Annotated in this window: 91 protein-coding genes and 1 pseudogene (1 of these 92 running past the window's edge); 47 read left to right on the forward strand and 45 right to left on the reverse strand. The window is 60.4% G+C overall.

The window, feature by feature from the left end; all coding sequences use genetic code 11:
* Positions 1 to 1002 (reverse strand): annotated as a pseudogene (locus tag RMQ97_RS13680) (hypothetical protein); the annotation flags it as partial.
* A 568-nt stretch (positions 1003 to 1570) separates the two neighbouring features.
* Between RMQ97_RS13680 and RMQ97_RS13685 the strand changes: the two are divergent.
* The 4 genes from RMQ97_RS13685 to RMQ97_RS13700 all read left to right on the forward strand — a co-directional run bounded on the left by RMQ97_RS13685 (position 1571) and on the right by RMQ97_RS13700 (position 4912).
* Positions 1571 to 2788 (forward strand): type III PLP-dependent enzyme, encoded by a 1218-nt coding sequence (locus RMQ97_RS13685; protein WP_413661456.1) that lies wholly within the window; start codon positions 1571 to 1573, stop codon positions 2786 to 2788.
* Positions 2789 to 2811: 23 nt separating this feature from the next.
* Positions 2812 to 3240, forward strand: coding sequence for an adenosylmethionine decarboxylase (speD, locus tag RMQ97_RS13690; RefSeq protein ID WP_413661457.1), 429 nt, complete (start codon positions 2812 to 2814; stop codon positions 3238 to 3240).
* Positions 3237 to 4118: a polyamine aminopropyltransferase gene (speE, locus tag RMQ97_RS13695; protein ID WP_413661458.1), complete on the forward strand. Its 882-nt coding sequence runs from the start codon at positions 3237 to 3239 to the stop codon at positions 4116 to 4118. Before speD ends, speE begins: the two co-directional genes overlap by 4 nt.
* A 113-nt stretch (positions 4119 to 4231) precedes the next feature.
* On the forward strand, positions 4232 to 4912 hold the full coding sequence (locus RMQ97_RS13700) for a MarC family protein (RefSeq protein WP_413661459.1): 681 nt from the start codon (positions 4232 to 4234) through the stop codon (positions 4910 to 4912).
* Positions 4913 to 4936: 24 nt separating this feature from the next.
* On the opposite strand, the gene RMQ97_RS13705 is transcribed toward RMQ97_RS13700, so the two are convergent.
* Entirely contained in the window at positions 4937 to 5476 is a 540-nt protein-coding gene (locus RMQ97_RS13705) for a hypothetical protein (protein WP_413661460.1), read from the reverse strand.
* Positions 5477 to 5642: 166 nt separating this feature from the next.
* On the opposite strand from RMQ97_RS13705, the gene RMQ97_RS13710 reads away from it, so the two are divergent.
* Positions 5643 to 5831 carry a hypothetical protein gene (locus tag RMQ97_RS13710; protein WP_413661461.1) on the forward strand — a complete coding sequence of 63 codons (189 nt, stop codon included), beginning with the start codon at positions 5643 to 5645 and terminating at the stop codon, positions 5829 to 5831.
* A gap of 12 nt (positions 5832 to 5843) precedes the next feature.
* Here RMQ97_RS13710 and aguB read toward each other — a convergent pair whose 3' ends face one another.
* The 4 genes from aguB to RMQ97_RS13730 form a co-directional block, all read right to left on the reverse strand.
* Positions 5844 to 6707 (reverse strand): N-carbamoylputrescine amidase, encoded by an 864-nt coding sequence (gene aguB / locus RMQ97_RS13715; protein WP_413661462.1) that lies wholly within the window; start codon positions 6705 to 6707, stop codon positions 5844 to 5846.
* Entirely contained in the window at positions 6708 to 7868 is a 1161-nt protein-coding gene (locus RMQ97_RS13720; protein ID WP_413661463.1) for a serine hydrolase domain-containing protein, read from the reverse strand. It abuts the gene before it with no gap.
* Complete coding sequence (locus tag RMQ97_RS13725; protein ID WP_413661464.1) at positions 7850 to 8887, reverse strand: agmatine deiminase family protein; 1038 nt, start codon at positions 8885 to 8887, stop codon at positions 7850 to 7852. Before RMQ97_RS13725 ends, RMQ97_RS13720 begins: the two co-directional genes overlap by 19 nt.
* A gap of 113 nt (positions 8888 to 9000) precedes the next feature.
* Positions 9001 to 12387 (reverse strand): TonB-dependent receptor domain-containing protein, encoded by a 3387-nt coding sequence (locus tag RMQ97_RS13730; RefSeq protein ID WP_413661465.1) that lies wholly within the window; start codon positions 12385 to 12387, stop codon positions 9001 to 9003.
* 317 nt (positions 12388 to 12704) lie between these two features.
* Here RMQ97_RS13730 and RMQ97_RS13735 point away from each other — a divergent pair, with 317 nt between their 5' ends.
* Complete coding sequence (locus RMQ97_RS13735; protein WP_413661466.1) at positions 12705 to 14369, forward strand: ArnT family glycosyltransferase; 1665 nt, start codon at positions 12705 to 12707, stop codon at positions 14367 to 14369.
* On the opposite strand, the gene argC is transcribed toward RMQ97_RS13735, so the two are convergent.
* From argC to RMQ97_RS13750, 3 genes are read right to left on the reverse strand one after another with little or no spacing between them, the layout of a single operon-like run.
* Positions 14308 to 15237 (reverse strand): N-acetyl-gamma-glutamyl-phosphate reductase, encoded by a 930-nt coding sequence (argC, locus tag RMQ97_RS13740; protein ID WP_413661467.1) that lies wholly within the window; start codon positions 15235 to 15237, stop codon positions 14308 to 14310. The two genes, RMQ97_RS13735 and argC, sit on opposite strands and share 62 nt — an antisense overlap.
* Positions 15234 to 16571 carry an acetylglutamate kinase gene (locus tag RMQ97_RS13745; RefSeq protein WP_413661468.1) on the reverse strand — a complete coding sequence of 446 codons (1338 nt, stop codon included), beginning with the start codon at positions 16569 to 16571 and terminating at the stop codon, positions 15234 to 15236. Before RMQ97_RS13745 ends, argC begins: the two co-directional genes overlap by 4 nt.
* Complete coding sequence (locus tag RMQ97_RS13750; protein WP_413661660.1) at positions 16568 to 17590, reverse strand: N-acetylornithine carbamoyltransferase; 1023 nt, start codon at positions 17588 to 17590, stop codon at positions 16568 to 16570. Before RMQ97_RS13750 ends, RMQ97_RS13745 begins: the two co-directional genes overlap by 4 nt.
* A gap of 197 nt (positions 17591 to 17787) precedes the next feature.
* Between RMQ97_RS13750 and kdsB the strand changes: the two genes are divergently transcribed.
* Positions 17788 to 18567: a 3-deoxy-manno-octulosonate cytidylyltransferase gene (gene kdsB / locus RMQ97_RS13755; RefSeq protein ID WP_413661469.1), complete on the forward strand. Its 780-nt coding sequence runs from the start codon at positions 17788 to 17790 to the stop codon at positions 18565 to 18567.
* The gene (locus RMQ97_RS13760; protein ID WP_413661470.1) at positions 18567 to 19199 is read left to right on the forward strand and encodes a histidine phosphatase family protein; all 633 of its coding nucleotides are present in this window, start codon (positions 18567 to 18569) and stop codon (positions 19197 to 19199) included. The genes kdsB and RMQ97_RS13760 overlap by 1 nt, the downstream gene beginning before the upstream one ends.
* A gap of 32 nt (positions 19200 to 19231) precedes the next feature.
* On the opposite strand, the gene RMQ97_RS13765 is transcribed toward RMQ97_RS13760, so the two are convergent.
* Positions 19232 to 20104: an alpha/beta fold hydrolase gene (locus tag RMQ97_RS13765; protein WP_413661471.1), complete on the reverse strand. Its 873-nt coding sequence runs from the start codon at positions 20102 to 20104 to the stop codon at positions 19232 to 19234.
* The gene (locus tag RMQ97_RS13770) at positions 20104 to 21495 is read right to left on the reverse strand and encodes a spinster family MFS transporter (protein ID WP_413661472.1); all 1392 of its coding nucleotides are present in this window, start codon (positions 21493 to 21495) and stop codon (positions 20104 to 20106) included. Before RMQ97_RS13770 ends, RMQ97_RS13765 begins: the two co-directional genes overlap by 1 nt.
* A gap of 210 nt (positions 21496 to 21705) precedes the next feature.
* Between RMQ97_RS13770 and RMQ97_RS13775 the strand changes: the two genes are divergently transcribed.
* Positions 21706 to 23412, forward strand: coding sequence for a M28 family metallopeptidase (locus tag RMQ97_RS13775; protein WP_413661473.1), 1707 nt, complete (start codon positions 21706 to 21708; stop codon positions 23410 to 23412).
* A gap of 80 nt (positions 23413 to 23492) precedes the next feature.
* Here the strand turns inward: RMQ97_RS13775 and RMQ97_RS13780 are convergent, their stop codons facing one another.
* Genes RMQ97_RS13780 through RMQ97_RS13790 form a run of 3 tightly spaced genes read right to left on the reverse strand, consistent with a single transcriptional unit; the run spans position 23493 to position 25445 of the window.
* Entirely contained in the window at positions 23493 to 24125 is a 633-nt protein-coding gene (locus RMQ97_RS13780; protein WP_413661474.1) for a helix-turn-helix domain-containing protein, read from the reverse strand.
* A 33-nt stretch (positions 24126 to 24158) separates the two neighbouring features.
* Positions 24159 to 24797, reverse strand: a complete 639-nt coding sequence (locus tag RMQ97_RS13785) for a helix-turn-helix domain-containing protein (protein WP_413661475.1) — start codon at positions 24795 to 24797, stop codon at positions 24159 to 24161.
* 3 nt (positions 24798 to 24800) lie between these two features.
* Positions 24801 to 25445, reverse strand: coding sequence for a helix-turn-helix domain-containing protein (locus RMQ97_RS13790; protein ID WP_413661476.1), 645 nt, complete (start codon positions 25443 to 25445; stop codon positions 24801 to 24803).
* A gap of 247 nt (positions 25446 to 25692) precedes the next feature.
* On the opposite strand from RMQ97_RS13790, the gene RMQ97_RS13795 reads away from it, so the two are divergent.
* Together RMQ97_RS13795 and RMQ97_RS13800 are read left to right on the forward strand one after the other, a co-directional pair.
* Positions 25693 to 26772: a hypothetical protein gene (locus RMQ97_RS13795; RefSeq protein ID WP_413661477.1), complete on the forward strand. Its 1080-nt coding sequence runs from the start codon at positions 25693 to 25695 to the stop codon at positions 26770 to 26772.
* Between the two features lie 158 nt (positions 26773 to 26930).
* Entirely contained in the window at positions 26931 to 27554 is a 624-nt protein-coding gene (locus RMQ97_RS13800; protein WP_413661478.1) for a helix-turn-helix domain-containing protein, read from the forward strand.
* Here the strand turns inward: RMQ97_RS13800 and RMQ97_RS13805 are convergent.
* The 3 genes from RMQ97_RS13805 to RMQ97_RS13815 are packed head-to-tail and all read right to left on the reverse strand — an operon-like array spanning position 27551 to position 32228.
* Positions 27551 to 28603, reverse strand: coding sequence for a 2-oxoacid:ferredoxin oxidoreductase subunit beta (locus tag RMQ97_RS13805; RefSeq protein WP_413661479.1), 1053 nt, complete (start codon positions 28601 to 28603; stop codon positions 27551 to 27553). The two genes, RMQ97_RS13800 and RMQ97_RS13805, sit on opposite strands and share 4 nt — an antisense overlap.
* The gene (locus RMQ97_RS13810) at positions 28600 to 30435 is read right to left on the reverse strand and encodes a 2-oxoacid:acceptor oxidoreductase subunit alpha (protein ID WP_413661480.1); all 1836 of its coding nucleotides are present in this window, start codon (positions 30433 to 30435) and stop codon (positions 28600 to 28602) included. Before RMQ97_RS13810 ends, RMQ97_RS13805 begins: the two co-directional genes overlap by 4 nt.
* Positions 30432 to 32228 carry an FAD-dependent oxidoreductase gene (locus tag RMQ97_RS13815; RefSeq protein WP_413661481.1) on the reverse strand — a complete coding sequence of 599 codons (1797 nt, stop codon included), beginning with the start codon at positions 32226 to 32228 and terminating at the stop codon, positions 30432 to 30434. The genes RMQ97_RS13810 and RMQ97_RS13815 overlap by 4 nt, the downstream gene beginning before the upstream one ends.
* Before the next feature lie 343 nt (positions 32229 to 32571).
* Here RMQ97_RS13815 and RMQ97_RS13820 point away from each other — a divergent pair, with 343 nt between their 5' ends.
* Positions 32572 to 33828 carry a glutamate-5-semialdehyde dehydrogenase gene (locus RMQ97_RS13820; protein ID WP_413661482.1) on the forward strand — a complete coding sequence of 419 codons (1257 nt, stop codon included), beginning with the start codon at positions 32572 to 32574 and terminating at the stop codon, positions 33826 to 33828.
* A 35-nt stretch (positions 33829 to 33863) separates the two neighbouring features.
* On the opposite strand, the gene gcvA is transcribed toward RMQ97_RS13820, so the two are convergent.
* The gene (gene gcvA / locus RMQ97_RS13825; RefSeq protein WP_413661483.1) at positions 33864 to 34796 is read right to left on the reverse strand and encodes a transcriptional regulator GcvA; all 933 of its coding nucleotides are present in this window, start codon (positions 34794 to 34796) and stop codon (positions 33864 to 33866) included.
* Between the two features lie 109 nt (positions 34797 to 34905).
* On the opposite strand from gcvA, the gene cysG reads away from it, so the two are divergent.
* From cysG to rfaD, 11 genes are all read left to right on the forward strand, one after another.
* Complete coding sequence (gene cysG / locus RMQ97_RS13830; protein WP_413661484.1) at positions 34906 to 36303, forward strand: siroheme synthase CysG; 1398 nt, start codon at positions 34906 to 34908, stop codon at positions 36301 to 36303.
* Positions 36300 to 36572: a DUF2849 domain-containing protein gene (locus RMQ97_RS13835; RefSeq protein WP_413661485.1), complete on the forward strand. Its 273-nt coding sequence runs from the start codon at positions 36300 to 36302 to the stop codon at positions 36570 to 36572. The genes cysG and RMQ97_RS13835 overlap by 4 nt, the downstream gene beginning before the upstream one ends.
* 2 nt (positions 36573 to 36574) lie before the next feature.
* Complete coding sequence (locus RMQ97_RS13840) at positions 36575 to 38212, forward strand: nitrite/sulfite reductase (RefSeq protein ID WP_413661486.1); 1638 nt, start codon at positions 36575 to 36577, stop codon at positions 38210 to 38212.
* Positions 38199 to 39296: a phosphoadenylyl-sulfate reductase gene (locus RMQ97_RS13845; RefSeq protein WP_413661487.1), complete on the forward strand. Its 1098-nt coding sequence runs from the start codon at positions 38199 to 38201 to the stop codon at positions 39294 to 39296. Before RMQ97_RS13840 ends, RMQ97_RS13845 begins: the two co-directional genes overlap by 14 nt.
* A 68-nt stretch (positions 39297 to 39364) precedes the next feature.
* A complete protein-coding gene (locus RMQ97_RS13850) occupies positions 39365 to 40387 on the forward strand; it encodes a cysteine synthase A (RefSeq protein WP_413661488.1) in 1023 nt (340 codons plus the stop codon).
* A 54-nt stretch (positions 40388 to 40441) separates the two neighbouring features.
* Positions 40442 to 41251: a ferredoxin--NADP reductase gene (locus RMQ97_RS13855; RefSeq protein WP_413661661.1), complete on the forward strand. Its 810-nt coding sequence runs from the start codon at positions 40442 to 40444 to the stop codon at positions 41249 to 41251.
* 305 nt (positions 41252 to 41556) lie between these two features.
* Entirely contained in the window at positions 41557 to 42513 is a 957-nt protein-coding gene (gene metX / locus RMQ97_RS13860) for a homoserine O-succinyltransferase MetX (protein ID WP_413661489.1), read from the forward strand.
* Positions 42510 to 43679, forward strand: a complete 1170-nt coding sequence (locus tag RMQ97_RS13865; protein ID WP_413661490.1) for a trans-sulfuration enzyme family protein — start codon at positions 42510 to 42512, stop codon at positions 43677 to 43679. Before metX ends, RMQ97_RS13865 begins: the two co-directional genes overlap by 4 nt.
* A gap of 57 nt (positions 43680 to 43736) precedes the next feature.
* A complete protein-coding gene (gene rfaE1 / locus RMQ97_RS13870; RefSeq protein ID WP_413661491.1) occupies positions 43737 to 45197 on the forward strand; it encodes a D-glycero-beta-D-manno-heptose-7-phosphate kinase in 1461 nt (486 codons plus the stop codon).
* Entirely contained in the window at positions 45190 to 45720 is a 531-nt protein-coding gene (locus RMQ97_RS13875; protein WP_413661492.1) for a D-glycero-alpha-D-manno-heptose-1,7-bisphosphate 7-phosphatase, read from the forward strand. The genes rfaE1 and RMQ97_RS13875 overlap by 8 nt, the downstream gene beginning before the upstream one ends.
* A 1-nt stretch (position 45721) precedes the next feature.
* Positions 45722 to 46705 (forward strand): ADP-glyceromanno-heptose 6-epimerase, encoded by a 984-nt coding sequence (rfaD, locus tag RMQ97_RS13880; RefSeq protein WP_413661493.1) that lies wholly within the window; start codon positions 45722 to 45724, stop codon positions 46703 to 46705.
* On the opposite strand, the gene glpK is transcribed toward rfaD, so the two are convergent.
* The gene (gene glpK, locus RMQ97_RS13885; protein ID WP_413661494.1) at positions 46702 to 48198 is read right to left on the reverse strand and encodes a glycerol kinase GlpK; all 1497 of its coding nucleotides are present in this window, start codon (positions 48196 to 48198) and stop codon (positions 46702 to 46704) included. The genes rfaD and glpK overlap by 4 nt on opposite strands.
* Positions 48199 to 48305: 107 nt before the next feature.
* Between glpK and RMQ97_RS13890 the strand changes: the two genes are divergently transcribed.
* The 4 genes from RMQ97_RS13890 (at position 48306) to RMQ97_RS13905 (ending at position 54151) form a co-directional block, all read left to right on the forward strand.
* A complete protein-coding gene (locus tag RMQ97_RS13890; protein WP_413661495.1) occupies positions 48306 to 49247 on the forward strand; it encodes an alpha/beta hydrolase in 942 nt (313 codons plus the stop codon).
* A gap of 150 nt (positions 49248 to 49397) precedes the next feature.
* Complete coding sequence (locus tag RMQ97_RS13895) at positions 49398 to 50477, forward strand: efflux RND transporter periplasmic adaptor subunit (protein ID WP_413661496.1); 1080 nt, start codon at positions 49398 to 49400, stop codon at positions 50475 to 50477.
* Complete coding sequence (locus RMQ97_RS13900) at positions 50474 to 53695, forward strand: efflux RND transporter permease subunit (protein ID WP_413661497.1); 3222 nt, start codon at positions 50474 to 50476, stop codon at positions 53693 to 53695. The genes RMQ97_RS13895 and RMQ97_RS13900 overlap by 4 nt, the downstream gene beginning before the upstream one ends.
* A 36-nt stretch (positions 53696 to 53731) precedes the next feature.
* A complete protein-coding gene (locus RMQ97_RS13905; RefSeq protein WP_413661498.1) occupies positions 53732 to 54151 on the forward strand; it encodes a DUF1330 domain-containing protein in 420 nt (139 codons plus the stop codon).
* 9 nt (positions 54152 to 54160) lie between these two features.
* Here RMQ97_RS13905 and RMQ97_RS13910 read toward each other — a convergent pair whose 3' ends face one another.
* The gene (locus RMQ97_RS13910; RefSeq protein ID WP_413661499.1) at positions 54161 to 55888 is read right to left on the reverse strand and encodes an ATP-binding protein; all 1728 of its coding nucleotides are present in this window, start codon (positions 55886 to 55888) and stop codon (positions 54161 to 54163) included.
* A gap of 215 nt (positions 55889 to 56103) precedes the next feature.
* Between RMQ97_RS13910 and RMQ97_RS13915 the strand changes: the two genes are divergently transcribed.
* Together RMQ97_RS13915 and RMQ97_RS13920 are read left to right on the forward strand one after the other, a co-directional pair.
* A complete protein-coding gene (locus RMQ97_RS13915; RefSeq protein WP_413661500.1) occupies positions 56104 to 57321 on the forward strand; it encodes a hypothetical protein in 1218 nt (405 codons plus the stop codon).
* Between the two features lie 51 nt (positions 57322 to 57372).
* A complete protein-coding gene (locus RMQ97_RS13920; protein ID WP_413661501.1) occupies positions 57373 to 59184 on the forward strand; it encodes an ABC-F family ATP-binding cassette domain-containing protein in 1812 nt (603 codons plus the stop codon).
* 41 nt (positions 59185 to 59225) lie between these two features.
* Here RMQ97_RS13920 and RMQ97_RS13925 read toward each other — a convergent pair whose 3' ends face one another.
* Both RMQ97_RS13925 and RMQ97_RS13930 read right to left on the reverse strand, forming a co-directional pair.
* Positions 59226 to 61889, reverse strand: a complete 2664-nt coding sequence (locus RMQ97_RS13925; protein ID WP_413661502.1) for a M14 family zinc carboxypeptidase — start codon at positions 61887 to 61889, stop codon at positions 59226 to 59228.
* A gap of 43 nt (positions 61890 to 61932) precedes the next feature.
* Entirely contained in the window at positions 61933 to 63960 is a 2028-nt protein-coding gene (locus RMQ97_RS13930) for an alkyl/aryl-sulfatase (RefSeq protein ID WP_413661503.1), read from the reverse strand.
* A gap of 133 nt (positions 63961 to 64093) precedes the next feature.
* Here RMQ97_RS13930 and RMQ97_RS13935 point away from each other — a divergent pair, with 133 nt between their 5' ends.
* The 3 genes from RMQ97_RS13935 (at position 64094) to RMQ97_RS13945 (ending at position 68316) form a co-directional block, all read left to right on the forward strand.
* The gene (locus RMQ97_RS13935; protein WP_413661504.1) at positions 64094 to 64990 is read left to right on the forward strand and encodes an aldo/keto reductase; all 897 of its coding nucleotides are present in this window, start codon (positions 64094 to 64096) and stop codon (positions 64988 to 64990) included.
* A 189-nt stretch (positions 64991 to 65179) separates the two neighbouring features.
* Positions 65180 to 67564, forward strand: a complete 2385-nt coding sequence (locus RMQ97_RS13940; RefSeq protein WP_413661505.1) for a DEAD/DEAH box helicase — start codon at positions 65180 to 65182, stop codon at positions 67562 to 67564.
* 80 nt (positions 67565 to 67644) lie between these two features.
* The gene (locus tag RMQ97_RS13945) at positions 67645 to 68316 is read left to right on the forward strand and encodes a Crp/Fnr family transcriptional regulator (RefSeq protein ID WP_413661506.1); all 672 of its coding nucleotides are present in this window, start codon (positions 67645 to 67647) and stop codon (positions 68314 to 68316) included.
* Between the two features lie 57 nt (positions 68317 to 68373).
* Here the strand turns inward: RMQ97_RS13945 and RMQ97_RS13950 are convergent, their stop codons facing one another.
* The 4 genes from RMQ97_RS13950 to RMQ97_RS13965 form a co-directional block, all read right to left on the reverse strand.
* Positions 68374 to 70224, reverse strand: a complete 1851-nt coding sequence (locus RMQ97_RS13950) for an adenylate/guanylate cyclase domain-containing protein (RefSeq protein WP_413661507.1) — start codon at positions 70222 to 70224, stop codon at positions 68374 to 68376.
* A complete protein-coding gene (locus RMQ97_RS13955) occupies positions 70224 to 70820 on the reverse strand; it encodes a hypothetical protein (RefSeq protein ID WP_413661508.1) in 597 nt (198 codons plus the stop codon). The genes RMQ97_RS13950 and RMQ97_RS13955 overlap by 1 nt, the downstream gene beginning before the upstream one ends.
* A 111-nt stretch (positions 70821 to 70931) precedes the next feature.
* A complete protein-coding gene (locus tag RMQ97_RS13960) occupies positions 70932 to 73013 on the reverse strand; it encodes a TIR domain-containing protein (RefSeq protein ID WP_413661509.1) in 2082 nt (693 codons plus the stop codon).
* Between the two features lie 487 nt (positions 73014 to 73500).
* Positions 73501 to 74199 carry an outer membrane protein gene (locus tag RMQ97_RS13965; protein ID WP_413661510.1) on the reverse strand — a complete coding sequence of 233 codons (699 nt, stop codon included), beginning with the start codon at positions 74197 to 74199 and terminating at the stop codon, positions 73501 to 73503.
* Positions 74200 to 74607: 408 nt separating this feature from the next.
* On the opposite strand from RMQ97_RS13965, the gene RMQ97_RS13970 reads away from it, so the two are divergent.
* The 4 genes from RMQ97_RS13970 to RMQ97_RS13985 all read left to right on the forward strand — a co-directional run bounded on the left by RMQ97_RS13970 (position 74608) and on the right by RMQ97_RS13985 (position 82288).
* Entirely contained in the window at positions 74608 to 75351 is a 744-nt protein-coding gene (locus RMQ97_RS13970; protein WP_413661511.1) for an ImuA family protein, read from the forward strand.
* Positions 75275 to 76873, forward strand: coding sequence for a DUF6504 family protein (locus RMQ97_RS13975; protein WP_413661512.1), 1599 nt, complete (start codon positions 75275 to 75277; stop codon positions 76871 to 76873). Before RMQ97_RS13970 ends, RMQ97_RS13975 begins: the two co-directional genes overlap by 77 nt.
* Positions 76873 to 80130, forward strand: coding sequence for an error-prone DNA polymerase (locus tag RMQ97_RS13980; protein ID WP_413661513.1), 3258 nt, complete (start codon positions 76873 to 76875; stop codon positions 80128 to 80130). Before RMQ97_RS13975 ends, RMQ97_RS13980 begins: the two co-directional genes overlap by 1 nt.
* 193 nt (positions 80131 to 80323) lie before the next feature.
* Entirely contained in the window at positions 80324 to 82288 is a 1965-nt protein-coding gene (locus RMQ97_RS13985; RefSeq protein WP_413661514.1) for a methyl-accepting chemotaxis protein, read from the forward strand.
* On the opposite strand, the gene RMQ97_RS13990 is transcribed toward RMQ97_RS13985, so the two are convergent.
* Complete coding sequence (locus RMQ97_RS13990) at positions 82285 to 83079, reverse strand: DUF1295 domain-containing protein (protein WP_413661515.1); 795 nt, start codon at positions 83077 to 83079, stop codon at positions 82285 to 82287. The two genes, RMQ97_RS13985 and RMQ97_RS13990, sit on opposite strands and share 4 nt — an antisense overlap.
* A gap of 72 nt (positions 83080 to 83151) precedes the next feature.
* Positions 83152 to 84297 (reverse strand): glutamate 5-kinase, encoded by a 1146-nt coding sequence (gene proB, locus RMQ97_RS13995; RefSeq protein WP_413661516.1) that lies wholly within the window; start codon positions 84295 to 84297, stop codon positions 83152 to 83154.
* A 281-nt stretch (positions 84298 to 84578) separates the two neighbouring features.
* Between proB and RMQ97_RS14000 the strand changes: the two genes are divergently transcribed.
* From RMQ97_RS14000 to leuB, 10 genes are all read left to right on the forward strand, one after another.
* Positions 84579 to 84746: a hypothetical protein gene (locus RMQ97_RS14000; RefSeq protein WP_413661517.1), complete on the forward strand. Its 168-nt coding sequence runs from the start codon at positions 84579 to 84581 to the stop codon at positions 84744 to 84746.
* Between the two features lie 80 nt (positions 84747 to 84826).
* Positions 84827 to 86563, forward strand: a complete 1737-nt coding sequence (locus RMQ97_RS14005; RefSeq protein ID WP_413661518.1) for a dihydroxy-acid dehydratase — start codon at positions 84827 to 84829, stop codon at positions 86561 to 86563.
* Positions 86560 to 87588: a ketol-acid reductoisomerase gene (gene ilvC, locus RMQ97_RS14010; RefSeq protein WP_413661519.1), complete on the forward strand. Its 1029-nt coding sequence runs from the start codon at positions 86560 to 86562 to the stop codon at positions 87586 to 87588. The genes RMQ97_RS14005 and ilvC overlap by 4 nt, the downstream gene beginning before the upstream one ends.
* 25 nt (positions 87589 to 87613) lie before the next feature.
* Positions 87614 to 89311 carry an acetolactate synthase 2 catalytic subunit gene (gene ilvG / locus RMQ97_RS14015; RefSeq protein ID WP_413661520.1) on the forward strand — a complete coding sequence of 566 codons (1698 nt, stop codon included), beginning with the start codon at positions 87614 to 87616 and terminating at the stop codon, positions 89309 to 89311.
* Position 89312: 1 nt separating this feature from the next.
* Complete coding sequence (locus RMQ97_RS14020) at positions 89313 to 89621, forward strand: ACT domain-containing protein (protein WP_413661521.1); 309 nt, start codon at positions 89313 to 89315, stop codon at positions 89619 to 89621.
* The gene (locus tag RMQ97_RS14025) at positions 89603 to 91186 is read left to right on the forward strand and encodes a 2-isopropylmalate synthase (protein ID WP_413661522.1); all 1584 of its coding nucleotides are present in this window, start codon (positions 89603 to 89605) and stop codon (positions 91184 to 91186) included. Before RMQ97_RS14020 ends, RMQ97_RS14025 begins: the two co-directional genes overlap by 19 nt.
* A gap of 21 nt (positions 91187 to 91207) precedes the next feature.
* On the forward strand, positions 91208 to 92164 hold the full coding sequence (locus tag RMQ97_RS14030; RefSeq protein WP_413661523.1) for a branched-chain amino acid transaminase: 957 nt from the start codon (positions 91208 to 91210) through the stop codon (positions 92162 to 92164).
* The gene (leuC, locus tag RMQ97_RS14035; protein WP_413661524.1) at positions 92154 to 93593 is read left to right on the forward strand and encodes a 3-isopropylmalate dehydratase large subunit; all 1440 of its coding nucleotides are present in this window, start codon (positions 92154 to 92156) and stop codon (positions 93591 to 93593) included. Before RMQ97_RS14030 ends, leuC begins: the two co-directional genes overlap by 11 nt.
* On the forward strand, positions 93568 to 94155 hold the full coding sequence (gene leuD / locus RMQ97_RS14040) for a 3-isopropylmalate dehydratase small subunit (protein ID WP_413661525.1): 588 nt from the start codon (positions 93568 to 93570) through the stop codon (positions 94153 to 94155). The genes leuC and leuD overlap by 26 nt, the downstream gene beginning before the upstream one ends.
* Positions 94152 to 95216 (forward strand): 3-isopropylmalate dehydrogenase, encoded by a 1065-nt coding sequence (leuB, locus tag RMQ97_RS14045; RefSeq protein ID WP_413661526.1) that lies wholly within the window; start codon positions 94152 to 94154, stop codon positions 95214 to 95216. The genes leuD and leuB overlap by 4 nt, the downstream gene beginning before the upstream one ends.
* Here leuB and RMQ97_RS14050 read toward each other — a convergent pair.
* The 7 genes from RMQ97_RS14050 to RMQ97_RS14080 all read right to left on the reverse strand — a co-directional run bounded on the left by RMQ97_RS14050 (position 95213) and on the right by RMQ97_RS14080 (position 104907).
* Entirely contained in the window at positions 95213 to 98611 is a 3399-nt protein-coding gene (locus tag RMQ97_RS14050) for a hypothetical protein (protein WP_413661527.1), read from the reverse strand. The two genes, leuB and RMQ97_RS14050, sit on opposite strands and share 4 nt — an antisense overlap.
* Positions 98608 to 99147 (reverse strand): hypothetical protein, encoded by a 540-nt coding sequence (locus tag RMQ97_RS14055; protein WP_413661528.1) that lies wholly within the window; start codon positions 99145 to 99147, stop codon positions 98608 to 98610. Before RMQ97_RS14055 ends, RMQ97_RS14050 begins: the two co-directional genes overlap by 4 nt.
* Before the next feature lie 83 nt (positions 99148 to 99230).
* Complete coding sequence (eda, locus tag RMQ97_RS14060; RefSeq protein ID WP_413661529.1) at positions 99231 to 99863, reverse strand: bifunctional 4-hydroxy-2-oxoglutarate aldolase/2-dehydro-3-deoxy-phosphogluconate aldolase; 633 nt, start codon at positions 99861 to 99863, stop codon at positions 99231 to 99233.
* A 30-nt stretch (positions 99864 to 99893) separates the two neighbouring features.
* Positions 99894 to 101750, reverse strand: a complete 1857-nt coding sequence (edd, locus tag RMQ97_RS14065; protein ID WP_413661530.1) for a phosphogluconate dehydratase — start codon at positions 101748 to 101750, stop codon at positions 99894 to 99896.
* Between the two features lie 22 nt (positions 101751 to 101772).
* A complete protein-coding gene (gene pgl / locus RMQ97_RS14070) occupies positions 101773 to 102480 on the reverse strand; it encodes a 6-phosphogluconolactonase (RefSeq protein ID WP_413661531.1) in 708 nt (235 codons plus the stop codon).
* A 34-nt stretch (positions 102481 to 102514) separates the two neighbouring features.
* Complete coding sequence (zwf, locus tag RMQ97_RS14075; protein ID WP_413661532.1) at positions 102515 to 103972, reverse strand: glucose-6-phosphate dehydrogenase; 1458 nt, start codon at positions 103970 to 103972, stop codon at positions 102515 to 102517.
* A 221-nt stretch (positions 103973 to 104193) separates the two neighbouring features.
* On the reverse strand, positions 104194 to 104907 hold the full coding sequence (locus RMQ97_RS14080; RefSeq protein WP_413661533.1) for a sulfite exporter TauE/SafE family protein: 714 nt from the start codon (positions 104905 to 104907) through the stop codon (positions 104194 to 104196).
* A gap of 120 nt (positions 104908 to 105027) precedes the next feature.
* Between RMQ97_RS14080 and RMQ97_RS14085 the strand changes: the two genes are divergently transcribed.
* Positions 105028 to 105801 carry a DUF2189 domain-containing protein gene (locus RMQ97_RS14085; protein ID WP_413661534.1) on the forward strand — a complete coding sequence of 258 codons (774 nt, stop codon included), beginning with the start codon at positions 105028 to 105030 and terminating at the stop codon, positions 105799 to 105801.
* Here the strand turns inward: RMQ97_RS14085 and ccoS are convergent.
* The 10 genes from ccoS to RMQ97_RS14135 all read right to left on the reverse strand — a co-directional run.
* Entirely contained in the window at positions 105798 to 105965 is a 168-nt protein-coding gene (gene ccoS, locus RMQ97_RS14090; RefSeq protein ID WP_413661535.1) for a cbb3-type cytochrome oxidase assembly protein CcoS, read from the reverse strand. The two genes, RMQ97_RS14085 and ccoS, sit on opposite strands and share 4 nt — an antisense overlap.
* Before the next feature lie 2 nt (positions 105966 to 105967).
* Positions 105968 to 108187, reverse strand: a complete 2220-nt coding sequence (locus RMQ97_RS14095) for a heavy metal translocating P-type ATPase (protein WP_413661536.1) — start codon at positions 108185 to 108187, stop codon at positions 105968 to 105970.
* On the reverse strand, positions 108175 to 108669 hold the full coding sequence (locus RMQ97_RS14100; protein WP_413661537.1) for a FixH family protein: 495 nt from the start codon (positions 108667 to 108669) through the stop codon (positions 108175 to 108177). Before RMQ97_RS14100 ends, RMQ97_RS14095 begins: the two co-directional genes overlap by 13 nt.
* Positions 108666 to 110150 carry a cytochrome c oxidase accessory protein CcoG gene (gene ccoG, locus RMQ97_RS14105; RefSeq protein WP_413661538.1) on the reverse strand — a complete coding sequence of 495 codons (1485 nt, stop codon included), beginning with the start codon at positions 110148 to 110150 and terminating at the stop codon, positions 108666 to 108668. The genes RMQ97_RS14100 and ccoG overlap by 4 nt, the downstream gene beginning before the upstream one ends.
* A gap of 42 nt (positions 110151 to 110192) precedes the next feature.
* Complete coding sequence (gene ccoP, locus RMQ97_RS14110) at positions 110193 to 111116, reverse strand: cytochrome-c oxidase, cbb3-type subunit III (protein WP_413661539.1); 924 nt, start codon at positions 111114 to 111116, stop codon at positions 110193 to 110195.
* Positions 111116 to 111298 carry a cbb3-type cytochrome c oxidase subunit 3 gene (locus RMQ97_RS14115; protein WP_413661540.1) on the reverse strand — a complete coding sequence of 61 codons (183 nt, stop codon included), beginning with the start codon at positions 111296 to 111298 and terminating at the stop codon, positions 111116 to 111118. The genes ccoP and RMQ97_RS14115 overlap by 1 nt, the downstream gene beginning before the upstream one ends.
* Positions 111299 to 111303: 5 nt before the next feature.
* Positions 111304 to 112062 carry a cytochrome-c oxidase, cbb3-type subunit II gene (gene ccoO / locus RMQ97_RS14120; protein ID WP_413661541.1) on the reverse strand — a complete coding sequence of 253 codons (759 nt, stop codon included), beginning with the start codon at positions 112060 to 112062 and terminating at the stop codon, positions 111304 to 111306.
* Between the two features lie 12 nt (positions 112063 to 112074).
* Positions 112075 to 113727, reverse strand: a complete 1653-nt coding sequence (ccoN, locus tag RMQ97_RS14125; protein ID WP_413661542.1) for a cytochrome-c oxidase, cbb3-type subunit I — start codon at positions 113725 to 113727, stop codon at positions 112075 to 112077.
* 238 nt (positions 113728 to 113965) lie between these two features.
* Complete coding sequence (locus RMQ97_RS14130) at positions 113966 to 114757, reverse strand: SDR family NAD(P)-dependent oxidoreductase (RefSeq protein ID WP_413661543.1); 792 nt, start codon at positions 114755 to 114757, stop codon at positions 113966 to 113968.
* A 9-nt stretch (positions 114758 to 114766) separates the two neighbouring features.
* Positions 114767 to 115343: the final stretch of an acyl-CoA dehydrogenase family protein gene (locus RMQ97_RS14135; RefSeq protein ID WP_413661544.1), read on the reverse strand. It continues 674 nt past the right edge of the window; 577 of the gene's 1251 nt are visible here — the last part of the coding sequence; its start codon lies beyond the right edge, outside the window; it ends in the stop codon at positions 114767 to 114769.

A 115343-nucleotide genomic window follows, 5' to 3' on the forward strand; every position in this document is an offset into this window, starting at 1 on the left:
CGGATTGGAACGCGGCGTGTTGTTTTGCGCGTTGTCGTCACCGTTATTGTCGAACTCGAAGCCTTGGTCACCAGACGGGCCCTGGTCAACCAGGACGTACTGGGCACGACCGCGCCAGCCATCGGTGTAATCCATGGAGTCATCGTCGTTGCCGGTCAGAACGACGTAGCGCAGATCAACCGTACCACCGAACATTTCAACACCGTCATCGGCGTTGTTGTGGACCTGGATGAAGTTGACGTCCGTGCCGGAACCCACACCCTGGAATGCGATACCGTTCAGCTCGTCGCCAGAGTTCAGACGGAAGCCAGCGAAACGAACCTGCACATAGCGCAGCTCACCAGAGCTGTCGGCCGGCTGGTCGCCACCGAACAGGCCGGAAGAACCTTCGCCAGATTTCGTACAATCAGCCGCGCCACCAACAGCAGCACCCGTACAGGCGTTGATCGGTGCGAAACCGTTGATCACCAGGCCGCCCCACTGACCTTTGTCATTGGCGCCCGTATTGCCTTCAACGTCCGTGCGGGAGGTGAAGATGATCGGGTCAGCAGCGGTACCCACTGCGTTCAGCTCGTTACCGCGAGCGACAACCAGGTAATCGCCACCGGAAGAACCGAACAGGGTGACACCTTCATTGATGGTCAGATTGACCGGCGTGCCGCCATCCGTACCGACGAAGGTCGGGCCGGTGATGATAACACCAGCGCCTGCGGCGATTTCGGTGTTGGAAGAGATCGTGCCAGTGATTTCGCAGGCGTTGATCGTGATGTCATTGTTCGTGATGCTCGCCTCGCGGACAGAACCCGTGCCGCAACCGCCGGCCGGGACCATGTCGATGGTCGTGGCAGAACCGCCACCGCCACCGCCACCACCGCCGCCACCCGGAGGCGTACCGACGTCAAGACCACCCGGAGAGGAGATGGACGTATCCGAACAAGCTGCGAAAAAGGCGCAGGCCGTGCTGACCAGGAGCAGGCTGCGGAAGTTTTGCTTCACCGACATTGAAGACCCCCAAAAAGGACAAAAAGCTCAAGACGGCCTGCGCCCCATGGCGCACGCCGCTCGGAAACGCTCTAAACAGCACGATTGTAACGCTTGAATGACAGTCGGGTGTCACTTCAGGCAATCAGACATCTTTCCACCCCCAAATACTGGGGCCTGTGGCGCAAACCACGCACTATATGCTGTCCATGAAGGGGGTTTCGCGGGCGTGGCTGATTGGCAACAGGGACAGACCTCGTGTTTGAATTTTTTGTGACATTGCCCAATATCAAGTCCTGTCCCAAACTTGTCTCAACTCACAGTTCCCCAAGCAAGCTATTCAAACAAAAGGCGCAATCTAGACTATACCCACGCCTTTAGGCGAATTCCCCTTGGGCTTCATGGAATCGTCACACGATGAGTCCCCCTCAAGTGGGAGGTCCGCACCTCAGCCCGCAATCAGGCGCATCAAAATTTCGTCCCGGTTCACCATTTTTCACTTTACAAGCCGGTTCTGGACCTTTAAGCGCGCGCCACTCGCGTTTTAAAACGTGAGTTCGGATCAACTGCCAATTGGGGGTCACGTGCGTTGCGCGCTTATCATACTCCCCTGGACCTGGTCCGCTCCAGCGAGCTAGAGGTTCCTGCGATCTGTACGCGTCCGGACCTGCTCGCCCGAGCGAGTCAGTGGTTCCAGGACCGTTTTCCCGGTGAAATCCTCTATGCCGTCAAAGCGAATCCCTCGCCTTGGGTGATCGATGGCCTGTACGCGTCCGGCCTGCGCTGGTTCGATGTCGCCTCGATGGCGGAGATCGAGATGGTGGCATCTCGCTGCCCACAGGCCAAACTCGCCTTCCTGCACCCGATCAAGAGCCGGGCCGCCATTCGGCGCGCCTACCATGACTATGGCGTCCGCGTCTTTGCGATCGATTGCGCCGAAGAACTCCAGAAAATCATTGAAGAAACCGGCGGCGCCCGGGATCTCACCCTGATCGTCCGCCTGGCGGTCTCCAATGATCATTCCGTCCTGCCACTGACGGGCAAGTTCGGGGTCAGTGCACACGAAGCCCCCGCCCTCATTCACCAGGCCCGGGCCGTGGCGGACCAGCTGGGCGTATGCTTCCACGTGGGCAGCCAGTGCATGCAACCCGATGCCTTTCGTCAGGCCATGGATCTCAGCTCGCGTCTGATCGCACAGGCCGGTGTCACCATCGACATTATTGATGTCGGTGGCGGCTTCCCTTCGCTTTATCCCGGCCTGACTCCACCGCCCTTGCAGGCCTATCTCGACACAATCACCCAGGCCTTCGAGAACATGCTAGTTCTCGAAAACGCCACGCTGTGGTGTGAACCGGGACGGGCTCTCGTTGCGGATGCCGAGTCGGTTCTGGTCCGTATCGACCTGCGCAAGGAAGACGCACTCTACCTCAATGACGGGGCCTTTGGCACGTTATTCGACGCCTCCCATAGTGACTGGCCCTTCCCCATGCGGGCCGTTCATGCCGACGGGAGACTTGCGACCGGAAGGACTGTGCCATTCCGTCTCTATGGCCCCACCTGTGACAGCGAGGATGTGCTGGCCGGTCGGTTCGATCTCCCTGCCACCTTGAAGACCGGTGACTATATCGAAATCGGCCTGATCGGCGCTTACGGCACCGCCCTGACCACCCGCTTCAATGGCTGCGGCCAGTACGACTATGTCTGCGTTTCAGACACTCCGTTTGCCAGCGCTTTCGATCTCGAACAGCGTCCGGCCACCATTACACCCATGCATGCCAACGGGCCTGGCCCGTCCGGCGCCCGCTGATCTGACAGGATGAGTGAACCGCTATGAACATGATCACCCCCATCGACGCCTCCATCGCCCCGAATCCATGCGAAGAGGCCGCAGACCATTTTATCGTTGTGGATGGCAAGGAAGTTGCCGGCAAACACGTGATTATCGATCTGATTGGCGCGAGCTATCTGGATGATGAAGTCCGGATCCGCGAGGCCATGGCCGAATGTGTCAAGGAATGTGGTGCAACCCTGCTGCACATGCACACTCATGTCTTCAGCCCGAACGGTGGCGTGTCCGGTGTGGCCGTGCTGGCGGAAAGCCATATCTCGGTCCACACGTGGCCGGAACGCGCCTATGCGGCGTTTGATGTCTTCATGTGCGGTGAGGCCCAGCCGGAAAAGGCCGGCGCCATTTTGAAACGCGCCTTCGATGCGGAGACCGCCAACATCAATGTGATCCTGCGAGGCGAAGGCGCATGAGCCACCGTTTCTGTTTCACGGACGACCAGGGCCAACTCTGGTTCAAGGAAGCCCTGACCGAAAGCGTCGGGAATTGCTTCCGGATCGATGAACTCATTTACGAGGACAGTTCCGACCACCACCACATCATTCTGTTCGAGAATGAAACCCATGGCCGTGTTCTGGCAATGGACGGTCTGGTTCAGGTCTCTCGCTCGGATGAATTCGTATATCATGAGATGGTTGCCCATGTTCCAGCCTTCGCCCACGGTCAGCTCAAGAGCGTCGCCGTGGTCGGAGGGGGCGATGGCGGCGCCATGCGCGAGCTTCTGCGTCATACCGGAATCGAGACCATCACGCTGATTGAGATCGACAAGGATGTCGTGGACTTCTCGCGCAAATGGCTGCCTGAAGTCTCCAATGGATCGTTTGATGATCCGCGGGTCGAGATCGTCATCGCCGACGGCGTCGAGTATATGAAAACGACCGACAAACGGTTCGATCTGATCATTATCGACAGTTCCGACCCGGTCGGCCCGAGTGCGGTTTTGTTCACGCCGGAATTCTACGCAAGCTGCAAGGACAAACTGAAGGATAACGGCATCCTGGTGACCCAAAACGGCCTCGCATCCATTTATCCGGATGTCGTTCGTGATAGCTCGAGATGCTTTGCAGATCTCTTTGCGCATCAGGGATTTTACGCCATCACCGTCCCGACGTTCTCCGGTGGCATCATGACCCTGGGCTTCGCCACAGACAATGCAACAGCCTTTTCCCCGGATCCGGCCGAACTGCATGCTCGCTTTCAGTCATCAGGGCTACCCATGCGTTACTACACACCGGACCTGCATGTCGGTGCCTTCGCCCTGCCCGCGGATATCCAGGCGCTCGTCGCGTGAGATCTTGGTCTGCCAGACACGACACCGCAGATCAGCCATGCGATTAATGCATAGATTAACATAGTGACCTTGCTTGCTTTGCAAGCTAAGCCCTGTGTTGAAGGAGGTGAGCCATGCTCGAAATATTCGCCACAGCGCTTGTCACATTCTTTGTTGCCATTGACCCGCCGGGTGTGGCGCCGATTTTTGCCTCTCTCACCAGCGGCACGCCCAAGGCTCATCAAAGGGCCATGGCCTACAAATCGGTCGCCATCGCAGCGGGCGTCCTGCTGGGATTTGCACTCGTCGGCGGCTGGCTGCTCGACGCCATGCACATCTCACTCGATGCCTTCCGCATTGCCGGCGGTGTGCTTCTCTTTGTGATCGCTCTCGAGATGATTTTCGAGAAACGTACCGAGCGACGCGAAGAACGGGCAGAAAAACTGCACGAAGAGCAGGAGGCCCACCCGGGAACGCATGAAGACGTGTCCGTCTTTCCCCTGGCTATTCCCATGCTGGCCGGACCGGGCTCGATTGCCTCGATCATGCTGTTTATGTCGGAAGCGGACAATCTCTTCCACAAAGGCATCATCCTCGGTGGCGTCGCCATCAACCTTCTGATCTGCCTGGTTCTGTTCCTGCTCATCGGACCGGTTATGCGATTTATCGGCGACTCAATGGCGGCCATGATCACCCGGATTCTGGGTGTCATCCTGGCCGCGCTGGCTGCCCAGTTCATCATTGACGGGATCGAGGCGACCTTCATCACCTCGATCACCGAGGCCATCCAGAGCGCGACACCCGCCGCGCCCTAGACCCGAGCCGGGAACGGGTGCGGCTTACCGCGCCCGTTCCAACCGCATGTAGAAGGTGGGCCAGCATTGTCCACCGTCCGCCGGGCACCACTCACCGGTCTCTTCCCAGATGCTGTCCGTCACCTGGGCCGAATACTGGATCCGGCCGCCTGGACCCAGATCGATCGACCAATCAAAACCCGCTTCAGTCATGATAAATTCGGCGTCATTCTGTTGGCCATGCTGGGTCAGGGCACGCATTTCATAGCCCACTCCGGCCCGCGTCAGCAGTCCCACCGCATCATGAATAGGACGCCCCGCGCGTCCACTGCCGGCCGGGGCAAAGCCTTCGCCACGCAGGACGACGGCATGCCCACCGGCCGCCACCTCAACCTCTTCGAATATGTCGAAGGTGTGTCGCTCGCGAGAGGGCGTCATGATCCAGCCCTCCCCTTGCCAGACCCCTTCCATCCGGGCCAAAACCGTTCCGGGCGGGTCCTGAGCCACTGCCGGTGCCGCCAACCCTGTAACAGACAGGGCCGCCAGCGCCGACAGGCTGATGCCGCGCAAACACCATGTTTTCATCGATCTTTCAGTCATATTTCCGGACATTCTGAAACCTCCTGCTAGCGTCCTGAAAAGAACTTTATTGATTAAAGTAATATTCGCTAGCGGGACTAAATCTTTTTTAGTCCCCTTTTGAGAGACTCATTGTGTCGAGGCGCAAGTCAGGCGGGGAAGGGAGAATGGAATGATCTATCGTCTCATCCTGCTGCTCAGTGCAGCCATCATCGCCCTACTGGGTTTGGGCGTGTCTGCGTTCGCCATAAGTCAGGGCGCGACAGACCAGGCCATCGCGTTTGGCTGGCCCACTCTGGGCGCCAGCCTTTTGCTGGCCCTGCTTGTCCCTCACTCCAACTCGGTCAAACCATCCGCTTAGTCCCCTGACGGATTAGGATGCACCACCGGGCGGGCCGAAAAAGCCTGGATAAAGATCAGTGCGACGGTCGCGGAAGAACCCCCAGGCGGCCTGTTCGCGCGCCAGTTCAGCCCGATTGAACGAGGCCGAGATCCACCCTGTCTCACAGCGATCCATCTCGGCGCATTTTTCGCCGGTCTGGTCGCAAATGAAAGACGAACCGTAAAACAGCTGACCGTCCTCATCGCCGACCCGGTTCGCGGCCATGACCGGCAAGACATTCGCCACGGCATGTCCCTGCATCACGCGCTGCCAACGATCCTTGGTATCCAGCGTGTCATCCTGGGGCTCAGCGCCGATCGCGGTCGGATAGAGAAGCATTTCGGCGCCCTGAATGGCCATGGCGCGCGCAGCTTCAGGGAACCATTGATCCCAGCAAATGCCCACACCCATCCGGCCATATGCCGTCTGGAAGACCTTGAAACCCGTATCTCCAGGACGGAAGTAAAACTTCTCCTGATAGCCAGGACCATCGGGAATATGGCTTTTGCGATAGACGCCCAGATCGCTTCCGTCCGCATCCAGAACAACAACCGAGTTGAAATAATGGGGTCCATCTTTCTCGAAAATGGAGACCGGAATGACGACGCCCAACTCTCGTGCGAGAGGTTGCAGCGCTTTGACACAAGGATGATCCGACGCGGGATAGGCGTGTGCAAACTCGGCCTCGTCCTGCTGCTTGCAGAAATACGGGCCCTGAAAGAGTTCCGGTGCCAGGATGATCTGGGCACCCCCCGCCGCTGCCTGGCGGCACAAGGTCTCAACCTGTGCAAAATTTGACGCCATATCCGCGCCAAACGCTGCTTGCAGGGCCGCTATCGTGAAGGTTTCACCCACTTATTCATCCTCATAGAAACGCTCCAGCCATTCGTGGCCATCTCCCTCGCCAGTCCGCAGATCCATAACAACAGGCCAGAGCCACCAAGCCGGACGATTGTCGGAATTCCATAATGCTACGAAGGCAAAACCGGTTTCCGGCTCCAGAACAATTTGTGCGCCATAGCCTGACAGATAGCCCGAATGCAGAACCAGAGTCCGGTCGCCCCAATCATAGACCCGCCATCCCAGACCATACCAGGTCTGTGAAACCCGCGCTGACAACTCGCCCAGTCGTCGAGTTTCACGCCGGGTCTCGGTCAAACGGGCGTGGGCACGCGCGCGCACATCCTCGGGAATCCCATCGCGAACCCCAAGCTGTGCCTGGGCCCAGGCAATCATGTCATTCAGGGACAAGTTCACGCCCGCTGCAGACGGGGTGCGATCATAATATGTACGTGGATGGCCAGCCTCATTACCGGTGCGACGCCAGCCACGATGGGGCGCGGCCCAATCATCCGATGCCGTCAGAGCCGGAACGCCCAACGAAGCGGTTTCCATGCCTGTACGTGAAAAAATTTCGCTGGTCAGGACATCGGCATAGGGCCGCCCCGTAGCCTCTTCCACCACGGGTTCAACGGCGGCAAAGGCCACATTCTGATACGTAAAACAACTGCCGACCGGACACAGCAAATCCACCTCGGACAAGCGCTCCCGAATATCCCCGATCGGGCGTCCGGCTTCGAGAATATTGTCATAGGCATTGGGCGGCAGACCCGTGCGATGACTGAGCAAATCCTCCAGTGTGGGATTTCGATCTCCCTGAAGCGACAGGATCCGGGCCGGCATGGGCATGTCCAGATCAATCTGCCCCTGATCCTCCAGCAAGGCCAGGAGCGTTCCGGTAAATGTCTTGGAGACCGACGCCGCGCGGAACAGCGTTGTGTCGGAGACCGCCCGACCGGACCCTGCTTCAGCCTCGCCATGCGTGAAAACAAAAACCGGCTCACCATTTTCGATCACAGCGGCCGCCAGTCCGACAATCCGTGGATCCTCGACCACTCGGGTGAAATGGCTCTGCAATTCTGGAAGATAGTCTGGACTTGCCTCAACAGGCGTTTGCGCAGACGCAATCGCGCCCCCGCACCACATCGCAAGCGCCATTAGATACGTTCGGAGCACACAGATTCTCCCGGGACCTGACAGGTCACACAATGAAACGCTCCCCCGCCTTCAAGAATAGCGCGCGCAGGTGAACCCACAACCCGGCGACCTGGAAACAGTGCCTGAATGGCAGACAGCGCCCGCCGTTCGCCCGGTTGGCCATAGACCGGTACCACCACGCGTTTTGGACCTATGATCCAGTTGAGATAGCTGGCAGGCCAGATGTCCCCATTCGCACCGGTGACCCGCCCCGGCGACGGGATTGTTCGTACATCCAGCCGCCGTCCCCGCGCATCCGTCATGCGAGACAGCTGTCGACGGATCTGGATCAAACGCTCGGCCTGCGGGTCGTCATCCCCATACGGCGTCATGCACACGACCTGTCCGGGCCGGACAAAGCGTGCGGCATTATCAATATGACCGTCCGTGTGATCATGTTTCAGCCCGTCATCCAGCCACAACACCGCGTCGAGCCCCAGTGACGCCTTGAGCTCGCGCGTAATCTGCGCTTCGGTGAGCCCCGGATTCCGGTTTTTATTGATCAGACAGATCCGGGTCGTCAACACCGTGCCCTCACCGTCAAATTCCAGCGCGCCACCTTCTGTAACAAGGCGGTGTTCCATCAGTTCGGCATCAGTTTCACGCGCAATACGAGGCGCGACCTCCAGATCGCCCGGCATCAGGTATTTCCCGCCCCAGCCATTAAAGCCAAAACGGATGGCAAGACGTCTACCCCGTTCGGTCACAGCCAATATCGGGCCCGTATCGCGAGCCCAAACATCGCCATTTGAGGCCCGGAGAACACGAACGCGCGGTCCCAGAGCCTGACGGGCTGAGGCTTCGGCTTCGGCGTCGCGCGCCAGAACCGTCACACCAAAGCGCGACGGATTCGTCCCATCAAGAATGGCTTTGATCCACAGGGCAAACTCACGGCGCGGTGCGGCTAGGCCACAGGGCCATTCCTCAGAGTTTGCCGGCCAGCAGGTAATAATGCGCGAGACCGGTTCGGCCTCATGAGGGATACGAAACTTTGTCATGGCGCGGGCGTCTAGCATGCACGCCTCACGCTGGCGAGCGCGAATACCTCACCCCAATAGCAAGAGGGCGGCCCGATGGGCCGCCCTCCGCTGAAAACCAATTCCGTAAGGAATTAGAACTCGTAACGCAGACCAACGCGGACGCGGTAGACCGAGTTGTTCTCGTCTTCGTTGAAGAAGACCTGAGACGCGACGTTGCTGTAGATGTACTGGCAGTCGCCAGCAGCTTTACAGACTTCACCGGTCTCGTTGTTACGCAGGAAGTTGCCTGCGGCGTCTTGCATCTCGACGGTGACGGCGTTGACACGGCCGTTGGACGGACGACGAACAACCTGGCCCCACTCGTCATTGAGCAGGTTCGGGAAGTTCTCGATGTCCAGGACCAGTGCGAAGCGGTTCTCACCAACAAAGCGCTCGGCGTAGCTGATGCCCGGCAGCTCTTGCGAGAAGCGGAAGTCCCAACGCTGGACCCACGGAGAACGATCAGAGTTACGCGGGGCGATAGAGCCAGCGTACTGAGCGAGACCGTATTGGTTCACGAAGGCCAGGAAGTCAGCTTCGTCAGTTGCTGTCTCGAACACAACGCGGGAGTCGTTGAAGACGCCGTTTTCGATGTTCGGGATGTACAGCAGATCGGCACCGTCACGCGGGCTACCGCCATTGGCGCGACCGAAGACCGGCTCACGATCAATGTTGTAACCGTAGGAGAACGGCGAACCGGACTGGATGATGCCGCGGACGTTGAAGCGGGACGTCAGGTCACCGAAGAACTCGTTCTCGTAGGAGAAACGAGCCGTGAAACGGTGCTCGACTTCGTTGGAGGACGTGCCGACGGCCGGGTTGTTACGGTCCGTACCGACGATGCCGCGCCATGCGGAAACCGCACGGGAAGACGTGTACTCCAGCAGGTCATCAGCTTGGGTGTTGGCGTAACCAACGTTGAAGCCGAAGCCGTTGTCGTAGTCCTTGGCCACCTGAACGGAGAAGGAGAGGCTGTCGCCACCTTCCGTCGTGGTGATCATGAAGGCATCCGGAATGTTGAACTCACGGGAGGAGTTCGTCGGGTCAGCCGGATCCGGAATGTCGCCCAGGTCCGGATAGATCGGACGGCCATCCGGTGCAATGCCAACGGAACCTGCCAGGTCGGCACGTTCGAAGGCCAGGTTACGCCAGATCAGAGCTTCGTCTTGCTTGCCGTAAACCACGGAAGCAGACACACGGTAGTCATCGCCCAGACCAAAGCCCCAACGGTTCAGGTCGAGGTTATAGTCAGCACGCAGGGAAGCGCGGGTGACGTAAGGCATGTCGAAGTTCGGGTCCAGAACGTCAACATTGTGAACCGCGTTGAAGGAACGACGGTTGGAACCCGCGTCGAGCGTCGGAACACCGATGCCGTTAGCGATGATGCCTTGCAGAGCAGACGGGACGTTGAAGATGTCCACGCCCGTTGCGTCGTAGCCGAAGAAGGCGCCGGTCGCAGCGGTGTAGTTGTTGGAGATCCAGACCTGCGGGTTACCACCGGAGTAGATGCCGTAACCACCGGAAACCGTCAGGCGGTCAGAAGCGTCCCAGGTGAAGCCAACACGCGGCTGGATCAGGTCAACACCGTCCAGGGTGTCACGACCGGAGAAGCCGTAGATGCTCTCGAAGGAAGCCAGGGTGTCCGGGTCGGTTGCCAGAACGCTGTCTTCCGGAGCCGGCGGCGTGTCGTCCTGCGAAATGCGGTCATAGCGCACACCGAAGTTCACGTTGAACGTCGGCGTCACCTGCCAGGAGTCCTGGATGAACAGAGAGGTCTGCTCATAGCCCCAGTCAGCGATCACGTCGTTGGAGTCGTTGGAGAAGGCGTTGATGTAGTTGATCTCAGCCACACCATCGATCAGGTCTTGCAGGTCGTTGAAGATGAACTCGCCGCGGGAGAACTGACCGAACACGTTGAACAGGTCGTACTGCTCGTACTGGCCACCGAAGGTGATCAGGTGGTCGCCCCAGACATAGTCGCCCTGACCGAAGAAGATCGTGCGTTCGTCTTCGAAAGCGTTGTGGTGACGGAACACGTCCGGACCCAGACGGAAGGTCCGGGAGGAGTCACCGATCAGGCCCTCAAGATTGTTTGCGTTCAGGTACGGGTCGCTGTCGTTCACGCGGATGGTGAATTGACCAGCAGACGTACCCGTTGCGGACGTGTCGCCCAGGGAGTCCTGACCACGCACATACTCTTTACGAGCAACGCGGAAGATCGTGGAGAAGTTGTCCGTCCAGGAGGAGTTCAGCTCGGCGCGGTACACGTCCTGCTCGGAAGACAGGGTGTAGTACGTCGTCGGGAAGTTGAACGTACCCGCGTTGGAAAGCTGGCTGTCCTCAGAGTAGGTGTAGGACGCCGTCAGGGTGTGATCTTCGTTGATGTTCCAGTCGATCTTGCCGGTGTAGCGCGTGGATTCTTCCGTCACGGACGTGTCGGACGGCAGGCCAGCGTCGTAACCGTAGTTGTCTTGGACCAGATCACGGATGATCGTGAACATCTGCTCATCGACATCCTGCAGGTTGCGGGAAACCGGGAAGGTGTTCTCGACGGTCTCGTAACCGGCAAAGAAGAACAGCTTGTCTTCGATGATCGGACCGGAAACGAATGCGCCCCACTCGGTCTCTTCGAAGTTGGAGGTGACTTCTTCGTCAAAAGCTTCGTCGCCGACCAGGCCGTCGTCGAAGGTGTAGTAGTACAGGCCACCGTCGATTTCGTTGGTGCCGGACTTGGTGATCACGTTGACCAGACCGCCGGTGAAGCCGGTGGACAGGACAGAGTAGTCAGCGATCTGAACGGAAGATTCTTCAATCCATTCGATGGACACCGGCTGACGCAGGGTCGGGAACAGACCTTGGTCGAGACCGAAGTCGTTCTGCTGGGCGAGACCATCGATCACGAAGCCGTTGAAGCGCGGCGGCTGGCCGGCGATGGAGATCGTACCGTTGTTACGGCCGCGACCGGACAGCTCGGTGGAAGACACGAGCGGGTCGGACAGCAGCGAGGAGATGACGTCACGGTTGATGGACGGTTGAGCAGCCAGGTCAGAAGCGGAGAAGACAGAGCCCACGCCACCGTTCAGCTGCAGCTCGTTCTGAACGGCAGAACCGCGAACGACGATCGATTCGATAGAGGAATCGCCAGCGCCGAGAACGGCGTTGAAGATTTCCGGCTGACCGGAGGACAGGTTGATGTCTTCCTGAACCAGGGTCTCGCCAGCGCCAGACACCGTGATGGTGTAAGGGCCACCCGGACGCAGGCCGGTGGCGAAGTAGGTGCCGTTGGCAGACGTGGTGGCGTTGGAAACGGCACCCGTTGCGTCAAAGCGGATCGTGACAGAAGCGCCGCTCACCGGGTTGCCGGAAGCGTCGACAATAACACCGCGGACCTGAGCAGTGGTCTGCTGTGCATAGACCGCAGCCGGGGCTGCAGCCAGCAGTGCGACGGAAGCCGCACCGTAAGCAAGTTTCGTAAACATAGACATCTGGAAATGTCCCCCAATCTATCGACCTAGAGGGCACATGCCCTCCACTAGCACGGGCCTCGTAGAACTATCCGGCGAAGAAAAAAAGACGGAAATTTAAAGGTTTTACGACAGGCCCGGTTGCGTGTTGCAAGTGCGAAATACGGGTCGACCCAAAATATGCGTCAAACACTGTGTTCTACCGCTATATCCGGGATACTCCCCCTGTGAACAACCGCTGAAATTTGCTCCAACGGCTTTACCTCTGCCGGATGAAAGTCCATAGCTGCGGCTTAAATGTAACACCCAATTCTAGCCCAAGAGTTCCCCTGATGGCTGAATCAGCTGTTCTGAAACATTTCTCGCGCGATCCCGGGCTGAAAACAGCCTTGAGCGTGATTCTGGGCCTCGCCCTGTTCCGCCTGATCCTTCTGCTCCTGAGCCCCCTGCCCTTGCATGCAGACGAGACCCAATACTGGATCTGGTCCCAGACCTTTGATTTCGGCTATTTCTCCAAACCACCGCTCATCGCCTGGGTGATCGCCCTCTCAACCAGCCTGTTTGGCGATAGCGAGGCGGCGGTGCGTCTACCCGTGATCTTCCTTCACAGCGGAACTGCGAGCTTCATTCTCCTGATCCTGCGCCATATCGGTGCGCCGCGTGTCGGCTTTTGGTCGGCGATTGTCTATCTGACCATGCCTGCGATCTGGCTGTCCGCTGGCATCATGTCGACCGACACCCTGCTTCTGTGTGCCTGGTCGGGTGCCCTGTATGCTCTGCTGCGACTGCGTTCGGAACAGACCTGGCCTACGGGCATCGCTCTGGGTGTTGCGATCGGTCTGGGCTTTCTGGCCAAATACGCGATGATCTATTTTGTGGTCGGCCTCGGTCTGGCAATGGTGTTTGACCCGCTGACACGGCGGGCCCTGCTCAGCCTGAAAGGGCTGGCGGCCGGCATGCTCGCCCTGGCCATTTTCTCGCCGAACATCGCCTGGAATGCCGCCCATGACTTCGCGACCGTCAGCCACACTGCAGCGAATGCCAACTGGGGCGGCGACATGTTCCACCCGGGCGAGATGCTGGACTTCATCCTCGGACAGTTCGGCATTTTGGGGCCGGCCCTGTTCCCGCTGCTCGTGATCACGGTCTGGCAGGTCCTGCGCAGGCTGGCGGCTGGGCTGAGCGGTGCGGTGACCGAAACCTTTGCAGACCCGGTCGATGCCCATGCTGGTCTACTTGTCGGCTTTGTCTGGCCGCCGATCGTTATTGTGTCACTGCAGGCTTTTCTGAGCCGGGCGCACGCCAACTGGGCCGCTGCGGCTTATGTCGGCGGCATCATTCTGGTAACTGCCTTCCTGCTGCGGGGACCCAACTGGCGCCGTGTCGTCTTGCTGGCGTCAATTGGTGTTCATACCTTCTTAGGCTTGCTGGGGACCGTAATGATCTTCAGCCCCGGCTTCACGGAGTGGATCGGCGCGGAAAACGCGTTCAAACGCGTGCGCGCATGGCGGGAGACCGGGACCTTGGTGGAAGAGGTGAGCCGCGCTGCGCCCTATACCGCCGTCCTGTTTGATGATCGCAACGTGTTTCACCAGATGCAGCGCTACGCCCCCGATCTGGCCGCGCCGCAATATATGTGGTGGCGCTATTCCGGACCCACCAATCATGCCGAGCGGGAATGGCCCATGCCCGACGGTCTGGAGGGTGATCTCCTGGTGATTTCTCACCGACCGCTGGAGGTCGACCGTATCCGCCAGGATTTCCGCCAGATGGAGGCCGTAGACACGCTCATCATTCCTCTGGGTGGGGAGAAAGTGCGCGAACTCACGGTCTGGCGCGTCAACATCCATGAACGCGTGCCGCGCGATACTGCGTATGAAGATTACTGGCTGGGTGTGGATGCGGCGAAAAGGGCCGGCGAGGCGCCGGCCATTCTCACTCCGGAAGACCGAGCGATAGGCACAGGTTCTGAACAGCCTGAACCGCAGCGCCCTTGAGCAGATTGTCTTCGGCACACACAATCACGGCATGATGCCCGTCGGCACCGACGGCGAACCCGCCCAGGACAGCTCCCGGATTGTAGGCCCCATCACGAATCTCCGGAGCCATGTCCTGGATTCGCACGAGGGCTTCATCCTGATAGAACGCCGCGAAATGGGCCTGGAGCGTGTCTGGCGTCATCGCGTCCTTGAGATCGAGGTGAACCGTGGCCGTAATACCTCGGAAAAACTCGGCAACATGGGGAGTAAACCGCACCTCTAGGCCCAGATGGCGAGACATCTCACGCTCATGGATATGCCCTGTCAGGGCATAGGGCATGAGATTATCCTTGAGGGCTTCGGTGTCATTCTTGCGCGAAGGCGTGGTGCCTGCGCCGGAATACCCTGAAACACCAAACACGTGGGCGGGAGCCGCCAGGTGATCCCGCAAAGGAGCCACGGCGAGCTGGCCAGCGGTGGCATAACACCCCGGATTGGCTATGCGCCGGGCCCCAGCGATGCGCTCGCGACCATAAGCTTCGGGCAGGCCATAGACCCAGTTGTCGTCGAAACGGTAATCCGCCGACAGATCCACGATCACTCGCTGCGGTGCCAGACTGTCGATTGCCGCGACATAGGGCTCCCCCGCCCCATTGGGCAGAGCCAGCACAACCGCATCAATATCCAGCCCGGCCAGGGTTTCGGGATCCGGCATTTTGAAAACAAGGTCGGGATCGGCTTCCGGTGCCATCTCCGTCACATGCCGACCGCTCAATGAGCGCGAACCGGCCCAGGCCAGAACCATGTCATCGCGTTCCGAAATCAGTCGAATAAGCTCGCGACCCGTGTGGCCCCGCGCCCCGACAAGAGCGATACGGGCTGTCATGTCACCGCCTCCAGGGTTGCGGGCAGAGCGAGGATATCGGCGATCATCGCGTCTGTCACACCGAGCTCACCGCGCCAGAACACGGTCCATTCAGAGGTCCGGATGGCGCCATCACACTCTTCAAAATAGAATCCATTGACCGGATTGTCAGTGCGCGACCGCCAGATCAATTGCGGCGCATAGGCGATCAGCTGTCGCCAGACCGCGCGGCCAAGCCCCTCGCCACGCGCATCATCCTGGACCGCGAACTTGTCGAGATAGGTCCATGCGCCCATGCGGCGGGTGATGGCTGCCGCCCGGTAATTCTCCGAGATCAGGGCGTGATCGATTTTCACTTGATCCCAATATCCCGTGACGGCGGGCCGGCCGAAGGAGCGGGTGACCAGAGCGTCCAGCCGGTCCATGTCGATCTCGGCCTTGGCATGGAGCGCAGAGATCTTCTCCCCGCGCCGGACCAGGGTTCCCGCACCGGCATGCGTGAACAATTCGCGCGTCAGCTCCGTGGGCCGGGTGATCGCCACAGAGCTCGACAAGGGCAGGTCGGCCAGCAGGCGATGGATTTCCTGCAGCTTGAGCTGCATGCCCCCACTGACCCAGTCCGCCGCCAGCAATTCGTCATAGTCGGTGGCCAGGTTGATCGCGGAGAGGATCTGACCGGTCTGATCCAGCAAGCCACCCGTGCCTGTCAGGAAAATCACCTTGTAGGGCTGGAGCGCATGTACCAGAGCCCGCACGGCGGCATCGGCATTGACATTGACCAGACACCCCTCCGCCGTTTCACCCAGACAGGCCAGGATTGGTGCCTGTCCTGCCCGAGCGGCCGCGGCCACCAGATCCAGGCGGACTCGCGACGGTTCGCCTACACGCCCCAGACGCTCACGATCCACCAGCTCGGCTTCGAACACACCGGACGGCACGGCGGCGGCTTGCCCTCCAGCAGCACGCACCGCATCCACCAGGCTCAGATTGGCCGTGGTCAACGTCTCGCGAACAACCGGGATGGCGGCATCCGGCGTCACGCGCAATCCGTCCACACGCTCTTCCACAATGCCTGCATCACCCAAGGCAGCATCAAGCTGAGGCCCGCCACCATGCACGACGACAGGCGACAGCCCCACGGTCTGCAGGAAGGCCAGTGCGTTCGCCAAACCTTCCAGATCGTCGCGGATCACCGCGCCGCCCACCTTGATGACCGCAAAACGTTCCTGGTCGACGCCAGAAAAACGCGACAGGTATTCACGGATTTCCTTGCCATCACGCATGTGCGACAGCAATTGCACGATCGTCTGGCGGACCCCGTTATCCTTGGAGCCGCCGGTCTGTGTCTGGTTCATCCGGCCCCTCCGGTGCTTTGGGTAGCCAGGGCCTCCATCACGGCCTTCTGCACCGGAAGGCGATTGCTCGCCTCTTCAATGCCCAGGAAGGCCGGGCTGTCGACAACCGCATCTGCTATCTTCACGTTCCGGCGCATCGGCAAACAATGGCTCACCACGGCATTATTGGTCAGTGCCATCTTCTCGGGCGTGATCATGAAATCCGCCCCCTTCGCCCGGAACGGGGCTTCCTCGTCCCAATTGCCAAAGAAGGGCAAGGCGCCCCAGCTCTTGGCATACACCGCATCGGCGCCGCTATAAGCGGCCTCGACATCGGTTGTCACCGTCAGCGAACCACCGCCGTCGGCCACAAATCCCTCCGCCGCCGACATGTAACGCTCGTCGAGACGGTAGACCTCGTCCGGGATCAACATGCGGACATTCATACCGAATTTGGTCGCCATCAGCAGGGCCGAGTTTGCGACGGCGGTGTTGAGCGGTTTGGGGTGCGGCACCCAGGTCAGCAAGAACTCCTTGCCGGCGACATCACCGAGATGGGCCTGCAAAGCGAGCATCATCGCCAGTTCCTGGCACGGGTGAACAATCGTCTCCATATTGATGATCGGCACGGTCGCGTGTTCGGCAAAGGCCGTGATCATCGGATCCTCGCGTTCCGTCTGCCAGTTCTTGAAAGCCGGAAAACAACGAATGGCGATCAGGTCGACATAGCTCGACAGGACGCGCGCGGCCTCCTTAACGTGCTCCTCCTCGTCGCCGTCCATCACGGCACCCGGCGCGAATTCCATCGGCCAGGTTGCTCCCTTGGCGTCGAGCACAATGGCATGACCACCCAATTGGTGGGCCCCGATATCAAAACTTGATCGTGTTCGGAGCGAGGGATTGAAAAAAACCAGCGCAATCGTCTTGCCTTCCAGTGCTCGGCTCACGGCGCCCGATTTAAAGGCGCTCGCACGGTCGAGCAGCGCCTGCAGTTCGGAGCGGGTCCAGTCGGCAGTTGAAAGAAAATTGCGCATGATCAGTCTCAAAAGGCTGTGTGTGAAAAGACGAACCCCGGCGAATACGTCCGGGGTCCATCAAAGTCCATATCACATTGCGCATAACGCAGGCATGACGTCATACACACATGAGATGTGACGCGTCGGCATGATCCGTGTTCGAGAGTGGAAATTCGCGCGGCAATATGAAAAAAGCGAGATCTCGTCCATCGGAGTGCACCATGTCGGTTCTTGCCATTATTCCCGCCCGTTACGGGTCGACCCGGTATCCGGGCAAACCGCTGGCCCAAATTGCCGGCAAGATGATGATCGAACGGGTCTGGACCATTGCCGCCGCGGCAAGCGGGGTCGATCGGGTTGTGGTCGCCACCGATGATACGCGTATTCTGGACGCCGTTACCGCTGCGGGCGGTGAAGCGGTGATGACGGACGAAGCCTGTCGCAATGGGACTGAACGCGCGCTGGATGCCATGAAGCGCCTGAACAGCGACGCAGAGATCATTATCAATGTCCAGGGCGATGCCCCCCTCATTCCACCCTGGGTGATCGGGGATGTCGCCGAGACCCTGCGCGCCGATACCCGTCTTCAAATGGCCACCCCGGCTGTGGAATTACCGCCAGAGACCGAGGAGCGCATGCGGGCCGACAAGGCGAAGGGCTCAGCCAGCGGCACCACCGTGGTCTTCAACAAGGCCATGGATGCGATGTATTTCTCGAAAAACGTCATTCCTTTCCGCCGCAAACCGGGCGCGGGCATGCCGGTCTTCCAGCATATCGGGCTGTATGGCTATCGACGCGAAACCCTGGAAACCCTCGTCTCTCATGAACCCACGCCCTTCGAACTGACCGAAAGCCTCGAGCAGTTGCGCGCCCTGGAGAATGGCATCCCGATCCGTGTGGTCCTGACCGATTATCGCGGTCGCTCCGCCTGGTCCGTCGACACTCCCGAAGATGCCGAACGGGTGGCGGACATTATCATGCGCGAAGGCGAGCTGGTCTGATGGCGCGCCTCCTCCTCGCTCGTCACGGCAATACATTCGGTCCCGGCGACACGCCCGTCTGGGTGGGAGCGCGTGAAGACCTTCCCCTGGTTGAAAAGGGCGAGGCCCAGGCGGCTGAACTGGGTATTGCCCTGCGCGACGCACGGCTGCGCCCTGCGCGTATTCTCTCCGGCCCGCTCAAGCGCACCCGCCGGGCCGCGGAGATTGTGGCCGACTTGACCGATTTTGGGGGAGAGATCGAAATCGATGACCGCCTGCGCGAAATCGACTACGGCAGCTGGGGCGGCAAGACCAATGAGGAGATCATTGATCTCTTCGGTCAGGAGGCTCTGGATTACTGGAACACCGCGCATCGCCGCCCGCCAAACAGCGACTGGTCACCGGATGAAGCGACGCTGAAAACCAATGCCCTCAGCGCATTGGCTGACGCTCCTGCGCAGACAGGTTTCACGCTGCTTGTCACTTCGAACGGTGTCTTGCGCTATGTCTATGGCGAAAGCGAAGGCCTGGCCGCGGACGCCAAGGTCAAAACCGGCCATGTCTGCGTGGTCGAACGGCGGAACAACACATTTCACCGGCTCGCCTGGAACGACAAGCCGGAGACCGGACGGCTGGAAGACCTTCTAGGCTAGGACTGGACTAGGATGCTCTGTCCGGACCGGGACTAGTCGACCGCGGCCAGCAGCGATTCAATCGCAGACCAGGCCTCCGGTTCGTCAAGCATGGGCGCATGCCCCACATCCGGCACTTCGGCATAACGAAGATCCGGCTTGCGTGCCTTCATCTCTTCAACGGTTTGCGGTGTGACCAGATCGGTTATGCCGCCGCGCACCAGGAGCGTTGGCGTATCCTTGAGCGCCTCATAAAAGGGCCAGAGATCGGGGACCGGTGCCCCGTCCTCGCCCAGGTGATCAATAATCGCCGCGTCATAGGCCAGGTGAAGCTTGCCGTCCTCCCCCTCACGCCAGAGACGCTTGGCAAACGCGATCCAGTAATCCTGGTCGTGTTCGCGCTTGGGAAAGGCGGCCAGATTGGACGCCTTGGAGCGTTCCGCCGCCTCCTCCCAGCTGTCGACCGGGGCACGATGGGTCAGATTGGCCTTGATGCGACCAATCCCGTCGGGATGCAGGACCGGGCCGATATCATTCAGCACCACTGCTGCCAGCCGCTCAGGCTGTTCATGGGCGATCCCCATGGTCATCAGACCGCCCATCGACGTGCCAACAAACACCAGGCGATCCAGACCCAGATGGTCCAGAAGCAGCACCATATCGACCGCATAGGTCATCGGATTATAGCGCTCAGGCTGGGGGTCATAATCTGACAGACCGCGTCCGCGCTGGGACGCCGAGATCACCCGACGCCCCATCTTAGCGATCCGCGGCGCGATATCCTCGAAATCCTTCACATTGCGCGTCAGACCATGCAGGCAGATGACCGGCAAACCCTGGACCTCGCCCACCGGGTCGTAATCCCGATAGTGAATGCGAAGTCCGTCGGCATTAGTGAAGTAATGATCGCGATATCCGTTGGGCATCAGGCCGGGTCTTTCTGTTCAGTCGTCTCGCCCTGAGCGGCGGGTGCGGCTTCACCCTCTTCCCAGTCCTTGTGAAGGATACGGGACGCGAAAATGAGCAGGCCCGCCGAGACGAGATAGAAGCTGGCGCCCCACATAATAGAGTAGCGCAGGGATTCGTCGCCATATTGAGACGACAGTGCATCGGAAAGGCCACCCAAAATCACATCCCCGGCGCCGATACCGATGAGATTATTGATCAGCAGGAAAATGGCCGAGGCTGTTGCCCGCATATTGGGCTTCACAATGTGCTGGAAGGCCGCCAGGACCGGACCCAGCCAGGCAAGCGACAAAGCGGTCGGGATGATCATCACGAAGAAGACCAGGAAAATACTGTCCGACAGGGTGGCGATCAACAGGAAGGGGGCTGTCGCGAGAAAGGCCAGGCCGGGGATAAGGGCGTAGGCCCCCTTGGACCGCTTGCCCATGCTGTCAGCCAGGTATCCACCCATGAAAATGCCGATCAGCCCGCCGATCAGGACGACTGTGCCGTAGAAATAGGCCGCATAGAGCAGGGTCGGCGCGCCGGACGGCAGCAGGAATTCCGGTGCCCAGAAAAAGAAATCCGGAAGCACATCGGCATAGGAGCGCACCAGAAGCGCGGGGATCCATGCAAACAGGCCGTAGCCCATCATCGAGGAGGAGGCAGCACCAATAGAGAGCAGCCAGAAGGAGGGTTTGTTCAGCAAGACCCGGAGAACTTCGCCTACGCTGGCGGGCTCGGGTGCAGGGCCGGCATCATACGCACCGCGTACCGGCTCTTTGACGGAGAGTTTGAACAAGGGCGCCAGGACCAGTCCAAGTGCGCCGACGATCAAAAAGGCCGCGCGCCAGTCCAGCACCGTTGCGATAACGCCGCCAAAGACAATCCCCACAGCCGATCCGATCGGGATACCGAAGGAATAGATTGCAAGCGCTCGCGCCCGTTGTTCCGGCGGGAAATAGTCCGATACGATGGAATAGGCCGGCGCCACGCCGCCTGCTTCTCCAACCCCGACACCCATCCGTGCGAGGAAGAGCTGGACCGGCGTGGTGATGAGGCCGCAGACCATCGTCATGAAGGACCAGGCCGAGAGGGCGATGGTCATGATCCAGACACGACTTTTCCGGTCAGCCAGCCAGGCGATGGGCACACCGAGTGTGGAGTAGAGCAAGGCAAATGACAGACCGCGCATCAGGCCCATCATCGTGTCCGAGACCCCCAATTCCTCCTGGATCGGAACCGCGAGAATGCCAATGATCTGACGATCAATGAAATTGAACGTATAGACCACGATCAACATGAACAGGACCCAGGCGCGATAGCCGGACGAGCTGTCAGCAGCCGCTGCAGGCACTTTACTCTCGGACATAGTCTCTCCCCTTGATACAGGCCGCCCCGTCTTGCTCGCGAGGCAGTCCTGGATTCCGGCAAACATGAACCACCATTCAGGTATGGTCAAACCCCCTTGTGCGGCTTGACGCTATTATTCCGCCTGAACGGTCCGCCTTGCGCTTTCACGCGGTCAATGCAGGATGGTCGATGTCGGCTAACACCGACTATGGGGAAGACGGAGAATAAAATGAAACGCTTTTCGCTCACCGCCCTTCTGGGCAGTGTCGCGCTGGCGGCATGCAGCGTTGCGAAAGACGCTGCCTCGCCCAGCGAAACCGAGACCACAGAACAGACCGCACCCACACCTGCGGACACACTGACTTCTGGCGAAATTACCGAAGCGGATCTTCGACTGCGCGTATCCACACTCGCAAGCGATGATTTCCTCGGACGGGCCCCCGCCACTCGTGGCGGCGAGATGGCTTCGGAATGGATCGCCGAAGAAATGCAACGGATCGGCCTGGAGCCCGGATATGGAGACAGCTATTTCCAGCCGGTCTCACTGCTGGAAGTGACACTGGACACAGACGCGTCCCGTTTCGAGATCTTTGATGACGGCGCTCCGATGGGTGTGCAGTTTCTTGAAGATGTCGTCTACTGGACCAAGCGCAATGAGGAACGTGTCGAGATCGCCGACAGCGAACTGGTGTTTGTCGGCTATGGCGTGGTCGCCCCCGAATACGGTTGGGATGACTATGCCAGCGTCGACGTGACGGGCAAAACCGTGGTCATGCTGGTCAATGATCCCGGTTATGCCAATCCGGGCAGCGGTTTATTCAATGGCAATGCCATGACCTATTACGGTCGCTGGACCTATAAGTATGAAGAAGCGGCCCGTCAGGGTGCGGCCGGCGTCATACTCATCCACCAGACAGCCCCGGCCTCCTATGGCTGGCAGGTGGTCAGCAATTCCTGGACGGGAGCCCAACTCCATCTGGCGCGCGAGCCGGGCGAAGGCCGCTTTGCCGGCGTGGAAAGCTGGGTTTCCGAGGACATGGCGCGTCGCCTGTTCGAAGCCTCCGACCTCGACTTTGATGCCCTCACCGAGGCCGCCGCGCTGGCAGGCTTTGAAGCTGTTCCCATGACCGGTCTCACCGCAAGCGCCGACATCCGCTCCTTTTCACGCACCAAAGACAGCCGCAATGTCGTCGGCATCGTGCCCGGTTCAACGGCACCGGACGAATATGTGCTCTACACGGGCCACTGGGATCATCTCGGCTTTCGCCTCACCACCGGCGACGAGGATGGCATCTATAATGGCGCCGTCGACAACGCCACCGGAACGGCCGCTATTCTGGAGGTTGGTGAAGCTTTTCTGGCCAATCCGCCCGAACGTTCGGTCATGATTCTCGCAGTGACGGCTGAAGAATCCGGTCTCCTGGGCTCGGCCTACTATGCCGAAAATCCGATCATCCCGTTCAACCAGACGGTGGCCGGTATCAATATCGACGCCATGCTACCGATCGGCCGCACGCGCGATGTTGTCGTGGTGGGCCATGGTGCGTCCGAGCTGGAAGACATTCTGACCGAGGAAGCCGCCGCACAGGACCGGTATATCGTGCCGGATCTCAATCCTGAAGCCGGGTATTTCTATCGCTCCGACCACATCTCACTGGCCAAGAAGGGCGTACCGATGCTCTACGCCGATGGTGGCTTTGACCACCGCGAAAACGGTTCGGAGTTCGGCGCATCGATTGCCGAGGAGTTTCGGGCCAACCGGTATCACGGCGAGGCAGATGAATACTCCCGGGACTGGGACATGACCGGCATGACGGAAGACACCCAGCTTCTCTACAATGTCGGCGCCCGCATCGCGAACTCAAGCGATTGGCCCAACTGGTATGAGGGCAATGAATTCAGAGCCCTGCGTGACGAACAGCTCGCTGGAAACTAATCGCGACAATGCACACGATCTTCAAGGGCGGGCGCTTCGGCACCCGCCTTTTTCGTTTCGGTCTTGCGCGAGATGCAGGCTTAGAAAGATTTGCGGTAGATGAATTTCCGCCCGCGCTCTTCAAGTCGCAGGGCATATTCCGCTTCGCTGACCACAACACCGGAGTGCACGCAATATGTGGTCCGGGTCTGCTCGATCCGCGGCCAGTGAATAAAATCAACAAGCAATGTCTTCAGACCCGACGCGGAGTTCACCTCCATCGTGCCCAGGCTTTGCGCAAACACGATCTCGTTGCGAAACAAGCCATGTTCACGCAACTGATCCATTGCTTCGACAAATTCCCCACCGATGACCTGGGCCGATGAACGCCCCTCATATTGGCCACGCGTCAGGCCGAGCATGTCGGTCGCGCCGCGCGACAGGGCTTTGAACAAGCCGCGACTGTCCGTGACGAATTCACAGGCGGGATTTAGCGAAACAAGGTCGATCCAGGTCGGGGCCGGTGCGATCACGAAGGCATCGCGGACCAGTTCGCCCAGACGCCGCTTCACACGCTCGGGCGGTTCTGATTCACCATTTTCCCAACGTGAAACCATGGCCTGGGTCACACCCAGATCCTCGGCCAGTGCGGCTTGCTTGAGGCGCTTCGACATCCGGAAATTCCGGATGACTGACGGCCAATTCACTTTACTCGAAGACTCGGAAAAGTTCATGTCAACGGTCAAGGTCTGTCCCCCCTTGTGCCGTTATATTGATTGAATAATTCGGCAATGACCAGCCAGTTCTGACAACAAAATCTGTTGTTCGCCTTCAGAAACAACCGCAGCGTTTGCAATCCACTTATACGTACCGTCCAAATCACGTCTGGGTATGTGTAGTGCATGTATCCGCTGCTTCACCGGCTCTTGCCCTTGTGGACGGAAATCCATCTGCCCGGTCGTTTCAACAGCCTCGATTTGGCCTTTAAAAAAACCCATACCCACGAGGTGCAGCCTCAGCGCCTCGGCTTCACGCCCGAACAGGTCACTGACCCGCAGGCCTTCAAACTGAACGCGATCCAGACCTGTTTCCCGTAGAAGCCCTTCGCTGACCGTTTCCACGTGTCCATCCTGAGCGATGATGGCGACCATTTCAGGGGACCGGGCCTGCATGTCACGCCACCCCGTCATGGGCACGGCATTGGACTGGGGATTGATCAGCGCCAGGATGCGCTTCTGCATCGAAGGTCCGGGACAGGCCGCCCCGGATTCCCAGCGCGACACCATGGCCTGCGTCACATTCAGATCCTCTGCCAGCGAGGTCTGTTTCAGATTGTGCGTGAGACGGTATCGACGAATGATCGTTGACCAAGGCTGACCCGAAGCATGCAGGTGGCGTGTATTCATGAGTTACAACGCCTTACGGATCATCGTCATGCCACCCAGACGCGCCCGGAGCGCGGTGCACGCATCGCGTGAGATCACCGCCAGCGACGCCAGCAGATAGATATCCTGATCCGACATGAAAACCGGGCGGTAAAGGCCGTGCGAATGGACAGGTCGGGCGTCTTCACCCGGCTCAGCCAGCTGAAGCCGCGCTGCGCTTTCAGCGAACACCACCCGGCCTTCGAAAAATCCTGCCCTGCACAAGTCATCGAACACCATGGCCAGATCGCCCGAGAACACAGACATGACGGACTCGCCGATCAAGGCGCTTTCCGGTCGACCGATCAGACGTTCGGTGCCCCGGCTCACGGCCAGAAATCGGCCTTCCGGATCAAAGACAGCCACAGCCGCCGGATGCCGTCGCAATTGAATGCGCCAGGTGTCCCGCGAAACGGCATAATTGGTTTCCCAGAAACGATCGAACAGCTTGGCCTGGATGCGCGCACTGGGATCGGCCAAACCAGCCTCCCACCGCGATACCATGGTCTGGGTCACACCCAGCTCATCGGCCAAAGCGGCCTGTTTAAAGCCCTTCGAGACACGATAATGACGCACCAGCGAGGGCCAGTGAATGCGCGTGTCGCGTGTCGATTGGACGTCCGTGCTCATGACCTCACAGTATTGAAGCATCAGGGAACCTTACGCCGCTTCCCCCTTCCGGGGCATGGCGGTCATAAAATATAACCCAGATTGATGGATTTGACAAAAGTATCGGCGGCATCTGGCGCTGGAACTCGTCGCCAAAGGGACAAAACTTTGAAGATTTGGTGACATTCTCAGTATCTGAAGACAAGGAGATTGATCACCTGGCCAAGCCGTGAAAACGTCCGCGCGATTTTGACTCGGGGAGTGTCCGATGGACCAGTTAGTAGCTTGGCACGTGTTTGCCTTTGTGGGCTTCATGCTCGCGGCCTATTCAATCGTTGCCAATGACGCCATTCAGACGTTGGGTACCTTCCTCAGCTCGAATGCCAAACGTCCGTGGTGGGTCCTTTGGATCTATGCCTGCTCCATCATCGTGATCGTGATGGTGTACGGCTTCTACAGCAGCGGCGGCGATATCGCCTTCGGTCGCCTCAACCGTCTGCCCTTCCCTGAGACCGGCATTCAGTGGTGGCATGCCATCCCGCCCATCTTCCTACTTGTCCTGACGCGCTACGGCATCCCGGTTTCGACCACCTTCCTCGTGCTGACCATCTTCGCCCTGTCAGGTGGCGACAGCACGGACGGCGTCTTCTCCAAAATGCTGACCAAGTCGGCGATGGGTTATGTGGTTGCGATCGCCGCCTCTGCGGTCGTCTACATTGTTGTATCGCGCTTCTATGAGCGCTGGATTGCCAACACGAAGGACAAGCCACTCAACCCACTCTGGTATGTGCTGCAGTGGGCGTCCACGGCATTCCTGTGGTCACAGTGGCTGATCCAGGACCTGGCCAATATCTTCGTCTTCCTGCCGCGCGAGACCATGATCGGCGCCGATGGCGAGGTCACCGTCATCTTCTCGGTTGGTCTTCTGATTTTTGCCACGCTGGTGATGCTCGCCCTGCACGCCTTCATCTTCGCGACCCGCGGTGGTGAAATCCAGAAGATCGTTCTGACCAAAACCAATACGACGGATGTGCGCGCCGCCACGCTGATCGACTTCATCTACGGCCTGATCCTCTACTACTTCAAGGAGCTCAACGATGTGCCGATGAGCACAACCTGGGTCTTCCTCGGCATGCTCGCTGGTCGTGAAATCGCCGTGGCTTATGTCGGTGGCCTACGGCCTGGTCTGGCAGCGCTCTGGGATGTGATCACCGATGTCATCCGCGCCTTTATCGGCCTGCTCATCAGTGTCTTCCTTGCCGTGCTCCTGCCGGCCTTTGCCAAGGGAGAATTGGGTGAGCTCGCCAGCAATCCGGGCGGGTATCTGGGCAGCATGTTCGGCTTCTAGATCTGCTTGACTGCGAATGTTTGAAAGCCCCGCCACGACTGGCGGGGCTTTTTTGTTACACCTGCAAATTGCGCCATCTGCAGGAGGTAATAATCTTATGCGTGATTTTCCCGTCTTATGAAGCGAGGTTCAAGTTTGACGCTCTGAAACCCTTGGTGGTGAGTCTTTCGCCCGCTGAGACAAACAAGATCATGAACTGGGCCAAAACCGTCCGAACACTCCGCCTGAGGCTCAAGCTGAACCAGGAAGCCTTTGCAGCGCTCATCGGCGTCAGCCAGACCTATGTCTCGCGGGTCGAGTCCGGATATGTCACGCCCAAACAGAGCCAAGCCGACGCCATTCTCAAACTCAAGGACAATCCGCGTACACGCAGCGTGTTCGATGATTTTGTATCCACAATCCATCACTCGCCCTATCCGTGCTGTTTAGTGGAAACAGCCGGGCCGGACGGATTTCAGATTGTCGCTCTGAGCCCGCCCCTGCGTCTGGGGGGACATGGCCCCGCTCTCGTTCACGGTGAAAACCAGCCGGGCCTGGGCCTTTGCAAACACCTACAGGCTTTGCAGCGAGAAGGATTTTTCGAGGGACAGCTCTCGCTGGCCACGGCCCGTATCCACTGTGACCAGCGCCATCGCAGCTGGTCTGTCCAGTACACCCCCATACGCGATGAGATCGGTCAGTGGTATGCGCACGCGATCTTCCATGACTGCGCTCATCAAGAAGACGAACCGGCCGAAACCTTCGACCGGTTCGAGTTTCGACGCTTTGGACGTCCGGACTAGCGGTATCGCGCCATCAGTTTGGGCAAGGCGGCCGAGCCCGGGCATAACTCATCATGAGGCACACGATTAAGCGGGCGTTCCGGCAATCCGTTGGTTGCATGCATGTCGGGAAGACTGTCATCAAGATAGAGAAGCCCCGTCGGAATTTCATCGACCTGTGAACTCTCAAAGAGTGTGTTGAGGGCCTGACCGCGATCACGCGGATCATAATCATCATCCACCTTGCGAAAACGAACCTGCCCACCGTCATGGAGCGTCACGTCAATAACGCCCGTTTGCGCATACTCGCCCTCGATCGCCTCCGCCTCGGCAACAAAATCAGTGTGCACGAGAGGATGATAATACTTGTAGGTATGGGCGTAGCTCTTGGTGGACCCGGCATGATCATTGAAGGTCACGCACGGGGAAATGATATCGATCAGGGCAAATCCCTTATGGCGCAACCCCGCCTTGATCAGCGGAACCAACTGCGCCTTGTCACCGGAAAAACTCCGCGCCACAAAACCCGCACCCAGAGTCAGGGCCTGAACACACGGATCGATCGGCGTTTGATCGTGGGGAATGCCCTTCTTCGATTTCGAACCGCGATCGGCAGAGGCGGAAAACTGCCCCTTGGTCAGGCCATACACGCCATTATTCTCGATCACGTACAACATGTTGAGATTGCGACGAATAGCGTGCGCGAACTGGCCAAAACCGATGGATAGGGAGTCTCCATCACCGGAGATCCCGATATAGTGCAGGTCACCGTTCACGGCATTGGCCCCGGTCGCCACAGACGGCATGCGTCCGTGCACGGTGTTGATACCGTGCGATTGCCCCATGAAATAGGCCGTGGTCTTGGAAGAACATCCGATACCCGACACTTTGGCAGCGCTTTCAGGCGGTAAATCCAGCTCCCAGAAGGCCTGCACGAGCGCCGCCGTCACACTGTCATGACCACAGCCGGCACACAGCGTGGACATCACGCCCTCATAGTCACGGACCGTCAGGTCCAGACCATTGCGGGGCAGGTGTTTGTCGATGAGCGGTTTGGGCATGGATGTCATGAGGAAGCCTCCTTCGACGCACGATGGGCGTGTATGCCCTCCACCACAAAGGCGGGATTGGCCGCCATTCCGGCATAATCGAGAACAGAAATGAGCTGGGCTTTTTCAGCGCGCGTTTCATTGATCAGCAAGGTCCGCAGCTGAGCATCGCGATTTTGCTCCACCACATAGACGGTGTCATGGGCCTCAATGAAGGCATCGACCTCCGCACAGAACGGGAAACCGCGCACTCGCAGATAGTCCAGATGGATACCCTCGCCCGCCAGACGGTCGAGCGCTTCTCGCACGGCTCCGTCACAGCCCCCCAGCGAGATAATGGCTGCTTCAGCCGGCTGCTCCGACTGGATGATGACCGGTCCGGGGACAGCATCGGCAGCGCTTTCCCATTTGCGCGTCAGCCGGTCGAGCACCTCCTTGTATTCGGCGCTGTCCTCGGTATATCCGCCCTTCCAGTTATGACCGGAACCACGGGTGAAATACGCCCCTTTGGGATGTTCTCCGGGCAGGGTTCGATAGGGAATGGCATCGCCATCGCGATCCTCATAACGATAGAACCGCTCGATGGTTTCCAGCTCCTCGGCATTGAGAACCTTGCCACGGTCGGGGACATAGCTGTCATCCCAGTCCAGCTCCGGCACCATCCAGTCATTCATGCCGATATCCAGATCCGTCATGAAAAAGACCGGGGTCTGGAATCGTTCCGCCAGGTCAAAACTGGCTACGGCCATTTCGAAACATTCCTTGGGATCGGCCGGAAAGACACAGATGTGCTTGGTATCACCATGGCTGGCATAGGCCGCCAGCAGCAGATCGCATTGCTGTGTCCGGGTCGGCAGACCCGTTGATGGCCCGGCGCGCTGTACATCAAACAACACGCACGGCACTTCGCCGTAATAGGCAAAACCGATGAACTCGCTCATCAGCGAAATGCCGGGCCCCGATGTCGGCGTGAAGGCACGCGCTCCATTCCATCCCGCACCGATCACCATGCCGATCGAGGCCAGCTCATCCTCGGCCTGGATAATGCAGAAATTCTTCTTGCCCGTTTGCGCGTCCACCCGCAGTTTTTCGCAGAAGGCCTTGTAGCCATCCATCAAAGAGGTGGAGGGTGTAATAGGATACCAGGCGCCAAACGTTGCACCTGCATACACACAGCCCAGGGCAGCGGCCGTATTGCCATCGATCATGACATGACCGGCGGTCCCGTCCATCGCCTCGACTTTCAGCGGCAAGGGCTCACCAAATTCCTCCCGGACATAGGTGAGACCCAGTTCGATGGCCTTCATATTGGCATCGATCAGGTGCGCTTTGGTACCGAACATCTCCTCGACCAGCCCCCGGATGACGGCAATATCGAGACCTGTCAGACCTGCTACCGCGCCCACATACGCCATGTTCTTCATCAGGACGCGGGTGCGGGCATTATCGAATTCGGCATTGCACAACCGCGCCAACGGCACACCAATGGCTGTGACATCCGGACGCTCATGCAGATCCGGGCGCGGCCAGGTGCTGTCATAGAGCAGATATCCGCCGGGTGAGACATCCGCGAGATCCTTTGCATAGGTCTCGGCATTCATAGCGACCAGAAGATCCACCTCGCCGGAACGGGCCATATAGCCGTCCTTGGTCAGGCGGATCTCGTACCAGGTGGGCAAGCCCTGGATGTTTGACGGGAACAGGTTTTTTCCGACCACAGGCACGCCCATGCGGAAAATGGATTTCATCAGCAGGCCGTTGGCACTGGCCGAACCCGTACCGTTCACATTGCCGATCTTGATGACGAAATCGTTCACGCGCACGTCCCGCGCGGTCTCAACGAGGTCCTTCATTCCGCGGCCACTCCCTTTACCTCGTCATCCACGTGCGGGATGAAAATATCCGAATCCTGCATATCCCACGCGGCGGTCGGACACCGTTCGGCACAGAGCCCGCAATGCACACACAGGTTTTCGTCCTTGATCATCACTCGGCCCGTGTCCTTGAGCGGTTCAGACACATAGAGCGCTTGATCCTGATTGGCGGCCGGGGCTTTCAATCGCGTTCTCAGATCCGGTTCTTCACCGTTTGCGGTAATAGTCAGACAATCGACCGGACAGATATCGATGCAGGCGTCACATTCCTTGCAGAGCGGCGCCGCGAAGACTGTCTGGACATCGCAGTTCAAACAGCGCTGCACCTCGGTGACGATCTGTTCAGCGCTGAAGCCCAGCTCGACCTCGGTTGAAAGCGTCTTGAACCGCTCCTCCAGTTCAACCGCCGGCATGGCCCGGCGCAGGGCGCCTTCATAGCTGTTGGAGTACATCCACTCATTCATGCCCATCTTGGCCGAATTGAGATTGACCCCGCGCGGCAGACGCTCATGCAAGGCCTCGCCTTCGCAATGCTTGTGAATGGAAATCGCCGCCTGGTGTCCATGCTCAACGGCCCAGATGATGTTTTTCGGACCGAAAGCGCTATCACCTCCGAAGAATACGCCGTCTCGCGTGGATTGGTGGGTCGCCTCGTCGACGATCGGCACGCCCCATTTGTCGAATTCAATACCCAGATCCCGCTCGATCCAGGGAAAGGCGTTTTCCTGCCCGATGGCCAGGATCACATCGTCGCACGGGATGATCGTGGACCCAGTGATCCGCTGATTGGTGATCCGGCCAGCCTCGTCGAAATCATACTCCATGACTTCGAATTCCATGCCGGTCAGACGACCGTTCTCCACCACAAAGCGTTTGGGCGAATGGTTGACGATGATCTCCACCGTCTCCTCTTCCGCATCCTCCAGCTCCCAAGGCGACGCCTTGAAGAACTCACGCGGCTTGCGGGCCATGACTTTCACGGTGTCCGCACCCAGGCGTTTCGAGGTTCGACAACAATCCATCGCGGTATTGCCAACACCAATGATCAAAACCCGTTTTCCGATCGAATCGATATGGTCGAACGCCACGCTTTCCAGCCAGTCGATCCCGATATGGATATTGTCACGGGCCTCGTCCCGCCCCTCGATCTGCAAATCCTTGCCCTTGGGGGCTCCGGACCCAACAAAAACAGCGTCATATCCCTCGCCAAGCAGGGATTTGAGGCTTTCGATCCGGTGATTGGTCTTGAGCTCCACACCCATATCCAGGATGTAGTCGATCTCCTCGTCCAGCACGCTTTCGGGCAGGCGGAAGGCCGGAATATTCGAGATCATCAACCCGCCCGGTCGATGCATGGCCTCAAAAATCGTGCATTCATATCCCAGAGGCGCCAGATCATTGGCGACCGTCAGGGAGGCCGGGCCCGCTCCGATCAAGGCAATCCTGCGCCCATTGCTCTGCTCGGGCCGGGTGGGCAGGCGGTCGCGGATGTCGTCGCGATGATCCGCCGCTACACGCTTGAGGCGGCAGATCGCAACCGGCTCTTCTTCCACCCGCCCGCGTCGACAGGCAGGCTCGCAAGGCCGGTCACACACCCGCCCCAAGATACCTGGAAACACATTGGATCGACGATTGACCATATAGGCGTCGGAGAACCGACCCTGGGCAATCAGCCGTATATATTCAGGCACCGGCGTGTGGGCCGGGCAGGCCCATTGGCAATCGACCACTTTGTGAAAATAGTCGGGATCCTGGACGTCTGTGGGCTTCATTCCTTCCCCTCCCCGGTTGACCAATCAGGTCAGGCGCGATCATTTTCGCCGCGCTTTTTCAGACATCTACTCGAACGCCCCCTGACCTATGGGTCAAGCAAAAGCCAACTTCCTCACGCAATAATGTTTGCGAGTGAGACCCATTCACCGCACGAAAACTGGGGTTGGCAATCGGCTGCCGGCTTTAGCGCAAACATCGAAAAATCCTTTCACCCTGCAGACATGCATAACGATATCCACACCGGTGGAAGGGCTGGTCGATAGCGGTAAAACCGTTACTCTCACAGATACATCGTGTCTCAAGACCGCTTGAAAACCCCGTTCCGTGAAAGTCCGCAATCCCATGTCCGACCCGATCCAGACCCATATCGAGACCCTGGGCCAGCACGCCCGGGCCGCCAGTCGCGCCCTTGCATCGGCAAGCACTCAGGACAAGAACGCCGCGCTCGCCGCCGCAGCCACGGCTCTGCGCGCAGCGACACCGGACATTCTAGAGGCCAATGCCGATGACATGAAACGGGCGCGCGACATGGGGGTGAGTGACGCCTTTCTCGACCGCCTGTTCCTCGATCAGGCGCGGGTCGAGGCCATGGCCGCGGCGATGGAAGCGATTATCGACCTGCCTGATCCGGTCGGACGCCAACTTGCCCATTTCGACAGACCCAATGGTCTGAAGATCGACCGGGTATCGGTGCCTCTGGGGGTTATCGGCATGATCTATGAGTCACGCCCCAATGTCGGCGCTGATGCAGGGGCTTTGTGCATCAAATCGGGCAATGCGGTCATCCTGCGCGGTGGGTCCGACAGTGCCCGCTCGAGCGCTGTCATCGTCTCAGCCCTCCAGGACGGGTTGAAACAGGCCGGCCTTCCCGCTCACGCGATCCAACGGGTGGAGATGACCGATCGCGAGGCCGTTCGCCAGTTATTGCGGTGCACTGAGTATGTCGATCTGGTGATCCCGCGGGGCGGCAAGGGCCTGGTCTCGCTCGTCCGCGACCAGGCGCTCGTTCCGACGCTGCTCCACCTTGATGGCAATTGCCACACCTACATCCATGCGGCCGCCCGCCCTGAAATGGCTGTCGAAGTGGTGCGCAATGCCAAGCTGAGGCGCACCGGCATTTGCGGCGCCACGGAGAGCCTGGTGATCGATGCCCCTCTGGCGACGGAGCTCTTGCCTCACCTCGTCAACGCACTGGAAGACTGCGAAATCGTGGGCGATGAGCTCGCATGTGCCGCCGATGCCCGGATCCGGCCTGCGACACCACAAGACTGGTCAACGGAATATCTCGACCGCAAGCTTTCCGTGAAAGTCGTCGAGGATCTGGATGACGCCCTGGATTTCATCAATCGCCATTCATCCGGTCATACCGACGCGATCTTGACCGAAGATGACGCGGCAGCCGCCCGTTTCCTGACGGGTATCGATTCTGCGGTGGTGATGCACAATACCTCGACCCAGTTTTCCGATGGCGGCGAGTTCGGCATGGGCGCCGAGATCGGCATCGCAACCGGCAAGATGCATGCGCGCGGACCGGTCGGCCTCGAACAGCTCAACACCTTCAAATATGTAGTGCGCGGTCAGGGTCAGGTCCGGCCCTAGATCGGGTCAATATTGATCCGGCAAAACGGGTCCGGCTATAATTCGTCAATCGCGTCCTCGTGCTGGCTCACCTCCTCCTGGAGCCAGTCAATGAACGCCTGACCGTCGGCGTCCACCGGACGATTGCGCGCAGTCACGATATAGTAGGATGACCGGACCGGGCTTGCGCCGTCCGGAAAGATCGACACCAGTCGACCCGCCGCCAGGTCATTCTGCGCCAGCGCACGTTTGGCCAGGGCGATACCGCGGCCCGCAACGGCCGCATCAATCACCAGAGCCGACTGGTTGAAGCGAACACCACCACTCATATCAATGGGTTTGATCCGGCGCGCCCGAAACCAGGCCGTCCAGTCCGCCCCGTCCACATCACTTTCCGGTGACGCGTCGTGAAGCAGGGTGTGATGCGCCAGATCCCGGGGGGTTCGAAGCGGGGTCGCCCCCTGCAAGAGGGCCGGCGCACAGACCGGCAAAACCTCCTCAGCCAGAAGCTGGATTTCATGCAGCGCGGCATCACCGCCCGGCCCATATCGAATACCCAGATCGGCCGCCCCGCCTGACAAGTCGGCGCGCTCCTGGTCTGCCGAAATCCAGACCTCGATCCCCGGTTGTTTTTCCTGGAATTTATAGAGGCGGGGCGCGAGCCATTTCCCGGCAAAGGAGGGGGCAACAGACACCGTCAATTGCCTGCGCTGCAAGGGCTGGCGCATAAGGCTAACCGCGCGTTCAAGACTGGCAAATGCGTCCGTGGTGACGGTGGCCGCCGCGCGTCCCGCATCGGTCACAACCAGCCCCCGCCCCTGACGCGAAAACAGCGGCACACCCACATGATCTTCCAGTGTGCGGATCTGCTGACTGACCGCACCCGGCGTGACCGACAACTCCGCAGCCGCAGCACTGATACTGCCCAGGCGAGCGGTGGCCTCAAAGGCCCTGAGCGCATTCAGAGGGGGCAGGCGGGAGAGCGCCATTTTAGTTTTCCTAATTAATAAGACCAGTATTACTCGTTTGAATTCACCACATCCAATAGAAATATTCAAATCGTCGCGCCACAGGGGCGCCTGAATGGATCTAGAGACGATGCGTGTTTTTCCTGCCTCAATTCCGTTGGACGGACGGACCATCATCCTTGCCGGCAGCGGTTTCATGGCGGATGCCAAGGCACGCCTGTTCGTCAATTCGCCGGCCCGGTTAAAGTGGTTCACCGGCCGCAATGCGGATCCTGTCCCCCATGATCTCGCCCAGGTCGCGGAGGTGTATGACCGTGAGCCGACACGGTCGGACCTGCGTGGCGCGACACTTGTTTTCATTGCCGGCGGTGAACCGCGCTTCATCGATCGCTTGGCCCGACGCGCCCGGCGTCGTGGCGCCCTTGTGAATGTGGTCGACAGCCCGGCTGAGTCCGATTTCCAAGTGCCTGCCATTGTGGATCGCGACGAGATTGTCGTCTCTGTCGCTTCAGGCGGCTCTGCGCCGGTCCTATCCGTCGATATCCGCTCCGCCGTTGAACAGGTCCTGCCTGCCAATGTCGGCATTCTCGCCGGTTTGGCACGGGAACTGCGCGGCACTGTCAAATCCGTTCTCGACAAGTTTGACGATCGCCGCGCCTTCTGGGAACGCGCTCTGCGCGGTGAGGCCCGGGATGCAGCCCTGCGCGGAGATCGCGCCGCGGCGCGTCGCCTGATGCTCAAGACTCTCAACGAGGTACAGCCGGAAAAGACCGGCATCGTCCACCTTGTTGGAGCGGGGCCTGGTGATCCGGATCTGCTGACCCTGAAAGCGGCGCGTCTCCTGCGTGAGGCTGATGTCATCGTGCATGACCGTCTGGTCAGCGAGGGCGTGCTCAACATGGCCCGACGCGATGCCCTGCGCATTGATGTGGGCAAAACCAAGGGACACCATCCTGTTCCCCAGGAAGAGATTGGCGACATCCTCGTTCGCGAGGCTCGCAAGGGCCAGCGCGTAGTGCGTATCAAGGGCGGCGACCCCTTTATTTTCGGACGCGGCGGTGAAGAACTGGACGTGGTCCGGGCCGCAGGCATCGACGCGGAAGTGACTCCAGGCATTTCGGCGGCGCTGGCGTGCGCGGCGTCTGCCCAGGTTCCTCTGACTCACCGCGATCATGCCCAGACGGTCACCTTCGCTTCAGGCGTTGTGAAATCCGGCGGACCCGACGCAGATTATGAAACGCTCGCCGCTCCGAACGCCACCAGCGTTTTCTACATGGGTGTCGGCGCAGCCCCCCAAATCGAGGCCAAGATGCTGGCTGCCGGCCGGGCAGGCGCGACACCGGTCATGCTGGTTGAAAACGGTACACACGACAATGAACGACGCATTCTCACCCGTCTCGACTCGCTGGCGGACACGGTAGTCCGCGAGCGCGTGCACGGGCCGAGCATCATCATGATCGGCGAAACCGCAGCCCTGGGCCAGGTGACGGCCGCTGCACAGACCGAGCTGCAGGAGACTTACGCATGAAGGCGATCACCGCCAACCGGCTGACCGATGGCCAGGTCATCTACCGCACCGCAGACGGGGAATGGTCCCCGGAAATTGACGCGGCTGAACGTCTGGACGGTGAAGACGCGCAAACGCGTCTGACGCTGGCCGAGACCGAACACGCCATCGCTGTAGGCCCCTATCTGATTGACCTGGCCGATGATCAGCCCGGGGGCCAGAAGTGGCGCCGGGAAACCATCCGGCTGACCGGCCCCAGCGCCGGCACAACCCGCCAGACGGGAGTTTGAGCATGTATAAATACGACGAACGTGACACGACATTGGTGCGCGAGCGCATTGCAGAATTCCGGGACCAGGTGGAACGCCGCCTGGATGGTCGCCTTACAGAGGACCAGTTCAAACCTTTGCGGCTGATGAACGGGGTCTATCTCCAGCTGCACGCCTACATGCTGCGTGTTGCCATTCCCTACGGCGCGCTCAACGCCCCCCAAATGCGCACGCTGGCCCATATCGCCCGGACGTATGACAAGGGCTATGGGCATTTCACGACACGCCAGAATATTCAGTACAACTGGCCAAGCCTGGTCGATATCCCGGACATTCTCGACACCCTCGCAGATGTCGAAATGCACGCGATCCAGACGTCGGGCAATTGCATCCGCAATGTGACCGCTGACCCGTTTGCCGGAGCCGCTCATGACGAGCTGGAAGACAGCCGCCCGTGGAGCGAAATCATTCGGCAATGGTCGACCCTGCATCCGGAATTCACCTTCCTGCCGCGCAAATTCAAGATCGCCGTCAATGGGGCGGAAGAAGACCGCGCCGGGATCCGCGTCCACGATATCGGCCTCCAGATCGTTCGCGACGAACAGGGAAAAACGGCTTTTGATGTGTATGTCGGCGGCGGCCAAGGCCGGACACCGCGCATCGCCCGCCCGGTCAAGTCAGAACTCGCGCCCGAGGATCTGCTGAGCTATCTGACCGCCATCCTGCGCGTCTATAACCAGTATGGTCGACGCGACAACCTCTACAAGGCGCGCATCAAGATCCTTGTCGATTCACTCGGTGTCGAGGCTTTCCGCGCCGAGGTGGACGAGGAATGGTCCTATATCCGTGACGGTGAGCTGAAGCTCGACGCTGCCGAGATCGCGCGTATCCGCGGTTTCTTCAGTACGCCCGCGACCCCTGTGACCGCAGAGCGCCCGGATCTGTCCGACAGTGAGTTCACCGGCTGGTATGCCCGCAATGTGCGCAAACACCAGCACGCCGGTCTGGCCAGTGTTGTCATTTCGCTCAAACCCGTCGGTGGCACGCCGGGCGATGCAACCGCTGAGCAGATGGATCTGATCGCCGACCTCACCGAGCAATACGGTTTCAACGAGGTGCGCGTGACCCCGGATCAGAACCTGGTCTTGCCGCATGTGCGCCAGGCCGATCTGAAAACCGTCTGGCAAGCCCTTAAAAATGCCGGACTGGCGACCCCCAATGCCGGTCTGGCAACAGATATCGTGGCGTGTCCCGGTCTCGATTATTGCAATCTCGCCAACGCTCGTTCGATCCCGATCGCCCAGGCGATCAGCACCCGTCTGGACGCTGATGGTCTGGCGGAAGCTTCCGGCGAGGTCACCATCAAGATCTCGGGCTGTATCAATGCCTGTGGCCACCACCACGTCGCCCATATCGGCATTCTTGGCGTCGACAAGCGCGGCGAGGAATTTTACCAGATCACGCTGGGCGGTGCCTTTGGCGAGGATGCCGCCGTTGGCGAGATCGTCGGCAAGGGCCTGGCCGCCGAGGACATTCCCGGCGCCATCTCCCGCATGCTTCACACCTATACCCAGATCCGGACGGGCAAGGAGCGTTTCATCGACACGCTGCGCCGCACCGGAACCGATGTCTTCAAGGAGGCTATCTATGCTGATCAGTGATCGCGACCCGTCCAGCCTGGCCGAATATGAAACCCGACTGGCGTCGGGCGGCGGAGACATTCTCGAGATTACCGGCGATGCCGACTGGCGCGAGCTGGCCGAACCTGCCAAGTCCGCGCTGCAGATCGATATCCGGTTTGACAGTTTCAAGGATGGGCGAGGTTTCACCCTCGCCAATCAGCTGCGCGAACGCCTGGGTTTCCAGGGCCTCTTGCGCGCCAAGGGCGATCTTATCCCGGACCAGGCCCAGTTCCTGCGCCGTGTCGGCTTTGACAGTGTGGAGCCTGATCGTACGGATCTGAGCGAAGACTGGGCGCGTGCGCTGCAGCGTTTCTCGGTGACCTATCAACCGGCCCGCGAGAATGCCGCGCGTCCCGAGGTCCAGACGCCATCACTGGCAACGCTCAATGAGCGCTATATGGAATCTGATGCCATCGACATTCTCCACGATGCGATCACGAAGACCTGGAAAGGCAAGGTCGCGGTCCTCTCGTCCTTTGGTGCCGAGGCCGCTGTGAACCTGCACCTGGTGTCACGCATCGATCCGGACATTCCGGTCCTGTTTCTCGATACCGGTCGCCATTTCGCACAGACCGAGCAGTATATGCGCCAGCTCAGCGAGGAGCTGGGACTGACCAATGTGCGCATTCTCAATCCAGATGCGGACGAAGTGGCCTCAGAAGATGCGGACAACAAGCTCTGGCAGCGTGATGCCGACGCCTGTTGTGCCCTGCGCCGTGTCCGTCCGCTGAACAAGGCCCTGGAGGAATTTGATGCCCTGATCACGGGCCGCAAACAGTTCCACGGTGGGGCCCGGATCAATCTGCCGGCAGTTGAACAGATCAATGGCCGGGTCCGCGTCAATCCCCTGACGCGCTGGTCCCAGGATGACATCAACGCCTATTTCAAGCGCTACAATCTGCCTCAGCACCCGCTTGTCGAAATGGGATATACCTCCATCGGCTGCTGGACGTGCACAGCACCAGCCCAGGCGGGTGAAGACCCGCGGGCGGGACGCTGGCCCGGACAGGACAAGACCGAATGTGGTATTCACGTCGCCTCCATGATTCAGGCGGCCGAATAACCCAACGGCTGAGCAGACGGGAGTGGACCGGCCCAGACCGCCCTCCCGTGTTTGAAAGGACGAGTTACGTGTCGACCCGCCAAGTCCTCGACTTGATCGGCAATACGCCCCTTATCCGTCTGGATGGCCCGTCTGAGGCCACCGGATGCGAGATTTATGGCAAGGCCGAGTTTCTCAATCCGGGCGGATCCGTAAAGGATCGCGCCGCACTCAATATTGTGCAGACAGCGCGCGAAGAGGGGCGCCTGAAACCCGGCGGCACGATTGTCGAGGGCACTGCCGGCAATACCGGTATCGGACTGGCTCTGGTGGGGGCGGCGCTTGGACACCCCGTGGTGATCGTCATGCCGCGCACGCAGAGTGAGGAGAAGAAACAGGCCCTGCGCGCCAATGGCGCCCGGCTCATCGAGGTGGATGCGGCGCCGTTCTCTAGTCCCAATCATTTTGTGCACTATTCCAAACGCCTGGCCGAGGAATTGAACGCCGAGAACGCTGCTGGCGCGATCTGGGCCAATCAGTTCGACAATCTCGACAATCGCAAGGCTCACGAAAAAACCACAGGACCCGAGATCTGGAGCCAGACAGAGGGCCGGATCGATGGTTTCATCTGTGCAGCGGGAACCGGCGGAACTCTGTCCGGTGTAGCCGCCAGCCTGCGCGGCTTCAATCCGGACATCAAGATTGGGGTGGCCGATCCCGCCGGAGCGGCATTGTTCAACTACTTCACCAAGGGCGAGCTCTCCGGTGAGGGATCCTCCATCACCGAAGGGATCGGCGTCGGCCGGATCACCGGCAATCTGGAAGGCCTGCAGGTCGACCATGCCTACCGCGTGGACGACGCGGAGATGCTGCCCCTTCTCTTTGATCTCATAGAAACCGAGGGCCTGTCCCTGGGGGGATCGGCTGGGATCAATATTGCCGGTGCCATGCGGCTCGCCCGCGAACTGGGGCCTGGCCATACCATCGTGACCATTTTGTGTGACAGCGGCGTCCGGTATGCCGGCAAGCTGTTCAACCCGGAATTCCTGCGCAGCCGGGGTCTGCCCACACCACCGTGGATCGATCTTGCTCCCGGCTCTGCGCTTGCCTAACAGACGACAAGACATGTACGAAACGGACGACGAATGACAGACGCTCCCGCCACGATGCGACCGCCCAACAAAATCTCAGCCAAACCTGGCCCCTGCACGATCGAAACCGTGCTCGAGGTCAAGCATTACACCGACCGGCTGTTCCAGTTCCGGATTACGCGGCCGGCCAGTTTCCGGTTCCGCTCCGGCGAGTTTGTGATGATCGGTCTGCCCAAGGAAGACGGCAAGCCTTTGCTGCGAGCCTATTCCGTGGCCAGCCCCTTCTGGGACGAAGCTCTGGATTTCTACTCCATCAAAGTGCCCGATGGCCCGCTGACCTCACGTCTGCAACACATCCAGCCCGGCGACGAAATCCTGCTGGGCAAAAAGCCGACCGGGACTTTGGTCCTCGACGCCCTGAAACCGGGCAAACGCCTCTACCTGGTCTCTACCGGAACAGGTATCGCGCCGTTCGCCAGCCTGGTGCGCGACCCCGAGACTTATGAGAAATTCGAACAGGTGATTTTGACCCATACCTGCCGCGAGCTCGACGAGCTGGAGTATGGCAATGAGTTTGTCGCCGCGACCAAGGACGACGAGCTGATTGGTGAAATGGCGCGCGAGAAACTGATCCACTTCACCTCGGTCACCCGCGATGACGGACCGGTAAAAGGTCGCGTCACCGACATGATCAATTCCGGTGAATTGTTTGAACAACTCGGTGTCCCGGCTCTCGATCCCGATGTCGATCGGGTCATGATCTGTGGCTCTGAAGGCCTGCTCAAAGACATGAAACAGATTTGTCTGGACCGAAACTTTGTCGAAGGTTCCAATGCCGCCCCGGCGGATTTCGTCGTCGAGAAAGCCTTTGTCGCGACGGATTGATCCTCACCCAACAGCGATCACCCAAGACCCCGGCCGACCCGTTCGTGCCGGGGTTTTTTGTGGACAGCACAGCCCGCTTGACGACACATAAACATATCTTTATATATCCAAATGCGCCGATTTGATGTTCAGCTTGCGGGCGCGGAAAAAATGCGGCTAAAGCGGAACGAGGCGCGCGACCCTGACGTCGCCGCCCCGGTTTCCCGACGGCGCTCCGCATATCTTCCGTGTCAGAAATGTGCAGGACCGGTGTGTCTGAAATTGCCCACACGCACGACACCTCCGGTCCTTCGGGAGACACCGTCATGAGCCTGGCCTATGACCTCCACGCCACCTCTCTGGGTCGCGATATCGAAACGCAATTCACCACACAAGCCGGTGACATCATCCCTGTAACGGGTCGGGTCACCGGTCCCGAAACGGGGGAGGCTGTCCTGGCGCTCGGCGGCATTTCAGCAGGTCGCTTTGTGTGCAGCGATGAGGGTATTCGCGGTTGGTGGTGCGACCAGGCCGGTCCCGGACGCCCGATTGATACCGAGGAGACCCGTCTCCTGGGCATGGATTTTGTCGGCGAAACCGCTCACCCCTTCCCCACCACGCATGATCAGGCACGGGCTGCGCTGGCGATTGCAGATGCCGCCGGGATAGAACAGTTCAGCGTCATCGGGGCGAGTTATGGCGGCATGATCGCACTGGCGCTCGCCGAACTAGCCCCCGAACGGATTGAGCGCGCGCTCGTCCTGTCTGCGGCGGACCGGTCCAGCGAGATGGCTAAGGCCTGGCGCGCTATTCAGCGCGACACTGTGGAAATGGGATTGCGACTGGGTGATCCAGAACACGGTCTGAACCTTGCCCGTCGCCTCGCCCTGACCACCTATCGCACACCGGATGAATGGGAAGACCGGTTCGGCAATCCCAAACCCGATAGTCGCGATGCCCAGGGGGTATGCGCTTATCTGGAGGCAAGGGGCGCCGATTTCTGCACGCACCAGACTGCCGAGCGGTTTCTGGCCCTCTCGCGCTCGACCGACAGCCATGGCGCGGACGTGACCCGCATCGCCTGCCCGGTCACCTATCTCGCTGTGGAGGAGGATCGCCTCGTGCCCCTCGACACCATTCAGGCCACCTGTTGGCGCACACCCCAGGGACGCATGGAAGTCACCAGCTCCTACTACGGTCACGACGCCTTTCTGAAAGAAAACACCCTGATCGCGCAGATCATCCGCGAATCCATTTTCGGCTTGCGAGGCGGTGAAGCATGACCGATGCGTTTCGCACCCGGGCCATTCGTGCCGGATTGAACACAAATACTGATTGGGGGGCGGTCATTCCGCCCCTCTCTTTGTCATCCGCCTATCGGCGAGCCGACCCCGGACAGCCCGGCACGTTCGACTATGCCCGAACGTCCAATCCCAACCGGTGTTTGCTGGCCGACGCCCTTGCAGACCTCGAAAACGCCACCGGTGCTGTGGTCACCTGCTCCGGCATGGCCGCGATCGATCTGCTCCTGCATGATCGTCCACATGGGGCACGTATTCTGTGTTCCCATGACGCCTATGGAGGAACACGGCGATTGCTGGATGCACGGGCCGCTGGCGGGCGTTTCAGCGTCCACTACATCGACACCAGCGATCTCGATGCCGTGGCACGCGCCCTGGAAACCCCGGCATCACTTCTACTCCTGGAGACGCCCTCCAATCCACGCTTGAGGATCAGCGATATCAAAGCCGTCGCCGCGCTGTGCAAGACCGCCGGCACGGAATTGGCGGTCGACAACACCGTCCTCTCACCAGTCCTGCAACAACCTCTCGCGCTCGGCGCAGATTATTCCGTCCAGTCGATCACCAAACTGCTCAACGGCCATTCCGACATGGTGGGCGGTGTCGTGTGTACCGCTGATGCGCAAGCCCTCGAGCGCCTGACCTGGTGGGCCAATTGTGCCGGCACGGGCGCCGCGGCGTTTGACAGCTATATGGCCCTGCGCGGCCTGCGAACCCTGCCCCTGCGCGCCAAGGCCCAGTGCGAGAGCGCCGGCGAGATCGCCACGCGCCTGGCCGCAGATCCGCGCATTGGAACAGTGGACTATCCGGGACTAACCTCGCATCCCGGGCATGAGATCGCCTGCGATCAACAGTCCGGCTTCGGTCAGTTGATCAGTTTCGACATTGCAGATCCGGACATCGATCCCCTCCAGGTCGTCCAGAGTTTCAAGATCTTCACGCTGGCCCAGTCGCTTGGCGGCGTGGAGAGTCTGGCCAACATTCCCGCATCCATGACGCACGCATCCATGACGCCCCAGGCCCGCGCCGAGGCCGGTATCGGGGATACCTTGATCCGGCTCTCCATTGGCCTGGAGGCCTCAGAAGACCTGATCGCCGACCTCGACCAGGCTCTAGAAGCGGCCCGTCTGTCGGCACCGGTTTCCTGAGCGCAGGCAAAGCCGTATACCCTTGGGCACGAACCTGAACCGGGCCTGGGGGACGAAATGACGGTGATGAGCCAATGGGTGGACGCTCTGGCGGGTGTGAGACTGGCCGTGCTCGGCGATGTCATGCTTGATCGCTACACGTTTGGAGACACCACACGCATTTCCCCCGAAGCCCCGACACCTGTTTTCCTGACCCGTCGGGTCGAGGAGATGGTGGGTGGCGCAGGCAATGTCGCCCGCAACATCGCCGCCCTGGGCGGTGAAGCCCTGCTGATCGGTGCTATCGGCAAGGATGAAACGGGTCGCGTGCTGCAAGCCCGGGCCGGCGAGACAGAGGGGCTGGACGCCCGTTTTGTGCGCAATCCCAATCAACGCACCACGGTGAAGAACCGCTTTGTCGCCAAGGGACAGCATGTTCTCAGAGTGGACGAGGAAGACCAGGGCGAGATTCCAGCTGAAGTCGTACAGACCGCCATGGGCGCGCTGGACATTGCCCTTGATGGCACATCTGCACTGGTCCTGTCCGATTATGCCAAGGGCTTCCTGACCAAGGACATTCTCACCACGGCGATCGCAAAGGCCCGGGCCCGTGGCCTGCCCGTCATCATCGATCCCAAATCAAAGGATTTGCAGCGTTACTCCGGCGCGACAGTGCTGACGCCAAACGCAAAGGAAGCGGAGGACGCAACCGGCATTGCCTGTGACACGCCTGAACGCGCCGAGGCGGCCGCCCGTGCCATTCTCGAGCTTGCGCAATGCGAGACAGTGATCCTGACGCGCGGCCCCCAGGGCATGACCGTCTGCACACGCGACGGAACACTGCGCCACATGCCAACCCTGGCCCGTGAAGTCTTTGATGTTTCCGGCGCCGGTGACACCGTCGTCGCGACCCTCGCTCTGGCCCTGGCCTCCGGCGCACCGGTTGAAGCCGCCGCAGACCTGGCCAATCGTGCCGCCGGAATTGTTGTCGGAAAAGTCGGCACCGCAACGGTGTCCGCCGCCGAACTCCACATCGCCCTGCATGGTGGTGGCCCGGACGGCCGCAAGACCGTCAACCGCGACGCCGCGCGGGCCGCTGTGAGAACCTGGCAGGCGGCTGGCCATCGTGTTGTGTTCACCAATGGCTGTTTTGACCTGCTCCATCCCGGCCATGTCAGCCTGCTCGACTTCGCCAAGAGCCAGGGTGACCGGCTGGTTGTCGCGCTCAATTCGGATGCCTCGGTCCAGCGCCTGAAGGGGCCGACACGGCCGGTCCAGACCGAGAGCGCCCGATCAACCGTCATGGAAGCTCTGCGAGATGTCGATCTGGTTGTTATCTTCGATGAGGACACGCCGCTGGAGACGATAATTGCGCTTGAACCCGATGTTTTGGTCAAGGGTGCAGACTATACGGTGGACCAGGTTGTCGGAGCCCGGGAAGTGATGGCACGCGGCGGACAGGTCGCCCTGGCGCCTCTGCTCGATGGCCATTCGACGACAAACTCCATCAAACGGGCCACGATCCGGGCCGATGACTGACCCGTTCCTCGTCCTTCTCGATCGTGATGGCACGATCAATATCGACAAGCATTACCTGTCGGACCCGGACGGTGTGGAAATTCTGCCTGGTGCGATAAGCGGTCTACTGCGGCTGCAAGCCGCGGGAGCGGTGCTCGCAATCGTCACCAATCAATCGGGAGTGGGGCGGGGTTATTTCGATCTCGAAACAGCCTGGGCGGTGAATAAACGCGTGGTTGAATTGCTGGCCCAACACGGGGTCACCATCGCCCACAGCGCCATGTGTCCGCATGCCCCAGAGGAAGCGTGCACCTGTCGCAAACCGGCTCCGGAACTGGCGCTTGAATGCGCCCGCGCGACCGGGCTGGCACTGACATCCAGCTGGACGATTGGAGACAAAGCCTCTGATGTGCAGCTGGGAAGGGGCGTGGGCGGCAAGGGCCTGTTGATCGCCGCATCACCCGCGCAGGATTTTGGACAGAGTGCCAGCTGCACCGATCTTGATGCTGCGGCCGATTTCATTCTGCAGGAAAGAGGATTGTGACATGTTTCTGGTGACCGGAGGGGCCGGCTTTATCGGCTCTCAGATCGCGGCCGAACTGGAACAGCAGGGCGAAGAGGTCATTATCCTCGACTGGCTGGGCCATGAGTATAAATGGCGCAATATCGCCAAACGGGTCCCGGTCGATATTCGTCCGCCGGAAGATCTCGACACAGTGCTGGCAACCTATGGCCCCGCCCTTAAGGGCGTCATTCATATGGGCGCGATCTCGGCGACGACGGAGCGGGATGGCGATCTCATTGTCCGCTCGAATTTCCGCCTGTCCTGTGATCTGTGGACCTGGTGCGCGCATCATGACGTCCCCTTTGTCTATGCCTCATCCGCCGCCACGTATGGCGATGGACATCTGGGTTTTGCTGATGATGACGACCTCGTTTCGATGTCGAAACTTCGCCCCCTCAACGCCTATGGCTGGTCAAAATGGGTCTTTGATTGCTGGGCCCGCAAACAGGTGGATGCTGGCAAGGCACAGCCGCCACGCTGGGCCGGTCTGAAGTTTTTCAACGTCTATGGCCCCAATGAGCAGCACAAGGGCTCCATGCGCTCGGTGGCCATCCAGGTCTTTGAACAAGTGCGAGAGACCGGCGCCATGCGGCTGTTTGCATCCGATCACCCCGACTATGAGGATGGCGGGCAGTTGCGCGATTTCGTCTGGGTGGAGGATTGTGCCCGCATTGCCCACTGGTGTGCCACCGGCCTCCAGCAAAGCGGCATCTATAATGTCGGCTCCGGCACGGCGCGGTCGTTCAAGGACCTCACCGAGGCCGTCTTCCACGCCATGGGGCACACGCCACAGATCAGCTATTTCGACATGCCCGAGCACCTCAAGGGCCAGTACCAATACTTCACGCAAGCGCGCATGGATCGACTGCGCGATGTGGGCTGTCCGGTACAGATGACGCCGCTGGAACAGGGCGTGGACCGCTATGTCCGCGATTTCCTGTCAACGCCAGACGGGTTTCGCTAGGTCTGAGCCCCCGCACTGACCCGGCTGATCGCGTCAGACCAGCCTGCGCGCAAGGCGAGGCGTCGGTCTTCGGGCATGTCCGCGCTGAAACTTTTGTCTGCGCTCCAAACGGCCCGGCCGTCCTCCAAGGACGCAAACAGGCCCGCCCCCAAACCTGCCAGAAATGCCGCGCCCCAGGCGGTGGTTTCCGTATTCACCGGTCGCACGACCTCCATGGTCGTGAGGTCGGACATGCGCTGCAGCAATCGATTATTGCGCGCCATACCGCCATCCACTTTGAGCCGCACCGGCATGGCGCCATCGCCCTGCATGGCCTCAAGCAGATCACAGGTCTGGTGTGCCACACTGTCCAGCGCGGCCTGGGCAATCTCCGCAGCGCTGGAGCCCCGGGTGAGGCCGATAATCGCCCCCCGGGCCTGCGCATCCCAATGCGGGGCACCCAGGCCTGTAAAGGCGGGCACCAGATAGACACCACTGTCCGGATCTGCCCCGGCCGCCAAGGCCTCCACATCACGCGCCTGGGCGATCAGCCCCAACCCGTCGCGCAGCCATTGAATGGTCGCCCCGGCCGACAGGACCGAGCCCTCCAGCGCATAGGTGCTGACCCCGTCCAGCCGATAGGCCAGTGTGGTCAACAGGCGATGGCGGGAGAGTCTTTTTTCCTGTCCGGTATTGAGCAGCATAAACGCGCCGGTCCCGTAGGTGGATTTCATCTCGCCGGGTTCGAAACAGGCCTGACCGATAGTGGCCGCCTGTTGATCGCCCGCCACGCCCGTAATCGGCAAGGCGACACCAAACAGGGCCTCATCACTGTCACCGAAATGGTCGGCGCAATCGCGTATCTTGGGCAAGAGAGCGGCCGGGACCTGGAACAGGTCCAGCATGTCCGCATCCCAGTCACCCGTTTCGAGATTGTAGAGCGAGGTCCGGCTGGCATTGGTCGCATCCGTCGCATGTACACGCCCGCCGGTGAGGCGCCAGATCAGCCAGCTATCCACGGTGCCAAACGCCAGTTCACCCGCCTCGGCGCGCTGACGCCCATTCGGAATCGCATCCAGCAGCCACGCAATCTTCGTGGCGGAAAAGTACGGATCGAGTACCAGCCCGGTGCGGGCCTGAACGAGATCAGCATGACCTGCAGACTGGAGCTCGGCACACGCCTCGGCGGTACGCCGGTCCTGCCAGACGATGGCATTGGCCAAAGCCTCACCTGTCCTGCGATCCCAGATGAGGGTCGTCTCACGCTGATTGGTGATACCGATCGCTTCGGCGGCATAACCCTTGGCATGTGCATCGCGTAGCGCCTCGCGAGCCGTCGAGAGAATGGTCGCCCAGATCACCTCCGGATCATGTTCCACCCATCCGGGGCGCGGATAGATCTGGTCGAATTCACGCTGGGCCTGGGCCACAACATGGCCGGAGAGATCAAACACAATGGCGCGTGAACTGGTCGTACCCTGATCCAGGGCCAGAAGGGCGGCGGTTTTTGTCATGTCACTCCCCGTTTTGTGTTCTGCGCAAAACCTGACAAATCCACACGCTTCGCGCTAGGCTTCTGTCACATACGCAAAAAGGCCTGTTCAGGGCCGAGGGGAGACACATGGATCAGCCTGACTACACACCCGCCCGCTGGCTGGACACGCCGAGTGGAGCCCGGCTTGCCCTGCACGAATGGCCGGCCGTGGGCCCGTGTCGAGCGATCCTGCAGATCAATCACGGACTGGCCGAACATGGCGGTCGATATGGCCGGTTTGCCCGTTTCATGGCGGAACGTGGCGTGCATGTTGTTGCGCCCGATCATCGCGGTCACGGCCAGACCACAGCGCAGGATGGCGGACCGGCCCGGTTCGCTGATGAAGACGGGTGGGACAAGCTCATCGATGATGTGCGCGCCCTCAATTCCGACCTGCGGACCCGCCACCGCGATGTACCGCTGATCCTGTTTGGCCATTCCATGGGCGGGTTGATCACACTCAATGCCATTCAGCGTCATCCTGACCTCATGGACGGAGCGGCGATCTGGAATTCCAATCCCTTCCTGGGAGCCAATGCGCCCCTTATGAAAGCGATCCTGTTCCTGGAAAGCCTGTTTGTCGGACGCAACGGGCCGAGCCACATCATACGCGCCCTGACGTTCAAGGCCTGGAACAACCGCTTCCCGGACAAACGCAATGATTCCGACTGGCTGTCCCGCGACCACGCCGAGACCGACGCTTTCCAGGATGATCCACTGTGTGGTTTTGCCGCTTCGGTTTCGCTGTGGCGAGACTTCATCCGCGGGGCGCAGGAAGCGGTCCGGCCGGCCAGCCTCACGGACCTGCGCCGAGACCTGCCCATTGACCTCGTCGGCGGCACCGAAGACCCCGCCACGTTTGGTGGCAAGGCGACCCGCCAATTGCACCGTCATCTGGAGAAACACGGCTTCACCCATGTCTCTTGCCGGGTGCTTGAGGGCTTTCGGCATGAGACTCTGAACGAACTCGGGCGAGAAAACGAGATGAACAGGTTCGCCGAATGGTTTGAAAGAGCAATTCAACGCTAGATTTCCAATAGGTGAAAACCGCGCCTGAACACCCGCTCTACTTGCGAAAAATTCTCGCCAAGCGACAATTTGACGGCTAAGTTCTTGCCAATACAAACAACACATCGGACGGCCTGAGTTTCAGGTCTTCCGCGAGGAAATTCGGTCGTCATGTCGTCGTCGCAGTCCATTCGTACCGCCCTGGCCATTCTGGGCCTGTTCATCGCGTTTTTTGCTGTGGGTACCGTGTTTGGGTCCAATCGCTCGGAAACCGACACCGCCACCCAAAACCCGGACAGTCTCTTCCAGGTGGTGACCCGCCGCATCGACGCCCAGCCCATGCCGGCGACCCTGACCTTGCGCGGACGCACCGAAGCCTTTCGTGAAGTCATTGTTCGCGCTGAAACCCAGGGCCGCGTCCTAGAGACGCCGGCCATTGAGGGCACGGACATTTCCCAGGGCGATATCATGTGTCGCATCGACCTCGATGCTCGTGGAGCCGCACTGGCCCAGGCCGAAGCGGATCTTCGCGCCCGCCAGCTTGATTATGACGCTGCACAGGAACTTCAGACCCGTGGTCACCGGTCTGCAACCCAGGTCGCTTCTGTTGAGGCCGCACGGGATGCTGCCTCGGCCCGTCTTCAAGCCACGCGCGAGGATCTGGCCAATACCCAGGTGCGTGCGCCGTTCGACGGCTTCTTCGATCGTCGACTGGCCGAAACCGGCGATTATCTGCGCGCCGGGGATGCCTGCGGTGTTCTGGTCCAGCTGGATCCGATCCTCCTGGTCGCTGAAGTGTCCGAACGCGACATTTCGGGGCTCAATCCCGGCCTGTCAGGTCGGGCCGAACTTGTCACCGGGGAAACCGTCGACGGTGTGTTGCGACGGGCCGAACGCCGGGCCGATCCGGCAACCCGGACCTTCCGCATCGAGATCGAGGCCCCCAACCCGGACCAGACCCTGCGCAGCGGCGTGACCGCCAATATCGAGCTGAACCTGGAACCGGTCCTCGCTTTCCGCATCCCCACCTCCACCATGAGCCTCAATTCGGACGGCGATCTGGGCGTACGCATTGTCGTCAATGGCGATACGGTCCGCTTTGTTCCTGTTGAACTGGTCCGAGATGACGGGGAGATGGTATGGGTTTCCGGCCTTCCGGACCCGGCAAGCGTGATCATCCGGGGACAGGATTTTGTGGCAGATGGTGCCCGGGTTGATCCTGTGCGTGACACATCGGAGCTGTCCCGGTGACGGGCGTCGTCGATTTCGCCATTGGCCGGGCGCGCATGATCCTGGCCATATTTGTCTGTGCCCTCCTGGCTGGCCTTTGGGCGTTTCTTACCCTGCCCCGCGAGGCGGATCCTGATATTCCCTTTCCCTTTGTAATCGTGGCCGTACCGCTCGACGGTATTTCGCCGGAAGATGCGGAACGGCTCATCGTCCGCCCGGTCGAAACGGAAATGCGGGCCATCGACGACCTTGTTGAGCTCAATGGGTATGGTGCCCTGGGCGCCGGCACGCTGGTGGCCGAATTTGGTGTACCCTTCGACGCCGATCAATCAGTTCTGGATGTGCGTGAGGCCGTCGACATGGCGCGCCGCGAGTTTCCCGAGGACGCTCTGGAACCTGTGATCCAGGAATTCAACTCGGCCCTCGCCCCGACCATTGCCGTCCAGGTCTATGGTGATGCGCCTGAGCGCACACTCTATCAGATCGCACGGGATCTGGAGGAGGAGCTCGAAACCCTCCCTGAGATCCTGCAGGTCGATATACAGGGCCTGCGCGAGGAAGTGATGGAAGTCGTGGTCGATCCCGCGCTTCTTCAATCCTACGGAATCACTTTCGGGCAGGTTTTCCAGGCCGTTCAAAACAATAACCGCCTCATCGCAGCGGGCTCGCTGGACAGTGGCCAGGCCCGTTTCCAGGTCAAGCTGCCCGGACTGTTTGAAACCGCACAGGACGCGCTGGACCTACCCCTGGCGAGCAATGGCGATGCGGTCGTCACCCTGCAAGACGTTGCCACGGTGCGGCGTACCTTCAAGGATGCCGACAGTTATGCGCGCTATAATGGTCAGCCCGCCTACACGCTTCAGGTCGTGCGACGCTCGGGCGAGAACATCATGGACACCGCTGCGGAAGTTCGACGCCTGACAAACGAGGTTTCTCAGTCCTGGCCCGAGACCGTAGGTCATGATTTCAGCCTGGATCTGTCCACCTATGTGCGCGATTCCATGCAAAGCCTGACCAGCTCGATCATGCTGGCGATCGTGCTGGTGCTGATCATCGTCGTCGCAGCGCTGGGCCTGCGCTCGGCGCTTCTCGTCGGCGTCGCCATCCCCGCCAGCTTCCTCTTCTCCTTCCTGTTGCTGAGCGTCTACGGATTGACGATCAATTTCATGGTCATGTTCGCCATGGTGCTCGCGGTCGGCCTGCTGGTCGATGGTGCCATTGTGGTCGTTGAATATGCGGACCGGAAGCTGGCCGAAGGCGAAACCCGGCGCGAAGCCTATGCGGCGGCGGGCAAGCGCATGTTCTGGCCGATCGTCTCGTCGACAGGGACGACACTTGCGGCCTTCCTGCCCTTCCTGTTCTGGGATTCTATCCCCGGTCAGTACATGTCCTTCCTGCCGCTCACCCTCATCTTCGTGCTCTCGTCCGCACTGGTCATGGCGATCATCTTCCTGCCCACGCTGGGTTCAGTCATCGGACGCAAGGGCGGACAGGTGGATGAAGGCTCTGCCCTCGCCCAGCTCAACGCCCAGGAGGCCGGGGACCCGGCCGATCTTCCCGGTTTCACAGGACGATACGCGCGCATGATCGGCGCACTCGTCAAACGCCCGCTGATCGTCGTCGCCACTTCCCTCGCCGGCATCGTGCTTATTGTTTTCGGCTTCATGGTCGAAGCTGGGGGCATGTTCGGTCGTGAGCCCATGCGGACCGAATTCTTTCTGGATGCAGAACCCGAACAAATCTACGTATTCGTCCGGGCGCGCGGAAACCTGTCTCCCCAAGAACAATACGCGTTGGCTCTGGAAGCTGAACGTCGCCTCGCGGGTATTGAGGGCATCAAGGGCTTTTACACGGTGGCCGGTGAACCGCCCGGCGCTTCGCCCTTCGATGGCACGGGAAGCGCACCTGCGGACTCCATTGCGCGGATTTTTGTCGAGTTCGAACCCTTTGGCCAACGCCCCAACGGACGCTGGATCGAACGCCAGATCCGCGAATCCATGACGGATGTGCCCGGTGTCATCATCGAGGTTCGCCCCTTCCAGCAAGGCCCGCCTGTCGGCAAAGATATCCAGGTCGAACTGCGGTCCGACAATTTCGACGACCTGTTGCGATCTGCGCGCCTGGTCCGGGCCTATATCGATACAATGGACGGCGTGACCGATGTTGAAGACAGTCTGCCCCTACCCGGTGTGGAATGGCGGCTGGCGCTTGATCGGGAGGAAGCCGGGCGCTATGGCGCGGACATCACCCAGGTGGGTGCGGCCGTGCAAATGGTGACGACGGGCGCCCTTGTGGGTCGTTATCGGCCGGATGATGCCGAAGACGAAGTCGATATCCGGGTACGCTTCCCCGATGATGAACGCGACATTTCCCAGCTCGATGATTTGCGGGTCAATACGGCCAATGGTGCGATCCCCATTTCGAATTTTGTCAGCCGCGAAGCACGTCCCCGGGTGGATTCAATATCGCGGCGGGATGGCAAGCGTGTCCTTCTGGTCCAGGCCAATGCTGATGCCGGTTATGCGGGCAATGTCCTGCTGACCCAGGTCCGGGCCTGGATCGACGAACAACAGGCGAACGGACAATTACCCGCGACAGTGGATATTGATTTCCTCGGTGCTGATGAGGAAAACGCCGAGGCCGCCGCCTTCTTCCAGGGCGCGATGTTGGCCTCGCTCTTCATGATGGGCATTATCTTGCTCTGGCAGTTCAATAATTTCTGGCATGTATTCCTGACCCTCCAGGCTGTCGTTCTGTCCGTCGTGGGCGTGCTGCTGGGCGTGACGCTCAGCTTCCCCTACATCTCCATCCTGTTCCTAGGAACCGGCGTGGTGACACTGGCCGGAATTGTGGTGAACAATAACATCGTGCTGATCGACACGTACCAGCGCCTGAAAAGCCTGGGCATGAGTACGGATGACGCCATTATCCGTACAGCCTCCCAGCGGCTGCGTCCTGTCATGCTCACGACAGTCACCACTATTTTCGGCCTGCTGCCCATGGTCTTCCAGATCAATGCCGATTTCGCGCACGGCCAGATCTCGATCGGTGGCCCGGCGAGCGAATGGTGGGTCCAGCTTTCCTCCGCCGTGGTCTGGGGGCTGGGCTTTTCCACCCTGCTCACCCTGATCCTCACGCCGGTCTTGCTGGGCGTTCCCAGTCGGCTTGCACAAAGTCGTGAGCGTTTGGTCTCCCTGCTTGTGCCCGCGAACTGGAGACGCGATCATCCCGCTGAATAACAAACCGGAAATCCGGATTTCAACGGGAGGACGATCATGACAGCCTATCTGGACCCGACACGCGAAGCGTTCGACGCCTTCAAAAACCTGCCTCGGGATGAGCCCATTCACATGCTCAACCTGATCAAGCTGCACGAGACGGCCCTCTATCCGGACGGACGTGAGGTGAGTGGGTTAGAAGCTTATCGCGAATATGGCCGCCTGAGCGGACCGATTTTCCAGCGCGTGGGCGGTCAAATCATGTGGCGCGGGCAGGCTCAAAACATGTTGATCGGCCCCTCGGACGAGATGTGGGATATCAGCTTTATTGCCGCCTATCCCCATGCCGGTGCCTTTCTCGACATGGTGACCGACCCGGATTACCAGGGCGTCGCGGTGAAACACCGCCAGGCCGCCGTCGCAACATCCAGGCTCATTCGTCACTCCCCTCTGGGCGGCTCAGGCGAGTTTGGCTAGTCAGAAGCGCTAAATCCAGACCACGTCCTGAGGCAGGGATGCGCGGCTTTCGCTGACGGCCTTTTCGCAGACCGAGACCAGAGTGCGCTGTTCGAGCGGTTTTGCGATGAAGCCGGACACATCCATGGCCTCGATGCGGTGCCGGTTCTGACTCAACACATCCGCTGTCAGGATCACCACAGGCGTCGTACTCCATGCCTCTTGCGATCCGCGAATATGGATCAGGGTCGTTTCGCCATCCATCCCCGGCATGTGCAGGTCCAACAGAACGAGGTCGACCGGAACCTTTGACAGACAATTTAACGCGGCCTGGCCATCTTCGGCCTCGATAACATCGGCACCGAGCGCCTCCAGCATCAAACGGGCAATCATGCGGTTGGTGGACACATCGTCCACGACCAGGACCCGCCGGCCTTTAAGCGAGTTCGCGGCGCGCGGTGCATCTTCTGACACAGTATCAACCACCACCTGCGCTTTTTCTGCGAGGAAGGACAGGCGGAAACAGGATCCCACCTGAGGCTGGCTAGTGACCGTGATATCCCCACCCATCATCCGGGCCAGGCGACGCGAAATTGTCAGTCCCAGCCCCGTGCCACCCACGGCCCGGTTCATGGCACCGTCCGCCTGGGTAAAGGGTTGGAACAGATTGGCCAGCATGGTCTCGTCCATGCCAATTCCGGTATCGCGCACCTCGATCGCAACGCTCAAGACCCCGGACTCCACCTCGACCAGCTGGCATTCCAGCGTGACCTCGCCCTCCACGGTAAATTTGACGGCATTGGACAGAAGATTGCCCAAGCATTGTTTGACCCGAACAGCATCGAAACACAGCGGGTCGGGCAGGCCCTGATCCACAACGAGTTTGAGATCCACACCCTTTTCCCGTGCCGTCACTGACCATAATCGGCACAGATCGGACAGCGTATCGGCCAGACTGGCTTCAACAGGCAGGATTTCCATCCGTCCGGCTTCAACCTTGGAGAGGTCCAGCACGTCGTTGAGCAGGGTCGTCAAAGTAGTGCCCGAAGCGAGGATTGTGTCCAGACGTTCGGCTGTGACCGGGTCCGGCCGGTCTGTCTTTAGAACCTGTGCCATGCCCAATATCCCGTTTAACGGGGTCCGGATCTCATGACTCATATTCGCCAGAAATTCCGATTTCATCCGGTTGGAACGACGGAGTTCTTCAAGCATTCGCATCTGCTCGCCCAGAAAACTACTGGTGACCCAATGCGAGATGAAGACGGCGAGCGTGAACTGGATGATCTTTCCGATCGCCTGACCCATCGGTACAGACGTCTCCTCGGCCGAGGGCCAGTAGGCCAGCTTCACACCCAGCGCGATAGCAAAAGTGACATAGACCAGCGTCAGAGCCAGCAATCCCTTGCGACCAAGGTAAAAGCCCGCGCACACATGCACGATCACCAGAAGCGGCAGACCGGCATTCATCGCGCCATTGGAACTCAGCGAGGAATAGGTGAACAACACAACGGCCGTCGCGATGACGAAGACCGCATTGGCCATTAACCGTACCTTGCTCTGCCCCACAAACGGCGTCACCGCCAGACCGGTCAGCAAGAATGCGTTGAGCACGGTTTCGACCCGACCGAGATATCCGCTCCAGATCATATATCCCACCACCAGGGCACCCCCCAGCGCCACCCACGGGCCGGCATAGGAGCGCGCCCGATGCGCTGAGCGTTCCATGATCGCCTGACTGGTATCTGGTTGGCTGTCCATGACACGGCCTTCCCTATTCCCCCCACCCTTGATCGGGCTCTGACACGAAAACTACACGTTCAGGGTAAATTTTTGGTTCGACCTCGCAACCATACCGCATTCCACCCCGATAGAGCGGACCATTCCAATAAACCTTGAATTGAATATGAGCCGGTATTGAGAGGCCGTGTTAAACGCCGCGCCCCTACGCTATGCGGATGGCAAGGGAGGGTGGAATGACCCGAGTGAGAGAAACGACACGATCTGATCTGCGCCAGATCGTCAAAGGCGGTGCAACATCCCGTATTCTCGACCTTCACTCCATCGCCAAGCGTTATGGGGAGACAGAGGCCCATGACGCCTACCCCTTCTTCCTGAATGGTCGCCTCAATCGAAGTTTTATCGTGAAGCACACCGTGCGGGCGCATGAGCGCAGCTATGTTCTGTCGCAACAGCCGGTGGTGACCAAGATCATCTGCCCCCTCGCGGAAGATGAACTGGAATTGGGTGGCCACGTCGTTTTCGTAGAGGAAAACGGGTTTGTTCCCAAAATGCGCGCCTTGTTCGGCCGGGCGGATGAACCTCACATGCTGGATCTGGACCTCATCCGTCTGCGCGAACTGGCCGCCATGCCGTCCTTTGATCCGTTTTTGCTGGCGGAACGGTATCGAAACCACGCCCGCCCCATCGCAGATTGCTATTTCTCGATCACGCCGGACGAAATCGCCAAAATGGAAGATGTGGTGGCGGGTCAGATCGTGAAGGTCGTGGCCCTGGCATTTGGCGAGAATGCCCGCGAGCGCGACGATCAGCGCGCCCTGAATTTCGCCCGTCTTTTGCTCAACCAGAATGACGAGGCGAAGCTGGACCAGCTCCGCGCCAGTCTTGATATGACAACCGTCGAGTTCAAGAACGGGCTCTTCGGGTGGAAAGGTATTCTCTACTATCGCTGGTCCATGGCCCAGGCGGTCGCCAATCTCAAACGTTTCATCCGCGAACTCCAGGACGCAGTGATCGTCGGCCCGACCCCCGCCGAACGTCAGGAGCTCGACGCGATGCGGCGGCTGATTGTGGAGGAAACCCGCGCACGCTGGACCAATCTCTCCGGCGTGATGGAAACCTATGAAAACGTGTTTGCCCGTTTCTCCCGGGGGCAGGATCCAAAAGGGTTTCGCACCTTTCTCGAACGGGCTCCGGGTCTGTTTTACGACATGGGATCGGATCTGAGCGTGGTCAGCCATGTGCCCAGTTTCTGGAATTTCTGGAAGCGTGAGAACAAGAAACCCTTCATGGAAGTCTCCGAAGCGCGCACCCTGTTCACCAGCTTTATCGCCAGCATCGCCCGGCATACAGATACCTCCGGCAAGGCCGATGAAATCCTGCGTGCCAATCGGGCCCATGCCCCTATTCCGGCCCCTCCGGTTATTGATACCACCCTGGCGACCGGCACATAAACTGGCATAGCCCCGTGACGCACAGGCAGGCGCGCGCTATTGCCTTGGGTTATGTCACCACCGCTTCTCACCCTTCAGGACATTCATCTGACCTATGGTGTCACGCCCTTGCTCGATGGCGCGGACATGACCGTGCGCGAAGGCGAACGTCTATGTCTGGTCGGGCGGAACGGGTCGGGGAAATCGACCTTGATGAAAGTGGCGGCCGGTCTCGTTGAAGCGGACCAGGGCGAGGTGTTTCTGCACCCGGGCGCCACGGTGCGCTATCTGCAGCAGGACCCCGATCTGAGCGGTTATGCCAAGGTCATGGACTATGTCCTGGAAGGACTTGCCCCCGGTGATGCGGAATACCGCGCACAATACCTGCTCGCCGAACTGGGCCTGACCGGTGAAGAACGCGGTGACAGCCTGTCCGGCGGTGAAGCCCGTCGCGCGGCCCTGGCCCGTACGCTTGCCCCGGAGCCCGATATCCTGCTGTTGGACGAGCCGACCAACCATCTCGACCTGCCCGTCATCGAATGGCTTGAGGGAGAGCTCAAGAATACACGTTCGGCCCTCGTCCTCATCTCTCACGATCGTCGCTTTCTCTCCCACCTCACGCGCAAGACCCTCTGGCTTGACCGCGGTCAGACCCGGATGCTGGACAAGGGTTTTGGCGCTTTTGAAGATTGGCGCGATGAAGTCTTCGCCGCCGAGGAAGAAGAGCTTCACAAGTTGGACCGTCAGATCGTCCGAGAAGAACACTGGCTGCGCTATGGCGTCACGGCCCGGCGCAAACGCAATGTTCGCCGCCTGTCCGATCTCAACGCCCTGAAAGACAAGCGGCGCACGCATCGCGGCCCGCAAGGCCAGGTCAAGATCACCGTGGCGGATGCCAGCGAGAGTGGCAAACAGGTGATCGAAGCCAAGGCGCTCAACAAGGCGTTTGGCGATACGGTTCTGGTCAAGGATTTCTCGGTCAAGATCAATCGCAAGGACCGGATTGGACTGGTTGGTCCCAACGGGGCGGGTAAGACCACACTGTTAAAGCTTCTGACCGGCGAACTGGATGCGGACAGCGGAACGATCAAACATGGTGCACGCTTGGAGATTGCCAGTCTCGACCAGAAACGCCACGCCCTGAAGCCGGACTGGACGGTAACGGAAGCCCTCACTCAGGGCGGTGGGAGTTATGTCGAGATCAATGGCCAGAACCGCCATGTGATGACCTATATGAAGGACTTCCTCTTTCGTCCTGAACAGGCCAACACTCCGGTCCATGTGCTCTCCGGCGGGGAGAAGGCCCGCCTGATGCTGGCGCGCGCCATGGCACTGCCATCCAACCTGCTCGTTCTTGATGAACCGACCAATGATCTGGATCTGGAAACCCTGGACCTCTTGCAGGACATGCTGGGCGAATATGGCGGCACGGTCTTCCTGGTCAGCCACGACCGGGACTTCCTCGACCGGGTCTGCTCGACCGTGTTTCTGGCGGAAGGCAAGGGCAAGTGGACGGAGTATGCCGGTGGCTATTCCGACATGCTCGTCCAGCGCGGTGAAGGCATGGCCGCCCGTGCGAAGGCCGAAAAACCGACGACCGGAAAATCACCGGCAAGGGCGAAATCCGCACCGGCTGTGCCTCCCAAACAGCGCATGGCCAACAAGGACCGGTATGCCTTGCAGAACCTGCCGGGCGAAATCGAGGCCTTGGGCCAAAAGATTGAAACGCTCGAAACCCGGCTTGCGGAACCAGCCCTAATGGCCGACCCGGCCCAGATGGAAGCCTGCGCCAGCGAACTAGCGGCCCTGATGGAAGAGCGCTCCAGCAAGGAAGATCAGTGGCTCGAACTGGAGGCCCTGCGGGAGGAGCTGGAAGGCTCCTAACCCCTCCCGCCAGGCTGTATCGGGTTACCCCCTCGGGCTGTTCAGTCCCGGAACGCCCGCGAATGTGCCGGTCCAAGCAAGACCGCGTTCAGCAGCAACAGATCCAGACCATCGATATAGGCCCGGGTCGTGGGCGACTGGGTAAACGCCACCACATGGCCCGACCCCACCCGGTCCTGGACCACGAAGGGTTTGAGCGCGAGCTGTTCGGCATACTCCGCCCACACATACCCGCCTGCCAGAAGATCGTCCGGAGCTGCAAAACGCAGTGCCGTCATGGCGTCATCCATGGGAACCGGCGCGTAGATGTCCGAGCCTGATGCCAGAGCGATGGAGCCATCCTCATAACCGGCGGACATCCAGGCATTGGGATTGGCGGTCACCCACACAAGCGCACCGGGCGAGGAATCCGGGAAGGCGTTGCGGGAGGCTTCGGCCTCGCGCACATCATCCATATCCTCCAGAACGGTCCCGGACACGATATCCTCGCTATTTGAACCTGTCGGCGTATCGGCCGCCCGCTCGCGGGACATAGGCATCAAGTCCACACCCTCGCTGGCCAGCCAGCGAGTTGCATTCCCCAGACCGACGAGGGTCCCCCCCTCTTCCACGAATTCACGCAAGGCCGCTGCGCCGCCACCGCCCAGGGAACGCGCATAGCTGCCCCGGCTTTCCGGCAGGACCACCACGTCATACCGGCTGAGATCTGCGCGAGCGAGTGTGCGAGCCCGGATGACGCCCACCGGCATGCCGTATCGCTGTTCGAGAATATAGCGTGTGGCGCCTGCTGAAGTGGGCGAGGTGCCATCACCCCAGACCATGGCAATCTGACTGTCCACCAGCGGGCGGAAATGGCCGCTGCCCGGATTGGGACCATCCGAGGCCCAGCTGGACGACAGACCGGAAACACGGGCCTGGCTCTCCTCGGCCTTCCGGGACACGAGGAAGTCCAGAGAGCTGTCATTGGCATGACGCGGAATAATCACAGAACCACCGGGGTAACGTGTTCCCCCCATCGTGAACGCGACCGGGCTGGTGCGCATCTCGACACCCTCCGCCGCAAGGGCCGCGACCAGGCGAGCCTGTCCGGCATCAGTCCAGGGCACGGCATAACCATAGCTGGCTTCTCCGATCTCGGCACGGGCAGGCCAGGCGGTATCCTCTGCGATCAGTCGGGCATTCGCCAGTGCAGGCGCACGACGACATTCCGCCATGTCGACATCATTCATCAAAGGCAGAGACCAGGCCGTCACATCATAGAGTTCATGCCCCAGACCCGCATCGCGGCGGTGTTCCTGACGGGTGATGAAATCGCTCGGCAGATCTGTCGTGGCCTGCATCAGCGTGCGCGCCAGACGACCCGCGGGCTGATCATAGCGCACGACATAGGCCCCGTCCTGGAAACTGGCGCCACACGCGCTGACAGCGCCAGGCGCATAGCTCACATCAATGCCCTGTGCAGCCAGATTCCGGGCCATGCGGTGCGCATTCCAGGGGTTGGACGCGACATCGAGCATCATCGCCTGTGCATCAGATGTGTCCGGCCCCAGTCGGAATTCGAGATAGTTGCGGACAAAGTCTTCGCGGTTCTCGGCCACAGCCTGGATCGTCGACAGGCTGGAGACGAAATGGTGGGTGACGGCATCTCCATATGTCAAAACCGAGCCATTGACCCGGCGCCAAGCCAATCCGCGCGGCGACCCCTGTTCATAGGTCATCGCGATAGCGCCCTGCAGGGTCGGCCACATATCGCCATACCCCGGATAGAAGGCGTCAAAGACCTCCCGCGTAAAATAATCATACCCGAACCGGTCGAACCAGTGCGCGTGATTGTGACCGATGAGGTGCTGGGTTTCACGCTGGGTGGTTGTGATGTTCGGGTTGAAGGGCTCAGCAGACGGCGCGAAGAAGTAACTGCTATCGCCGCCCATCTCGTGCGCATCGACGACCACGACGGGCTGCCAGTCCTGCAGCGCCGCCACACGCCCGACAGTTTCCGGCTGGGTTCGTGCAAACCAGTCTCGGTTCATGTCGAACAAATAATGATTGAAGCGCCCGCCTGGCCAGTTCTGGTCATGCTCGGCGGTATACCGATCATCATTGGCTTCAAGGCCGCGACTATCGTCAAAATTGGCCAAGAACCGGGCTCGCCCGTCCGGGTTCTGCACGGGATCGACGACCACGAGCGTATTGGCCAGAATAGACTCAACCATCGGGTCGTTCTGAGCGGCCAACAGGTGATACGCGGTCCACAATCCAGCATCCGTCGACGAGATTTCATCGCCGTGAACGCCATAGGACAGCCAGACGACGGGTGGCAGTTCAGCGATCAGCGCGTCGCGCTCCGCCGTAGTCAAATCGCGCGGGTCGCCCAAGCGGGCGTATTGGGTCTTGAGCCCATCGAGATCAGCCAGACGCTCTGCTGTACCGATGACCGCATAGACCAGCGGGCGATCTTGCCAGCTGCGGGCATATTCGATCACCTTGATCCGGTCCGGTGCCGCCGCTTCCAGCGCATAGAGATACTCCACTGCGTCGACGGGTGCGGTAATCTCGGCGCCGAACTCATGCCCTTCCACCTCGCTGAGATGCGGAATGGTGCTGTCATAGGCGTTCCCGAACGGCGCAGATTGCGCCAGTCCTGTTCCTGCAGGGCCAGCGATTATTAGGCTGGCGGCCAGAAGCGCAGATTTCAAACGTGTCATCATCGTCTCCCCGGATGTGAGCCAGCGGGTCGGCCGGGACCGGTCAAGGCGTCACAATCGCAAATTCTTCGTCAGGCTGTTCTAACAGGCCAAAAAAGCCCAGCAATTTTCCGCGATCACCTTCAATGGCAAACTCGCTTGACGCAATCATCTGAAGCAGGCCCGCCTCCTGCTGGATCAATCGCAGCCAGAAGTCCCGCGTGACCCGAACCGTTGCATCCACCTCATCCGCCTCGACGAGCACCTGGGTGTGATGCATCACGCCGTTCACCACTTCGATCAGATGGATCTCATCGACGTCCGTGAACACGAAATTGAACCGCATGGCGCGATCCCCGGCACGTTCGGCATCCAGACGTGTCGCCATCGACATGAAAAACTGGTCCAACGGAATGGCGCTCAGAATATCTGTCGCCGCGGCTGTCGCATCCTGCCGGGCCACGCCCTCACGCAGTTCCAGGGCCGCACTGAGATAGACATCGCGCCAGGGACCACTTTCAGCCTGGTAGCCCATCTGTTCGTAACTGCGGGCCAAAAGATCCCGCGCGGCCTGGCTGTCAGGCTGTGCGAACACACCATGCTGCGCCAATTCCGCCGACCAGCGATAATGTCCCGCCTCAAAGCCGGACTGTGCAACTGTCAAGAGCGCGTCCAGACCACCAAACCCGTCCACATACAACTGTGCCGCTTCCGTGCGTGGCAAAGGGTCCAGGTGAGCGGGCACTGCGTCATACCAACCGAAATAGTATTGATACACCGCACGGGCATTGTGTTTCAGCGTGCCGTAATACCCGCGCACCGCAAAGGTTTGATCCAGGCTTTCCGGCAAGCGCAGGGTTTCGGCAATCTCGTCCGGGCGCAGACCTTGTCCGGCCAGGCGCAAGGTCTGGTCATGGATGAATTTATACACATCACGCTGGGCGATGAGATACGCATCAATCTCGTCTTCACCCCAGACTGGCCAGTGGTGGGAATTGAACACGACCTGGCTGCGCCCGCCATAGAGCTGACGCGATTGTTCGATGGCCGACGACCAGGCAAGGGCACTGCGAACCTGGGCCCCGCGCAGGGTGTAGAGATTGTGCATAGTGCGGGACACGATTTCCGCACCGCACCAGGCCTGGAATTGCGGGAAATAGATGGTCATTTCCGCCGGCGCCTCGGTATGGGGCGTGTGCTGAAACTCCATCTCCACACCATCCACCACCAGCGTGGTTCCGGTCTCACTTATGCTGTGAGTCGGCGCATCAATGGTATGTGTTCCGATAGCTGGGTGTTGCCCCAGCCCGGATCCGACATGGCCTCGCGGTGTGCGGGGCAGGGCCATGCCATACATGTAACTCGCGCGGCGGGCCATGACCGTACCGGCCAATACATTCTCGCTCACCGACTCTTCCAGAAAATGCTCCGGAGCGATGAGCGCGACCTCGCCCGAGGCGATCTGCTCCGTCGACACCACGCCCGCCAGTCCACCAAAATGATCGATATGACTATGCGTCAGGATGACCGCCACCACAGGACGGTCGCCCAGCTCCCGGTTCACCAGGTCCAGCGCCGCCCGGGCCGTCTCGACGGAGGTCAGCGGGTCGATCAGTATCCGTCCCGTCTCACCCTCGATGATGGACATATTGGCCAGATCATACCCGCGAACCTGATAGATGCCGGGCACGACCTCGAACAGACCATGAATATTGGCCAGCTGGGATTGACGCCAAAGACTGGGGTTGACGCTGCTGGGCGCCTCCGCGTCGAGGAAAGCATAATCCGCCGGGCGCCAGACCGGCCGACCCTCCGCGGTGCGGATATCGAGATCGGGGTCAGAGGCGATCAACCCGCGCAGGGCCAGTTCGAAATCCGCATCATCGGCCAGCAAGGCCTGCCACTTCGTCGACTGGTTCGCAGCGCGTGTCGCCGGTTCCGGCGCATGGAAACCATGAACATCGACGGAAACCTCATCCGTTGCGGTCGCGACCTCCTGCGGCGCGTCCGGGGAGCAGGCGACCAGCACACCGGCGACAAGGCAGGCCATAAAACAGCCGACCCGTCCGCCGCCCTTTGACTTCGCTCTCATCTCAACCTCCCCTGTGTTTTGTCTTTATCGTCGTGTTTGTCTTGGCGACAGGCGAGCATGCAATCCACGGCCTGTCTAGCCGGAGAGAAAATGAGTGCTTGCAAAATCCCGCAAGACCAGCAAAGCCAGTCCCATGACCGAGCTCTCTTCCACAACCGCAATCTGGGGCGCCTGGCGGGCCCTGGCTCATGATCAATCCAAGACACCGGAAGGCTTTGCGAAACGTCTTCAGGCCTGTCTGGAAAGAGACATCGTCTGGATTGACCATGCCGACATCTATGACAATGGCGCGGTGGAATCCCTTCATGGCGAGGCTATGATCGAGCTTACACCATCTGACCGCAAACGCCTGAAATTGATCACCAAATGCGGTGTAAGATTTGTCTGTCCGGAACAGGACGGGGTCCGTGTCGGACATTATCGGTCCGACGCACTCTTCATTCGCCAACAGGTCGAGGGGTCGCTCGCTCGGCTCAGGACGGAACAGGTTGATCTCTTGCTGCTGCACCGTCCGGACTATCTGATGCAGGCGGAGGAAACCGCACGCGCGCTGGAGGATCTGGTTGCGAGCGGTAAGGTGAAAGCCTTCGGTGTCTCCAATTTTTCAATCCATCAGTTCGCCCGCCTGCAATCGGCGACAACGGCGCCCCTTGCCGCTCACCAAGTCGAGTTTTCCCCTTTGATGAGCACGGCGTTGGATGATGGCACACTGGACCTGTCGCATACCGCGCCTCACCCGCTTCTGGCCTGGTCCCCCCTGGGTGGTGGACGCCTGTTTGATGCCAGCGACATCCAGGCCGGGCGCGTCCGCGAGGCCCTGGCCCGCACTGGTGAACGGCTTGGTGAAACAGATCTGGCGACACTGTGCCTGGCCTGGGTCAGCCATACGGCCCCGCATGTCATTCCGGTGGTCGGCACCATGTCGATGGACCGGCTGTGCGCCCAGCTGGACGGCCTTGCCCGTATCCGGATGGACCATCAGGACTGGTATGACATCCTCGAAGCGGGGCGTGGCGCACCGGTCCCATAAGGCGCGACGTCGGAGAATTCCGTCCCCGCCAATCTGCATAACGGCCCTTGCTGAAAAGCCGGGCGTCAAATCGTCAGAAATCTGTTATAGAGCCGCTTTACCCCTGCTGGATGCTTGGCGCGACCCGAGTTACGCGCCCGGCTGGATGTTTTGACCCAGCTGACCAGCTCACAAGGATTTCGCTGTTCTATGATTCCGACCGATGCCATTGCGCCGGCTCTTGCTGCCGCGCTCGCTGATAAAGGCTATGAGACGCTCACCGAGGTACAGACCGCTGTACTGACGGACGAGGCGGCCGGCCGTGACCTCCTCGTTTCCGCCCAGACTGGGTCCGGCAAAACCGTTGCCTTTGGTATTGCCATGGCGCCCGACCTGTTGGGAGACGAAGGCGAGCTTCCTCCCTCCGGCGCCCCGCTAGGCCTGATCATCGCACCGACCCGGGAACTGGCCCTGCAGGTCCAGCGTGAACTGGTATGGCTGTATCGTGAAACCGGTGCCTGGATCGCGTCCTGCGTCGGGGGCATGGACCCGCGTTCAGAACGCCGTGTTCTGGAAAAGGGCTGTCACATCGTTGTGGGGACGCCGGGCCGTCTGCGTGACCATATCGAACGGGGCGCGCTGGACCTGACGCACATCCGTGCCGCCGTGCTCGATGAAGCGGATGAAATGCTTGATTTCGGCTTCAAGGAAGATCTGGAATTCATTCTGGACCATTGCCCGGACGAGCGCCGCACCCTTCTGTTCTCGGCGACGGTACCGCGTGACATCCTGCATATTGCGGATTCCTACCAAAACGACAGCCTGCGCATCAAAACCGCCGGCGAAACCCAGCAGCACGGCGACATCACCTATCATGTCCACCCGATCGTGCCGCATGACCGCGACAATGCGATCATCAATCTGCTGCGGTTTCACGATGCCGCGCGCACGATTGTGTTTTGTGCCACGCGCGAGGCCGTCAATCGCCTGACCAGCAAGCTGGGCAATCGCGGTTTCTCCACCGTCGCCCTGTCAGGTGAACTGAGCCAGACCGAGCGATCCCACGCCCTTGCCGCTATCCGCGATGGCCGGGCGCGTGTGTGTATCGCTACTGATGTTGCTGCACGTGGAATCGACCTGCCCGGCCTGGAACTGGTGATCCATGCCGATCTGCCCACAAATAGCGAAACCCTGCTGCACCGATCCGGGCGAACCGGCCGGGCCGGTCAAAAGGGCATTTGTGCGCTGATTGTCCCGGCGTCACGCATGCCGCGCGCTCAACGTCTTTTGAAAATGGCACGCCTGGACGCCCAGTGGGGTGCTGCGCCCAGCATGGACACGATCCGCCAGAAAGACAGCGAACGCCTGTATGCTGATCCGGTCTTCAATGAAGCCGGAGACGAGACGCTCAACGCCGACGCCACGGCACTTATCGAGACCTTTGGCGCCGAGGCTGTGGCCCGTGCCTTCCTCCTCCAGCGCCAGGCCAGCCTGCCTGCAGCCGAGGACCTCCTGGAAGTTCGGGCCCGCACACCCAAGGATCGTCCGGAACGTGAACCGCGCGAGCCTCTGACCGATACGGTCTGGTTTGCCCTCACCGCTGGTCGCAAGAAACGCGCAGAAGCCCGCTGGCTGCTGCCTCTGATCTGCCGCGTCGGGGACATCAACAAATCCCAGATCGGCGCGATCCGCATCGGCGAGGAAGAGACGCGTTTCGAGATCGATGCCCGTTTTGTCGACGCGTTCAAGGCCTCTGTTGAAGAAAACGGCGGCGGTGAAAAATCCATCCGCATCCTGCCGGCCGATGGTCCGGGCGAGATGGAGGTTCCACCTCGCGATTCCGGTCCGCGTGAACGTCGTGGGCCGCGCAAACCACGCTTCGAGGATCGTGATGATCGGAATGACCGCCGTGAGGGTCGCCGGGAAGATCGGCGCGATCGGGGTGAGCGTGGTGACCGAGGCGATCGGGACGGTGGTTTTGACAAGCGTCCGCCACGTCGTGACCGCGATGACCGGGACAATCGCTTTAACAAGGGCGAACGCAAGCCGCCTTACGACAAGGCTGACGGTGAAAAACCGTTCGAGAAGGGCGATCGCTTCCACAAGGACGAACGTTTTGAAAAACGTCCGCGCCGTGATCGCGACGAGGCCCGCCAGAGCGGCGGTGGATATGAACATCGTCCGCGCCGCGACCGCGATGACACGCGCAAATTCGACGGTGACCGACCGGCCAAACGTTTCGATGATCGCCCAGACCGCGCTGATCGCCCCAAACGCCCCGGCAAGCCGTGGGCCAAGGGCGGTGATGATCGTGGCTCCAAACCGTCACGCGGCGGCGGCAAGCCCTGGGAAAAAGGGGATGGCGAACGGCGCGGCTCCAAGCCTCATCACGGCAAATCCAAACCGCCATGGGAAAAAGGCGAGCGCGCTGACCGGGGTGATCGCCCGGGTCAATCCGCGAGCTCCAAAGGCAAGCCGAGCCGCAGTGTCCAGGACGGCGGCGAGTTTCGTGCACGCAAGCCCCGCGAGGCCGGAGACGGTCCGGGGGATGCCGCACTGAAACGTTTCAAACGCAAGCGACCGCCTTCAGACTAGACCACGCCTGGCTGTATTTTTCCCCTTACAGGACCAGATGCGGACGCTAGAATTCGTGCGCATAGTGAAGGGGGATTGGCATGGACACAGACGCACTCTGGCAGCTCGTCTGGACCCAGCTGAAGATTGACGATCCGGCCACGCGCACAGCGTTTGAAACCGCTGCTGATATTCGTCGCCTGACGGCCGGCAACAGCCTGATCGCCCAGGACGAGGCGGAAGACCATGTCTTCATCCTCCTGCAGGGCGAAGCACAGGTCATCCTCCTGTCTGAAGCCGGTCGGGAAGTGTGGCTCGACACCTTGCCCCAGGGCAATATCATCGGCGAAATCGCGGCCCTGACAGGGGCTCCCCGCACGTCGGAGATCATTGCCGGCACCTCGCTCCTCGCCGCGGCCTTTCCCGGTCCGCTCTTTCTGGACCTGGTCGCACAGCATGGTCAGATGGGTGTGGCCCTGGCACGGCAGCTCGCTGTGCGGGTCCAGCATACTACCAAGCGCATGTTTGAACTGTCGGCCATGGCGGCACCGGGCCGGGTTTATGCGGAGCTTATTCGACTGTCTGAACCCGGTGATGAACCCGAAACCGTGGTCATCCGGCCAACCCCCTCTCTGACGGACATCGCTCGGCGGATCAGCACCACACGGGAAACCGTATCCCGAACGATCTCCAAGCTGGAAAAACGGGGCCTGCTCAAACGGCACAAGGACGGTTTCGAACTGCTCGATCCGGATCGTCTGCGCGGTAGCTAGCCCGCCTCGGACTAGAACAACGCCCAATATCAAAGCCTCAGACCATCTCCCTGCGTCTCAGTTCGAGGTTTCGGGACGGCGCAATCGACGCAGGCTATAGATGGGCTGGCGCTGTTTTTGAGAGTCGATTTTCAGGCGCCCCACATATTCACACCGATACGCCTTCTCGGCTTCCAGCGCCAGGAGGGCCGCAAAACTCTCACTAACATAGATAGAGCCGGGCAGGGTCATGGGTTCGATCCGGGCCGCCGTAACAACCTGACTTCCAAACAGGGATTGGCGACGCTGGATCGGATCACGCCCCTCATGAACCGGCCCGAAATGACCGCCAATGCGCAAGGCCAGACTGGCAGGAAGATCGAGCGCCTCAAAATCAATGGCCTCAAATTCGGAGCGCAGGGTGACCGCCGCCTCAGCCGCTCGCGCCACACTTTCAAAGGCCAGGAAAAGTCCATCGCCCCAGCTGTCCTGATAGACGAGGCCCGGCGCAAACTGCTCACAGGCGCGGGCCAGACGCCCCAGGACAGCGTCAACAAAAACCGGGACACGGTCATCGGGCACACTAGACGAGCCCATCACATCCAGAAACAGCATGGCGCGTAGGCTCTGAGAAAAGTGCGGCGTATCCGCGGTTTCACCCTCATTTCCCGCGCCGCGATATCGAACCCGGCTCGGCACATCTAGATGGACTTGCTCGCCACCGGATAGGCGCCACAAGCGCGCATCATGTGCGGTTCCGCGGTCTGCCTGATTATCCTGGCCGTCCCACAACAAAATCTGCAAAGGCCGTGTACACAAAGCCGCAGCCTGAATCCGGGCCAGACCCATCGCAATCCGGCTGGCATAGTTGAGATGCAGGTCCCCGACCTGTTTTCGATCGGATGTCACCTCCTGAACGCTGGCCGCGTGCTCCAGGCAGGCATCATACCGTCGGGACCAGTCAGACGAGACCGGCCGAACAGAGGTTTCAAAAAACACGCGCGAGGGTGTGGGTAGAACTGCGTGAAAGGGTAGCCCCAGATCATGGGCTGCCTCGGCAACCAGGATATCAGCGCCCGCTGCCAGGGATCCATACAGGGAACCGACCCCGGCCGTCTTCAATGCCTCTCGAACCCGGACCCGCAGTGCCTCTTCATCCAAGGCGGTCATCTGGTTATCCCCATCGCCCACCGCGAACAGATGTCCGGCAAAATGCGCCGGTCGCGGGGGTTCAAGAGCCTGAAACCCGGTCAGATCCAGAGTCAGATGGTCAGCCAGAAGCCGCAGCTGGCGCAGCGTAATGGATCGCGCCGCATGATTGTCCGGGTCCAGCGCAATCGCCGCTTCGAGAGAGGCCTGCGCACGCTGCATATCCCCGCGCAGGAGGAAGGCCTCGGCTCTCGATGCGTGGAGATAATACGCGCCCTCGCGGTCGTCTTGCTCTGCGTTTTCAGACTGCTCCAAGACAGCCTGTATATAAGGTTGGGCGCGCTCGATCTGCCCCCCCAGAACAAACAGGCTCGCGGCATTGATAGCTGGGTAATAGCTGCAGGTCTCTTGGTAGATCGCAGCATAGGCTTCTGCCGCGCGCACGGCCTGGATGGTAAAGTCCGAGAGGGGGGCTTCCAGAGCCTCGGATTTGAGAAGGCGGGCTCCCAGCGCACGACACTCGGCATCATAGTGGGCTTCATGCAGCCGAAACTCGGCATACGCAGTCTGAGCCCGCTCCAGCGCACCGGACCGGGTCAGACACAGGACCGCCCGGTGTTTCAGCCAGAGATTGTCAGGATAGTGTTTCAGGCCCTCCAGGCACCAGTCATACGCGCGGGCGAGTTCACCGCGACGAAACCGGGTGCGAATCGTGGCCCGCAGAGGATCAATCCCCTGCGGCACCACATTTTCGTCAGTCTCCCGGAGCGGGTCGGACATTAAAGACGGTTCTTGTACTTCGGATCGATGATCACGCGGGTTTTCTGCTTGCCGCCAGCCTGCAACACTTCACAGAACAGCGCAAAACTGAAATCAACGCCCTCTTCGGAATGTTCCGACCAGTTATCGGTGATCTGGAAGGTCATCGGCGCCTGGCTCTCGCCCTTCAGCTCCAGCCATTTCAGATCGCCAAAGACGTTTTCCGCGCCTTCGGTCTTGAAGGCGATCCGACGCGGTTCGAAGCTCCAGCCATCAATCTTGATGTGGTGAATCATGCGAGACGGCTGATACACATTTACGTCAAACGGGGAGTGCTGATCATCAGACCGCAGATTCCAACGCGGGCCCAGTGCCTGGGCCAAACCCTCGCGCAGGGATTCCGGCGTAGTGTAGCGGCCCGAATCCACGATCGTATCAAACGTGTTCAGGATGGATGCGATATCACCATCGGTGAACGGCTCCCGCCCGGTGTCGCAGCCGTACAGGACCACAAAAACACCATTGCACTGCGTCACCAGACCGATGACGGAGCATTTCGCCTCGTCCGTCGATTCCAGCAAAGCCTTGTCTGCAACCTGGCCATCAAAAATACTCATCCGCCTACTCCCTAAATGGCAAATGGAACACAACTGACTTGCATGCCTGGCCATCCCGGTCCGCCCTGGTCTGATGACCAGGGCTGACCGGGGCTCGCCCCGCTATGCGACTTATTCGGTAGTCACCCCGGACAGTGCAGCCAGGGCGTCTTCGGCCTTGCGGTATTCCTGCGCCGCATTGGCCTGGAGATTGTCTCGGATGGGCATGAGGGATGCCAGCATGCGTTCCCAGAGTTCACGGGCCGCCTCAACATCCTGGCGATAGACCGCGATCTCGGCCAGGTCATTAATGGCTGCGGCAAACACATACGGGCCGAGTTCGAAAATATCCTTCCAGGCATCATCGGCCTGGAGATCCTGTAAAAGGTGATCATAAGCGGTCTCAGCCGCATTGAACTGACTGGAAGCCATCAGAAGGCGAGCCTGCACTAGAGCGGCCAGGAATTGCGCTTCCTGCTTCACAGGCGTTTCATCACTCTCCCAGCTGGGATGAGCCATCATAGCCGAGGCATCGAGAAAGGCCTGGCGCGCCTCATTAACCCGTTCCAGCCCCAGATGGGCCTGGGCCAGCCAGAGGCGCTGGCGAATACCCGTGGTGCGCCAGTGCACATTCTGGGCGTCATGCCGGATCAGGGCGTCAACTTCGGCAGACTGGCTTTCCAGGATGGACAGGCCGAACTGGTAATCATCGGGATTGAGGGCCGCATCATGCAGTGTCAGCAGGCGCCCCAAATGATTTTCCGCATTGATAGCGTCCTCGCGGATCACCCAATTGCCCAGCTCTCCGGAGAGCTGGTTCTCATACATCGCCACCTGGCGACGGCGCGCTGCAATGGCCGCATCACGACCATCAAGGACTTCCTCGACATCAGCCACCCAGGCATAGGCATCGGCGAGATCCACCTGGGCCTGAATACTGTCCACCTGTTCGGTTGCAATATCGAGGAACAAATCCAGGGCATGATAAAGCACCGGCTGAGCATCGCTCGGACGCATATCCTCCAGATACAGGGCCCCCAGATTGGCGTTGGCGTAGGCCGCCTCAGTCCGCCAGTCCAGATTATCGGCATCAAATCCGAGAAGGCGTTCGGAGAACTCCTTGTATTCGAGCCAATACTGCTCACCCTCTCTATAACGACCACGGCGGATTTCGAAATATCCGACCCAATAGGCACTTTGAGAGTGCTCATAGACCCTGTCCGGATCATTCGGCGCCAGCGAAACCGAGCTTCGCGTGGCTTCATAGGCGGATCGGAAATAATTGGCCGCGGCTTCCACGTCGCCTTCGGCCTCTTCGATATTCCCCAAGAGATGATAGGCGCGCGCACGGCGCCCCAAGGAATCTGCAGACAACGCACCTACCCCCTGATCTGCATAGTATTCAATGACTTTGGCCCCGACAGTATCGAGAACATCGAGCCGACCCACCGGCTCCAGTCTTTCCTGGAGATCGCTCAGCATGAACTCGATCAGGTCCTCGGCCTCGCTCCTCCGCTGCTCTGCTTCCCCCCGGGCAGAGATAGCGGCCGCCCGTTCTTTCAGGGCAAACACAGTCAACGCACCCATTGATAGCGTGACCGCGGCCATGATCCCCGTGATCAAGATCACGTTCCGGTTTCGCCGCTGAAGGTCACGGCGAATGATCTCGTCAAGACGTAAACCATAGAGACCAGCGACCAGCTTGTTGATCGCCATGCGCCAGCCATCACCGCCGCGCCGCAGGTCCGCAGCGAGGGGTTCGAGATGGCGCCCCGCGCGTTCGTTCTGGCCTCCCAGCAAGGCCGGCGGGAAACATTCCTGCGTCTTCAGGTCCGGCTTTGACGAGGCGAAGGGCTCACCCGCAGCAATGATCGGCAGGACACGGCCTGTCGGGTTTAGGCTGCGGAACAGTTCGATTTCTTGGTTCACCCATTGCGACTGAGCCGCGGCAGGTGAGCATACAATGATCAGTGCGTCAGCATCTCCCAAAGCCTCTCGCACGGCTTCGGTCAGATCAGAGCTGACGGTCAGTTCGTCGCGATCGCGAAACACCGGCTTGAGACGCCGCGGCACAGAAGCGCCGGACGACAGCCCCTGGCCGACCAGACGTGGTGGCAATCGATAGGTTTCGAGCTTGTGATGCAGTTTCCGGGCGATTGCCTCATCGGCATGACTATAGCTGATGAAGGCACTGTATCTCTTGTCCCCACTCATCTTTCGCGTGTCCCCGAGCAACCCCAAACCCAGACTTCATATTCCACCCTTGAGCGGGTGGAGCAAGCTTTTGCCCGGAAATCACGGCAGCAAAACGACGACTTTCAGGCCGAAGAAGGGGAATGAAAATATTTTGCACGCTATGCGCGCTTCACAACGCCTTCAAAGCCCTGTTCGATGACCTTCATGGTGCTGGGCAACCTCCCGCGGAAGGCGGGGCACGGGACGGAGTTGGGGCTCCGCTGGTCGAAGTTGGGGCTTCGCCTTGGGTAAGGTCCGCACCTCGCCCCTTCCGCAAGGAAGGTCTTGGGGCCACTCATTGAGCGGTGAGTTAGAATTACCGCATTGCAGCAAGCGCCTCCGTGACCTGCGTCACGCAAATTCATGTTTTAGGACCGCTGCCATGCGAAAAAAGAAAAAGGGCCGACGGCAGGGACATACCGTCGGCCAGTCTGGCTTCGTCTGAACGATTGACCTGTCAGACAGGTCAGAAGTTGAAACGAATACCCGAGCGGATAACGGTCAGATCGAGCTCATTGTCGCTGACCACACCCCCGCGATCACGCGGCGTGTCGAATTCGATGTCATTGGACAGACGCACTTCACCGAAGGTGGAGAAACGATCATTCAGCGTCAGCTCCACACCCGCGCCATAGACGAGGGCCCACTCGTCCTGCTCCACAAATTCCGTCGGCGGAGCAAAGGTGTAGGAGAGATTGCTGTCGAAGTTGTAATTGGTCGCGCCCAGCAGACCGTAGACAGCGAAGCGGTCTGTCACTTCAAGACCGCCGCGGAAATCAACGCCATAGGACTCGGTCAGCTCGACCTCGCTCACCAGGACATTGTTGATGTTGAGTGTTTCGGCGCTTTCATCGGCGTAGAACGCCTCGACAGAGACAAAATAGTCATTGGGCAGGTCATGGCGATAACCGGCTCCGACAAACAGGCTCACACCCGTATCCTGGTCCTGTGTCGACAGGCTCGGTCCATTGGCCGGACCGGTTGCGGCATCGGTCGGCAGGTTGGTGCCCGTATTGCGTGTCAGGCCTTGCTCGGACGTCGTCGAGTTCAGACCGCCAGAAATGTAGAAACCACTGTCCTGGGCGGCCGCAAGGCCGGTCAGACTGGCGGCAGACAGTCCGGCGATGATCAGGCTTGCGATAGGCGTCGTTTTGATCCGTGTCATGATAATTCCCTCTAGGTGCTGGTACGCGCTGTGCGCCGGGCAAGAGAAGTCGGATCGGGCGTTCAACAGCCAATGAGAGATTTGCGAGTTTTCCCTCACGCCTGCACTCGTTTTCGCGACTAAGTCTCACAAATGACGGATGTCACCGCTTCGTGATGCCAGCGGGCTTGCAGCGTGACTTCACGGCACCTGACACACCGGATCAAACGTCATGCGTTGAACACATTCCAAGACATCTTGACTCCTGCGCCCGATATGAGAACATTTGCAGAACATTTTGTTCCTCGCACACCTCAGCAGGCATGATCCATGGGCTCGAAACACTTATCGCGAGCGCAAATCGATACGCTATGTCAAACCCTCAAGGCGCTGGACCCGGGGGTGCAGGGCGGATTCGTCTCCGCACACATGATCAGGCCCGAACCCGACACCACAACGCCGCCCAGTGTAGCCCCACACAGTGTAGCCCCACACCCTGCGACCTCACTCACCATCACCTCGCCTGACGGGCTTGCACTCACGCCGGGGCTGCATGAAATCACGGCCGCAGGGTATCTGGATCAACCCGCCGCCCTAGCCTTCCAGGCCGGGCTGATGGGGCAATGCCTGCCGCCGCGGCGCCCCTTGCTCTGGGTGCGTCCACGACCGGGCCCACACCAGGATTTCGGGCGTCCGGCCCCCTCCGCCCTGAGACACTGGAATCTCGACCCCTCCCGCATTCTCCTGGTGGAGACCGATACGCCGGAACACGCGCTCTGGGCCATGGAGGACGGTCTGCGTCAGGGGGCCTGGGTGATGGGCGAAGTGCGCAATCATCGCAGTTATGACCTGACAGCCAGCAAGCGTCTACACCGCCTGGCCCAGGCCCGCACCAGTCTTGTGCTGATCCATCGCCCTGCGCGCCTCGAAGGCCTGAGCGTTGCCCTCTCCCGACGTCGGATCGCCGCACGCCCCAGTCGTCCAACACCTTGGCAGGGAGCCAACGGGCTCTTCGGCCTCGGAGCCCCGCGCTTTCACGTTCATCTGGAACGCGCGCGTGGCGCCCCGCCTCAAGAACAGGAATATGAGTGGAAACATGCGGCGTTTCATGTCGTTGAGCCTGCCCCTGTGGCCGACAGACCGGCTCAACTCCCCCTGGTCCGCAGCGCCTGAGCGCCGCCCGCGCCCACAGCGCCCCTTTGCCCTGGCTCACACCACAACCGGGGGCGAGCGCCTGTATGCGCTGAACGCCCGGGCTGACCAAGCAGGATTGCACGTGGGCCAGATGGTTGCCGATGCCAAGGCCCTGGAGCCCGACCTGCTGACCCGGCCGCATGACCCCAGCGGGGATAAAGCCGCCCTGACCCGCCTGGCGCGCGCGTGCGGACGCTGGTCCCCCTGGACAAGCGCGGATCCCGGCGCTCCCGGGCTAGACGGTATCTTGCTGGAGACCACGGGCTGCGCTCATTTGTTTGGCGGCGAACAGGCTCTGCTGGAGACCTGTGTGAACGCGGTGCGCAGTCATGGCATAACGACCACAGGCGCCATCGCATCGACCATCGGGTTGGCCTGGGGACTGGCCCGCCATGCTGCCCCACCGGCCCCCGGGGGCATGCTTGTAAGCCGTAGCCTCTCACCTGACCTGGACACTCTCCCGGTTGAAGCGCTGCGAATTGGCGCCCTGGCTTCCAAGCTGCGCCGGTTCGGACTGGTTCAGGTCAGCGATCTCCTCACCCGTCCGCGCGCAGGCCTGGCCCGGCGCTTCGGCCCCCAACTCCTGAAACGCCTTGATCAGGCCGCCCGGCGTGAACCGGAAAGTCTGGACCCGCTTCAACCTGTCAGCGCCTATCGGACCCGCATGCGCTATAGCGAACCCCTGCTTGTTCTGGACGGCCTCAAGTCCAGCCTCACCGAAGCCACTGTGACTTTGTGCCGTCAGCTGGAGACAGACGGTCATGGCCTGCGCCAGGCCCGGCTGACCCTCTACCGGGTCGATGGTCGCACCCAGGACCTGGACATCGGTACAGCCGCCCCCAGTCGCGATGCGCCCCATATCACACGGCTCTTGCTGGAACGCCTCGACCGCACGGCGCTGGACATCGGATTTGGTATCGACATGATCGAGCTGAGCGCACCGCTCAGCCAGGCCATAAACACGCACCAAGCTCAGCTGGATCCGGAGCATACGGCACATAACCCGGTCGCTGACATCCACCAGCTGACTGACCGGCTCACCGCAAAACTTGGCGAGAACACCGTCTATGAGGCGCGGTTTCAGGCCACTCACCAGCCCGAACACGCCGCGCACTGGGTGCCCCTTGCCACCGGTTCGGCGAGTTCGCCCGCGCTGTCCGTCGCAGATCAGCCCGGATTGCCACTGGACGACGCACCGCTGACCCCCGATCGCCCCCTGATGATACTGGGGCGTCCGGAACAGGTGGAGGCTGTTGCCGAAATCCCGGACGGTCCGCCCAGAAGCTTTCATTGGCGACGGGTGCATCACCGGGTCAGCCAGGCAGAAGGGCCTGAACGGATTGCACCCGACTGGTGGCAGGCCCCGCCGGGCGACATGCCACGGAGTCGGGATTACTTCCGTGTGGAGACACACGAAGGCCGCCGGTTCTGGCTCTATCGCGACGGACTCTATGGCCTGGAAACCCGCCAGCCGCGCTGGTTTGTCCACGGAGTTGGGTGATGGGATTTGCCGAACTGGCCGCGTGCAGTAATTTCTCCTTCCTGCACGGGGCCTCCCACCCCGACGAGATGATCGCCCAGGCCCATGCCCTGGGTCTGGAGGCCATCGGGCTGGCCGATCGCAACAGTTTTGCCGGCGTGGTTCGCGCCCATCTGGCAGCCAAGGAAGTCGGGATACGCTTTCATCCCGGCACGCGCCTGATCACGCGGTGTGGCTTCGAACTCATCGCCTACCCCAAAAACCGCCGGGCCTATGGTCAGTTATGCCGCCTGCTGACCGATGCCAATTTCCGCGCCATCAAGGGTGAATGCGAACTCTGGCCGGAAATGATCGTGGATGCGAGCGATGACCAGGTTTTCCTGATCTTGCCGCCCGACCCCATTCCACCCGGCTGGCTCGACACCGCAAAAGCGATCGCGAAACGCGCCAGATCCGACACCTATCTGGCCCTGACTCGACGGTTTGACGGCCGCGATGGTGAACGTCTGTTTCGGTTATCCCAGCTGGCAGAGCAGCTGGGCCTCCTCCCGCTCGCCAGCACGGATGCGCTCTACCATGCCCCCGCCCGCAAATCCCTGCAGGATGTGATCACCTGTATTCGTACACATGTGCGTATTGATGAGGCCGGATATCGCCTGACCGCCAATGCCGAACGCCATCTCAAACCGGCCGGCGAGATGTACCGGATTTTCCGCGGTTATGAGGACGCTGTTGACCGGGCCGTCCAGGTTTCCCGCTCGCTCACCTTCAGTCTAGACGCGCTGGAATACACCTATCCGCAGGAAGTGATCGGTGAGGGAGAGACACCGATGGAAACCCTCAAACGCCTGTCATGGGAGGGCTTGGACCGGCGCTATCCCGAAGGCGTCCCTCCCGCCGTGCACCAGGCCGTGCAGAAAGAACTCGGACTCATCGCACAACTTGATTACGCGTCATATTTTCTTACCGTTTATGATGTCGTGCGCTTTGCCCGCAGCCAAGACATCCTGTGCCAGGGCCGCGGCTCGGCAGCCAATTCCGCGGTCTGTTTCGCCCTGGGGATTACCGAGGTGGACCCGGCCCGGGTCGATCTTCTGTTCGAACGCTTTGTCTCCGCTGAACGTGGCGAGCCGCCGGATATTGATGTCGATTTCGAACACCAGCGCCGCGAAGAGGTGATCCAGTATGTCTATCGCAAATATGGACGCCGCCGCGCGGCCATGACGGCGACGGTCAATTGCTATCGTCCACGCGGGGCCATTCGCGAAGTCGGCAAGGTGTTTGGCCTGTCCGGCGATGTCATTGCCGCCCTGTCCGGCTCCATCTGGGGCTGGTCGCGTGGAGAGACGCCTGACAAGGACCGGATACGCCAGGAGCTGGGCCTTGATCCTGACAGTCCGGCCCTCACCCAGACCTTGCATCACGCCCAGGCCTTGTTGAGCTTCCCGCGTCATTTATCCCAGCACCCCGGCGGTTTTGTCATGACCGATGGGCGACTGGACGAAATCGTACCGCTGCACAATGCCGCCATGCCCGAACGTACGGTTCTGGAGTGGGACAAGGAGGATATCGACGCCCTGGGACTGATGAAGGTGGATATTCTGGGTCTGGGCATGTTGAGTTGCGTCGCCCGGGCGCTTGACATGCTCGGCCTGTATTATGACCGGCCCATGGCGGTGGATGATATTCCCGCCGAAGACCCTCAAGTCTACGACATGATCTGCAAGGCCGACACGGTCGGTGTGTTCCAGATCGAAAGCCGGGCACAAATGTCGATGCTGCCCCGTCTGAAACCGCGCAATTTCTATGATCTGGTGATCGAGGTGGCCATTGTCCGGCCCGGCCCCATCCAGGGAGATATGGTCCACCCCTATCTGCGCCGCCGTAATGGTGAGGAGCGGGTTGAATTTCCCTCCGCCGAGCTGGAAGCCGTTCTGGGCAAGACGCTGGGTGTACCGCTTTTTCAGGAACAAGCCATGCGGATCGCCATTGTCGCTGCCGGTTTCAGCCCGGCCGAAGCCGATCGGCTGCGTCGCTCCATGGCCGCCTTTCGTCGCTCCGGAACGATTTATGAGATGGGCCGGAAACTCGTCGCCGGCATGCTGTCGAACGGCTATTCACAAGAATTCGCCGAACGCTGTTTCAAACAGCTCGAAGGCTTTGGCGAATACGGCTTCCCCGAGAGCCATGCGGCAAGCTTTGCGCTTATTGTCTATGTGTCCTGCTGGCTAAAACACTATTATCCGGACGTGTTTCTGGCCGCCCTGCTCAACGCCCAGCCCATGGGGTTTTATGCACCGGCCCAGCTGGTCCGGGATGCCCGGGAACACGGTGTGTGCGTCCTGCCCCCCGATGTGAACCGATCGGACTGGGATTCGACCCTGGAAACCGATCCGCGCCCGCGACCCGGTCTCGCAACGACAGAAGGCGGTGGCGTGAAGGCCGTTCGTCTCGGCTTGCGCCAGATCAAGGGTTTGCGGGAAAACGCCATGGCCCGGCTCATCGCGGCTCGCCAGGCTGAGGGCCCCTTCAGCTCGGTATCCGAACTCGCCCGTCGCGCCCGGCTGGACAAGGGCACGCTTGATCGGCTGGCCGAAGCCGACGCCCTGGCCTCTTTCTCGCTCGATCGGCGCAAGGCCAGCTGGAACGCCCTGGCCGAACGCGGCCCGGCCTTGCCTTTGTTTGAGCATATGGATGAAACCGGCCCCGAGACCGATCCCGGCTTGCCCGCCCTGACCCGCGCGGAAGAGGTCGCCGAGGACTACACGCATCTGCGCCTCTCGCTAAAAGGACATCCGGTTTATTTCTTCCGACATCACCTCAACGAGACCGGCCATCGCCCCATCTCGGCCCTGCAGGACACAGCCGACGGGCGCTGGATCAGTCTGGCCGGTCTCGTTCTGGTGCGGCAGCGCCCCGGTTCAGCCAGCGGGGTGATCTTTGCAACACTCGAGGATGAGACCGGAAATGCCAATATCATTGTCTGGCCCAAAACCTTTGAGTGCTTCCGCAAGACCGTTATGCGTTCAAAGTTTCTGGCGGTGACCGGCCGTGTCCAGAAAGAAGGCTCTGTTATCCACGTGATCGCCCAGACATTGATGGATCGCACGGACTGGCTGAATGAGCTGGCCAGCGGACATCTCATAGACACCTCTTCGACACGCGCAGATGAAGCGCGCTCCGGCCAGGACGATCCGCGCCAGCTGAACATCGCAAGACGCCTCCAGCAGGCCAGCCGGGTCCGTCAGCTCCTTCCGGGCAGTCGCGATTTCCACTAGCCTAAAATCCGTCTCCAAAAAACAACCAGAAAGAGCAAGCGAAATATCTGCGCAGAAAACTCTGTGACATTTGGGTGAATGTTTTTTGAAACGGATCCCCCGGAACACCTGTGTTTAGGTGTTATTAAGCGGCACGGCACGAGGTCTAGGCCCGCTGACTAAGGACGGCAGACCAGTCACCTGAGGTTGAACCATGCTCAACATCCTGAACACTTTTCGCATCTCGCAGCGTATCGCTGGGCTGGGAGTTCTCACCGGCATCGCCGTGTTGTCCCTGACCGGCTTGTTCTTCTGGAATGCCACGGTTACACGGTCCGCCCTTGCCGAGGAACGCGGATATGTCGAGGTTGACCAGATGGCTCAGACCCTGGCCAGCCAAGCCTTGATTCTGCGTCAAATCCAGACCGATTTCCTGTTGCGACGCGACCTGGAAGACCTCACCCGCTTCACCCTCGAACACCGTCGCCTCATGGCAGAGCTGGACAGGCTCAGCACAGACCCACTCGCCATTTTGATGGAGGCAGAACTCCAGCAAGCGCGTCAGCTGGCGTTGGCCTATGCACGCTCCTTCAATCAACTGGTCGACGTGCGCGAACGCATGGGGCTGGACGCCGATAGCGGTCTGGAAGGTCAGCTGCGCGGGGCCGTCCATGCCGTCGAGACCCGGCTCGCCGAGTACCAGGATGACGAACTGACCGTGAAAATGCTGATGATGCGACGCCATGAGAAGGATTTCATGATGCGTGTCCAGCAACGCTATATTGATCGGCTGGACACACGGGTCGAGGAATTCTTTGCAATCTGGAACACCCGGCCCTACGCGCCACTGGTTCTTGAAGAAGTGGGCAATCTCATGCGGGCCTATCAGCGTGATTTCCACAACTGGACACGTGCCCGCCTGGAGCTGGAAGCTTCAATCACGCAGGTCAACACGGCCTATGAAGCGCTGGCTCCGGTCTTCGAACGCATCGCGCTCTCTGCCACGCAGGGACGTGCCGAAGCGGCATCCCGTCTAAGCTCGAGTACCGAACGCACAATGCAGGTCGCGATCGGTTTTATCATCCTCATCTTTGGCGCAGTCACCACCCTGACCTGGATGATCGGCCGCTCCATTGCCCACCCCATCAAACAGACAACCCACATCATGTCGCAACTGGCTAAGGGTGAAAGGATTCAGGTGACCGGTCAGGATCGCAAGGACGAGATCGGGGCCATGGCGCGGACGCTGGATGTGTTCCAACGCGAAATGACTGCCGCCGCAGACCTGCGCGAAGAACAGGAAGCCATTGAATTCCAGGCCCGCGAGGACCGTCGCGCCCAGCGCCTCGTGCTGGCTGAAGAGTTTGATCGCGCCGTCGGAGAGATCATCAAGAAGCAGTCCACCGCTGCGGGCGAGCTCTCCCGGACAGCGCAAAGCCTTCAAACCGCGGCGGAAAGCGCCGGCACACATTCGATGGATGTCATGGCGGCCGCGCAACAAACGTCCAGCAACGCCCAGACCGTCGCTGCCGCAACGGAGGAACTCTCGAACTCGGTCCGCGAGATCCTGCGACAGGTGGATGATTCAACACTCTCGGCCGACACCGCCATCATGGAAAGCGAAACTGCTGCCACAAAGATCAGCGAGCTGGCCGATGCCGTGACTGAAATCGGTCAGGTGGTCGCCCTGATCCAGGATGTCGCCGAACAGACCAATCTCCTCGCTCTCAATGCAACAATCGAAGCCGCACGCGCAGGCGAAGCAGGCAAGGGTTTCGCTGTTGTTGCGTCAGAAGTGAAAACCCTGGCCGAACAGACAGGTGAAGCCACGGAAACCATACGGAACCAGATTCGCTCGATCAGCGAACGGACTGATGCCGCTGTCGATTCGATCAGCCGGATGGGGGGTACAATCGCCAATCTCTCCCGCCTGTCGGGAGAAGTCGGCCGGGCCGTACAGGAACAGGGCAATGCAACACAGGAGATCGCCACACACATCGCCGAAGCCGCCAGCGGTGCGGGCTTTGTCTCCAAGGCGATGGATGGCCTTTCCATGACCATCTCCGATGCCAATGCCGCGTCCCAGCAGGTGCATGGCGCGACGTCCCAGATGGCGGGACAGGCTTATGTGCTGGAAGCCGAGGTCAGCGAATTCCTGGAGAAAATGCGCGAGGGCTAGGGGTCTCGTCGTTTTGGAAAGCCTGGAATAAAGCCCGGCGTGCGCCGCACATAATCGGCATAGTCTGGACGGCTCTCCATCAGATTGCGCTCCAGCAAGGCCTTTCCCGACCATCGGGTCAGGGTCCAGGTCAGAAAGATCGGCCCGATAATCGTCCAGGCGCCATCACCCCATAACGGATCTGCTCCGGCGCGACCGACGAGATAAATCCCCCAGAAGACACAGGCATCGCCGAAGTAATTGGGATGACGGGTGTAACGCCACAGCCCCTGATCCATCACCTTGCCCGCATTGTCGGGATTGGCCTTGAACCGTGCCAGCTGCCAGTCTCCGATCGTTTCGAAAAGAAAACCGACGATAAACAAGGCCAGACCAGCAAGGGCGAACCCGTCCATACGCTCAAAGGGCGCCCAGCCCTCTGCGCGAACCATGGCATTCTGGATCGGTAGGGATGTCAGCCACAGCAAGATGCCCTGCAGAACAAACACCGTCACCAGAACAAAGAGGTGAACATTAAAGCGGGCACGGGCCTTGAGGGCGTCGTAGCGCTTGTCCGCACCTTCATGCATCCAGCGTGTGAAAAGGTGAAGCCCCAGACGCAATCCCCACACCAGCACCATCCAGAAGACCGGCTGAACCAGATAATTCGTCCCAACAGACACAGCACTCGACAGCGCCATGAGAATGAAACCCAGGGGCCAGATCGAGTCGATAAAGGAAGGGTCATTGCGCCAGACCGATATGGGCCAGAGGGCCAGCATCACCAGGAGCATGATACCCAGCTGGCTCACGTGAAATGTCAATTCTGCCAATTCGACCTCCCGACACCGTTTGATCGAACAGTAGGGCGGATCATCACGATCTCAACCCGGCTTCGCCGGTGCAGCAAGGACCAGGTCTTCGCAGTGCACGACAGCAGATCCGCGTCGATATCCCAGCTCTGCCTCGACGGAATCAGTCTTGAGACCCGCAATCCGGCGAACCTCCTCGACATCATATCCCACGACACCCTTGCCGATCATTTGGCCCGCTTCGTCATCCAGCCGCACAACATCCCCGCGGTTGAAACCGCCAGACGCCGCTTTTAGTCCGACGGGCAGCAAACTCTTGCCGGACAGAACGGCTTTCACGGCTCCGGAATCGAGAACAAGACGTCCGACAGGTTCCAGGGCACCCGCGATCCAGGCCTGCCGCGAAGACCCCGCGTCCACAGACGGGCGGATACAACTCCCCCCTCCGCGCTGCGCCGCGGCCATCACCGGATGGTCAACCCGTCCTGATGCAATAAGCGTTGTACACCCTGCAGATCCGGCGATGCGCGCTGCCGCGATCTTGGTGGCCATGCCTCCCGTCCCGACGCCCGAAGCGCCCGCGCCGCCGGCCAAAGCCTCGATCTGCGGTGTGATTTCCGAGATATCCTCGATCAGGGTCGCATTCGGATCATGACGCGGATCGGCCGTGCACACGCCGGGAACATCGGAAAGCAGAATGAGGAGGTCCGCAGAAATCATTTGCGCGACACGGGCCGCGAGACGGTCATTATCGCCAAACCGCAATTCTTCGGTTGAGACCGTATCGTTCTCATTGATCACCGGCACTGCGCCGCAGCCCACCAGTTCGCGCAAGGTGGAGCGGGCGTTGAGCCAGCTACGTCGACGCTCTATGTCACCATATGTCAAGAGGGCTTGCGCCACCGGTACACCATGCGGCTCAAACGCTCTCTCCCACCCTTGAACCAGCACAGTCTGACCTGCGGCTGCAGCCGCCTGGCGTTGGTTGAGTGTAAGCCCCGACGCCGTCAGGCCCAGCCGTGGCCGGCCGAGACCCACGGCTCCCGAACTCACAATAACACATTGAATATCTTGATTTAAAAGATCCGAAACATCACGGGAAACGGCATAGAGGAAGGGCATGTTGAGCGCGCGCGTTTGTGCGTCCAGCACAAGTGATGAGCCCAGTTTTATCACGACGCGCTGCACGTCCACAGACCAACCAGCCGCGAAGGCCATACTGCCATTCTCCTGTCAACTTTGTCAGAGTGCGATCGTTCGTACCGCGCCCGATCAGGAGCTGCATCTAGACTCGAACCCCGCTTGAAAGGCAAGGCGCGCACGTTTTTCATGCGCATCACCGCTCTGACATCAATTCCGCGCCCACGCGTACGCGCGCAAGATTTTTCCACCCCAGACCAAGGTTGGATAATGAAATGCAAAAATGTTGCGCAAGAGGGGTTGCCAATCCGGACAGCGACCGTCATCGTGCAACGCAACATAAGCAACCGGGCACGCCCATGAACCGCAACACTTACCAGCCGCCGGTCTCCCAGACCGCAGTCGCCGTCCCGTCGGGCGGACTGTTTGCGCGTGCGGATGTCGCGCTCACCGGCCTGACCCTCCTTGTACTCCTTGTACTTATTATCGCCTCCATAACCGGAGCGGCGCTCACACCTGCGAGCTAGGACACACCTAACAGGCAGGCACGAAAAGCCCCGCTCCTCACGGAGCGGGGTTTTTCGTGTTGGCCTCACGGACCAGACCGATGACCGACACACGACGCAAAAATTCAGACACCATCACTGCCGGACCCGCCCGGGCGCCTGCCCGCGCCATGTTGCGCGCGACGGGGTTCGAGGACGAGGACTTTGCCAAACCGATCATCGGGCTGGTCAATACCTGGTCGACCGTGACCCCGTGCAATATGCATCTGGACAAGCTGGCCGAGCCGGCCCGCCAGGCCATTCGCGATGCCGGCGGTGTGCCCGCCGACTTCAACACCGTGGTTGTGTCGGACGGGATCTCCATGGGGACGCAGGGCATGAAGGCCTCGCTGATCTCCCGCGAGGTGATTGCCGACAGCATCGAGCTGGCCGTGCGGGGCCACAGCTTGGACGGGGTGATGGTGATCGTGGGCTGCGACAAGACCATCCCGGCCGCCGCCATGGCCCTGGCCCGCATGGATGTGCCGGGCTGCATCCTGTATGGCGGCACGATCATGCCGGGCCGCCGGGGTGATCAGGACCTGTCGATCCAGGACGTATTCGAGGCCGTCGGGGCGCATGCGTGCGGCTCAATCGATGACAATGAGCTGGACGCCGTCGAGAAGGCGGCCTGTCCGGGGGCTGGCGCGTGTGGTGGACAGTTCACGGCCAATACGATGGCCATGATCCTGACCATGATGGGCCTGTCGCCCATGGGCGCCAATGACATCCCCGCCCCGCACCCCGACAAGCCTGCGGCCGCGGCCCGGTGCGGTCAGCTGGCGGTCGAACTGGCCCGGTCAGGAACCCGCCCGCGACAATTCATCACCCCGGCCTCTCTGGAAAATGCGGCCATCGCCGCCTCGGCCAGTGGCGGATCTACCAATGCCATTCTGCATGTCGCGGCGATCGCAGCTGAAGCCGGCGTGCCTTTCTCGATCGAGACATTCGACACGGTTTCCAGCACGGCCCCCGTGATCACCGACCTCAAACCCGGCGGGCGCTTTCTGGCGCATCACATGTTCCTGGCCGGAGGTACACGCCTGTTCGCCCAACGCCTGGTGGAGGGCGAATGCCTGAATGATGTCCCGACTGTCAGCGGCCGCAGCCTGTTCGAGGAATGCGCCCTGGCGGAGGAGAGTGCCGGACAGCGTGTGATCCATACCGTGGCCAATCCGGTCAAACCCGATGGCGGCTTCCGCATCCTGTCCGGCGATATGGCTCCGGACGGCTCGGTCCTGAAACTGTCAGGCCATTCGCGCACACATTTCACCGGTTCGGCCCGGGTCTTCGAGTGTGAGGACGACGCGTTTGCTGCCGTTGAAAACAATCAGATCCAGGCCGGAGATGTGATCATCATCCGCAATGAAGGCCCCAAGGGCGGACCCGGCATGCGCGAAATGCTGGCCGTCACGGCTGCCCTGGTCGGTCAGGGACTGGGCGAGGATGTCGCCCTGATCACCGATGGCCGTTTCTCAGGCGCATCAAAAGGCTTCGTGATTGGCCATGTCGCTCCGGAGGCCGCCGCCGGTGGCCCGATCGGGCTGATCCAGGATGGCGACACGATCAAGATCGATGTGGCCGCGCGGCGGATCGATGTCGAGGCAGATCTCGACGCCCGACGCGTCACCCACACGCCTGCACCGCCGCGTCGCATGGGCGGCGTGTTCGACAAATATGCCCGGCTGGTGGCGTCCGCTTCGCGCGGGGCCGTGACCCATGAGGGTCCGCTGCCCGCCTCAACCTCATCACACCCGAATACACCCGAAACCGGGTCCAAACAGGAGATTTTCGCATGACCACGTCCACCCCGGCACCGACCTCGCGGCGCACCGCCTCAGAAGTCGACACGTCCGCCTTCAAGGCCCAGACGATTGCCGTGATCGGCTATGGCAGCCAGGGCCGTGCCCACGCCATGAACCTCAATGACAGCGGCTGTGATGTGATTGTTGGCGTCCGCGCCGGCGGCGCCGGTGCCCAACGGGCCCAAGCGGATGGCCTGCGCACAATGGAGCCCGGTGAGGCGGCCAAGGCGGCCAAGATGATCGTCATCCTGACCCCGGATATGAGCCACGAAGCCGTCTACAACGAGTATATCGCCCCTAATCTGGACGCAGGCGATGCCCTGATGTTCGCCCACGGCTTCTCCGTGCATTTCGGCCGGGTCAAGGCGCCTGCCGATGTCGATGTGATGCTGGTGGCCCCGAAAGGTCCAGGCGATCTGGTCCGGCGTGAATACGAGCGCGGGCGCGGCGTGCCCTGCCTCTATGCGGTCGATCAGGATGCCACTGGCGATGCCCAGTACCGGGCTCTGGCTTATACGGCCTGTATCGGCGGGGCCAATTCCGGCGTGATCGAAACCTCCTTTGCCGAGGAGACCGAAACCGACCTGTTTGGTGAACAGGCCGTGTTGTGTGGCGGTGCCACCGAGCTGGTCCTCGCCGGATACGAAACCCTGGTCGATGCCGGTTATCAGCCGGAAGTGGCCTATTTTGAATGTCTGCACGAGCTGAAGCTGATCGTCGACCTGCTCTATGAAGGTGGCCTGTCGAAGATGCACGAATTCATCTCCGAAACAGCCATCTATGGCGATCTGCGATCCGGCCCGCGCGTCATCAATGACGAGACCCGCGCGCGCATGAAAGAGGTTCTGACCGATATCCAGGACGGCACATTTGCCCGTGACTGGATCACCGAGAACCAGGCGGGCAAGCCGCAATACCAGGCCCTGCTGCGCAAGGATCTGGATCACCCCATCGAACACACCGGTGCCGCCTTGCGCGCGGACATGCCGTGGCTGCAGCCCGGCTCCAACACCGCCTGACCCGGCTGACGGAGAGGACACTGCCATGACGGCCGAAACAGCACTGGCTCCGCCTGCCCAGACCCAAACGCCGACCAGCGGCGCCCACATGGTGGTGCGTACGCTGGAAGAGATCGGTGTGACCCGGATCTTTGGCTATCCCGGCGGCGCCATTATGCCGGTTTATGACGCGCTGGTCGGGTCGAGCCTGGAACACATCCTGGTTCGACACGAACAGGCCGCCAGTTTCGCGGCGGATGCCGAAGCCCGGATCACGGGCAAGGCCGGCGTGTGTCTGGCCACATCCGGTCCGGGGGCGACCAATCTCATGACCGGGATTGCAAACGCGTATCTGGACAGTGTCCCCATGGTCATTCTGACCGGGCAGGTGCCCGCAGCCCTGATGGGCACGGACGCCTTCCAGGAAGTGGATGTCATCGGCATGACCATGCCAGTCGTCAAACACTCCATCGTTATCCGGGATCCCGACCAGATCCCCCAACTCTTGCAGGATGCCTTCCACATTGCCGAGGAAGGCCGACCGGGCCCTGTCCTGGTCGACCTGCCCAAGAATGTCTTGCAGGCCGAGGCGAGTCCCTCTCTACCCCCAACTCGGCCCGAGACCGGGTCGCCGCCGGTATCCGATGATGCATTGGGTGCCGCGGCGGCCCTCATACGCCAATCCCGCAAGCCGGTACTCTATATAGGCGGCGGGGTGGCCCTGAGCCGGTCCGTGGATGCCGTGCGTGATTTCATGACGCGCACCGGCATCCCGACCGTCGCCACGCTGAAGGCCCTGGGCTGCGCCCATCCTGAAGCCCCATATTTCCTGGGCATGCTGGGCATGCACGGGTCGCGAGCGGCCAATGAAGCGGTTCAGGACAGCGATCTGCTGATCTGTTGCGGCGCCCGGTTTGATGACCGCGCGACCGGCAAGCTGGACGAGTTCGCCCCCAATGCGCGTATCATCCACATTGATCGGGATGCCGCAGAGATCGGTAAGCTGCGCCGCGCCGATGTGGGCATTGCCGGCTCGCTGCGAGAGATCATGGGCCGCCTCGATCCCGGCTATGTCGAGATTGATGACTGGCGTCAGATCTGCGCGGACAATAAGGAACGCACTGCGTTTCGCTACGAGGATGCCCCGGGGAATGGCGTGTTCGCCCCGGCCCTTTTGCGGCAGTTGTCGGAAGCGGCCGGAGACGATTTCATCGCCGCCTGTGATGTCGGCCAGCACCAGATGTGGGTTGCCCAGCATTGCCGCTTTTCACGGCCGGAAGCTCACCTGACCTCCGCCGGACTTGGCGCCATGGGCTATGGTCTGCCCGCCGGTATTGGCGCTGCCCTGGCCGCCCCCGACGCCCAGGTCATCACGGTCAGCGGCGATGGCTCGATCATGATGAACATCCAGGAACTGGCGACCGCCCGTCGCTACAGCATTCCCGTGAAAATCCTGCTGCTGGACAATGCCTCCTTGGGCCTGGTCCGGCAGTGGCAGGAGTATTTCTTTCAGGAGAATTATTCCGAGATCGACCTCTACGACAATCCGGATTTCGCCGAAGTCGCCCGTTCCTTCGGCATTGAAGCCTTCACCGTACACAGCCGGGAAGAAGTCCCCGGCGCCATTGAGCGCCTGCTGGCCGCCAAGGGCCCGATCCTGGCGCACGTTTTGATCGACCCGCGTGAAAATGTCTGGCCGCTGGTGCCGCCGGGCAAGTCCAACGCAGAAATGATGGAGCATTGAGATGCGTCTAGATCTGACCGTTGACCTGTTTGACACCGAGGGCGCACTGCTGCGCCTTGTCGGTCTTGTGGAGCGCCGCGGATTCGTCATCAACGCGATGCACAAGGCCCAGCCGACCGAAGGCATTTCGCGCATCCAGCTTCAGCTGGACCCTCGTGATTCCGGCCGCCGCGCCGATGTCCTGACCCGCCAGATCGAACGATTGTTCGATGTCAGCAAGGTCCATACGCCCGACACCCCTGATACGACCTATCAAATCGCCGGCACTCAGACCGCCGGCTGGAGCGAACCATGTCCGCCTCGACATTGATGAATGATAATGCCCCGGACCATGTCCGGATTTTCGACACCACCCTGCGCGATGGTGAGCAGGCCCCCGGCTTCTCTATGCTGCCGGATGAGAAGATTGCGGTTGCTCGCATGCTCGAGAAGCTGCGGGTGGATGTCATCGAGGCCGGGTTTGCCGCCGCCTCTCCCGGCGATACCGAGGCGATCCGCCAGATCGCGCGCGAGATCACCGGCCCGACCATCTGCTCCCTGGCGCGCGCCACCGTTCGCGATATTGATGCCGCCATGCATGCGCTGGAACCGGCCCGTCGCAAGCGGGCCCATATCTTCCTGGCCACCAGCCCGATCCACCGCGAAGCCAAATTGCGCATGAGCCGGACCGAGGTGATTGCGGCGATCGAAACGGCCCTGACCCATGCCCGTGGTGAGTTCGACGAGATTGAATTCTCGGCCGAGGATGCACTGCGCACCGAGCCGGATTTCCTAGTCGAGGCGCTCGAATGTGCTGCCGCGCACGGAGCCGATGTCCTGAACATTCCCGACACGGTCGGCTATAGCGAGCCCACGGAAATCTATGAGCTGTTCAAACATTTGAGTGAGACGGTGACACGTCCCGCCCATGTGATCTTCTCGGCACACTGCCATAATGATCTCGGCCTGGCCGTGGCCAATAGCCTGGCCGCCGTGCGTGGCGGCGCCCGCCAGATCGAGTGTGCCATCAACGGGATTGGCGAACGGGCGGGTAATTGCTCCCTGGAAGAAGTGGTGATGGCCATGCGGGTCCGCCCCGATGTGTTCACCGTGCCCTGTCATGTGGATACCACCGAGCTTGTCCCGGCCAGCCAGACCCTGATCCGGGCCACGCGCACCACCATAGCGCCCAACAAGGCCATCGTCGGACGCAATGCCTTTGCGCATGAAGCCGGCATTCACCAGCACGGCATGATCGCGGATCGCCGGACCTATGAAATCATGACACCCGAGAGTGTCGGCGCCGATTCGTCCTCCCTGATCCTGGGCAAGCATTCGGGCAAACACGCCTTGTTCAAGCGTATGGCCGAGCTGGGGTATGAACCAGCCGCGGACGAGCAGGACGATATCTTTGCCCGTTTCAAGGCCTTGGCTGACGCCCATGGCGAAGTGACGGAAGCCGATCTGGTCGGTCTGATGGAAGGTTTCTCTGAATCCGGAGCCCGCTGGGAAGTGGTCCGGACCGAGCTGCGCACGACGGCCGGTCCGCGCCCCAAACAATTCGCCCGGGTGGAGTTAAGCCATCCCGAGCGCGGTCGCATGTCGGATATCGCGTCGGGTGATGGTCCTGTAGCCGCCGCCTTCGCCGCGGTTCAGCGCATCACGCGGACCCAGGCCATTATTCTCAACCTGGAAACCCGGATGACCCGTACACCGTCAGGCCGAGAGTTCATGGCTGAAATCGAGATCGAGATTGATGGTCGCCAGGTATCCGGTCGAGCGCGGGGGCCCGATGTCGTGACCGCCGCCATCGATTCCCTTCTGTTTTCCCTTGAGCGTGCGCATGCCTTTGCCCACGCCGACCCTGAAAAATCACACACGGCCACGGCCGTCTGACCCGAATTGAGAGTAGTTAAGATGGCTATCACGGAAACCGACTTCATCTGGCGCAATGGCGAGCTGATCGACTGGCACGACGCACAAACCCATGTTCTCAGCCATGGCCTGCACTATGGCACATCGGTGTTTGAGGGCATTCGCTGCTACGACACGCCGTCCGGTCCCCAGATCTTCCGCCTGACCGATCACATCAAACGTCTGTTTGACAGCGCCCGCATTTACCGGATGCAAATCCCGCACACGCCGGAAGAGATTATCGACGCGTGCAAACAGACCATTCGATCCAACCGCCTGAAAGACGCCTATCTGCGTCCGATTGCCTATTTTGGTTATGGGGGCCTGGGTGTCCTGCCCAGCAAGGATAACAGTGTGGATACGATCATCGCGGCCTTCCCGTGGGGTGCCTATCTGGGCGCAGACGCGCTGGAAAAGGGTGTCGATGCCTGTGTGTCGAGCTGGAACCGCGCGGCGCCCAACACCATCCCGACCGGGGCGAAAGCCGGAGGTAATTACCTGTCTTCCTATCTGATCTCCCATGAAGCGCATGATCGCGGGTTTGATGAGGGCATTGGTCTGGACGTTCATGGTCTGGTGTCGGAAGGCGCAGGCGAAAATATCTTCGTGATCGCGGATGGCATCATCCGGACCCCTCCGACCTCGTCCTCTATCCTGTCTGGTCTGACCCGCGACAGTGTCATCCAGCTGGCCCGGGCTGAAGGTCTGGAGGTGCGGGAGCAAACCCTGTCACGCGAAAGCCTCTATCTGGCGGACGAAATCTTCTTCACCGGCACGGCCGCCGAAATCACCCCGGTTCGCTCTGTGGACCGACACGAGGTGCGGTGCGGCGGACGTGGCCCGATCACCCAATTGATGCAGGAGCGTTTCTTTGGCCTGTTCTCCGGCGCCACGCCGGACGCGCACGGATGGCTGGAAGCCGCTCACGACAATCCGATGGAGGTTCAGCATGTCGCCTGAGGCGCCACGCTCCTTGTTCGAGAAAATCTGGGACACTCATCAGGTCGCTGAGGAAAGCCACGACACACCCGGTATTCTCTATATCGATCTTCATCTGGTGCACGAGGTGACTTCGCCTCAGGCCTTTGCCGAGATTGAAGCGCGGGGGCTGCGTGTGCGCCGCCCTGATCGTGTTCTGGCGACCATTGATCATTCCACCCCGACACTGGATTTCGAACCGGGAACCCCTCCGCCCTACGTCACGCCCCAGGCTCAGACACAGGTCGAGACGCTCCAGGACAATGCCCGTAGGCATGGCATCACCCTGCACGGGTGGGAGAGTGAACATCGCGGTATCGTGCACGTGATCGGTCCAGAAATGGGCGCGACCCAGCCGGGCATGACCATTGTGTGCGGTGACAGCCACACGGCAACCCATGGTGCGTTTGGAGCCCTGGCCTTTGGCATCGGGACAACGGAAGTCGGTCATGTCCTGGCCACTCAATGCCTCCTGCAACGCAAGCCCAAATCCATGCGGATCACGCTGACCGGTCAGGCTCCTGACTCCGTTTCCGCCAAGGACATCATCCTCGCCATCATTGCCGAAATCGGGGTTGATGGCGGCACTGGCTGCGTGATCGAATATGCCGGGGAAGCGATTGAAGCACTCGACATGGAAGGGCGCATGACCGTCTGCAACATGTCGATCGAAGCGGGCGCGCGCGCCGGGATGATTGCCCCGGACCAGACCACGTTTGACTGGCTGAAAGACCGCCCGAAAGCCCCCAAGGGTGCTGATTGGGAGGCCGCCCTCGCCCGTTGGTCAGACCTGCGCTCGGACCCCGGTGCCACATTCGATCGAGAGATCGAGATCGATGCCACGCAGATCCGCCCGATGGTGACCTATGGAACGGCGCCCGATGCCGGTATCGCCATCGATGCTCCGGTGCCCGCTCCGCGTACCGGCGCAGATGCCCGGGCGTTGGGATACATGAAGATGGATGCCGGTGCGACACTACAAGGCCAGGCCGTCGACCAGGTCTTCATCGGCTCGTGCACCAATTCGCGCATCACCGATCTGCGTGAAGCGGCGGCGATTTTCCGCGGACGCAAAGTGGCTGACGGCGTGCGTGCGCTCGTCGTGCCTGGTTCCGTTCTTGTGCGCCAGCAGGCCATTGAAGAAGGGCTCGACACGGTTTTCATCGAAGCCGGAGCCGACTGGCGCCAGCCGGGATGTTCCATGTGCATCGCCATGAATGGTGACAAGGGGCAACCGGGTGAGCTGGTTGTGTCCACGTCCAATCGGAATTTTGAAGGTCGACAGGGCCCGGGCGTTCGCACCGTCCTGGCCAGCCCGGCCACGGCGGCGGCCGCCGCCGTCACAGGTCAGATCACGGATCCCCGCTCGCTGATGGAGGATGGTCATGTCCAACATGCGCACGCCGTTTAGCCCCCTGGTCAGCCGCACCTTCGTGCTTGAACAGGAAAACATTGATACCGATCAGATTATTCCGGCCCGGTTTCTCACCACGACCACCCGCACGGGGCTGGGCAAGCTGGCCTTTCATGACTGGCGTTATGATGGTGCGGGCCAGGAAAAGCCCGGCCATGCTCTGCGGGGCTACCAACCCAGCCGCCATGAAATCCTGATCGCCGGCCAGAATTTCGGGTGTGGGTCCTCTCGCGAACATGCGCCCTGGGCCTTGCATGATCTGGGCGTGCGTGTGGTGATCTCCAGCGAGATCGCCGACATCTTCCGGTCCAACTCTGCCAAGAACGGTATTCTGCCGATTATTGCCCCCAGCACGGCCCATCGCTGGCTGCTCGAGCATCCAGATGCGGAGGTTGTCGTGGATCTGGAGGATTGCTGGGTCCGGTGCGCACAGGGGCCCAGTTTCGGATTCGAGATCGAAGCCTTTGCCCGACGCTGCCTGCTGGATGGCAATGACCCGCTCGGCTTCCTGCTCGAACAGGACGACAAGATCCGAGCCTATGAGGAGGCCTGCTCATGACACGCTATTCCATCGCCTTTTTGCCCGGAGACGGGATTGGACCGGAAGTGGCCGGCGCGGCCCGGACCGTTCTGGAGGCCGTGGCCCGGCGCTGCGGCTTCCAGCTTGAATTTTCGGATCACCCGTTTGGTGGAGCCGCCATCGACCAAACCGGCGAGCCCCTGAGTGAGGCCACAACATCTGCCTGCCTGGCCGCGGATGCCGTTTTTCTCGGTGCGGTGGGCGGACCCAAATGGGACAACGCGCCCTCGCGTCCCGAGGCCGGACTTCTGGCCCTGCGCAAGGCCATGAATGTCTATGCCAATCTGCGCCCTGTCAGTGTTCATCCCGAGCTGGCCGACCGATCTCCCCTGCGACCGGAAAAAGTGGCGGGCGTGGACATGGTCATCGTACGCGAACTGACTGGCGGCATCTATTTCGGGGAACGCGAACGCACCGAGGACAGCGCCTCGGACAAATGCACCTATTCGCGCGCCGAGATCGAAAGGGTGGCACGGATCGCCTTTGAACAGGCGCGTCAGCGCCGCGGACGCCTGACCTCTGTCGACAAGGCCAATGTACTGGAAACAAGCCGCCTGTGGCGCGAAACCGTCAGCGAAATGGGCAAGACGGACTATCCTGATATCGAGCTTGACCATATGTATGTGGATGCGGCGGCGATGCATATGCTGCGTGAACCCACCGATTTCGATGTCATCCTGACCGAGAACATGTTTGGCGATATTCTCTCGGACGAAGCCTCCATGTTACCCGGCTCCATCGGCTTGCTGGGATCAGCCTCGCTGAGCGATCAACGTCCCGGTCTGTTTGAACCCATCCACGGGTCAGCGCCGGATATTGCCGGTCAGGGCAAGGCCAACCCGCTCGGTGCCATTGAGAGCGCGGCCCAATTGCTGGACAGCCTGGGCGAACATACGGCCGCAGGCCTTGTTCGCCGGGCCGTTGAACAGGTCCACGCCCACGCGCAATGGACCGGTGACCTGGGCGGGACACTGACAACGGTCGAGGTCACACAGGCCGTCGCCGACGCCGTGGCCGCTCCGGAACCGGCACTGGGTTAGTTCGGGCCAAGTCGGGCGGCTTCAGATTCGAACTCGCCCGGCCACGCCTTGAAGAAACGCGGATTGCCCGCTTCATCCACATAGTTGGCCGTCAGACCGACTGTCATGACAGTGGAATCACGGAACACGAGATTGGAATGCATGTCCCGCATCCAATCGAGCAGGCGGTTGTGGTGTTCAAAATCGAACTCATTCAGATTGACGTAGATGTCACAGGGGTCTCGCCCGGTTTCGGCGCAATAATCACCCGCCCCATCGGCCAGCGCAGCCTGGAAACCAGCCTGAAACTGGCGCAACAGACGCAGGTTTGACACATCCAGCTCGACAATCGCACCGCGCGTCGTGTCTTCGACCTGTGTCCAGTGTTCAAGACCGGCCAAAATGCCCTCAGTGGCCTGCTGACCGACTTCGTCGATATCGTACAAGTCGACGGACATGGACATGTCGGTCAACCCGCCAGTCACTTGCGCCATGAAATCCCCCATACCAGGAGGCATGTTCGAACTCCCATCCGATTGTTCGGTCTCGATGAAGCCCTGCCTCAGCGTCTCCTCCACACTGGTCGCAACCTGCATCAGATCAAACGGTGAGACATCTGCACGACGCGTATAGGCCGTCTCCCCGTTAATCGCTCGGTCCCAGGCCTGGACCACCCGGTTCGCGCGTTCGAGATACCAGATCAGCCCGTCCACATCGTCGATGTGAACATCGTAGAAATTGTTTGTCGTCTCCTGCCCATTATGGATGCCCGTCAAAGGGGCGGCATGAAGCGAATGCGTCATCAACGTCTGGCTTCGATACACGCCCTCCTCGAGGATGTATCCCGATGCAAAGCCGCCGGCATGGGCGCGCAGGATCGGCAGCCCTGTTTCTCGGAGTTGGCGCATACAGGCGACTTCCTCTGTCAGGTAATCTGTCAGGATCGCCGTATCGCGAGCATAGTCCTCCGCAAAACGGGTAAAGCCTTCCGGCCGCCTCTCACCATCCAGATAGGCGCTCAGCTCGACCAGTGCGAAAGAGCGGCGAGATGTCCGACACGGCCCGAGGCCCGCCAGATCACGATAGGTCGGTTCAGGGTCTTCAAAATCGGTCACGCGAACTTTGGCCAAACCGACCATCGCAAGGCCGTTGACATGATAGGCTGTCGCGGCGGTGCGCAGCTCGATTGTGTAGTCGCGACCGTCCACGAGCTCGAGATCAGAGATATCGAAATGGATCTCCGCATCCGTCCAGCTGACGATCTGGTCCAGCTCCAGGATCTCGCCGGTTTCCGGATCAGTCAGACGCGCCTCACCGGGGGACAAACCCAAATCCCAGCCAGACAATCTCAGTGAGACATCCTCAGGATCGATCTCGACGGCGACATTGTCCCGGTTGAGGTCCACACTCTCGTCCAGCGCAATGACAGGCGTTCGAGCACACCAGTTCACAACAGGATCGAGCGAGGTATTCACGCCATCGAGCTCCTGTCGATCCTCCGCGGCGGGGATATAACCCTGGTCCAGCCAGTAGGGGTTATCGCGATCATCTTGCTCATCCGACTCCAGTTGAGAGACCTCCCGGATCGAGCACATCGACCTCACGCTCCCGCGTTCATTGCGGCGCTCACGCGACTGAGAGCCCTCATAACTGGGATGCGTGCCGTTATAGATACGCTGACCAAGGACTTCACACATTTCCCGGTTCATCACATTTGGATCTGCCCGCCACTCGGAAAGCACGTCCGTGTGTTCACACCAGTGGTCGGCGAACACACCCGAGAACACGCCGTACAGGGTCTGGATATCCCGTCCTCGATAGCTGTAGTCCGGCAAGGCATCCGGTTGCTGAGACGTATACATCGACTCCAGACCAATGGGCACGACGTAATTGGGAAGTTCGTAGGCATTTCCTGACTGAAATCCCCACAGCGAGTTCGGGTTGAACATATCGCCCGCCCCGACCCAGCTCGCCAGATTCCCGGCATAACTTTCCATTGTACCGCGGCTCACCTCCGTCCCGTGCGGATCATCCCGTCCGCGCAGCCAGATTCGGGTTGCATAGGCCACGACCTCAGTTCGGTCAGAGACGAAGGGGTTGTTCGCTTCATTCGGCACGTCAGGGAAACGCGGAACGTTCAGATCGATTGCGGCCAGGACAGCCACAGCCCGTCCTGGATTCGGCCCGAGAAAACCCAAAGCCATGGATTCATTCGTGGCCCAGTTGTTCCAGCAGTCTTCATGTTCCAGCACTGCGACCGTGGGAGCGTCTGCACCCAGGGGAACGCTGAAACTGGAATACCCTCCCTCGTCTCCAGGTCCCAGAGCACGGATGACCTCAGCCCACCCCGCACCGGTGCAAAACCGCATGGATTCGATCTGCTGCGGGACATTCAGCGTCTGATTATATTCAGCCGGGTCATATCGGTTCAGGCTGAACTGACCGGAGATCATGTCAGCATAGCGTTCATCCCCCACCGCAGGGATCGGATCGCTCATAGTGCCGTCCGCACGCACGTGCCGGTATTCCATCGGCACAGCAACACCGTTCGGCCCCGGCAAGGGAGACGACATCGGGTCCGCTCGCATCAGAAGATACTCAAGGGCGGGCATGTTTTGAACAACAGCCTCGGCGCCATGGACGAGGCCCGCAAGAGCACCGATGGCCAGATGAGCCGGCAGAACCGCTTCCTGTTGCGTCGGGTCGGGGGCCGCCCATCGCTCCCACATATGCCCCATGGCCCAACGGTCCTGGATGAAGTGCTGAGCATAGCCCTCATAAGCCAGAGCCAGAAGTTCGGCCTCCTCAATCTCCTCGGCATACTCAATCCGTTCCGCCGGGCTCATTGCCTCACGCATTTCGCGCGCATCTTCAGCCAGGCGAAGCGCATTGGTGTGGAGGTGGGCGTACATGTCCTCCGCCTGGGATCCGAAATGGACAGAATTCATGGCGCCCAGCCACCCCATGAACTCGTGGCACCGGGCCGTGTAGGCTTCATCCGGAAATGCCGGGCACGTCTGGTTTTTGTTCAGCCAGTCATAGATCGCATAGCTGTAATCCGGCAGGCCCGCAAACAGGCCGGGTGACGGAATCGTCCGCTCTTCGGCCTCCGTCTCTTCATCATCGCCGAACGGGTCAACACCGTAGAGAAGGTCGTGCCGAAAATGACTGGCGTTGAGGTCGACCACATCGAGCGTCGCAGTTCCACCGCGGCCGAAACGGACACGTAACTGGCCCGACGGGTCCAGATAATCGAACGTATCATCGGCAATATTGGTGTGTTCGGGAATCGAATCCGCCTGCTCTGCTTGGTAGATCGATTGCCATGGAATGCGCGAAATCACGGCTGTGTCGTATGCCGTCAGCAAGGTAACCGCCACAAGGCCCAACCCCACTTTGAGATAGAACCGCCTCATGGTTGGCCCTCCACCGGTCGACACGGACTGCCTTGAGTCAGAAACACGACCTCAAATGCCGTGGCTTCATCGGAAAGGCCGACGATACGGTCATATTCGGTTTTGCAGAGATCCGGAGCATCGGCAGACGAGACGCATTGTGAAAGCGTGCCCCCCTGCTCAACGCAACCCATCACACCCGCCAGCATATCGCCCCAGCGCGTAATGGCATCCTGACGGTCTGGGTCGTAGAAAACCTGCAGCACAGGGCCGCCATGCGGGGCTGAAATGGTGGCCACATGTTCACAGCCTGCACTGCCGCCGCAAGGTTGCCAACCACCATAGGGGTCAAAATCGGGATCGTCCGATGGAACACTTTGTGGATCAGATGCCGGACCGGCTGACACTGTTTCCGAGGAAGGGGCCTCCTCCGGCTGAACCGTCTCGGTTTCAACCGGATCAACGACCGGGTCTGGCTCGGTCTGTTCCGAGGCTCCGCACCCCATCAAGCCCAAGCCGAGGGCTAGAATACCCACACGTGGAAGCAGTCTCATCATGCTAGCGTCCTCCCCGGGAAGGACGCTAGCATGATCAACCACAATCTCAATTCACAACCTGACGGAAAGCCCCTCTGTCCGGACTAGTCGGCAATCATCGCCATGGCATCACGGGCGTTCTGGGTAATCTGGGCCCAGTCGCCCGCGTTCAGCGCATCGCCGGGAACCACCCAGGACCCGCCGACACACGCCACATTCGGCAGGGCCAAATAGGTCGGGGCCTGTGTTTTTGTGATGGATCCTGTCGGACAGAAGGTGATGTCCGGCAGGGGTCCCGCGATGGATTTCAGCCAGGGCGCGCCGCCCGACTGCTCCGCCGGAAAGAATTTCATGGCGGTGAAACCAGCCACCTGGGCCTGCATGGCCTCGCTTGCCGTGGCCACACCGGGGAGGCTCGCCACACCACTGTCCATCATGGCCGCACTAATCTCGGGTGTCAGACCCGGAGACACCAGGAAATCGGCACCGGCATTGACGCTGCGCTGGACGTCTTCGCCCGTGCGGATCGTCCCCATGCCGACATAAAGCTCCGGCACCGCTTCTTTCATCGCGGCAAGGGCATCCAGACCGATCTCGGTACGCAATGTCATCTCGATGACCCGCAAACCGCCTTCGGCCAGGGCCTCGGCCAGAGGAACCGCATGGGCCATGTCTTTGACAGTCAGGACCGGAATGACGCTGGCCGCATCGAGAATAGTGGAAACAGGAGTGCTCATGGTCATGTCCTCAAACAGATCAATCAGGGCTTATTCAGCCGGTTCCAGAACCGTGCCGGCCACATCCAAGTCCGGAAACGCCAGGGCGCCGGTTTCCGCAGATGAGACATCGCGCCGGAAGCCTGCAAACAATTCGCGGCCCATTCCGACAGACGTCGCGGTCAGATCGGCCGTCGCCAGCGTGCGCGAAGCCCATTCCGCCTCATCCACCAGGATTTCCAGCGTGCCGGCTTCGGCATCGAGGCGGATCATGTCCCCATCGCGCACCCGGGCAATCGGTCCACCATCCTGCGCCTCTGGCGTCACGTGAATGGCTCCGGGCACCTTGCCCGACGCACCGGACATACGCCCGTCGGTGACAATCGCCACCTTGAAGCCCTTGTCCTGCAGCGCGCCGAGCGGCGGGTTAAGCTTGTGCAGCTCCGGCATGCCGATGGCCTTGGGTCCCTGGAAGCGGACCACGGCCACAAAATCCTTTTCCAGCTCGCCCGCCTTGAAACGGTCAATGATCTCGTCCTGCGAGTGGAAGACGATGGCCGGTGCCTCAATCAATCGGTTATCCGGTTTGACAGCCGAGACCTTGATCACTGAACGTCCCAGATTGCCGTCCAGCACTTTCAGCCCGCCATCCGCAGAGAAGGGATCGCTGAGCGGACGGATGATCTCTGGATCACCGCTTTCTTGAGCAGCAGGGCGCCAAACCAGATCATCACCCTCGAGACCCGGCTCTGTCGCAAAGGCCTCAAGGCCCTCGGCACCCAGCGTCAGGACGTCAGCGTGCAGGAGCCCGCCTTCGAGCAGTTCGCGCATCAGATAGGCCATGCCGCCGGCAGCGTGGAAATGGTTCACATCGGCCGGGCCGTTGGGATAGATCCGCGCCAGAAGCGGGGTCACTTCGGCCAGTTCGGAGAAATCATCCCACTCCAGAATAATGCCCGCCGCACGCGCCATGGCCGGCAGGTGCAAGGTATGATTGGTCGAACCGCCGGTGGCGTGCAGACCCACAATGGCATTCACAATGGCCCGTTCGTCGATCGACTTGCCGATCGGCTGGAAGTTGTCGCCCAACGCCGTCAGTCCGGCCACCCGCTGCGCCGTCGCCTTGATCAGGGCATCGCGCAAGGGAGTACCCGGGTTTTCAAATGCCGACCCGGGCACATGAAGGCCCATGACTTCCATCAACATCTGGTTGGAATTGGCCGTGCCGTAGAAGGTGCAGGTTCCCGGAGAGTGATAACTTGCGCTTTCCGCAGCCAGGAGCTTGTCGCGTCCCACCTTGCCTTCGGCATAGAGCTGACGGATGCGCGCTTTTTCGGTGTTGGAAATGCCCGAACGCATCGGACCGGCAGGCAGGAACAGCACGGGCAGATGGCCAAAGCGCAGCGCACCGATCACAAGGCCTGGAACAATCTTGTCGCAAACACCCAGACAGATCGCGCCGTCAAACATGTCATGTGACAGCGACACCGCCGTGGCCATGGCAATCACATCGCGGCTGAAGAGCGACAGCTCCATGCCCGGCTGGCCCTGGGTCACCCCATCACACATCGCCGGAACGCCGCCAGCCACCTGGCCGACCGCTCCGACTTCGCGCAGGGCCGTCTTGATCTTGTCCGGATACTCCGCCAGAGGCTGGTGCGCCGACAACATATCGTTATAGGCCGTGATAATGCCGATATTGGGCCAGACCAGGTCGCGCAGTGCGTCCTTGTCTTCTCCGCTGGCCGCAAAACCATGCGCCAGATTCCCGCAGGACAGATGTTTGCGTTTCGGCTCGCGGCTGGCAGCGGCTTCGATCAGATCCAGATAGCGACGACGGCTTTGCGCAGACCGTTCACGGATACGGGCCGTGACGGATTCAATCACACTGTTGAGGGGCGCAGTCATGATGAGTTCCTCCAGCTCGGACCTATTCGGCCCAGTGAACCTGTAGATTGATAGATGGATCGAAGATCAGGGACCGGATCGGCAAATCCTCGATTGGTCCGGGAGTATCGGCATCATCGAAGACCCGGCGCTTGACGGGCCCCGTGATCATGAGAACCACCAGCTTGGCCTCGCACACAGCGGCCTTGGTCAGAGTCATGCGCTCCAGGAAGTCTCCCGTCACCTCGGACTTGTGGGCCCGTACGGCGGCCAGGCGTGGACCATCCGAGGCCAGGGCCCGGTCGAGACCGTCCGCATGCGGAAACCATGATGCGGTGTGACCATCGGGACCCATACCCAGCACAACGGCGTCCAGAGGCCATTTCATGTCCGCCAGGCGCGTTTCAGCCTCCGCCAGACCTTCACCGGGCGTATCGTGAGAGGTTTTCAGCCCCACCAGACAGGTGGATGCGGCCTCACCGCCCAGCAGATTGTCCTCGACGAAACTTTCATTCGATCCGGCCTCACCGGGCTCAACCCAGCGCTCATCGACCAGAACCGTGGAGACCTTGTGCCAACCGATCTTCTCGGCAGAGAGAGCCTGATACAAGGGCGCGGGAGATGAGCCCCCCGAAACAGCGAAACTCGCCCGTCCGTCCGCGGAGATGGATGCGGACAGCTGGGCCGCGATCTGGTCGCGCAAGGTCTGTGTCATCACCTCTCGAGAGGGATGAGTGGTCCAGGTGAACATGGCGGTCTCCCGTCTGCTTCCGGCTGACACAGCGTCAGTAACGCGCTCCGTCAAACCATTCCCGATCATCAAGCTTGAGCAATACATCGGCCTCGGAGGGGCCATCCGCGCCCGCGGCATAGGAATAAAGATTGGGCGATTCCTGGTCCCAGGCTCCGATAATGCCATCAACCCATTTCCAAGCCGCCTCAACTTCGTCGCGGCGCATAAAGAGGCTGAGATTTCCGCGCACGACCGCCATTAACAGGCGTTCATAGGCATCCGGATAGTTCTCTTCGAACGTATCCGCATAACTTAGATTGAGCGGTACATAACGAAGACGCAGCCCACCCGGTCCCGGATCCTTCGTCATCAACATCATCTTCACGCCTTCATCCGGCTGAAGACGGATCACGAGGCGGTTGGGATGCAGGCGCCCGGCGCCCACAATATCGTGCGGTACCGGTTTGAACTGGATCACAATCTCCGAACGGCGCGATGACATGCGCTTGCCCGTTCGCAGATAGAAGGGCACGCCAGCCCAGCGCCAGTTGTCCACCGCCGCCTTGATCGCCACAAACGTCTCGGTCTCACTCTCCTTGCCCAGCTCGTCCGTGTAACCAGCGACCGGTTCGCCCTCGATGGCGCCTGACCGATACTGGGCCCGCACAACATCGCGGGAAATCTCGGCGGGGCCGATCGGACGCAGCGCATCGAGCACTTTCAGCTTTTCATTCCGGACCGCGTCGGACCCCAAGCTGGCGGGAGGCTCCATCGCCACAAGACAGGCCAGTTGCAGCAAATGGTTCTGGACCATATCGCGCAAGGCACCAGAGGTATCGTAATAGCTGGCGCGCTTGCCTGCCCCGAGTGACTCCGCGACGGTAATCTGCACATGGTCAATGCCGTTGGAGTTCCAGATCGGTTCGAACATCCAGTTGGCAAACCGGAGGATCAACAGATTCTGAACGGTTTCCTTGCCCAGATAGTGATCGATCCGGAAGATATTATTCTCGGGAAACGCATCACACACCGCGCGGTTGATATCCCGGGCCGATTCCAGGTCCTTGCCGATCGGCTTTTCCAGCACGATCCGGGCATTGGGCGTGCACAGTCCCTCCGCCTTCAGCACTGCGGATATCGGGCCATACAGAGCGGGCGGCAGTGCCAGATAATACAAGCGGATCTTGTTGTCGTCCGGGTCCAGTCGATCTTTGAGATCCGCCCATCCCGACCCGGTCTTGGTCGCATCAACAGAGACATAGCGAACCTGGCTGCAAAACGCGGCCCAGTCTTCGGAGTCCGGCGCGGCATCAACATGCGTATTGGCGAGCGTGTGGTACTCGCTATCGGCCATGCTGTCGCGTGAGGCCGCGATAATTCGCGAGTTATCAGGGATCTGGCCATCGCGCCAGCGATGGAAGAGGGCCGGAAGAAGTTTACGAAGGGCCAGATCTCCGGTCGCACCGAACACCACAATGTCGAACGGATCGACAGGCAAAAGCTTCGACATGTCTATTCTCCCAAATCCGGCGAATTCCACCGCCTGGACCGTATTCACAGCATCTTGGAGCCTGAATAGGCTCGAAAGTTAGCGCTAAACCTGTCAACCAATATAGGAGTGAGGTCAAGACAATTCGACCTTTTGGAGCGATTAAAGACATCCACGAAGGCAAACTCAACGGAAATCCGCGACTTGCCTGCCAGAAATTTAATTCGCACGCGTAATTTATATCACGAGACGGGAATTCCGCACAAGGCTGCGATCGTTTTCCAGGGCATGATCGCTGACACGACCCCCAGCGCCACAATGGCCAGACCTACACCGATACGGTGACGGGCCTGACGCGCCCAACGGACAAAAACGCCCGCGCCCCATGCCGATGACATAACCGCGGGCAGAGTCCCCAGGCCAAATCCGGCCATGATCAGCGCCCCGGTTGCCGCTGATCCGGACAACATCGCATAGAAGAGTGTCGCATAGACCATGCCGCACGGCAGGAACCCCCAGACCAGACCGGCGAACAAAGGGGAAGCCTGAGCCGCAGGCCCGGTTCCCAGACGGGCAAACACGCCAGACAATCCATGGGTCAATCGATCAAGTCCGGCCAGGGACGGTGCCCAACCCGCAACGGACAATCCGATATAGACAAGGGTCAATCCGCCCAGCCAGCGCAATAACGCATAGGCCTCACCGTGATCGAAGAGAAGATAGGTATTGGACCCCAGAGCCCCAAGGACGCCACCAGCGAAAACATAGCCTGTCACCCGACCGAGTTGAGACAGGAGCAGGGTCTGGGCACGCGCAACACCATCTTCAGAGGGCGACATGCCAATCATCAAGGACGAAGCGATTCCCCCGCACATGCCGACGCAATGAAGGCTCGACGCGAGCCCGGCCAGAAGACCGGCGAACAGCGTAAAATCAGTCAGCGAGACAGGCGGCATGGTCTTTCTCTCTCTACAGAAGGATATGTGTGACCGGAAAATTCCAACAATAAAAGTGTGGCGACTTGCCGCGCGGCCAAATCTCCGCTTCAGTAGGGCAAAACAACGGGGAGAATTTCAATGATCAAGCTCAATAAGGTGCGGCGTGACGCCCCTTGGACATGGATCAAGCTCGGTTGGCGGGATCTGACCCAGGCGCCCGGCGTGAGCCTGGCCTATGGCCTTATCTTCACCGGCGTGGGCGCACTGCTGACCCTCGGCCTCGCACTGATGGACCAGCTGGTCATTGCGCCGGTTGTCATGAGCGGGTTTGCCCTGATTGCCCCGGCCCTCGCCATTGGTATTTACCAGGTTAGCCGGGCCATGGAACGTGGAGAAAAACCCCGCTTCCGGATGGTGATTTCCCGCTATCCCGGTCGTCTGTCGCAGATTGCCTTTCTCAGCCTCTTGCTACTCATGCTGCTCCTGCTGTGGGTCCGGGTCGCCCAGTTCATCTTTATCCTGGTCAGTCCGGATGCTCCGATCGAACCCGGCCCCTTCCTTGAATACATTCTCACCACCCCTCAAGGTCTGAGCCTGGCCGTTATCGGAACGCTGGTCGGCGCAGTCCTGGCCGCTGCGGCCTTCGCCATTTCAGCCATCGCCTTTCCCATGCTGGTGGATCAGGATGTCGATGCCATCACCGCGCTGGTCGCCAGCATACGTGCCGTCTTCTCCCAGCCCTTTGTCATGCTGACCTGGGCCTGGCTTATCGCTTTCATGGTCACAGCCGGCATCGCCGTCTTCCTGATCGGGTTGACCGTGACCTTCCCGTGGATCGCGCACGCGACCTGGCATGCCTACAAGGATTTTGCGCCAGAGCCGGAACAGTCCGCAGCGTCGAAAACCGCCTAACGGGGTTTGCGTTCAGTGAGCGGCTTGTCGTCATCCATAAGGATGCGATGAGCCGCGCCCTCCATATCCTCGAACTGGCCTGACCGGACACTCCACAAGAAGGCCCACAGCCCGGAGCCACCCAGGATCAGTGCAATCGGGATCAGCCAAACCAGAACGGACATGATCAGTTCTCCTTTTGCTTCGCCTGCACCTGTCCGGAAGCCAGGCGCAGGGCATTGAGCGTCACCAGGACCGAGGAGGCCGACATGGCGATAGCGGCGATCAAGGGCGTTACAAAACCCGCCACCGCGAGCGGTACTGCGATACAGTTATAGGCCGCTGCCAGACCGAAATTCTCCAGCACTCTGCGACGGGCGTCAATCGCTACACGATTGGCTAGGGGCAAGGCATCAAGATGATTGCCCTGCAAGACGAGATCGGCAGCAGCCTGGCTGATCTCGGCCGCCGAGGCCAAGGACACGGAGACGTCCGCGGCCGCCAGAGCCGGGGCGTCGTTGAGCCCATCTCCGACCATGAGAACCTTGTGCCCCGCATCACGCAAAGCATTGAGGCGGGCAATCTTGTCCTGGGGTTTCAACCCCGATCGCCAGTGATCGAGACCCAGACGCGCCGCGATGTCCGCAGCGGGCCCCTCGCGATCGCCCGACAGCATTTCAATATGCAAGCCCCGGTCTTTCAACCGGGCCACGGTCTCAGCGGCGTCCGGCCGCAAGACGTCTTCGAATTTGAAACAGACGGGCTGAGCATCATCAATCTGGAGCCAGGCCTCGGTGACAGCATCCGCACTGGCGCTAATGCCCAACCAGTCTGCGGAACCGAATTTGAGCTCACGCCCTTCAAATCGGCCGACAAGACCCCCCCCGGCCCTTTCGGAGACCTCTTCGGCCACAGGACCCATGCCAGCAGCATCTGCCACGGCCCGGGAGAGCGGATGACGACTGGTCCGGGCGAGGCTCGCAGCGCACTGCAGCTGCTGCTCTGACAGCTCGGTCTGATTGATCAGGCGCGGTCGCCCTTCGGTCAAGGTGCCGGTTTTGTCAAACACCACGGCATCAATCCCGGCCAGACGCTCCAGCGCATCTCCTGATTTCACGAGAACACCCGCACGGAACAGGCGCCCGGATGCCACAACCTGCACAGCCGGCACAGCCAGTCCCAGGGCGCACGGACAGGTGATGATGAGAACGGCAATCGCATTGATCAGGGCCGGTCGCAGGTCGCCCGTGACGAGATACCAGCCCACAAAGGTCAACGCCGCCAGCGTATGAACAACAGGCACATAGAGTTTCGCTGCCTGGTCAGCGAGACGCACATATCGCGAACGCCCCTGCTCGCCCGCCTCAACCAGTCGCGCGATCTCCGCCAGCAGGGAATTGTCTCGCTCCGCTGTGGCGCGCATGCGCAAGGGAGCATCCAGATTGACCATGCCGGAGAACACATCCGTCCCGGCCTCGGCGAGCAGCGGTGCGGTTTCACCTGTGACCAGAGCCGTGTCCAGACCGGACGCTCCACTCAGAATGACCCCGTCTACCGGGATCTTGTCGCCTGGGGCCAGATGAAGCACATCACCCGGTCGTACATCCCGGGCTGGAATGGCCTCCAGCATGCCATCAGCGCGCACACGACTGGCAGACGCTGCCTGCATCGCCGCAAGACCGCGGGCGGCCTCGGAGGCCCGCGCCCGCAGACGCATGTCCAGATAGCGACCAATCAGAAGGAAAAACAGCAACATGGCTGCGGCGTCGTAATAGGTCTCGCCGTGACCGAAAAAGGTCTCGTGCACCGACAAACCACACGCCAGAAACACGGCCAGCGAGATCGGAACATCCATATTGACATGACCATGGCGCACCGCCGTCCAGGCCGACCGGAAGAAGGGCTGACCGGCAAAGGCAGCAGCGGGCAGGACAATCAAAGCCGACAGGCGATGCATGAAGCCCAGCATGGCCTCTGACATCTCACCATCCCCGGACCACACCGAGACGGACAACAACATCACATTGGCCATCGCAAAACCCGCAACGGCCATGGCGCGCAGGAGACGTCGTTCTTCTTCCTGTCGCGGATCCCGATCCAGCTCCGGTTCATAGGCAGATGCTGGATAACCGATGCGCGACAAGGTGTTCACATAGGACGCAGCGAGATCGGCGGGACCGGACCAGCTCAACCGCAAACGCCCGGTCGAGAGGTTCAAACGCGCGGTTTCAACCCGCTCATCCTTCAACAAGGCCCCTTCGACACGCGAAATACATCCCGCACACGTGGCGCCACGAACCATGAGGTCAAGATGGTTCAGCCCGGCCTCTTCGCGCACAAAGGCCCGGGGATCAGCCTGCCCGCCCGCCGGTCGTGTCTCAATCGCGTCTGCGGTCAGCTCTGACATGGCGCCAGATCATCCCGCACACACACCGGCGCTTCCGCTTCGAACGCAACATCACCCGTATTGACAATGCGTGCGCGCCAAATGCCCTGCGAGAGGCACACCATCTGCGCCTCATAAACTCCTGGACGCGATTCATGGAAACCGAGATCGCAATCCTGTTCGGTCTGGGTGGGATGGCGCAGACTGCCCTCCAGGGCCAGACCCGTTACCGGCGCACCATCGGCATCAGAGATAGCCAGGAGAAAACGGTCCCCGATCGTGTTGGAGCGTGCGGTCCAGCCATTCTCAGCCTGGTCCTGACGCTGTTCCAGCACATCATTGTAAGACAGGCCCTGCAAATAGGAGCGCGGGATTTCCTCACCCGGATGCGACCCCAGCGCCAGCGTGATGAAGGTGACGTTCACACCGATCGTCACACCAAAAAAAGCCACCAGCATCAACAGGACGTGCCAGCCACGCAGGGGGTTGAACGGGTTTTTCATCGCGTCACTCCGGAAACAAAGACTGAGGGGCTGATCGCCGCCTCGCCACTCGCCCGGTCAACCACACGGAAGGTGAGCGGCTCCTGGGCCAGATCGACCGCCTGCGGCGGCAGGGTCAGATACAGTACAAAATCCTGGGTCTGGTCAGCGGCCACATGTAGGGCCAGTGGATCGGCATCATCGGCACCCAGCACCCGGACCTGGAAGGCCGGATCGCCCTCAATGATCAGATCAAACACACGCGCCTCGTCCGCCTTGTTCAGGACCTTGAGATTATAGCCATTGCGCACTCCGCCATCAGACAGGCGCACGAAATTGGGATTGCGGTCACGTTGGGCGTTCAGCTCCAGCTCGGTACGAGAGGCCAAGGCTGTGAGCATGACGAGGGTAACCAGGCCAAACGCAACGGCATAAACCAACGTCCGCACTCGAAAGAACCGGTAGCGCGGGGTCTGACCGGCCTTGAACCGATCCACATTATCATCGGTTTCGTATGTGATCAGCCCGCGCGGACGGCCGATCTTGTCCATGATGTCATCGCACGCATCGATACACAGCGCACACTGGATACACTCCAGCTGGGACCCGTCGCGGATATCGATCCCCATCGGACACACCGCGACACATTGTTTGCAATCAATGCAGTCGCCCCGACCCTCCCAGGTTTCGCCCTTCTTGTGCGGTCCGCGGGCTTCACCCCGGTCAACGCGATAGGTCACATTAAGTGCCTCGCGATCCGTCATGGCCGCCTGGATGCGCGGCCAGGGGCACATATAGGTGCAGACTTGTTCCCGCATGGACCCGGCGAGAATATAGGTGGTGAAGGTCAGAACGCCGGCGAACAGGTAGGAGGACGGAGCCGCCTGGCCGGTGAAAAAATTGCCGACGGTTTCGTAGGCATCATGGAAATAGAGAATCCACGCTCCGCCGGTCGCCAGCGCGATGAGCAGCCAGACTCCATGTTTGCCCAGCTTGCGGCCCGCCTTGTTGAGACTCCACTTCGCCTTGTCCAGGCGCATGCGGGCATTGCGATCCCCTTCAAAGAACCGCTCCACCATAATGAACAGATCCGTCCACACGGTTTGAGGGCAGGCATAGCCACACCAGACCCGGCCAAAAAGCGCATTGGCCAGGAAAAGACCGAGCGCTGCGAGAATAAGAAGCCCGGTGATGTAGTAGACTTCCTGGGGCCAGATCTCGATGAAGAAGAAATAGAACCGGCGCCCGGCAAAATCGACCAGAACGGCCTGGTCCGGAGCACCCTCTCCGCGATCCCAACGCAGGAAAGGGATCAAGTAGTAGACACCGAGGGCCACGGCCATGACCAGCCATTTAAGGGCCCGGAACCGGCCATGCGCGAGCTTGGGATAGATCTGCTCGCGCTTGTGGTACAATTCACGCGTATCCGCGGAATTGACCGCCTTGGCCTCGGATCGGCGAACACCGGGGGCCGCCATGCTGTCGTGCAGATTGTGTGTCATGGCGACCTTTAAATCCCGGCTTCTTCGTCTCCGCTATGCGACCTACTGCCCCGTGGGACCAGACGCCGCATCCTCGCCACCGCCCAGAAGGAAGACATAGGCAGCCAGCGCGTCAATCGTCTGATCGCTCAGGCGTCCCTCCCAGGCCGGCATGACGCCATAGGGTCCGCGATAGATCGTTGAGTAGACCTGCTCGGGATCCGAACCGTAGAGCCATTCCGCATCGGCGAGATTAGGTGCCCCCTGGAAGCGATCTCCGGACCCGTCTTCCATGTGACAGGCCGCACACTGGCTCTCGAATGTCACCTGACCGCGGGCAGCCGCCTCGGCATCTTCGGACAGACCGGAGAAGGAGAGGACATACTCGGAGACATCCCGGATCTCAGCCGTCGTCAGAATGCCGTCACGCCCATAGGCCGGCATTTGCGAGAAACGCGTATCGAGGTGTTCTGCACGAATGCCAAAGCGCAGCGTCGTGTGGATATCCTCATACGTCCCGCCCCACAGCCAGACATCATCGTTCAGGTTGGGATAGCCGATGGCCCCCGCTCCGCCACTGCCGTGACAGGTGGCACAATTATCCCCGAACGCCGCCTCACCGGCCGCAAGGACGAAGCCCAGCAAGGACGGATCATTCTCGATCTGGGCGATGCTTGCCCCTTCCAGACGCGCAAAACCCTCGGCCCGGCTGTCGTGCAGGGCCTCCATAGCAATGGCGACATTGGCGCGTTCCGAGTGATTGCGCAGCCCACGGGAGTGGTCGCCGTCGGCCGACATGCCCGGAAGCCCCGGAATCGCCGGCATGAAGATCATGTAGATCACGGCCCACACAATCGTGCCGTAGAAGATCCACAGCCACCAACGCGGAAGCGGTGTATCCAGCTCCTTGATGCCATCCCATTCATGGCCCGTGGTCTCGGTTCCCGAATGGGCATCGGTTTCGATCTTGTGGTTCTCGTCAGACATTACACATCCTCCTTGGAGGGGTCTGTCAAAGGCCCGTCAGCCTCGTTGAGCGGTGCAGACGCGGCCGCGTCGAACACGGCCTGATTGCGTGGCCAGAGGGCGTAGATGAGGGCTCCGCCAAACATGGCGACGAACATCAACATGCCCCAGGTCTGGGCAAAGCTAGAGAGAATCTCATACATGGCGATTACCTCAGATTCTCGTCGGCCTCGGCCTCATAGGTGGAGAAATCCACCATTGTGCCAAGCACTTGCAGATAGGCCACCAGAGCATCGAGCTCGGTCACCGTGTCTGGATTGCCATCGAAATCACGCATCAGGGCACCGGGATAGCGGGCCTGGAAGCCGTCATAATCGCTGGCATAGGGATCGAGCTGGGTGCGCACGTCAGACACTGCCGCATCGAGCATGTCGTCCGTGTAGGGCACGCCGGCGAAACGCAGGGTGCGCAGTTCGGCCCTGACATTGTCATAGTCCAGCTCGGCCGTCTCGAGGAAGGGATAGGCCGGCATGATACTTTCGGGAACCACCGATTGCGGGCGACGCATGTGATCGCGATGCCATTCGTCGGAATACTTCCCGCCCAGACGGGCCAGGTCTGGCCCGGTCCGCTTGGACCCCCACTGGAAGGGGTGGTCATACATGCTCTCGGCGGCGAGCGAGTAGTGACCGTAACGCTCCACTTCATCGCGCAGCGGACGAACCATCTGCGAGTGACAGTTATAACACCCTTCTCGGACGTAGATGTTACGACCCAGCTGTTCCAGCGGTGTGTAGGGGCGCACGCCTTCCACTTCCTCGATCGTGGAGTCGAGATAGAAGAGCGGAGCCAGTTCGACGATGCCGCCGATACTGATCACACCGATAATGCCGACCGACAGAATGATCGAACTGGTTTCAAAGAGTCGCTTGTGGAGGTCGCTCCACAGACTTTTCTTGCCTGACATGAGAGCCTCCCCTTATTCGGCCGGAGCCAGCGCAGGTTGGTCGACGATGTTTTCGTCTTCCTCCTGCACATCGCCACGGACGGTACGATAGACATTATAGACCATGATCAGTGCTCCAGCGAGGTAGAGCAGACCACCCACGGCCCGGATGATGTAGGAAATGTGCATGGCTTCGACGGTTTCCACGAAGGTCCACTCCAGGAAGCCGAGCGAGTTATAGGCACGCCACATCAGACCTTGCATGATGCCGGCCACCCACATGGATGTGATGTAGAGCAGGATACCCAGGGTCGCGATCCAGAAGTGCCAATCGATCATCGCCTTGGAGTGCATGCCCTTGCGTTTCCACAACCAGGGAACCAGGCAGTAAAGCGCGCCAAAGGATACAAAACCCACCCAGCCGAGCGCACCGGAATGCACGTGGCCAATGGTCCAATCCGTATAGTGCGAGAGAGCATTCACGGCCCGGATCGACATTACGGGACCCTCAAAGGTCGACATGCCGTAGAAGGCCACCGACATCACCAGCATGCGAACCACCGGATCGGTGCGCAGCTTGTCCCAGGCGCCCGACAAGGTCATCAGACCATTGATCATACCCCCCCAGGACGGCATCCAGAGCATGATCGAGAAGGTCATACCCAGCGTCTGTGCCCATTCCGGCAAGGCGGTGTAGTGCAGGTGGTGCGGCCCGGCCCAGATATAGATGAAGATCAGCGACCAGAAGTGGATGATCGACAGACGGTAGGAATACACCGGACGCTGCACCCGCTTGGGGATGAAGTAATACATGATGCCCAGGAAACCCGCCGTCAGGAAGAAACCCACGGCATTATGGCCATACCACCACTGGGTCAGCGCATCCTGAACACCCGACCAGATGATGAAACTGCGCGATCCAAACGGATCAACCGGGATCGCCGCATTGTTCACCAGGTGCAACACCGCGATCGTCACGATGAAGGCCAGGTAGAACCAGTTGGCCACATAGATGTGCGGCTCCTTGCGCTTCCACAGCGTTCCCAGAAAGACCAGCAGATAGGCGACCCAGACAATGGTCAGCCACAAATCCGCATACCATTCCGGCTCGGCGTATTCCTTGCCCTGGGTAATACCGATCAGGTAACCGGACGCCGCGATCAGAATGAAGAACTGATAGCCCCAGAACACGAACCACGGCCAGATCCCGCCCGCGATACGCGCTCGGCAGGTCCGCTGCACCACATAAAACGAGGTCGCGATCAGCACATTGCCGCCGAACGCGAAGATCACTGCCGAGGTATGCAGGGGACGCAAGCGACCAAAACTGCTGAAACCGAAAGGCTCCAGGTTAAGAAGCGGGAAGGCCAGCTGGAAGGCGATCACGACGCCCACAAGCAATCCCGCCACACCCCAAAAGAGCGAGGCGATCACACCCGCCTTGACGAGGTCCTCATTGTATTCGGTCTCATCATTGATCACGCCGCCACGGGCAACCGCGCCGACGATGAGTATGATTCCAACCAGGAAACCGCCCAGGATCAACCAGGACTGTCCCTGCATTGCGGCATCTGGTGCCTTGGCTGCAGCGAAGAGCGCCCAAAGCGCCCCAAGAATGGTAATGACCGCCACACCGGCGATATTGATATCCATCCCGCTGCGGGTGAGTGTATTTGACGATGTCATCAACGCCCCCAATCTGCGTCTGTACTGGGACAACCCTTAGGCCTCAGAATCCACAAAATCTGTAGGTCATTTTGTCGCGCGACCGGCTGTCACGCAGCTTCAAAAAACCCGAAACTTCAAATAAAAACGGCCAGCGCTGAAACGCTGGCCGTGACACATTCCGGAACCCCGGATCGACAGTATCTTGAATATTTCTACGGGTATGACAAGCCCGAAACGTGCAGACCCGATCCGGTTGTCAGACCGGCCCACCCCGTTTTTCAAACATCATCCGGCGAAATTTGCGCATTCCACCAAGCCATCGATCGCGCTGAGTGGCTCGCATGGCCTCGTATTCTGCGACTTGCGGGTGCGGCAGGGCCAAAAAGCGTTTTTCTGCGATGGCCTTGAGGGTTTCCGCTGCGACATCGGCCGGCTCGACAATACCGTCTGCCCCGGCGATTCCGCCATCCTCCGTTCCGCCCAGCATGTCCGTGCGCACCGCCTGGGGACACACACAGACAACCTGAAGCCCCTCATCCCCGTGCGAGATCGCCAGGGATTCCGCATAGGATACCGCGGCATGCTTGGTCGCCGTATAAGCGGCCGTCCCGATCTGCCCCAGCAGACCGGCTGCAGAGGCCACCACGACAAATACGCCACCACCGCGCGCCTTCATGCCGGGCCAGACTGCCCGGGAAGCCCGCACAGCCCCCATGACATTCACATCCCATGAGGCTTGCCAGTCCGCATCCGAAGCGCCCATCGCATCCCAGCTGGGAGCATCCAGCCTCAGGATGCCCGCATTGGACACAAATACATCGATGGGCCCGAGTTGGGCCTCGGCGGTGCGGACAAAATCATCCAGATGACTCTGGTCAGTGACGTCAACCGTCGCGCCATATCCGCCCAGTTCAACAGCTGCCTCTTCGGCTCCGTGCAGGTCTGCCAGAGCAATCTGCGCGCCCTGGGCGTGAAACGCCTTGGCCATGGCCAGTCCGATACCGCGTGCACCACCCGTGATGGCAACGGTTTTTCCGTTCAGATCCATGTCCTGCCCCTATTTGCGATCATCAATGGCGTCATTCACATAGCGCTTGAGTTCCTTGCGTCCGATCACCATGCGGTGGACGGCGTCGGGACCATCGGCAAAGCGCAGGGTCCGCAATCCAGCCCACATGCCAGCCAGCGGAGTATCTTGCGAGACGCCCGTTCCGCCATGCATCTGCATCGCTTCATCCACGGTATCGAGCGCGACACGCGGTGCGATGACCTTGATCTGGGAGATCCAGGGCGCGGCTGCGCGCGGATCACCCTGATCCATCATCCAGGCGGCCTTCAAACAGAGCAGACGAGCCTGCTCGATGGCCATGCGCCGCTCGGCGATGATATCCACATTGGCACCCAGCTTTGCCAGAGGACGACCAAAAGCCTCCCGCGTCACCGAGCGCTGGCACAGCAATTCCAGGGCTCGCTCAGCCTGGCCGATCGCGCGCATGCAATGATGAATCCGGCCTGGCCCCAAACGTCCCTGGGAAATCTCGAAACCACGACCACGACCCAGAATGATCGCATCCTTGGGGATGCGCACATTGGTAAAGCGGATATGCATATGACCGTGCGGTGCATCATCATGG

The sequence above is a fragment of the Maricaulis sp. D1M11 genome, from assembly GCF_047308265.1.
GTDB lineage: Bacteria > Pseudomonadota > Alphaproteobacteria > Caulobacterales > Maricaulaceae > Maricaulis.

What these genes read in the sequence shown, in the direction of transcription:
- speD (WP_413661457.1), top strand. Translation starts at nt 2,812, where the DNA reads ATGAACATGATCACCCCCATCGACGCCTCCATCGCCCCGAATCCATGC.
- speE (WP_413661458.1), top strand. Translation starts at nt 3,237, where the DNA reads ATGAGCCACCGTTTCTGTTTCACGGACGACCAGGGCCAACTCTGGTTC.
- RMQ97_RS13700 (WP_413661459.1), top strand. Translation starts at nt 4,232, where the DNA reads ATGCTCGAAATATTCGCCACAGCGCTTGTCACATTCTTTGTTGCCATT.
- RMQ97_RS13705 (WP_413661460.1), bottom strand. Translation starts at nt 5,476, where the DNA reads ATGAAAACATGGTGTTTGCGCGGCATCAGCCTGTCGGCGCTGGCGGCC.
- RMQ97_RS13710 (WP_413661461.1), top strand. Translation starts at nt 5,643, where the DNA reads ATGATCTATCGTCTCATCCTGCTGCTCAGTGCAGCCATCATCGCCCTA.
- RMQ97_RS13725 (WP_413661464.1), bottom strand. Translation starts at nt 8,887, where the DNA reads ATGACAAAGTTTCGTATCCCTCATGAGGCCGAACCGGTCTCGCGCATT.
- RMQ97_RS13730 (WP_413661465.1), bottom strand. Translation starts at nt 12,387, where the DNA reads ATGTTTACGAAACTTGCTTACGGTGCGGCTTCCGTCGCACTGCTGGCT.
- RMQ97_RS13735 (WP_413661466.1), top strand. Translation starts at nt 12,705, where the DNA reads ATGGCTGAATCAGCTGTTCTGAAACATTTCTCGCGCGATCCCGGGCTG.
- argC (WP_413661467.1), bottom strand. Translation starts at nt 15,237, where the DNA reads ATGACAGCCCGTATCGCTCTTGTCGGGGCGCGGGGCCACACGGGTCGC.
- RMQ97_RS13745 (WP_413661468.1), bottom strand. Translation starts at nt 16,571, where the DNA reads ATGAACCAGACACAGACCGGCGGCTCCAAGGATAACGGGGTCCGCCAG.
- kdsB (WP_413661469.1), top strand. Translation starts at nt 17,788, where the DNA reads ATGTCGGTTCTTGCCATTATTCCCGCCCGTTACGGGTCGACCCGGTAT.
- RMQ97_RS13760 (WP_413661470.1), top strand. Translation starts at nt 18,567, where the DNA reads ATGGCGCGCCTCCTCCTCGCTCGTCACGGCAATACATTCGGTCCCGGC.
- RMQ97_RS13765 (WP_413661471.1), bottom strand. Translation starts at nt 20,104, where the DNA reads ATGCCCAACGGATATCGCGATCATTACTTCACTAATGCCGACGGACTT.
- RMQ97_RS13770 (WP_413661472.1), bottom strand. Translation starts at nt 21,495, where the DNA reads ATGTCCGAGAGTAAAGTGCCTGCAGCGGCTGCTGACAGCTCGTCCGGC.
- RMQ97_RS13775 (WP_413661473.1), top strand. Translation starts at nt 21,706, where the DNA reads ATGAAACGCTTTTCGCTCACCGCCCTTCTGGGCAGTGTCGCGCTGGCG.
- RMQ97_RS13780 (WP_413661474.1), bottom strand. Translation starts at nt 24,125, where the DNA reads ATGAACTTTTCCGAGTCTTCGAGTAAAGTGAATTGGCCGTCAGTCATC.
- RMQ97_RS13785 (WP_413661475.1), bottom strand. Translation starts at nt 24,797, where the DNA reads ATGAATACACGCCACCTGCATGCTTCGGGTCAGCCTTGGTCAACGATC.
- RMQ97_RS13790 (WP_413661476.1), bottom strand. Translation starts at nt 25,445, where the DNA reads ATGAGCACGGACGTCCAATCGACACGCGACACGCGCATTCACTGGCCC.
- RMQ97_RS13795 (WP_413661477.1), top strand. Translation starts at nt 25,693, where the DNA reads ATGGACCAGTTAGTAGCTTGGCACGTGTTTGCCTTTGTGGGCTTCATG.
- RMQ97_RS13805 (WP_413661479.1), bottom strand. Translation starts at nt 28,603, where the DNA reads ATGACATCCATGCCCAAACCGCTCATCGACAAACACCTGCCCCGCAAT.
- RMQ97_RS13810 (WP_413661480.1), bottom strand. Translation starts at nt 30,435, where the DNA reads ATGAAGGACCTCGTTGAGACCGCGCGGGACGTGCGCGTGAACGATTTC.
- RMQ97_RS13815 (WP_413661481.1), bottom strand. Translation starts at nt 32,228, where the DNA reads ATGAAGCCCACAGACGTCCAGGATCCCGACTATTTTCACAAAGTGGTC.
- RMQ97_RS13820 (WP_413661482.1), top strand. Translation starts at nt 32,572, where the DNA reads ATGTCCGACCCGATCCAGACCCATATCGAGACCCTGGGCCAGCACGCC.
- gcvA (WP_413661483.1), bottom strand. Translation starts at nt 34,796, where the DNA reads ATGGCGCTCTCCCGCCTGCCCCCTCTGAATGCGCTCAGGGCCTTTGAG.
- cysG (WP_413661484.1), top strand. Translation starts at nt 34,906, where the DNA reads ATGCGTGTTTTTCCTGCCTCAATTCCGTTGGACGGACGGACCATCATC.
- RMQ97_RS13835 (WP_413661485.1), top strand. Translation starts at nt 36,300, where the DNA reads ATGAAGGCGATCACCGCCAACCGGCTGACCGATGGCCAGGTCATCTAC.
- RMQ97_RS13840 (WP_413661486.1), top strand. Translation starts at nt 36,575, where the DNA reads ATGTATAAATACGACGAACGTGACACGACATTGGTGCGCGAGCGCATT.
- RMQ97_RS13845 (WP_413661487.1), top strand. Translation starts at nt 38,199, where the DNA reads ATGCTGATCAGTGATCGCGACCCGTCCAGCCTGGCCGAATATGAAACC.
- RMQ97_RS13855 (WP_413661661.1), top strand. Translation starts at nt 40,442, where the DNA reads ATGCGACCGCCCAACAAAATCTCAGCCAAACCTGGCCCCTGCACGATC.
- metX (WP_413661489.1), top strand. Translation starts at nt 41,557, where the DNA reads ATGAGCCTGGCCTATGACCTCCACGCCACCTCTCTGGGTCGCGATATC.
- RMQ97_RS13865 (WP_413661490.1), top strand. Translation starts at nt 42,510, where the DNA reads ATGACCGATGCGTTTCGCACCCGGGCCATTCGTGCCGGATTGAACACA.
- rfaE1 (WP_413661491.1), top strand. Translation starts at nt 43,737, where the DNA reads ATGACGGTGATGAGCCAATGGGTGGACGCTCTGGCGGGTGTGAGACTG.
- RMQ97_RS13875 (WP_413661492.1), top strand. Translation starts at nt 45,190, where the DNA reads ATGACTGACCCGTTCCTCGTCCTTCTCGATCGTGATGGCACGATCAAT.
- rfaD (WP_413661493.1), top strand. Translation starts at nt 45,722, where the DNA reads ATGTTTCTGGTGACCGGAGGGGCCGGCTTTATCGGCTCTCAGATCGCG.
- glpK (WP_413661494.1), bottom strand. Translation starts at nt 48,198, where the DNA reads ATGACAAAAACCGCCGCCCTTCTGGCCCTGGATCAGGGTACGACCAGT.
- RMQ97_RS13890 (WP_413661495.1), top strand. Translation starts at nt 48,306, where the DNA reads ATGGATCAGCCTGACTACACACCCGCCCGCTGGCTGGACACGCCGAGT.
- RMQ97_RS13895 (WP_413661496.1), top strand. Translation starts at nt 49,398, where the DNA reads ATGTCGTCGTCGCAGTCCATTCGTACCGCCCTGGCCATTCTGGGCCTG.
- RMQ97_RS13905 (WP_413661498.1), top strand. Translation starts at nt 53,732, where the DNA reads ATGACAGCCTATCTGGACCCGACACGCGAAGCGTTCGACGCCTTCAAA.
- RMQ97_RS13910 (WP_413661499.1), bottom strand. Translation starts at nt 55,888, where the DNA reads ATGGACAGCCAACCAGATACCAGTCAGGCGATCATGGAACGCTCAGCG.
- RMQ97_RS13915 (WP_413661500.1), top strand. Translation starts at nt 56,104, where the DNA reads ATGACCCGAGTGAGAGAAACGACACGATCTGATCTGCGCCAGATCGTC.
- RMQ97_RS13920 (WP_413661501.1), top strand. Translation starts at nt 57,373, where the DNA reads ATGTCACCACCGCTTCTCACCCTTCAGGACATTCATCTGACCTATGGT.
- RMQ97_RS13925 (WP_413661502.1), bottom strand. Translation starts at nt 61,889, where the DNA reads ATGACACGTTTGAAATCTGCGCTTCTGGCCGCCAGCCTAATAATCGCT.
- RMQ97_RS13930 (WP_413661503.1), bottom strand. Translation starts at nt 63,960, where the DNA reads ATGAGAGCGAAGTCAAAGGGCGGCGGACGGGTCGGCTGTTTTATGGCC.
- RMQ97_RS13935 (WP_413661504.1), top strand. Translation starts at nt 64,094, where the DNA reads ATGACCGAGCTCTCTTCCACAACCGCAATCTGGGGCGCCTGGCGGGCC.
- RMQ97_RS13940 (WP_413661505.1), top strand. Translation starts at nt 65,180, where the DNA reads ATGATTCCGACCGATGCCATTGCGCCGGCTCTTGCTGCCGCGCTCGCT.
- RMQ97_RS13945 (WP_413661506.1), top strand. Translation starts at nt 67,645, where the DNA reads ATGGACACAGACGCACTCTGGCAGCTCGTCTGGACCCAGCTGAAGATT.
- RMQ97_RS13950 (WP_413661507.1), bottom strand. Translation starts at nt 70,224, where the DNA reads ATGTCCGACCCGCTCCGGGAGACTGACGAAAATGTGGTGCCGCAGGGG.
- RMQ97_RS13955 (WP_413661508.1), bottom strand. Translation starts at nt 70,820, where the DNA reads ATGAGTATTTTTGATGGCCAGGTTGCAGACAAGGCTTTGCTGGAATCG.
- RMQ97_RS13960 (WP_413661509.1), bottom strand. Translation starts at nt 73,013, where the DNA reads ATGAGTGGGGACAAGAGATACAGTGCCTTCATCAGCTATAGTCATGCC.
- RMQ97_RS13965 (WP_413661510.1), bottom strand. Translation starts at nt 74,199, where the DNA reads ATGACACGGATCAAAACGACGCCTATCGCAAGCCTGATCATCGCCGGA.
- RMQ97_RS13970 (WP_413661511.1), top strand. Translation starts at nt 74,608, where the DNA reads ATGATCAGGCCCGAACCCGACACCACAACGCCGCCCAGTGTAGCCCCA.
- RMQ97_RS13975 (WP_413661512.1), top strand. Translation starts at nt 75,275, where the DNA reads ATGCGGCGTTTCATGTCGTTGAGCCTGCCCCTGTGGCCGACAGACCGG.
- RMQ97_RS13980 (WP_413661513.1), top strand. Translation starts at nt 76,873, where the DNA reads ATGGGATTTGCCGAACTGGCCGCGTGCAGTAATTTCTCCTTCCTGCAC.
- RMQ97_RS13985 (WP_413661514.1), top strand. Translation starts at nt 80,324, where the DNA reads ATGCTCAACATCCTGAACACTTTTCGCATCTCGCAGCGTATCGCTGGG.
- proB (WP_413661516.1), bottom strand. Translation starts at nt 84,297, where the DNA reads ATGGCCTTCGCGGCTGGTTGGTCTGTGGACGTGCAGCGCGTCGTGATA.
- RMQ97_RS14000 (WP_413661517.1), top strand. Translation starts at nt 84,579, where the DNA reads ATGAACCGCAACACTTACCAGCCGCCGGTCTCCCAGACCGCAGTCGCC.
- RMQ97_RS14005 (WP_413661518.1), top strand. Translation starts at nt 84,827, where the DNA reads ATGACCGACACACGACGCAAAAATTCAGACACCATCACTGCCGGACCC.
- ilvC (WP_413661519.1), top strand. Translation starts at nt 86,560, where the DNA reads ATGACCACGTCCACCCCGGCACCGACCTCGCGGCGCACCGCCTCAGAA.
- ilvG (WP_413661520.1), top strand. Translation starts at nt 87,614, where the DNA reads ATGACGGCCGAAACAGCACTGGCTCCGCCTGCCCAGACCCAAACGCCG.
- RMQ97_RS14020 (WP_413661521.1), top strand. Translation starts at nt 89,313, where the DNA reads ATGCGTCTAGATCTGACCGTTGACCTGTTTGACACCGAGGGCGCACTG.
- RMQ97_RS14025 (WP_413661522.1), top strand. Translation starts at nt 89,603, where the DNA reads ATGTCCGCCTCGACATTGATGAATGATAATGCCCCGGACCATGTCCGG.
- RMQ97_RS14030 (WP_413661523.1), top strand. Translation starts at nt 91,208, where the DNA reads ATGGCTATCACGGAAACCGACTTCATCTGGCGCAATGGCGAGCTGATC.
- leuC (WP_413661524.1), top strand. Translation starts at nt 92,154, where the DNA reads ATGTCGCCTGAGGCGCCACGCTCCTTGTTCGAGAAAATCTGGGACACT.
- leuD (WP_413661525.1), top strand. Translation starts at nt 93,568, where the DNA reads ATGTCCAACATGCGCACGCCGTTTAGCCCCCTGGTCAGCCGCACCTTC.
- leuB (WP_413661526.1), top strand. Translation starts at nt 94,152, where the DNA reads ATGACACGCTATTCCATCGCCTTTTTGCCCGGAGACGGGATTGGACCG.
- RMQ97_RS14050 (WP_413661527.1), bottom strand. Translation starts at nt 98,611, where the DNA reads ATGAGGCGGTTCTATCTCAAAGTGGGGTTGGGCCTTGTGGCGGTTACC.
- RMQ97_RS14055 (WP_413661528.1), bottom strand. Translation starts at nt 99,147, where the DNA reads ATGATGAGACTGCTTCCACGTGTGGGTATTCTAGCCCTCGGCTTGGGC.
- eda (WP_413661529.1), bottom strand. Translation starts at nt 99,863, where the DNA reads ATGAGCACTCCTGTTTCCACTATTCTCGATGCGGCCAGCGTCATTCCG.
- edd (WP_413661530.1), bottom strand. Translation starts at nt 101,750, where the DNA reads ATGACTGCGCCCCTCAACAGTGTGATTGAATCCGTCACGGCCCGTATC.
- pgl (WP_413661531.1), bottom strand. Translation starts at nt 102,480, where the DNA reads ATGTTCACCTGGACCACTCATCCCTCTCGAGAGGTGATGACACAGACC.
- zwf (WP_413661532.1), bottom strand. Translation starts at nt 103,972, where the DNA reads ATGTCGAAGCTTTTGCCTGTCGATCCGTTCGACATTGTGGTGTTCGGT.
- RMQ97_RS14080 (WP_413661533.1), bottom strand. Translation starts at nt 104,907, where the DNA reads ATGCCGCCTGTCTCGCTGACTGATTTTACGCTGTTCGCCGGTCTTCTG.
- RMQ97_RS14085 (WP_413661534.1), top strand. Translation starts at nt 105,028, where the DNA reads ATGATCAAGCTCAATAAGGTGCGGCGTGACGCCCCTTGGACATGGATC.
- ccoS (WP_413661535.1), bottom strand. Translation starts at nt 105,965, where the DNA reads ATGTCCGTTCTGGTTTGGCTGATCCCGATTGCACTGATCCTGGGTGGC.
- RMQ97_RS14095 (WP_413661536.1), bottom strand. Translation starts at nt 108,187, where the DNA reads ATGTCAGAGCTGACCGCAGACGCGATTGAGACACGACCGGCGGGCGGG.
- RMQ97_RS14100 (WP_413661537.1), bottom strand. Translation starts at nt 108,669, where the DNA reads ATGAAAAACCCGTTCAACCCCCTGCGTGGCTGGCACGTCCTGTTGATG.
- ccoG (WP_413661538.1), bottom strand. Translation starts at nt 110,150, where the DNA reads ATGACACACAATCTGCACGACAGCATGGCGGCCCCCGGTGTTCGCCGA.
- ccoP (WP_413661539.1), bottom strand. Translation starts at nt 111,116, where the DNA reads ATGTCTGACGAGAACCACAAGATCGAAACCGATGCCCATTCGGGAACC.
- RMQ97_RS14115 (WP_413661540.1), bottom strand. Translation starts at nt 111,298, where the DNA reads ATGTATGAGATTCTCTCTAGCTTTGCCCAGACCTGGGGCATGTTGATG.
- ccoO (WP_413661541.1), bottom strand. Translation starts at nt 112,062, where the DNA reads ATGTCAGGCAAGAAAAGTCTGTGGAGCGACCTCCACAAGCGACTCTTT.
- ccoN (WP_413661542.1), bottom strand. Translation starts at nt 113,727, where the DNA reads ATGACATCGTCAAATACACTCACCCGCAGCGGGATGGATATCAATATC.
- RMQ97_RS14130 (WP_413661543.1), bottom strand. Translation starts at nt 114,757, where the DNA reads ATGGATCTGAACGGAAAAACCGTTGCCATCACGGGTGGTGCACGCGGT.